The organism is Planococcus faecalis, assembly GCF_002009235.1.
Taxonomy (GTDB): domain Bacteria; phylum Bacillota; class Bacilli; order Bacillales_A; family Planococcaceae; genus Planococcus; species Planococcus kocurii.
This window is the reverse complement of record NZ_CP019401.1, coordinates 2,954,363-3,069,705: the sequence shown is the minus strand read 5'-3', so window position 1 is coordinate 3,069,705 and position 115,343 is coordinate 2,954,363. Positions and strand designations below refer to the sequence as shown.

The window sequence follows — 115,343 nt, the reverse complement described above, 5'->3', positions numbered from 1 at the left end:
TTCACGGAACTCAGTAATATGTGTCTGATTTGGGTTTTCCGAGAAGAACTGTTGGCGTACTTTGAATAGTTCTTCATTAATCAAATCATTGATAGACACAGTTTGCTGTTTTCCGTGACATTTTTTATATTTTTTGCCACTGCCGCATGGACATGGATCATTTCTTCCTACCATTCTAATCACCTACATTTTTTATTGAGTGTAACATAAAATTGCGATGGGCTCAAAAGTCTGACGATTCAGACGCCAGTATGGTCCTTGGAAATAGCAGATATACATAATGATTGTGCTTAGAAAAATGAGGTGGAGTCCTTTGTAACTTGATGACCTCTTGGAACAATAGGCAGTATGACAACTACTAGAAAGTATGCACGAAGCTAAAGGCGTATTATAATACAGTGAGTAACGACAAGCAGGAGGTGACAATATGTATACAGATCCAGTAAAAGAATCGATTTCCTGGATGCGCGTCATTTTAGTAACGGTACTTATTGTCTTGCTAACTCGGCATTTTCTGTTTGAGCCGGTAGCTGTTCATGGTGAATCGATGATGCCTACATTCGAAGAAGATGACAAAGTTGTATTAGCAAAAATATACACGATAGAAAATTTTGATATGATTGTTTTCACTGCACCAAATGGCGTCAATTTCATTAAACGTGTGATTGGTGTACCAGGAGATGTCATTTCGATGGTGGACGACCAGTTGTATCTAAACGGTAAAGCTCAAGTTGAGCCCTATTTAGAAAATAACTTAAAAACTGCGAAACAGCGTGGAATGATTCGTTTAACTGAAGACTTCAAGGAGTTCACTGTACCTGCGGAATCTTATTTTGTCCTAGGAGATAACCGCTTAAACAGTACGGATTCAAGGATTTTAGGATTTATTTCTGAAAAGTCTATTGTCGGAGAAGTGAAAATCAGAATTGCGCCTTTTAGCCATATGGGTATCGTAGAATAAAAAAACAGTCACGCTAAAACTTAAAAAGACAGCGACCCTTTAACACGGATTGCTGTCTTTTTTGAGTTTAAAATAGTGCTAGTTTATCAATACGGTCCATTGCTTCGATGATTCGGTTTTCATCAACTAATAACCCAACGCGAATAAATCCTTCTCCGCTATCACCAAAACCGCTGCCAGCTGCGACTGAAATAGCTGCCTTTTCAAGTAAAAAATCAGCAAATTCGATACTGGTGAAGCCTTCCGGCACTGGCAGCCAAGCAAAAAAAGAGCCTTGAGGTGCTTCGATATTCCAGCCAATACGCGTGCATTCCTTTACGAGCACATTACGTCGCTTTTCATACAAATCTACCAAATCGGCTACGCATTGTTGATCTGCATTCAAAGCTTCTGCAGCAGCTAATTGGACAGCAGGGAACAAACCGGCAAATAAATGATCTTGGATTAGATTTAAAGCTTCAATCATTTTCGAATGCCCCACAGCAAAGCCAATTCGCCATCCCGCCATATTATAAGTTTTCGATAACGTATACATCTCAATCCCAACTTCTTTGGCACCTTCAGATTGCAAAAAGCTTACCGGTTTTTTTCCTTCAAATCCTACGGCGCCGTATGCAAAATCGTGAACAACAGCGATGTTATGGTCTTTTGCAAAAGCGACGGTGTCATCAAAAAAATCTTTATTTGCAACGGCGCCTGTCGGGTTATTGGGGTAATTCAAATACATTAATTTTGCACGTGAACAAACAGTTTCTGACAAATCATTAAAGTCTGGTAAATAACCATTTTCAGGGTGGAGATGCATCAATTCGTAGTCAATATTCGCTAATGGAGCACCAGAAAAGTAGTCAGGATAGCCCGGGTCTGGCAGCAGCAAAAGATCTTGCGGATTAAGCAATGCCAAGGGCAATTCAACAAGTCCAATTTTGGTTCCAGCCAAAATGGCGACCTCTAAATCAGGATCAATGTCTACATCATATTCGCGTTTATAGAAATTCGCAGCAGCTTGACGTAATTCTGAAATGCCGCGGAAAGGTGAGTACTTATGTGTCTTCGGATCAGCCGCCGCCGTTTGTAATGCTTTAATAATATGATCGGGTGTTGGTTGGTCGGGATTACCTTGTCCGAGATTGATGACATCGCGTCCTTCAGCGACGGCTTTGCTCGTTTTGGCAACTAGTGAAGCAAAAAACTGAGTAGGTAAGTTTTGTAAGCGATTTGAAAAGTCCATAAAATTCTCCTCATTTTCGAAATAATTGCACATCTACTCCGAATCTTATAGAATTTAGATTAGCTTGTCTACTGGAGGAGAAAACATGAAAATTGCATGTGTTCAAATGGATATCATATTCGGAGAGCCCGAACAGAACTATCAGCAAGTCATAAATTATTTAACGGAGGCAGCCGCTAACGGAGCGGAGACAATTGTTTTGCCAGAAATGTGGAACACGGGATATGCACTGACTGAGCTTGGTACTTTAGCAGACAGCACTAACCAAACTGTAGAGCTACTGAAAAGTTTTGCGAAAGAACATGCTGTGAATATTGTCGGAGGTTCTGTTTCAACACAGAAGAATAACGGCTTTTATAATACGATGTATGTCGTTAATAAAAACGGTGAACTTGTTTTGGAATACGACAAAGCACATCGTTTTGGTTTAATGGATGAGCATATTCATCTTGAAGAAGGTGATACACTTGGGACGTTTAAACTGGACGGCACTGTTTATGGCGGAGTTATTTGCTATGACATTCGTTTTCCTGAATGGATTCGTGCACAAGCACTAAATGGAGCGAAACTGATCTTCGTATCAGCGGAATGGCCAGAAGCGCGAATTGACCACTGGCGTATTCTTTTACAAGCTCGTGCAATTGAAAATCAGTGCTTTATCGTTGCCGTGAATCGCGTCGGCAGCGATCCGAAAAATGTGTTTGGCGGCAGTACGATGGTCATAGCTCCTTGGGGAGAAGTTCGTTTGGATATGCAAAAAGACGAAGGCGTGGGGTATGTGGAAATCAATTTGGACGAAGTAGAGGAAGTCCGAAAACGGATTCCGGTCTTTGATGATCGTCGTGAAAAATTGTACGAGAAATTCAGTAAGTCAATAAATGAGGTTCTTTAATATTCACAATATGAAATACAACCAACTTTTACAAACTTAGTTTTCCAACTAGAAAGCCGCTCCAGATGAAAAATCTGAAGCGGCTTTCTTCTATATATATGAGAAGAAATGAAGAACACAAGCAAACGAAAAGTTAAATGCTCAAGAAATCTCTTTGACCATATGATGAAAAGGCTCACCAATAATAGTCCAAGGTTCGGCAATAGAATAGCCTAGCCGTTTGTAAAGACGAATCGCCCCGTCTTTATCAATATCAACGTTTAACGAAAGTTTGCCTCCTCCTTGAGAAGAAACCAGTTCCTCCGCAAATTGGAAAAGTTTTGAGCCAATTCCTTGGCCTTGATAGGAAGGATCGACTGAAACAGTGTCGATATACCACTCGTCGGTATGAGCTTCTGGCTCAATTGAACGATTGTGTCCTTGTTTTTTCAGTTGATCAGCCAAGTGGCGATCTAGTGCTTCAGCTTGATTGCCGTGATAAAGCACCAAAGTGCCAGCAATATTGCCACCTACTAATGCAACGTATGTATAACGGTAGCTATGACGTGTATTTTCTCCACGAATCATATCCTCTACTTTTTCAAGTACCGCTGCTGGTTCTTTTTGTGCAGTCATATGATTTGCGATGTCTCCAATCGCATTGATAATGAGTGGTGCGACTTTTTTTGCGTCATCGGGTTGCGCTTGTCGTATAATAATATTCATGTAGTATGCCTCCTGTTACTTGATTAAAACCTGCTTAGACTGAAATAATAGATCGTAGAAGTATAAAAGCTGCGCTATAGAGAAGTAGTTCAACATATAGTATATCAATGAATCTGTTTATTAACACGAAGGGGGTCTACGGATGGTAAATACGAAACATGTGCTGACATACGGAGATACATTTGTAGATTATATAGCGACCAATGCTGCGAATGATACTTTCGAACGTCATCTTGGTGGAGCTACCGTGAATGTGGCTGCAGGCGTTAGCCGTTTAGGTGTGCCGTCAGGATTTATTACAATTACAGGAGACGACGAGACTTCTGCTTTTGTGCGAAACGAATTACTGAAGGAGGGCGTAGATTTAACTTATGCCATCAAGGTACCGGAAAAGAGGGTGAGTGGTGTTTACATTCATTTGACGCCTGAATTTGATCGTGTGTTCTCAGCATATGTTAACAAAACTCCTGATCTTCAAGTAGCGAGCGATAAACTAAAACCAAAAGCTTTTGAAAATGCTAGTGTATTCCATTTCTGTTCAGGAACTCTTTTTCATCCTAAAGCAAGAGCCACTACTCAAAAGGCATTAGAACTAGCAAAGGAGTATGATGTCCTTTGTTCATATGACGTCAATATTCGACCATTGCGCTGGGAAAGCGAAGACCTTTGCCGCAAAACCATATTGAATTTTCTTTCATCGGCAGATATTGTTAAACTAACGACAGAAGAACTTTCCTTTTTAATGGAAACGGAACGAATGGAAGATGGGATTACCCAATTATCCCATAATCATATTCCGTTGGTTTTTGTTACAGATGGTGAAAATGGCACGTATACCGTTTGTAAAGATCAAACCTTTCACGTACCGGTTATTCCTGTGCAACCGGTAGACACAACAGGAGCGGGTGACGCCTTCATGGCTGGTATTCTTAGATACATCCATTTGTTTGGATTGCCTAAAACACATCAGGAAGTGATTCGCTGTGCTGACTTTGGTAATAAAATGGGCGCACTTTGTACGACAAAAACAGGTGCGTTAACAGCAATGCCGCGTATTGAAGAGATTGAGAAAAATAAGGATTAAGAAGGAGAAACTTTATGACTTTGCATAGTTTTCATTTAAAAGCAGATTGGCCGGGTCTACGCAACGACGTAGGAGATATTGAAGTAGGCGGTTTAAAAACTCAGATATCGATTCCACCAGAAATGGATGGCCCCGGAATCGGCACAAATCCTGATGAAATGTTGTTGGGTGCCGCAGCTACTTGTTACATTATTACACTTGCCGCTATGATGGAACGCAGTAAGGTAGAAAAATCATCTTTAACGATGGAATCAGAAGGTATTGTAGAAGTCGAAAAAGGCGTAGTTACGTACAAGCGCATTATTCACAAACCACAAGTGGTTTTAAAAGCGATTGCTTCTGACAAGGATTTAGCATTAGTTCAGAAACTGGCAGAAAAAGCTGAAAGCTCTTGCATGATTACACGTGCGATTAAAGGCAATGTGGAAGTTGAATTGCAAGCGGATATAAGAAAAGAAAACTGAGATTCAGTATAGGCATGCTCCGGAAGCCTTTAAAATAATAGACGAAGAAAAAGGTTTTCTTTTTCTTCGTCTATTATTTTTTTGAGAAAATCCTGACAGTGCAATGTTTAGGTGGATTTATACCGGGTAGGGTACTGATAGAGCGAAAAACAAAAGGAGGAACTAACACATGTTTAATTACACAGTAGATACATTAAAAACAGTAAACGAAGCGGTTGAAGCTTTAGAGGAAAACTTAAAGGCGGAGAAATTTGGTGTTCTTTGGAATTTTGATTTAACTGCCAAACTTCAAGAAAAAGGGGAAGATTTCGATACGCCTTATAGAATTCTAGAGGTTTGTAATCCAAAAGAAGCGAATCGAGTGTTATCGGAAAACTTAATGATCGGCTATTTCTTACCGTGTAAAATCGTAGTGTATAAAGAACGTGATGGTGTGAAAATTGGAATGCCGAAGCCTACTGCTTTGATTGGTATGGTTGAAGATCCAACCGTCAAGTCGATTGCTGAGGATATTGAAGAACGTTTGATCAAGTGCATCGACCAGTCTGCATAAAAAGTCAGACGCTTTTATAGAGGGAAATCCCCGAAGTTTAACGTGATTGTTGTTGTAAGCTCATCTATTGACAACATACCCTTAGGGGTATATTATAAAGGTAAGCAAGAATCCTTTCGTTTATTAATAGGAGGCATCAATAATATGAAATACGACAAACTTGTTGAAAATCGATTGAAAAGAATAGAAGGTCAGCTTCGAGGTGTTATTAGAATGGTAGAAAACGACGGAGAGTGTAGAGATGTCGTTATGCAACTTTCAGCAGTAAGAAGTGCAGTAGACCGTGCTATCGGCGTTATTGTTAGCGATAACCTTGAAACGTGCGTACGTGAAAGCATAGAGAAGGGCGAAAGCACAGAGAATATGGTAAAAGAAGCTGTTGACTTACTAGTGAAAAGTAGATAAAAATTTTGTTTGACATTCACAGAGAGTTGCTTTAACATACCCTGTAGGGTATCAAGAGAGTGCGGCGTCACTATAAAACGTTATTTTTTTTGGAGAAAAAATATACCCCTATGGGTAATTTAAAAATGGAGGCAATACAATGGCACAAGAGCAAAAGAAAACGACGATCGTATTATTCAGCGGTGATTATGATAAGGCGATGGCAGCTTATATCATTGCTAACGGTGCTGCAGCATATGATCACGAAGTAACAATTTTTCACACATTTTGGGGATTGAATGCATTACGAAAAGAAAATCCACCAGCTTTGAAAAAAGGTCGTCTAGAAGCCATGTTCGGTAAAATGATGCCAAGAGGTGCAGATAAACTCGGTTTATCAAATATGCAGTTTGGTGGAATGGGACCTAAGATGATTAAACAAGTTATGAAAAAACACAATGCATTATCTTTACCACAACTAATTGAAATGGCAGCAGAGCAAGACGTGAAAATGATCGCCTGTACGATGACAATGGATCTTCTGGGGTTACAACAAGAAGAATTGCTCGATGGAATTGAATACGCAGGTGTTGCAGCTTATCTTGGAGATGCAGAAGACGGAAACGTTAACTTATTCATCTAATCAAATTGAATATGAGGGGAAGATGAAAAATGGACTGGATTACATGGCTTTTAGTTGGAGCAGCTGTCCTTTGGTTAGTTTATCGATTCACAACACCTACTAAAGGAGTTCAAACGATTTCTACAGAAGAAATGAAAATACAGCTTGGCAAGAAAGATAAACAGTATATTGACGTGCGAACTCCAGGAGAATTTAAAGGGAATCATATTAAAGGCTTTAAAAACATCCCATTAAATGAGTTGCCAAAGCGCATGATTGAACTATCAAAAGAAAAAGAAGTACTGGTTATTTGCCAAAGCGGAATGCGCAGCAGCAAAGCTAGTCAATTATTGAAGAAAAATGGGTTTACTGCGATAACAAATATTAGAGGCGGCATGAGCAGTTACCGCAAATAAAGGAGAAATTCACAATGAAAACAATGACAACCGAAGAAGTTCAAAAAATAATAGAAAGTAACCAAGCGATTTACTTAATCGATGTTCGAGAAACAGACGAAGTTGCAGCAGGGAAAATTCCTGGCGCTATTCATATTCCGTTGGGGTTATTGGAATTCCGCATGAGTGAACTAGACAAATCTTCAGAATATATCATGGTTTGCCGATCTGGCGGACGTAGTGGACAAGCTACTCGTTTTCTTGAAGATCAAGGCTATAACGTTACAAACATGAACGGCGGAATGTTGGATTGGAACGGCGAAACAAACTAATTGTCTGCTGAAGAACTGGCAGAATTTCAAGGAGGAAATTTAATGGTACAAACAGATTTAACATTAGATGCAAAAGGATTAGCATGTCCGATGCCAATCGTCAAAGCAAAAAAAACGATGAAAAATATGGATTCAGGTAAAGTACTTGAAATTCAAGCAACAGATAAAGGTTCCACGGCTGATTTTCAAGCATGGGCAAAAAGTTCTGGACATCAGTACATCGGGACTGAAATTGAAGGCGATGTGTTACGTCATTTCCTCCGAAAAGATGGTGCAGGAGCTCCTGAAGAAACCATTACAATACCTGAAATTTCATTGGCAGATTTCACTCGGAAAGTTGAAAACGATGAAGCGATAACGATTTTGGATGTTCGCGAAAAAGATGAATTCGAAGAAGCTCATATTCCTGGAGCAATTCATATCGCATTAGGGGAAGTAGAAGCACGAATGGACGAACTAACAAAAGAAGAGGCTATCTACATTATTTGCCATTCAGGTAGAAGAAGTGGTATTGCAGGAGATATGATGACTAAGAGTGGTTTTAATAGCCTATATAACGTAGTACCTGGCATGAGAGACTGGACAGGGAAAACTGTATAAAAATTTTAACTAAAAATATACCCCTGGAGGTAATTTCGCATGACGGTAACAGCAATGAAAGCAAGTGAAGTAGCAAAAAAAGTAGTAAATAATCAGCCATTATTTATCTTAGATGTACGAAATGGCGATGCCTTTGCAGATTGGAAAATCGAAGGTGGCAATATCCAGTATTTGAATATCCCTTATTTTGATTTGTTGGACGGCGTCGAAGAAGTGGTTTCAGAATTGCCAACAGATAGAGATATCTTAGTAGTGTGTGCCAAAGAAGGATCTTCGGTTATGGTAGCAGAAATGCTGTCAGAAGAAGGCGTTTCTGCAGCGTATCTTGAAGGCGGTATGAAAGCCTGGAGTGAACACCTGGAACTTGTAAAAGTCGGAGATTTGAGCAACGGCGGCGAATTGTATCAATTTGTTCGTCTAGGCAAGGGATGTCTTTCTTACATGGTCATTTCTGAAGGAGAAGCCGCTGTAATTGATGCAACTCGCATGGCAACGATTTTCTTGGACTTCGCGCAAGAAAAAGGCGCAACAATCAAGCATGTTTTCGATACGCATTTGCACGCTGATCATATTTCTGGGGGCCGAGCGATTGCAGAAGCAACAGGTGCAACGTATTACTTGCCAGCAAAAGATGCAGAAGGAGTCGTGTTTGACTATGCGGCTTTAGAAAATGGTCTAGAAGTGGCAATTGGAAGCTCGCAACTCGAAATTGAAGCACTTTACTCACCAGGTCACACAATCGGCTCTACTTCGTTTATTGTAGACAAAAAATATTTGATGACTGGCGATATTTTGTTTATCGATTCAATTGGACGACCAGATCTTGCAGGTCTTGCTGAGGACTGGGTAGGGGATTTGAGAGAATCTCTTTACTCACGTTATCAGGATCTAGCAAACGAACTTATTGTTCTTCCAGCTCATTTCATGATTATTGATGAATTAAATGAAGACGGTAGTGTGGCTAAAAAACTTGGCGACTTATTTAAAGAAAACCACGGATTGAATATTTCGGACGAACAAGAATTCCGTGATATGGTTACGAAAAACTTACCACCACAGCCAAATGCATATCAAGATATTCGCAAAACAAATATGGGTCAAATCATACCAGATGAAGAAATACAGCGTGAAATGGAAATTGGACCGAATCGCTGCGCAGTACGTTAAGTAAAAACAAAAAAATTGCAAACAACTTAAAGGAGAGATACTGATGAAATCAACTAAAGTATTAGACGCGAAAGGATTAGCATGCCCAATGCCAATCGTAAAAACAAGAAAAGAAATGAAAGATATGGCAAGTGGAGAAGTTCTTGAAATTTTGGCTACTGATAAAGGTGCACAAGCAGATTTAGCTGCATGGGCAAAGTCAGGTGGACATGAATTAATGGAATCTCAAGTAGAAGGCGACGTCTTTAAATTCTGGATCAAGAAAGGCTAAGAGGTGGATCAAAGGGTATCGTTACGATACCCTTTTCCCTATTAGAAAGGTGATTTAAATGAGCATAGATTTTATCGTTGTTATATTTATCATCGGCTTTGTAGGTTCCTTTATTTCCGGAATGGTAGGAATCGGTGGCTCGATTATCAAGTATCCCATGTTACTCTATATACCAGTAATGCTAGGGTATACGGCTTTTAGTGCTCACGAAGTGTCAGGGATCAGTGCCATACAGGTATTTTTTGCGACCATCGCTGGGGTATGGGCATATCGTGGTAGCGGTTATTTAAATAAAACCCTAATTGCTTATATGGGGGGTGCCATTCTCATCGGTAGTTTTATCGGTGGCTTTGGCTCTACTCTACTATCAGAGCAAGCGATTAATATTGTCTACGCTATACTCGCGACGATTGCTGTCGTAATGATGTTCATGCCAAAAAAAGGCGTCGATGACATTCCGCTTGATCAAGTGACATTTAACAAATGGCTAGCTGCAGGATTAGCCTTTGCTGTCGGAATTGCTGCCGGAATTGTAGGAGCAGCAGGTGCTTTTATTTTAGTACCCATTATGTTAATTGTATTGAAAATACCAACACGGATGACCATTGCAACATCGCTTGCCATTACGTTCTTGTCATCGATTGGTGCGACAATCGGTAAAATTGTCACAGATCAGGTTTTATACGGTCCGGCGGCTGTGATGATTGTGGCAAGTATACTCGCAGCACCACTTGGAGCTAAGCTCGGACAAAAGATGAATACGAAGTATCTCCAATGGATTTTGGCTTTATTGATTTTAGGTACAGCCATTAAAATTTGGTCAGATATTCTATAATACAAAAAAGCGGACGCCTTTTCAAAAGGCATCCGCTTTTTCTATTTTTCAGTGCTTTGAGCACTTATGATTTCGATTCGATCGGATGGGTAGGTGTAGTTACCGGTACGTTCAATCTGGGCCACTTCATACATAGTGACTGCTACGTCTTTCGCTTCAACAGGTTTGTATTTTTTCATTTTGCCTTTTAGTACTTTGCTAATGACAGGGCTTAGAAGAGTAGCAGCTTTTTCACCTAAACGAAATTCTTGACGTTCTCCAAGCAATAGAGAAGGTTGGAATATATGCAAGGCAGTCAAGCCCGTTTTCTTCAAATTCAGCTGTAGCTGTCCTTTAGTGCGACTGTAAAAAACTTTTGAGTTGGAGTCGGCTCCTAATGCGGTAATAACCAAAAAGTTTTTTACTTGATGAGACTTTGCCAATTCAGCCATTTTGAGGGGATAGTCATAATCAACTTTTTTGAATGCCTCTTGTGATCCGGCTTTTTTGATTGTCGTACCGAGACAACAATAAACATCGTCGACAGTAAAATAGTCGGCATAGTCATCCAGTTTGTTGAAATCGGTAATAATCTGTTCAAGTTTTTCATGTATTAGTTCGATTGGATGGCGCACCAAAATTCTTACCTGGCTGTAGTGTGAGCTGTTTAAAAGGATATGGAGCAATTCATTGCCAACCAGTCCGCTGGCTCCTGCTAGTAAAGCAGTTTTATTGTTCATCGTAAACGACTCCTTTGTCTATGTGTTTTCGCTTAGAACCTACTATACCCCAATATATAGAGAATTGTCTTTTTGCTTTGAATCTTTGGCTAAAAGAGTACAATGAGATTAAGAATGAACGGAGAGGAAGAAGCGCATGAAACCAGTGATAGTCGCTGAAAAACCAAGTCAGGCCAAGGCCTACGCGGAAGCGTTCAAAACTACGAAACGTGACGGCTTTATTGAAATTACACCGGATGCGATTTTCCCACAAGGTGCCTATATCACGTGGGGCATCGGACACCTCGTCGAATTAAAAGAACCAAAAGCTTATAATCCGAAATGGGGGAAATGGTCACTGGCTGCACTGCCGATTTTGCCAGACACCTACCAGTTTCAAGTAGCAAGAGGTAAGGCGCAGCAATTTGCCATTATAAAAAAATTGATTTTTCAAACCGATACGGTCATCAATGCTTGTGATGTTGACCGGGAAGGATCCAATATATTTTATAGTATCTATTACCATACGGGAGCTAAAGGTAAAAAGATTCAACGATTGTGGATTAATTCACTAGAAGCTGATGAAGTTAGAAAAGGTTTTCAAGAACTGCGCGATAATCGGCAAGATCTGTTGTTGTACCAAGAAGCGAAAGCGCGTCAAATTAGCGATTGGTTGGTCGGCATGAACGGCTCTCGTTTGTACTCCTTATTGCTTCAAGAAAAAGGCATACGCGAAGTGTTTGCGATTGGACGCGTGCAAACGCCTACTGTTTTTCTGATTTATCAGCGTGAAAAAGAAATTGAAGCATTTGTACCAGAGCCTTTTTATGAAATTGAAGGTCTATTTGATGCGGAAAAAGGACGCTATAAAGGTAAAGTGAAACTAAGAGCGAAGGAGAGAAGAGAAGCAGAAGAACTATTGGCCAAACATGCTGTTGCTGCAAAAGAAGAAGGCGTTGTCACACAAGTAAAAACTACAGAAAAACGTACGCCACCGCCCCAGTTGCACTCTTTATCAACTTTGCAAGCAGTGGCTAATCGGAAATGGAAATACAGTCCTGCTAAAGTTCTGTCTGTTATGCAGGGGCTGTACGAAAAAAAACTTGTCAGTTATCCAAGAACCGATACCCAGCATATTACACCGGGTGAATTTAGTTATTTGGCAGGCCAAGTCGAAAAATATCAGCAATTGATTGAAGCGCCATTTCCGATTGCTTCCAAAGCGCCGAAAAAGCGATTTGTAGACAGTTCCAAAGTTCAGGAGCATTATGCCATCATCCCGACAAAAACCATCCCGACTGCCCGGAAATTAGCGGGACTGGCAACAGACCAGCGCAACTTATATGAGGAAGTATTGCGGACGACGTTGGCAATGTTCCACAAAGATTATCGCTATGCCGAAACCAAGGTGACAACAGATGTTAAAGGGCTGGCGTTTTTCACCACCGGAAAAACAGAGCTTGAAAAAGGGTGGAAAGAGCTATTTCCTTCTGCCAAAGAAACGAAAGAAGAATCGTCTCTTCCTGAATTACGTGAGCAGGAGCGAGTTAAAAGTAAAGTCGATATAAAAGAAAGCATGACAACACCACCAAAGCCGTACACTGAAGGACAGCTAATCGCCATGATGAAAACGTGTGGGAAGTTTGTAGAAGATGTAGGGGATACTGAAATTTTAAAGGAAATTGAAGGACTTGGGACAGAAGCAACGAGAAGTGGCATCATTGAAACAATCAAACGGCATGAATACATCTCAGTCACCAAAAATATTGTTTCGATTACTGGAAAAGGTCGTATTCTTTGTCAATCCATTGAAGGGAATTTATTGTCGAGTCCATCAATGACCGCTAAATGGGAAACTTATCTGAAGAAAATCGGTAAAGGTGAAGGCTCAGCGGAAGTGTTCCTGGCAACCATCGGCAAGTTTATCCAAAAGCTACTAGACGAAGTGCCGGGACAAATGTTGAAAAACGGATTGCCTGAACAGCTAGCAACACCTGATGCCAAAGATGAGATTGCTCTTTGTCCAAGATGCAAGACTGGCATGATTGTATCGCGAAGAGGTTCGTACAATTGTACCGAATACGCTACTGGTTGCAAGCAATCATTTCCCGCAACGTTCTTGAAAAAGCGGTTAACTGCTAAACAAATTGAATACTTGTGCACGAGAGGCAAGACGCCAGTTATTAAAGGGTTTGTTTCAAAAAACGGTAAGAAATTTAACGCTAAGTTGGTATTAGAAGAAGGTAAGTTGAAAATGGAGTTTTGAAAACCTGTTTCGTTAATTCAACTCGTATCGTAATCGGAAAGTTCGATTGGTTGCAATGAATTAGCGCTTTATCTAATAATGAATACTAAAGAAAAAGCCAGACATCAGCAGGAAAGGAAGTTTCATATGAAATATAATTTTGATGAAATCATTAATAGAAGAGGCACCTACTCTTTAAAGTGGGACGGAGAAGAGTTGATTAAGCAATTCGGATTAACAAAGAGATACGATGAACATACCATTCCGTTGTTTACCGCCGATATGGACTTACCTGTTCCACAACCTTTAGTAGATGCTTTGCACAAAACAGTGGACCACCGAATTTATGGCTATTCTGTTTTTCCGGATGAGTATTTCGGTGCGATTCAATCGTGGTTACAAAAACGGCATGACTGGAGAGTGGAAAAAGAACACATCGTTTACAGTCCAGGAACAGTTCATGCGCTGAACATTGCGGTAAAAGCATTTACTAAACGAGAAGATGGCATCATCATTCAGCGTCCTGTTTATCCGCCGTTTACTTCTGTAATTGAAGGGAATGGCCGGAAAGTCATCAATAACGCACTACACGTAGATGAAGAAGGTTATTATTCGATTGACTTCGAGGATTTTGAAGCGAAAGCAAAGGCTGACCATACGACAATGTTCATTTTATGCAATCCGCATAATCCAACAGGTCGAGTTTTCAATAACGAAGAGTTGAATAAAATGGCAGCGATTTGTCATGACAATAATGTCTTAATCGTAGCCGATGAAATCCATGGAGATCTATTGCGTCGCGGCAATGAGTTTATTCCTATGGTGAAAGCGGCTGACCATGCTGACCACATTATTACGTGCACAGCAATTAACAAAACCTTCAATGTGGCTGGGTTGCATTGCACCAACGTCATTATCTCTGACGAAGAGCTTCGTACTCAATTCGCTACTGAAATGGGTATGCAATTGGCATCTCCCTTTGCGATTGCAGCTTTGATTGCGGTTTATAACGAAGGAGAAGACTGGTTGGATCAGCTGACTGACTATGTCGATGGCACAATGACGTATGTCAAAGAGTTTTTGGCTGAGCGCATGCCTGAAGTAAAAGTAGCTATTCCTGAAGGAACCTATATTATGTGGTTAGATTTTAGTGGTTACGGCATAACAGCTGAAGAAATTCATGATCGCATATACAATAAAGCCAACGTCCTACTTGAAGATGGCAGTATGTTTGGTGAAGAAGGAGAGTTCTATCAACGGATTTGTACCCCTTCTCCGCGCCCACTGATAGAGGAAGCTTTGGAAAGAATAGCAAAAGAATTTGAAGACATTTCTGGAAAAAGATAACGAGGCAACCCCGTAGTAAATCATAAGTGGGTGCTGATTTCTTTATCTTTAACACGATATTTAGTATGATGAGGGTACTTGAGAAATAAGAGCGTGTTAATCTAAGATGTAGTTTCAACTAGCAACGATGCTTTTTTCATGTTATCGCTATCTTTATATCTTGGTTAAATAGTTCAGACAATAGAGCTGAAGTAAAAGCCGAAAAGAATGCCTTGAAACAAAGGCAATTCTTTTCGGCTTTTCTAGTTTCTGAAAAAGAAAGGAAGTGGTCATCATTTATTACTTTGTAGATCATAAGAAAAAGAAGATTCACCAACGACAGTTTGCTGGAGATCGGTGCGATTTTGTGGAGACACCTGTAGAAAAAAGGGAATTTACTGACCAAGTCGAATATGTTCAGCAGCTGAAGAATAAAGATTTATACGAAATGTGTAAATATTGCCAGCAAGCTCAAAGCATTAGTAGCTAGAAAGGCCGTATTTATGAATAAGCCAGACAAAAAACCATAGACAAGTCCAGATTACCTGAATTTGTCTATGGTTTCATAAGTTGGAAGTTGTTATTTGGCAGGTTCTAGTAATAACAAAGTATAGCCTTTATCAGTGGTGAAGTTCCAATCAAGAAACACTTCTGAAATAGGTTGCTTCAAAATGGCTTCAATCCGAGTTTGTAACAGTAAGCGCCGTTCTAAAGGACGCTTAACTAACTTCAATTCTTCAGTAAATCCTCCACGAATGAGTTCTTTTTCAATTTCGACAAAAATTCCGGTACGCTCGATCAATAATGTGCGGTTGTTGAGCCAGTACAAATCCGTTTTTTCAGGAGTTTTTTGTGCTTTTCGACTAGCTTCCTCCACTTCCTCGAGAACACTTTCCACTTGAACAGCTGAATCCCACTCAAAGTCGGCTGCTGGCGATTTATCGGTCATGACAGCAAGAATCATTCCCGTCTGATCATCTAAATTCCAATCTGCGTAGACATCTTCAATATCCAATGCACCAATTTGCCATAAATCCACTTTTATATCTACAGCCAGTTGATTCATCAAAAGATCACGTGTTTCTAATACTCTGCGATGTTCTTGTTGGTTCAGTAGAATTTTTTCAGGAGGAGATAAAAATCCACGCAGGTGGATCGTGATAAAGGGCGGCTTGACGGTTACGAATACTGAAGTAGGACCTTTTCCGAAATGATTACGCAATAAAGTGGAAATGTAGCTGCCAACTTCAGTATGAATTGTTTTTTCGGTAGGCATGACGTAGTCTCCTTTTTTAGCTGTAGCAATATAAACGACAATCTTTCTTTCATCCATCTAATTAAAAGTAGATGGAAAAAGAGTAGTCTGTCTAGTGTGCTTTATTATACGGCAATTGCGTTGTCGTGTACAAAACGATTGCATCGAATAAAAAAGAGTTACATACGCAGAAATATATAAGGTTATTAGTTTAATAGAAGATCACATTTCATATTTTCCTTTTAGTGGAACAAATAGCACGTGGTTTAAAAGCGTGCTGTGAATTTTGCCTTCAGCATCTTTTTCAATCAGTTGAAGTTCTTGGCTAGCAGAACTTCCTACTGGAATCACCATTTTCCCTCCATGATTTAGTTGTTCAAGTAGTTCTTTCGGAACTTCAGTAGCTGCAGCGGTAACCATTATCCGATCAAAGGGAGCATGCTCTTTCCAGCCCGCGCTGCCATCCCCTAAGTTAAAGTGAATATTATCAAGACCTAATTGGGCTAACCGGTCTTTTGAACGATGATGCAACTCCTCAATTCTTTCGATTGTGTATACAGTTTTGGAGAAAGTAGCAAGTAGCGCGGTTTGAAAACCCGATCCAGTTCCAAGCTCCAATACTTTTTGGCTGGGTTCAAGGTCAAGTGCCAGTGTCATTTCGAGCACGAGCGATGGTTGTGAGATTGTTTGTTCAAATCCAATAGGCAAGGCATAGTCAAATGTAGCAAGGTCTTTGTTGGTATCCATGAAAAAGCTGCGATCCATTTGTCTGAAATAGGTGATGATTTCTTTTCTTCGTTCGCTCATCACGTTCACCCCCTTTCTCGTATTGTGTTTTTAGTAAACAAAGCGATAGCTGAGTCATGCATTTTCTGAACAGTCTTGTTACATTGAGTTTAATGAAAAACGAGCAAGCTGTATAGGAAGTAGACTGGAATTTATCCAGAAAAAGAGAGGGCGATTCGTATGGGTTTTCAACAAATGGTTATGAGGTCAATTGAAGAAGGTATTCATCAAAATGATCAGAGATTGGAACTTGCTACTTTTGGGATGGGCTGCTTTTGGGGACCGGAAGCACGCTTTGGTAGCATGCCAGGAGTGGTCCGAACCTGTGTGGGTTTTACTGGCGGAACAACACCAACGCCTACGTACCGGCAAATGGGCGATCACACGGAAACAGTTCATATCAGTTTTGATCCACGAGTCATCAGCTATGAAGCTATCCTTCGAGAATTCTGGCAAAATCATTACCCAAATCGCGATAATTATAAAGGGAGACAATATATTTCTTTAGTCCATTACCATACAGAGCAGCAGCGCAAAACGATTGAAAACATTCGAAAAGAAATGGAAACACAACTCCGTGAGCCAATTGAAACGGAACTTGCACCTTTTGGTGAATTTACGTTAGCTGAAGAACGCCACCAAAAATATTATTTGAAACGGTACCCAAAGGCTTTAGAGCAACTGGCAGAACTTTTTCCTGAAAAGGAATTATTAACAGACTCGACTTTTGCTGCTCGGCTAAACGGTTTTGTAAAAGGCTATGGAACAAAAGACAGTGTGCGAGAAGACATAGCGCAGTGGCGTATCGGAACCGTTGAAAAAAATGGTTGACTGATCTTTTTTTGAAGTTGAAATGGTAGATGGGCTTTTACCTGAGATTGGATTTTGTCAGAAACTGTAGGAGATTAAAGTGCTAACCCATATAATAGAAAGAAAAGAGAAAAGTAGGAGATACCTAGTGGATCAAACAACATTGCTGTTAGCTTTACTGCCAATTGTCGTAATTCAATTTGCACTAATGATTTTTGCTTTAATCAATTTGATAAAAAACCCCAATCCGAATGGTCCGAAATGGATGTGGGGAATCCTGATTGTTATCGTCAATATTTTAGGACCGATTCTTTACTTTGTAATCGGGAGGAGAAACTATTGAATATAGTGGAAGTGGAAAAACTAACAAAGCGTTACGGACAACAAGAGGTTGTGAAGAAACTTTCTTTTGTATTAGAAAAAGGCACTGCTACCGCTTTAATCGGTCCGAATGGAGCAGGGAAAACGACAACCTTGTCGATGTTAGCCAGTTTACTGTCTCCTTCAAATGGAACAATTACACTAGCTGAAAATTTGACCATCGGTTTCCTTCCTCAGTATCCTCAATTTTTTCCGTGGTTGACAGCGTTAGAATTTGTGGAAATGGCTGCGAAAATAAGTGGGATTGAAGCGAGAAAAGCGAAATTGCAAGCAACTCGCACCTTGGAATTTGTAGGACTTGAGACGGCAATGAATAAAAAGACAGGCGCTTTTTCAGGGGGAATGAAACAACGCCTTGGCCTTGCGCAGGCTATTGTCCATCAGCCGAAACTTCTTTTATTGGATGAGCCGATTTCAGCTCTAGATCCGACGGGGCGACGTGAAATCATGGATTTATTGAAATCACTACAGCAGGACACAACAATTCTGTACTCTACTCATATTTTAAATGATGCAGAAGAAATGACTGACCAGTTGTTGTTTATGAAAGATGGGTGTTTGATTGAGCAAGGATCTCTAAGCGAAGTCAAGAATCGGCATGCCGCCCCGCACATTCGCATACAGTTTCAAAATCAGACTCAAGCGTTAGACTTTGCTAGGAGACAGTCATGGGAATCTGAGGTGAAAGAGAGTTTTGTGTTTTTGCCTGTTCATGAAAACTATCCAAACATGCAGCAAGTTCTTCGTATTCTGGCTTCTGAACAACAGGGCATTATAGGGGTTGAATCACAAGCGGCTTCGCTAGAAGAAATCTTTTTAAAGGTGGTCGCTGCCAAATGAAGCAATTTCTTATTTTAACGCAAAAAGAGTGTTTGGAAAATATACGGAATTATAAAATTTTCTGGATACCCGCAGTTTTCATTCTTTTAGGGATTACCGAGCCTGTAGTCAATTATTTCCTTCCTCAAATCTTGGAGTCCTCCGGCGGTTTACCAGATGGCGCAGTGTTAGAATTACCAACACTTATGCCAGAACAACTATTGATAGCAGTCATGGAACAATTTCAAACGATTGGTATAGCTGTACTGATTTTAGCTTATATGGGAAGCATAGCTGGAGAACGAAAAAGCGGGACAGCCACTTTGCTGTATGTTCGACCACTTTCTTTTTCAGCTTATTTTCTAAGCAAATGGTCAGTCGCATCTGTTGTTTCCTTGGTTAGTGTCTGGCTTGGCTTTCTGGCGGGCTATTACTACACATTCCTTTTTTTTGGAGAAGTTGGATTTGGCAAGCTTGTTCAACTAATGGGAACTTATAGCATTTGGGTAGTGCTCATTCTAACGATTGTTTTAGCAGCAAGCGCCGTTTCACCAAATGGTGGAATTGCAGCGGCGGTTGCATTTGCAATATACCTGATCTTGCAATTAACGGATAGCTTATTCGGTACGACTTGGTCGATTTCACCGGTGAAAATCCCACAGTACGGAGCGGCTTGGTTAACGGGATCTTCCGATGGAGGTAGTCTCGTAGGAGCTATAGGGATAGCTATTTTATGTATTTTTCTTTTAAGCGTTTTAGGTAGTGTGGCAGCACGAAAAAATAAAGCCAAGACCAAAGTTTGAGTTGCCACTCACCAATCTACTGAGAAACTTGCACGTTTTTTAGTACAACGAGTAGCATGGATTAAAGGAGTGGGAACAAATGCTACATCATGTAGAACTCAATGTTTCAAATCTAACTGAAGCTAGGTCATTCTATAGCGAACTGCTACCACTACTGGGCTATGTATTATTTCAGGAGTGGGAACAAGGGTTCAGCTACAAATCAGGTCCTACCTATCTTGTTTTTGTTCAAACACAAGAGGAATTCTTACAAACGTCTTTTCATCGCAAAAAAACCGGATTGAATCATTTGGCGTTTCATGCAATTTCATGTGCGCAAGTAGACGAAATGACTGAAAAAATGAGACAATTGGGTGTGCGAATTTTATACGAAGACCTTCATCCCTATGCAGGTGGACCAAATTGTTATGCAGTTTTTCTAGAGGGACCTGATCGTTTGAAAATCGAAATTGTAGCACCGATTTAAGTAGATTAAAAGATGGAGCCGACTCCAATTGTTCGAATGAGAATTGAATAGAGGTTAGTTTATGAAAAAAATGATCGGACTTATGTTGTTAGTGTTACTAGTGGGGAGTGGCATTTGGGTCAGTAACAAGTGGGTGCAAACTACGGAATACACGGTAGCTTCTAAAGAGTTGCCAGTTGCTTTTGATGGAGCAACTGTTGTTCAGGTATCGGACTTGCACAATGCCACCTTCGGAAAAGATCAATCTTCACTGATTGAAAAGGTATCGGCAGCCAATCCGGACGTCATTTTTTTGACGGGCGATCTTATCGATAGTAATCGTTATGATTTGGAGGCTAGCTTGGTGTTAGTTGATGCGCTTGTGGAGATGAGTAAAGTGTATTACGTGACGGGAAACCACGAAGTGGCTTCCAATAAGATTGAGGAAATAACAGCTGCGTTACGTAAACGGGACGTCGTGGTTTTGGAAGATGAGCAAGTTGAATGGAAAAAAGCACAATCGTCAATCCAGATTGCAGGAATTAACGATCCTTTGACAGAGCCTGAGATACACGAAGACGAAGCTACACAGGGGAGTCTTGAGCATGCGCAACTGACTGACAATTTTACCTTGTTGCTAGCACATCGTCCTGAATATTTTCCGATTTATGCAGAAGCTGGAGTAGATGTAGTGTTTTCAGGACATGCCCACGGCGGACAAATTCGAATTCCTGGCCTTGGCGGTTTAGTTGCTCCAGGACAAGGCTGGTTTCCGAAAGTAACGGAAGGGATCTTTGACAAAGATCAATCGAAAATGGTTGTTAGCCGTGGCCTTGGCAATAGTACTTTTCCCGTTCGTATTTTTAATCTGCCTGAAATTGTCGTAGTGACATTGAAGAAAGAGTAAAGCAAAAGTCGACGCAGCTTTTCTTTCTTCAATAATCATCTGACCATCTTTTTGAATCTAGAGATGCCTGATAGTCTGAGATAATGAACGCAAACAAGGAGGTCTACTTAACGTGATTAAAAAAAGAGAAGTGACATTGCACCGCTACTCCTCCAAACGATCAATCGGTTACGATTTGCCAACACATCAGCTGGAATTTACACGATTGCCTATAGAAATTATTGAAAAAGATGCTAAAGATCCGTTAAAGCATTTTATTATTATTAAAGCACGCGGAGAAGATGCCGGTTTTTTCGAATTGGATGAATCGGAAGACCGTAAAAAATATTCGAACAACCCAAAAGCCTTATTGTTGAGAGGGTTTTCTGTGAATCCAAAATATCAGGGGCGAGGAATTGCGACAGGGTCTATCTATGCACTGCCAGAGTTTATGGAAATGGAGTTTCCAGATTTTGATCAAGTGGTGCTAGGCGTCAATGCGCGTAACATCCCTGCACAACGCTTGTATCAAAAAGCGGGATTCGAAGATACAGGTAGACGAATTATGCGCTCTAAAGGAGAGCAACTTGTAATGTCTTTATACACCAATAAAGCCAAGTGAGATATCGTTTCTCACTTGGCTTTATTGATTTTTTAAAAGAATCACGTTTCTAGGGCTTCCAGTTTTTTATCCGAAATAAAGATACGTATGCAAGTTGCAGCCTGGATTAAAAGGCAAAGTACAGCTAGGGCAAATAGATGCACAGGCTAAATATTCATCGATAGTAAGTTCATGCCCACAGCTCCCGCACAGCACTGCTTTTTCTTGGAACCGGTCTTTTGGCCAAACTTGGTGGTTGCCACAGCCTATAGCTTGGTGGCATTCGAAGCAGGGGAAGTATTGCTGACAGCAAAAAAACTTGATGGCAATTCGATCGATAGCTGAATGGTAATGAGCACAACGTGTTTCCGCATCTACGCTGACGCCTTTCACTGTGTGGTGATGAGACATAGTAACTCGTCCTTTCTGAAACGGTAATATGTTTTAAACTAGGCAGTTGTTTGAGGCTGATAGAATTAGCGGTCACTGGAGTTCGTCGGAAATCTTAGCTTATTTTATAGGGTTCAGTTTCTTTCTATGCTACTATTAAAGAGACGAAACTACGAATCTAATTCTTCGGGGCAAGGTGAAATTCCTTACCGGCGGTGAGCAGGAAACTGCAAGTCCGTGACCCGGTTGGACGATGGCAAGCATAGGCCACTATGTTTGAAGCGTCCAAACGGTGGAGCTGGTGAAATTCCGGCACCGACAGTTACAGTCTGGATGGGAGAAGAATGTAGAAATCGGCTTCGTTATGTGCCTCTTCTTTTCAATGCATTTAAATTGAAAGGAGGAATTTGTATGACCAAATACCTTTATCAGGGAGTAGTCTCTGGAAATACAAATCAACGGTTTTTAACCCTGCTCATTTCCTCACTGGAAAAAGAGCTTCTTCAAGGTACGAAAAATGGCCGTCTACTATGCCAACTTGATAAAGAAGCAGGGCACATTGTGTTATGGATTCAAACTCTTCTGAAATATTCTTTCCTCACCACCTATATGCCCCACGGTGGAAAGCGCCCGAAAACTCGTAAGACCACAATTGAATACGTTTTTGCGAACAGAATGGAGGAGTGTGCCTAAATGTTTACAGGTATTGTTGAAGAACTTGGCCATGTTGCTTCAGTTCGCTCTAAGCCACAAGCAATGGAGTTAACTATTTCTTGCACGCTTATTTTAGAAGACGTTAAACGTGGAGATAGTATTTCCATTAACGGCGTTTGTTTAACTGTATCAACATTCAGTTCTAGTACCTTTACCGTTGACGTGATCCCAGAAACGGTGAAATCTTCAACGATGATTGGATTAAAGGTAGGTTCACAGGTAAATTTAGAACGTGCTATGCCAGCTAACGGACGTTTCGGCGGTCATTTTGTTAGTGGCCATATTGATGGCGTTGGCGTTATCCGTTCTGTGAAAAAAGAAGCGAATGCGATCACGAAAACAATCGAGCTTGAACCTCAGTTGATGAAGTATATGATGCTAAAAGGATCAATCGCAGTAGACGGTATTTCTTTGACGATTTTTGCTATTAGCCATAATACTGTGACGATTTCTCTTATTCCGACGACGCAAGAAGATTCGCTATTAGGAGAAAAAGGAATTGGTGAAAAGGTCAATATCGAATGTGATTTACTGGCCAAATATACCGAGCGAATTCAAACAGCAGAACCAAAAATCAGTAGAAGCTGGTTAGCAGAAAACGGATTTTAGAGGAGGCGCGACACACATGTTTTACACGGTAGAAAAAGCCATCGAAGATTTAAAGAATGGTAAAGCCATCATTGTAATTGATGATGAAGACCGAGAAAATGAGGGCGATTTTGTCGCATTGGCAGAATTCGCATCTCCCGAAATCGTCAATTTGATGGCGACCGAAGGAAGAGGATTGATCTGTGTGCCACTTGCCCAATCAATCGCTCAAAACTTACAAATTGGTCTTATGACAGATCATAATACAGATGAATATGGAACGGCCTTTACAATCAGTGTAGATCATAAAGATACAACGACAGGCATTAGTGCTTTTGAACGTTCTCATACAATTACTAGTTTAGCAAAATCAGATGCTCAAGCAGCTGATTTTAAGCGCCCAGGCCATATCTTTCCTTTGATCGCAAAAGATGGCGGCGTCTTAGAGCGGACCGGGCATACTGAAGCCGCAGTGGATCTAGCCAAGCTTGCAGGTTCACCTCCAGCAGGAGTTATATGTGAAATCATGAATGCTGATGGCACAATGGCGCGTGTTAACGATTTGTTACAAGTGTCAGAACGTCTCGGTCTAGGTATTTTGACGATTAAAGATTTAGTAACGTACCAACAAGAACAGCAAAACAGGACAACTTATTAATCGACTAGAGGAGATGGACTTAAATGACGATACATTTTGAAGGTTATTTAAATGGCGAAGGATTACGAATCGGAATAGTGGTTGGACGTTTTAACGAGTTTATTACGAGTAAATTATTGGGCGGTGCAGAAGATGCGTTAAAACGCCACGGTGTTAGTGAAGAGGATGTGTCGATTGCTTGGGTACCTGGAGCTTTTGAAATTCCACTTGTGGCGAAGAAAATGGCATTAAGTGGAAAGTACGATGCAATTATCACACTAGGGACAGTTATTAGAGGCGCTACTCCTCACTTTGACTATGTTTGCAGCGAAGTCGCTAAAGGTGTTTCAAGAGCAAGTGACCATGCAGATATTCCAGTTATTTTTGGTGTTTTAACAACAGATTCTATTGAACAGGCGATTGAACGCGCTGGAACAAAAGCTGGAAACAAGGGCTGGGAATCAGCAGCTGGGGCCATTGAAATGGCGAATCTTATGAAAAAATTATAATCTCTTGCTCCTGAGCTTTTGCTCAGGAGTTTTTTTGAGGTTAAAAGACGAGATTTGGGGAATGTGATAGGTAAAGGAAGTGTATGATGGTTATAAACAAGCGAAACATTCTAGGTTTTGAATTCGAACCAATGAAAATCACAAGAGGATGATGAGTATGGAAAAAACAGTTTACTTAATTAGACATTGCCAAGCAACCGGACAGGCACCGGACGCGGACTTGACTGCAATGGGGCAAAAACAAGCAGAAGAATTAGCAAGATTTCTTCAACAACGACAGATTATCCATTTTGTTTCGAGTCCGTTTACACGGGCTATCCAATCGATCGAACCGGCAGCAGACCAACAAGATTTACCGATTCGAATTGATGAGCGTTTGGCTGAACGAGTGCTGAGCTCTGAAGATTTGCCAGACTGGATGAAAAAATTAGAAGAGTCCTTTAATGACGACAGCGTAAAATTCACTGGAGGCGAATCAGGGAAAGAGGCAGCAGACCGTGCCATGGAAGCATTGAGTGAGATGGATGACATGACTGCAGCGGTAACTCATGGCAATTTGTTGGGGTTACTATTAAAACGAATTGACGACGATTATGGGTTTTTGGAGTGGCAAAAGCTGACTAATCCTGATATTTATAAAGTGATAATAAAAGATGGTCACCTTTTTGCACATCGCGTGTGGAAATAAGTACATAGAAAAACCGGCAGTGCTTTCGCTGCCGGCTGGTTAGGTTTAAAGTGTATTGCCTTCATTCGGAATTGGATTGTTCTTAAGCATACCGGCCAAATGATAAGTGTTGTAGGCAAGTCGTTGAATCGCTGCTTTAGTAAACTCATTTTCTCTGCCAGCATCCATATAAGAAGCTCCAGGACCTGCTTCACCAACCCAATAAGCATCAACGTTTGGTGGAATGACAAACCCGATATGAGAAAGGGCGTAAAGAACGGATGCAGCAGCATGCTTAGCGCCGTCTTCGTTACCCGTAATTGCAACACCGCCAACTTTATTGTAGAAAACGGATTGTCCTTTATCATTGGTGACACTGCTACTGCCATAAAGACGTTCAATGGTTTGCGTAGCCAATGAACTTTTTTCTCCGAGCCATAAGGGGGTACCGATAATGACAATGTCTGCTGCCATGACTTTTTCAAATACTTTAGGCCATTCATCGCCTTCACCCATATCTTCTTGAACACCGTAAGCAACGTCATAATCGGCCAAGCGGACAATTTCTGATTCTACTCCTAGTTGATTGTAATGAACTTGAACATCATTGATGAAACCTTCTGTGTGAGAAGGGTCCTTTGAACTTTTTAGTGAAGTATTGATGAAAAGTGCTTTTAATGTTTGCATCGTATCGCTCCCTTTAGGTAGTCAGGTTCTAAAAATGACGTTAACAATCGTTTTTCCGATAAAGTGTTGAGCAAATCAGTCCACGCTTATGTAGTAAGCGTCAAAATAATTTGCACGATATCTTCTTGAACAACTGTAGAAAATAAGAGCCTGCTTATCATTAAGTCTGTCTTGCCTTTCATGTACATTTAACTATTCCCTTTTTAACTAACTATATGCAACATTCAACTTTAAATGATCGTCTTTAGAAATGAGGTGTTTTAAATGAAGAAAACAGCTGTCATGCCATATATACTCATTTTTTTCTTATTGTTTATTAAAATAAGTGCTTTTCGCGTGCTCATTTTTGACGCGAAATCCTTTTGGCATATTGCTTTGGTTGAATTTCCACTATGGGCTTTCTTGCTGTCAGTTGTATTACTGGTAGCTCATAAAAAACTGTGGCAAGCAGTATGGATTTTTAACTTATTGGTCTCCGTCATCTTCTTCACTGTCACACTTTATCTGCGCTATTATTCTACGATTCCTTCTTACTATGATTTACAACAAGCGACTCAGTCTAGCTCTGTCAGCAATACCATTGCGATGCTATCAACTCCATGGGATTTCTTGTTTTTCCTTGATGCTGTTTTGCTCGTATTTCTTGCTCGTCGTTGGAGAAAACCGGTAAAATTGCCGGCGATAAAACATATAGCTGTTAGCATGGCGGTCATATCAGCAATATCAATTGGTTACGCTATCGAGCAGCCAGTTATTGACGTTTCCTATTTCGCAAAAGAAAACGGCTTTCTCCAATCTCAAGTAGTTCAACTGTATAATCGCTCGACCGATACGGCTCATGCCTCTTCGACTAAGTTATCGGAAAAAAAGCTGGAGGAACTTAAAGGCAATAAATATGTGAAAGTGAGTGAACAAGAAAGTTTTGGAAGGGCTAAAGGACGAAACTTATTCGTTATTCAAGTAGAGTCTTTACAGAATTTCGTCATTGGCAAGACGTTGAATGGCCAAGAAATCACACCAAATCTTAATAACCTATTAAGTGAAAGTGCTTATTTTTCAAACGTTTTCCAACAAATAGGAGCTGGTACGACTTCTGACGCGGAATGGATTGTTAACACCGGTTTGTATCCGCAAGGAATGATTCCTACAGCCAATAGTCTTTCAGGAAAGGAAGCACCTTCACTTGCACGAACATTGAAAAAAGAGGGCTACGGTTCTGCTACCTATCACGCAGATGATGTGACTTTTTGGAATCGTGACGTTCTTTATCCGGTTCTTGGTTATGAAGAGGTGTTCTCGATTGATGACATCCCGAACGTCAAAAATGTCGGTTTTGGTCCTGCGGATGAAGTGCTGTTTCGTTTTGCTGCAGATGAACTTCCGCGCCAGCTTGAAACCTATGAACGCATTTACGCGAATATTGTAACCGTTACGAGTCATACACCATTTGAATTGCCATCATCTATGCAGCATCTAACTTTGCCAATTGAATACGAAGGCATGTATGTTGGAAATTACCTGCAATCAATTCGTTACGCAGACGAACAGATTGGTTTTTTCATTCAGGAACTAAAAAATCGTGGAATTTATGACGAATCCCTAATTGTTATTCTAGGTGATCATTCAGGTATGCATGGTACATTAGTGACTGAAGAAGACCAGCAGTTATTGAGTGACTTTCTCGGACATGACTACTCATTAAAAGATCAATTTACTATTCCGCTTATTTTTACTGGGGGAAACTTGTTTGAAGAAAAAGAAATGACGCGTTTGGGCGGTCAGACAGACATTATGCCAACTGTGTTAGCGTTACTCGGAATTGAACACAATGCCCCGGTGATGGGACACAATCTGTTTGAGTACAAAAAAAATTTACTGGGTATGCGTTATTACATGCCAGGAGGTTCTTATATTCAGTCTGAACAATTGTACAAAGCGCCTGGCGCGAAACTGCCAGGTGTACTACACGATTTGAAAACGATGGATGAACGTAAAAAAAATAGTGATGCAAAAAAACATCATAAAGATACAGAAACTTTGATGAACTATGCGGATACGTTGCTGACAGACTATATGAAGGACTAAGTTCGCTCGTCTAAAAGAAAAAGATTATAATAATCAGTAGATGAGAGATGAGGGGCTGTCTATGGTGAAAGAATTCGAAAAAGAAGTGATGCGCGCTATGGATAAGATGTTTGAAAGTGAAATGAAGAAAGTCAATGACTCACTCAGTCAAGATCTGTTAATTTCCTTGATCGGTGAAGTGAATGCAGGAAAATCTTCTACCATCAATAAGATTATTGGAGCAGAAGTTGCGAGCACCAATCCGATGCCTGGAGAAACAGTTAGCGTAGATCCCTATAACATTCACGGGTTGGAAAACATTAAATTTATGGATACTCCCGGATTGAATGATCCTAATGACGAGAATCCCAAAAAAACCTTAGAGTTTGTACAGAAATCTGATATTGTGCTGTTTTTCTTAAACGCTGCCGGAACAGTATTTTCTGAAAGCGAAAAAGAGAAGTTTAATGAAATCAAAAAACACAATAAAGACATTTTGATTGTCCTAAATAAAATTGATGCGGCGGAAAACATACCATCCATCGTTCAATTCGTCCAAGGACATACAGGTCATAAATACAAAGTCATTCCAATTTCCTCGAAAACAGAAGAGAATTTGGAGACTTTAAAAAAGGAAATTCTTTTTTTGCTCGAAAAGAAGGGGAAGGATTTGCTCTTCGCTAAAAGCTTGAAAGAAAAATCCTCTGCGGCTACGCGTTGGATTATCGGTGCTGGCGTTTCAGCAGGCGTCATCGGAGCATCACCTATCCCTGGATCAGATGTAGTACCGCTAACATCTTTACAAGTCGGGTTGATTATCAAGTTATCGAAACTTTACGACAAACCGTTAACTAAAAAAGCAGCGAAAGACATGATTGTGATTACCGCGACACAAACAATCGGTCACACGATTTACCGGCAGGCATTAAAGTTCATTCCGGGAGCAGGATCTATTATTGGTGGCACAGTTGCTTCGTCCATGACGCTAGCACTTGGCTATGGTGTGAAGTATGCTTATGAAAATAACATGGCTATTGACTACGATATGATCGGAGACTTATTCGTAAAGCTGAAAAAACGTGAGAAAAAAGCCTGATGACTAAAAATCGCCCCTCTCCTGCAGAGGGGCGATTTTCAATTTGCTTGCGTCTTTCGAATTTGTCATTTACCTTTAGAAGAAAGGTTGGCGGAGGTGCGGGATGAAGATATTGGTTGTAGAAGATAATCCAAGTGTTAGTTCGATGCTGGAGCTGTTCTTTTCGAAAGAAGGCATTCAAGGTGAATTTGCAGCTGATGGACTAGAAGGCTACCAGAAATATAAAGAGGGCACACACGATTTGTTAATCTTGGATTGGATGCTTCCAGGAATGGACGGTATCGCATTGTGTCGCAAAATCCGTGAAGAAGGAAGTGCAGTTCCGATTATTATGCTGACTGCAAAAGATAGTGAATCTGATCAAGTGATTGGTTTTGAAATGGGAGCTGATGACTATGTCACAAAACCGTTTAGTCCGTTAACGTTGATGGCGCGTATTAAAGCAGTTACTCGCAGAACTCAAAAGATGGAAGCCACTTCAGATCTCATCGAAACTCTCCATTTTACTGTCAATAAGGAAACTCGGAGTGTCTTAAAGGATGCACAAGAAGTTGATGGTTTAACGCCTAAGGAATTTGATTTGTTGGTGTTTTTCTTGCAACACCCAAAACAAGTGTTTAGTCGTGAACAGTTATTGGAACAAGTATGGGGCTACCAGTTTTACGGTGATGAACGAACAGTGGATGTTCACATTAAACGACTTCGGAAAAAGATAAATGGCGGAGACAAGCTATTCCATACCGTATGGGGAGTGGGCTATAAATTTGAAGAATACGCGAATTAAATATTTCTATCAGCTGATTGCTAGTCATATGAGTATTTTGCTGATTGCTTTTTTGATTTTGAGTGTTTTGTTCGTTCGTTATGTAGATGACTTTGCGTATAACGAAAAAGCACAGGAATTGGAGAATTATGGTGAACAAATTATTGATGAACTCGGTCACAAGCGTCCGGGCACTAACTTGCAGTCATATGTCTCAATCTTAAAAGCACAAAATATCAGTTTTATCGTTTTTGATCAGCAAAGTCGTATTTTGTATCCGGTGTCGGGCTCTTTTCCACCTGTTGAGCTGACACCAGAAGAATGGAACGTTATTGAACAAGGCGAAACTCTTATCGTTAATCGTGATGTTGAGCGGTTCGGTTTTACGGTAACATTTGTAGCGATGCCTTATTTTGAAAATGACCAGTTGGCTGGTGGCGTCTTGCTTGCTTCTCCTGTTAGTGGGGTAAGTGAAATGATCGCTGAGTTAAATAAAACCTTGACCACTACTATTTTAATTGCGTTTGCGATAGCTTTGTTGTTTAGTTTATGGCTTTCTAAAATGCATGTTAGCCGAATTCAGCGAATGCAAAAAGCGACTTCTATGATTAGTGAAGGTCATTATGATGTCAATTTGCCTGAATCGAATTTTGATGAGTTCGGTGATTTAGCACATGACTTTAACAAAATGGCTGCGAAGCTCCAGCAATCGAATGAAGAAATCGACCGGCTGGAAAATCGTCGCCGTCAATTTATGGCAGATGTGTCACATGAAATGAGAACACCACTGACCACCATTGCGGGCATCATGGAAGGTCTTCGTAACAACATGATTGAAGAAAGCCAACGGGAAAAAGGCATTCGTCTAGCGAGTGAAGAAACAAAGCGCTTAATGCGCCTCGTTAATGAAAATTTGGATTACGAGAAAATTAGATCTAATCAAGTCGTGCTAACTAAAGAAGAAATTGATGCAGATGAGCTATTAGAAATTATTCAAGAACAGCTTTATCAGCAGGCAAAAGATAAAGGCAATACAATTGTCATTCACACGAATCCAGGGGATATTATCTATGGAGATATGGATCGTCTCATTCAAATCCTGATGAACATCGTCAAAAATGCGATTCAGTTTACTGAAGGAGGTACCATTTTCTTAACCACTTATTCTGAAACCGACCACATGTCGATTGTTGTTGAAGATAACGGGGCGGGAATTGATGTCGAGGAAATTGATTTGATTTGGCGTCGTTTCTATAAAGCAGATTTATCGCGCGGAAGTGGCCAATTTGGATTGGGCTTATCGATTGTTAAGCAATTGGTGACGCTGCATGATGGAGAAATTGATGTGGAAAGTAAAAAAGAGCAAGGCACGAAATTCATTATCCGCTTGCCACATAAAAAATGACTTGGGACAAACAGTCTCAAGTCATTTTTTTGAGGAAAATAGTTGATTGTTAAAACTCTAGTCATAGTTTATTCATAATTGCTTGATAAGCTAGAGATAACAACTTAGGAAAAGAGGAAATAAGTATGAAAAAACTTTTATACATTGGAATTGGTGTACTAGCGGCAAGCGCAATTTTTGTGATGGTTGCATTTTCAGGGGACGACTCAGTAGCTTCAGTAGGAGATAAAGAAATCACCAAAGAAGCCTTGTATGACAAAATGGTCGCTTCTGCTGGTGCAGCGACACTCGACGCAATGATTTCAAACGAAGTGGTCAATCAAGAAGCAGAAAAAGCAGACATTAAAGTGACTCAAGAAGAGCTCGACGCAGAAATGGCAGTCTATGAAGAAAGTTATGGTGGGGCGGAAGCACTTGAACAAGCACTGGCGTCAAGCGGAATGTCGATAGCAGATCTGGAAGACGAAATGAAAATTTACTTGAAAGTTGAAAAAATCATCGGACCAGATATTAACATAACAGATGAGCAAGTCAGTACGTATTTTGAAGAAAATAAAGAGTCTTTTGAACAGCCTTCAAAAGTTGCAGCAAACCACATATTGGTAGGCACTCAAGAAGAAGCAGACGAAGTCAAAGCGAAGCTTGATGATGGGGATGACTTTGCCGAACTAGCAGCAGCATATTCTACAGATACAAGCAATGCTGACAATGGCGGTGCACTAGGTGAATTTGGTGCAGGAGAAATGGCAGCAGAGTTTGAAGCAGCAGCATTTAGTATGAAAGTTGATGAAATCAGTGAGCCTGTAGAAACGGAATATGGCTTCCACATCATCCAAGTGACTGGAAAAACAGATGCAGCAGATGCAAATTTAGAAGACAGCAAAGAACAGATAAAAGAAACTTTATTTGATGAAGCATTAAATACAAAATATGCTGAATGGCTAGCTGAAAAAATCGAATCATACGATATCGTCAATACTTTAACAAAATAGAGGAGGAGAACACATGGGGTATTATAATTCAACTGAACCTAAAGGAAACAAAAAAGGCTACTTTGCTTCAAGCTTTACAGGGTTACTTGCAGGGGCGTTATTGGTAGGAGTCATTTTGCCGAGTGTGACTGATGGAGAAGTGGCAGGGACTGAACCGACGTCCACCAGTCAGGAGGTCAGTGGCTTGCAAACAATATCTTCAGTTGTCACTTCAGATGTAACGAAGGTTGTTGAGAATACAACAGATGCAGTGGTCGGGGTTTCCAATTTACAAGTAGCACAACAAGATCCTTTCGCTGCACAAACTAGTGAAAAAGAGCAATCGCAAGAAGCGGGTGTCGGATCTGGCGTCATTTATAAAAAAGATGGCAACACTGCATATGTTGTGACGAATAACCATGTAGTAGAAGGCGCGGAAAAAGTGAAGGTCACGTTATCAGATGGGACAGAACTTGATGCAGAAGTACTGGGAACAGATGTCTGGACTGATTTGGCGGTGTTGAAAGTTCCAGCTGCGAGTATCAAAACGGTAGCAGAATTTGGAGATTCATCGGTATTACAAGCAGGTGAGCCAGTTATCGCTATTGGTAATCCATTAGGCCTGCAGTTTTCAGGATCAGTAACGACGGGTGTCATTTCAGGAACAGAGCGCTTAGTGCCAATTGATATAAACCAAGACGGCACAGAAGACTGGCAGTCAGAAGTTCTTCAGACCGATGCTGCTATTAGTCCCGGAAATAGCGGGGGCGCGTTGATTAATGCACAAGGGCAAGTAATTGGCATCAACTCCATGAAAATCGCTCAAAGTGCTGTAGAAGGAATTGGCCTGGCGATACCGATCAATACAGCCATTCCAATTATCTCAGATCTGGAAACGCAAGGAACGGTAAGCCGACCATCAATGGGAGTAGCGATTTTGGACTTAGCAGAAGTCCCTGCACAATATCGCGGCAGTCAATTGAACTTGCCAGCTGAAGTTGAAGGGGGCATCGTCGTTCAATCGGTAGTTGAAGGTTCAGGAGCGGCAACAGCAGGGCTAGAAGCATATGATGTCATTGTTGAACTAGACGGCAAACCAGTGAATTCTGTATTGGAACTTCGTCAATACTTGTACAACGAAACGAAAGTCGGAGAGACGCTGAAAGTGAAAGCTTATCGAAACGGAGAGTTTCAAAATTTTGAGCTGACATTAATGGAAAATAGCTAAAACACGAAGAAAAAGGGGAGCTCTCAAAAGTCATGAACAATGACTTTTGAGGGCACCCCCTTTTTATTATGGATAAGTTGAATTGCCTGATAGAAAAATTAGTTAGAAACGCCAAACCAATCTGTTCCAATTCCGAAGCCGATCAGGATGAGAACTAGTATAACAAAGATGATAATACCGAGTTGCAATGGCTTGTAACCGGTAACTTTCGGTTCCTGTAATCCTTGTTTATCTTCAGGTGGACGGCGTTTTGCTTCTTCTTCGGTCTCTTTCATGTATTTCTTTTTGTCGTCGTTGCTCATTTGAATGCCTCCTCGAAGGTGCTAGTAGTTTTCTTTACCCTGTTAAGAAGAAGTTCAATCCATGAACTTTTCTTCTGACCGCAGCTCACGTTGAGTGAGTTTCTGAGCCAGTTCACGACCGAAAAGCTGTGAAGATTGCGGATCGCGACCTGTTAGAATTTGTTTGCTCCCCCAGACCACATAGGCGTCGTGATTGCTCTCTTCGTGGTAATTGCCAATCTTCTTTAATTCATCTTCAAGGCTAAAAGGTAATAGTTCGACAACCTCTTTTGGCTCTTTGTTATTTGGGTAGCCGGTTACTTTCAACCCTTCTAAAAGATGGTGACCGTCCCTAGTTTTTGTATAAACCAGTGGTGCCGGTCCGTGACAAACAGCGGATACAATACCGCCCAATTCATAAACGACATTAATCACAGCGTGTAAGTCTTCGTTGTGTGCTAAGTCAAACATTGCCCCATGTCCGCCAACGATCATAATGGCGTCGTAGTCGCTAGCTTTAACATCAACTATCGGTGTCGTCTTATCTGCCATACCTGATTCGTATTGCTTTTTGTAGATACCATCTGGATCGTAATCTTTACTTATACTGATTGGATCTACAGTAGGTTTACCGCCATCAATAGAAGCAAGTCCGACAGTATGTCCTTCTTTTTCAAGCTCTAGTGCAGGAGCAAAAAGTTCTTCTGCCCACCATCCTGTTACGTAATTATGTTCTTCGTTTATATAGCCATTTGACAGTACTGCCAATACTTTCGCCATTCTTTTTTCCTCCTGTTTGGAAAAGTCTTTGTTCTTTCATTTACCCTGTAAAGAAATCCTGAAACGTAGTGGATACAGAGTGTTTGGATTTGGGTTCGGAGATATGCTAGGATTATTACATGAAACGAGAGAAGAGGTAGATCACTTGAGAGAGTTAAACCAAAAAACCCAAGTGACTTTGCTTGAAGCTATGCTCGATGGCAGCAAAGTTGGGACAATTGTGACTGATCCGTCACAGCAGGACAATCCAATCATTTATACAAATAGAACCTTTATCGAAATGACCGGATATACGCAACAAGAAGTAATTGGGGAAAACTGTCGTTTCTTGCAGGGACCTGAAACAACAAAAGAAGATACTGAAAAAATGAAAAAAGCTATCGCCAATAATGAAAAAGTGATTGTGACTTTATTAAATTATCGCAAAGACGGTTCTCCATTCTGGAACCGACTAGTAATTGAGCCTGTCTGGATAGACGAGAAGCTTTATTTTATCGGCACGCAAACGGACATTACGTTAGAGCGTGCTCAACAACAGGCGATTATGGCGAACGAAGACGAGATTGAAAAATTAATGCTCCCTATTTTATCCGTACAGGAAAATGTTGCGACCGTTGCACTTGTCGGAACTATGGACATTCAGCGCTTTGAAATGTTGAAAGTGAAAATTTGCGAATATGTTCAACAGCATCGTATTGAACATGCAATTATCGACATCACCGGTCTGACTTGGAACGAAAAATCACCGCTTTATTGGTTTTCACAAATTTACGAAGCACTTCGAATTATGGGAAGTAAACTTTATGTAACGGGTATTTCTGCGGTTGCTGCTCAGCAGTTTGTTAGTAATTTAGATCGTGACAGTCGCTTAGTTACATTTTCAACAATTGAAAAAGCATTGAATTTTATTGCACAAGAAGAAAGTGGGAAAAGTCGCTTGAGACAAAATAAATAATGACGACAGTTGCTAAAAACAGCCCCGGCATACGCCGGGGCTGTTGTATTTTACGAACTAATATAATCTCCACCATTAATATGAATTGCTTGTCCTGTTACGTAGGTAGAGTCTTTAGAAGCTAGATATACGTAAGCTGGCGCCAATTCAGAAGGTTGCCCACGTCGCTCCATTAATGTGTCGTTCCCTTGGTTTTTGACTTTTTCTGCATCAAAAGTTGAGGGGATAAGAGGTGTCCAAATAGGACCAGGTGCAACTGAATTTACGCGGATGCCTTGTTCTGCAATGTTAGCAGACAACGAGCGAGTAAAGCTTGTGATTGCTCCTTTGGTTGACGAATAATCAATTAGTCCAGGAGCACCGCGGTAAGCAGTTACGGATGAAGTATTGATGATACTGTCTCCTTTTTGAAGATGTGGGAGAGCAGCTTGAGTTAGATAGAACATACTAAAAATATTAGTAGAGAAAGTTTCCATTAATTGATCAGGGCTAATCGCTAGAAAATCATCTTGTGGAAACTGTTTACCAGCATTGTTCACTAACACATTCAATTGACCGAATTCAGAAATAACGTCTACTATAAGCTGATTGCAATTTTCAACGTCACTGACATCGGTGGCAAATTTAATTGCCTTTGCTCCGTAAGACTCAATCGCTGCTATTGTTTTTTCTGCATCTTCGTGTTCGTCGAGATAGGCGATAGCGATGCTGGCACCTTCTTTAGCATAGGCCACTGCTACTGCACGACCAATCCCACTGTCTCCGCCTGTAATAAGTGCGACTTTTCCTTCAAGTTTTCCAGAACCTCTATAGTCTTTGTCATCATAAATCGGTTCAGGGTTCATTTGCTTCTCGGACCCCGGCTGTGTAGATTGTTCTTGAGGTTCAACTTGTTCATCTATTTTTTCGAATTCATCTCTCGCCATTGTAAATCCTCCTCTAGTTTAAGTAGTACTAGTTGCATTATTCCCGTTGGTAATCCACTTAAACACTGGAGAGCAGAACTAGATTAATCGAGTTCAAAAAAGGCAGTGCCCGTTTAGAGAGGGCACTGCCGATGTTTAAGCGATCGTTATTCTGCGGCAATGACGCCACAGGCAATGCGGTCTCCAGAGTCACCAGAAGGATCGGTTTTTTGATCATCTTCTCCTGCGTGAATAACAAGCGCAGTTCCGCCTTCTTTGAGTAGTGAATCCTCTTCGCCAATTTCAAGCGTCACATTTTCGGCAACAAATTCTTGTGAGACGCTGCCGTCTTCGCCTACTTCAAGGTTCGGCAAGTCACCGGCATGCGGACCGTCAGCGTTGTCCATACCATGCATCGTACTTTCTGGATTAAAGTGATCACCAGCTGATTTGAAGTCAGGAACTTCACACATACCTTCTTGGTGGAAGTGAATACCATGCATGCCTTGTTCTAAATTTTCTGCTTGAAGTGCGACCGCGACACCGCTGTCTTCTTCAGTCAATTCAGCAGTGCCTATTGCATCACCGTCACTGTTCATTAATTCGACGGTTACCATCAGGATTTCGCCATCGTTATTAGTAGCTGCTCCTTCAGTTGAATCTTCACTGCTGTTGCTGTCATCGTTCGTTTCTTCTGTTGCGCCATCAGATTCCGTAGGCGGATCTTCTGTCGTGTCATTGCCACAAGCTGCTAAAAGGACTAAAAAGCTTACGATTAAACCGAACAACAACCAACGCTTCATCTGAATTCCTCCTTTAAGATCGTATTACCTTTCCTTACACGTAAAAGGTCGAGAGTAAACGCAATTTTTCAAAACAGCTTCTTTTGTAGGAGAAGAAATTCCAATAAAGGGAAGCTCATTTTCTGTAAGAGGAATAGATAAAAAAATGCTCCACTTCTGACTAATCACGAAAGTCAGAAGTGGAACACTTAAAGCAGTAGTGAAAGAAATCGCACTTACCGATAAAAATTCAGGTGAAATCAGTCGGTTTTCTAGTTTTTCTTTTGCGAAAAACTAGTGCAAAACCAAAAAGGGTGGATACTAAACTTACAGCTGCAGCTGACTTAAAAAAGGGCGGTCGATAAGCAAGCGAAATGTCGTTATCGCCTGCCTCTAGTGGAATTGCCATAAAGGCAAAGTCGGCTTTTGCTACCTGTACTTTTTTGCCATTTACGTGTGCTTGCCAGCCGCGTTCATACGGAATGGATAGCTTTAAGAAGTCATCGTTGTCTTTATTGGCATAATCCAAGCGAACCTGACTGCCATCAATTGATAAATTGCTAGACAAGTCTGGTTGCGCAGCTTGTTTGCGCAAAGATTCATAGGAAGCAGAATAAACTTGGATATCGGTTATGTCATAGCTTCCTTTTGGAAGACGAATTTCAATGGATTCATCAGCAGGTATGCGAATTGTTAAGTCGTCTACAAATGTTTTGTAAATAGACTGATTGGACTTTCTTGTTGTTTGGTAATCATTCACTTCAAGTAGGAAGCCTTGATCGGCTGCCTTTGTTTCTAAATGGAAAGAAACAAATAAGTCATCAGTGGATAGCGGTAGGTTTTCTACGGTTAAGTTCAAGCCGCCTGTTCTCTCTACGACTGTTAGGACATTGTCATGATAAGTAGCCCCAATTGTAGCTTGGTCAAAGGCAAGGATGTTTTCATTCGACTCTGGCAAAGAATCCGTATCTTGACTGCGATCTAGTACAACCCCAGTCAGCATCGCTTGTTCACGCATTAGCGGAGATAGCTTAGCCAATTGCTGTTCTTCGTAAACCGTGGAAGTCGACCGTGCAAACGGCAAAACGTAGTCGTTTTCATAGACGATATACTTTTCGGAAGAATGGATCTCATTAAAGCCATAAGGAATATTGGTGTCTCCACGCGAGCGAATCACGTATTTGCCCTGTAGCATGCTGTACAAGTTGGCACGGTTGCCGAGTGTGGCGTAACGACTAACACTTTCACGTCCCATATCAATTTCAAGATCATACAAATAAAAATACAATAAGTTTTTGTTTAAAATACTAGAATACGCACTTAGTCCTTGGAAGTCTTGAACGATTGGCGTGTTATTGCGGACCCCTTCCATCCAATCAATTCGATAAAGTTCGTCGCTTTCTTTTGTGTGAATAAACTCAATGAGTGTATTGATTTCAGGGTCATCATAGTCGACTCCCGTTATCAATTCTTCGCTAACTTGTGAGATATCACCTTCATCCAGAATTTTTTCGGTTTGGTAAAGGTTAGCAAACAGCAAAGTCCAAACTAAAACGGATGCCATTAACAGCCATTTAACTATATCTTTATTGAAATTTACGTATAGAGCTAGCAGCAACAATGTCATGATGAGCGCGCGAATCGCAAGTGTTGAGAACTCTGAGTCCATTTCAAAATACTCGTCGTTTCGAACGTAATAAACAAAACTTAAAATCGTTAGTATCGCTGGAAGTAGAAAACGCCATCGTGTAAACTTATGCAATTGATCAAATGCGACCGCAACGGCTCCGCCCATAACTAAGGATAAAAAATACTCCCAACGGTATTGCGGAGCAGAAAAGCCGTTAAAGGCACTGCCAATCATCGGACTATTGTGCATAATTATCGCGACGATTCCAAGTAGTGCAAACAACCGGAATGTTTTATGGTTATACAGAAACCAGCAAAACAATACGAGGACGAAAAATGCAGGCAAGACAATAATTGAGCTACTGAACAAAATATTATCAAGTAGTTCATTTTTCCAAAGAATTTCTTGCTTAAAATCGGGTCTATGGTTGTTTAAATAGGCATAGACAGCAGGCACAAAAGAAACTGCACTGATACCTGCACCAATCAGTCCGGCGATCAAAAAGCTCATTATACTTTTCTTTTTGGTTTGTTCATTCGTAGAGAGTGGGATAAACAGACGGAACAGAATATAAAGTGCAGTTAACAAAAAATTGATATAAGCAAAATAGAAATTGTCAATCATTGATACGGCGATAGCTACTAAAAACCAACCAGGCTTTTGTTCGCGGAAGATTTTTTCGACACCAAACAATAGCAGTGGAAGCCATAAATAGGCATCTGCGAAAAATTCCCAATACGTAGCGTGGCGGAAATACATTCCTGATAAACCATAAAGACAAGCACCTATAAAAGCAGCAGATTTTGAAATGTTCATATACATAAATAATCGAGTAGTGATAAATAGCACAGTGGCCAGACGAATAATGCTGATAAAAACAGCAGCATTTGCCCAAAACAAGACGTCAGTTGTCTGGATAATATTCGCAAATTTTAAAAGGGCAACGATCATTACTGAAACTAGAAACACAATAGATGTAGAAAAATAATAAGACAGTTCGCTGAATGTGCCAGCTCCTAATCCAAAATCAAACGAGTAGAAAAACTCTCCCCGTGTATATTGTTCAAATAGAAGATCCTTAAAAGGGAGCATTTGAGAGAGTCCATCGTTAATACCTACCATGAAATGCCCATTTGCCCATTGGCGGAGAAAAACAGTATGACCGATTGCTGACAGCAGCAAGCTGAAAAACAATAGAACAAGAGCAGGGCGCAGTTTTTGCATAGAGTCACCGTCTTTTTTTCTTATTTTGGAGAAGGCGTATCTTTAAGAATTTTACTCGATACGACAAATGTTATGGGAACTGTAAACAATACGGCTGCAAAAGGAGCGATATTGCTATTGAGGTGAAGAAATTCTACGAAAATAAAAATTAATACAGTAGAAACCGACATGTTAACGACTTGAGTTAATGGAAAGTATAAGTATTTCTTAAGTGTAGGCTTTATGCGATACGTGACATAGCAGTTTAAGAAAAAAGAGATGTTCAAACTGATTAAGAATCCGACAAGATGTGCCAGAAGGTAAGGCAAATTGAAAACATTGTGAAGCAACAAGTAAATCGAGTAATAACTCAAGGTATTAAGGACCCCAACAAAGACGAAGCGAGTAAATTCAGTATTCAGCGCTTTAGGATTCATTGTATTCATCCGCATTGCTAACATCTACAAGAAAGTGTGGGCGTTGTTTGGTTTCATTGTAAATACGTCCAATATATTCACCGATAACTCCGAGACTGATCAATTGAATGCCTCCTAGTAACAAGATTGCTGTAATTGTCGTAAAGTACCCGGGAGCTCCAATACCTTCTTGCATAATATTGTATAACGTAAAAAAGATATAAATGAGCGACAGGAACAAAACCAAAAAGCCTGAGTAAAAACAAACGCGTAAAGGCTTCATATTAAATGAAATGATGCCGTCGATGCCGTAATTGACGAGACTAGCAAATGACCATTTGGAGTCGCCGTCAGTGCGCAACACATTTTCGTAGTTGATGGTCTTTTTGCTGAGCCCAATCCAAGAAAACAAACCTTTGGAGAATCGATTACTTTCGCTCAACGTTAAAATGGCATTAATGGCTTTGCGACTCAGAAGCCTGAAGTCTCCTTCCCCGTCTTGCAAATCAACATCGGTAATCGAGTTGATCAGCTTATAGTAAAGTGAAGAGAATAGCGAACGAACTTTAGAATCGCCCGTGCGTGAACGTTTCGCCACAACTTGGTTAAAACCTTCCTCGTAGCCGGTAACCATTTCCCCAATCAAAGTGGGAGGGTGTTGTAAATCACTATCCATAACGATGGCGGCGTCGCCTTTAATGCGCTTCAAGCCGGCGAGCATAGCAGACTCTTTTCCGAAGTTACGTGTCAATGAAATGTATTTTACATTCTCATGCACTTCGGCTAATTTTAAAATCTCTTGGAGTGTGGAATCGCTGCTGCCGTCATTGATGAACATAATCTCATAACGATATGGAAGCGCCTCAAGTTCCTGCGCCAACTTGGCATACATGGAAGCGATATTGGCTTCTTCATTAAAAGCCGGAATGACAATCGAGATAAGCTTCATTATTGGTTGCTCCTTTCAAACTGCTTTTGAACATAATTTTTTAGCTTGTATTGGCTACCTTAATTAAGAACTATGCCTGAAAATGAAACTTCTTAGCGTTAGATACGTATTAGTATACGTCAGGTGTTTTAAGAAAGCATTTGTCTGAAAATTCAGCGTGAACTTACAACCTGTAAAACTTCAGAACGTGAAATTTGAAAAGATGATGCCTGAATTTTCGGGTTTTCTGGTAGGTTCTATTCGTTGAATTTTACATGGCGGACCAATACCATTAAAATAGAATACATACTGATGAATGGAGAGTGTTAAGAATGGCGATCAATCTCGTAAAAGGTCAAAAAATCGATTTAACAAAAGGACGTTCATCGCTTTCAAGCATAATGGTTGGATTAGGATGGGATCCTGTCGCAACTAAAAAAAGCGGAGGCTTTTTAAGCGGCCTATTAGGTGGCGGCGGTGGCGGTGCTGAAGTGGACTGTGACGCATCTGTCTTATTGCTAGACGAAAATGGCAAGCTGACAGCCAAAGAAAACTTAATTTATTTTGGTAACAAGAAAAGCAAAGATGGCAGCGTAGTTCATTCGGGCGATAACTTAACTGGAGAAGGCGAAGGCGACGATGAAGTTATCAATATCGACTTGAAACGTATTTCACCTTCTGTTCATCGCTTAGTATTTGTTGTGAATATCTATAACGCTAAACAGAAGAAACAAGATTTCGGCATGATTGAAAATGCCTTTATTCGCTTAGTCGACAATCAGTCGAAAGAAGAATTGGTTCACTACAACCTTACCGATAATTATGCAGGTAAAATGTCGTTAATTACAGGCGAACTTTACCGTCAAGGTGCAGATTGGAAGTTTTCAGCTATTGGTGAAGGCGCAATCGAACCTGATATCGGATCAATCGCAAACAAATATTCTTAAGGAGTGTTGAGAAAATGGCAATTAACTTATCAAAAGGTCAAAAAGTAGATTTAACAAAAAGCAATCCGGGCTTATCTAAAGTAATCGTAGGCTTAGGTTGGGACACAAACAAATATGATGGCGGACAAGATTTTGACTTGGATTCTTCCGTCTTCCTCTTAAACAGCGAAGGCAAAACGGCTTCAGAAGCTGATTTTATCTTCTATAATAATACAACGGGTGCTGCTGGCGCTGTAGAGCATACGGGTGACAACAAAACGGGCGAAGGCGACGGAGATGACGAGCAAGTAAACGTTAATTTGTCAGCTATTCCAGCTTCAATTGAGAAAGCAACTTTTGCCATCACGATTCACGATGCAGAATCACGCAGTCAAAACTTTGGCCAAGTGAGCAACTCATATGTACGCATCATCAATGGAGACACAAATGAAGAGTTGATCCGTTACGATTTAGGTGAAGACTTTTCAATTGAAACTGCAGTCGTTGTCGGGGAACTTTACCGTCACGGAGGCGAATGGAAATTTAACGCCATTGGCAGCGGTTATCAAGGCGGCTTAGAGTCTCTTGTGAAGGACTTTGGCTTAAACAGCTGAGTTAACGATGGAAAAGCAAGGAGACTATCTCCTTGCTTTTTGTCCATTCATATACGAAATGATAATTTGAACGGGCTGTAGCTAGCAGCATGCCGGGAGGGATCACGCATGAGACATTTTAACGGATTGACCGATTCTGATTTAAAGACTTTTTTTAAACATTCCCCGGCAGAATTTAACCGTGATACGGAACGGGAAACCTTAAGCTTGGCGTTGGGTGCAGCGCTTTATACGCCGGGTTCTAGAGTGGATTTTGCTCAGAAAATTTTAACTGGTGATTATAATAACGGCGTATTTGCTGGTCTTACAACACTAATCGTCTGTTTGGAAGATGCAGTAGCTGATACGGAACTAAAACAGGCAGAAAAAAATACAGTGGGCGAGTTCAAAAAACTGGAACAAGCGAATGCAGAGCAACTCATAGCTGGACCAGCTTTGTTTTTGCGAGTTCGCACACCCGAACAATTAGACCAATTAGTAAAAAATGCAGGAACGGCATTGAGTGTGTTGACAGGAATCGTTTTTCCGAAATGCTCACCTGTAACGTTGCCATCATTTTTTGAAGCGCTCGACCGTGCTAGTGAAGTGGCTGGTAGAATGCTGTATGCATTGCCTTTGCTCGAAACGAAAGAAGTGCTGTACAGTGAATCTCGTGAACAAACTTTGTCAGAACTATACAGTATTATGCAATCACAAGCAGAGCGGATTTTGACGGTTCGCGTGGGAGCTACTGATTTTTCTAGCCTTTACGGCTTACGTCGGCCCGCGGAACGGACAATTTACGATGTTCATGTTATTCGAGACTGTTTGATGGCTATCTTGAACCGTTTTGGGCGTGCAGAAGACGGATTTACGGTTTCTGGACCTGTCTACGAACATTTTTCAAGTGGGGAGCGGCTATGGCTTTCTTCTAAACCGGAAGAAACCTTATGGGAAGAAGTTCAACTGGATATTCTAAATGGCTTTAAAGGAAAAACCTGTATTCATCCGTCGCAAATTTCAATCGTCAATGCAGGTCATATCGTCACACTTGAAGCTTACGAAGACGCTAAACTAATTCTAAACGAAAGCAGCAAAAGAAATGGTGTCTTGCAAAGTGCTAAACGCAATAAAATGAACGAAGTAAAGCCGCATTTGAGTTGGGCGAAAAAAATTGCCGCTCAAGCGGAAGTCTACGGGGTGCTCAATGAAAACTATCAACCAATCGACGTCCTCAATCATATCCGGGCCAGTCAAGTATCAAATCAATACTAAATTATGGGATAACCTAAACATGAATATCTCAGTTACCTATGCTTATCAAGGTTTATCAGCGGAATCGCTGTTTTCTGTCGCTTTGCGTGTGAATAAAAACCGTCAATTTTTGTTTGTCAGCAAACTAATTGCTAAACATCTAGCTGTTCATCCTTCTTTAGCTCTTGGAACAGGTACTTTATTGGCTTCTTTGCTGATGGAAGAAGTTGGGGTTGGAGGATATCCAGAGACGCCTGCTCTTGTCAAAATGATTGAAACGGGCGTAGTAAATCGTGACATAACCCTACAGTCGCTTGAATTTAAAAAAACGATGCCCCAAAAAACAGTGTTTATTGGCATGGCAGAAACAGCAACAGGTCTTGGCCATTCGGTTTTCCAACATTTTGAGGAATCTGCTTATATTCACACAACACGTGAAGAGATTACCGGCATTACCCCATCTTTTGTCTTTGAAGAAGAACATTCCCACGCAACGTCCCATAAAGTATATGCGCCTTCAGGTATGCTTGAACAAGCAGAGACGATCGTGTTAATCGATGACGAGATTTCTACGGGTAACACCTTGTTAAACTTGGTGTGTGCATTAGATGATCAATTTCCCGGAAAGAATTACGTGTCTTTATCCATCCTTGACTGGAGAAGTGATAGTCAAAAGGAAAAAATAGAGAAAATAATGGCTGAGCGGCAGATTGATTTGAAGGTTTTATCATTAATGACGGGCCAATTTGAATTGTTGCACAGCACAGCACCTACTGAACCTGAAATGAGTTTGTTGAGTGGTGTGGGACACAGAACTCCACATACCGAACTGGGCAGTGAAAAATTAACAATCGGCTCAAAAACGGGACAACGATATATTTCGCAAACAGGGCGTTTTGGCCTTACAAGTGAGCAACACGATGAAATAGGTAGCTGGGCAAAAACTGCGGTTGAAAAACTTGTGAGTGTAAGCGATAAGGCATTAGTTATTGGAGTAGGAGAGAATATGTACTTACCTTTGCGTTTTGCCTTAGCACTAGAAGGAAACGCACTCGTCCAAACGACGACACGCAGTCCAATTTTTGCTTCGCCAATGGCCGATTATCCGATTAAGGAAAAAGTTAAGTTTGAGCTACCAGATGCATTCGGAGTTAGCCAATTTATCTATAATTTAAATGAAGTGGAAATCGACCGAATTTACTTGATAGCTGAATCCGTCATTGCACTATCCGATTGGCAGCCGCTTCTCACATACTTGGAGAAAAAAGCGCCAGTAGAATGGATTTCTCTAACAACTACTAAAAGGAGTGAAGAAATCGAATGATAGCTACCGGTTTAGTGAAAACGAGTTATCCGAAAGAAGACATCACCTTCCTATTAAAAGATGTAAGCAACGAATTTACTGAAAGTACGTTGGAAGAGCGTGAAAAAGCGGTTCAGACCGGGGCACACTATGCAGAACGACTGCCAATGGAATATCGTCCTTCTGATGAATATACCAATCTTTATCACGAAACAGTAGGTAAGACGAAAGAGCAATTAGGCTATTTGGTTGGACTCGTAACGCGTCGTATTTTCATGAATGCGGGAACAGATGACATTGTGCTCGTATCTTTAGCACGTGCTGGCAGTCCAATCGGTATTCTGATTCGTCGATACGCCGAGCAGGTAATGAAGATGGAGTGGCCGCATTACAGTGTTTCTATTTTACGCGATAAAGGAATTGATGAGAAAGCAATCGATTCAATTCGCGCTGCACATCCGACAAGCCGTATTCAGTTTGTCGATGGCTGGACCGGCAAAGGGGCTATTCAAAAAGAGTTGACTAAAGCAGTTAATAGTCTCAATAAAGAAAAAAACATGAATTTATATGATGACATGGCAGTGCTAGCCGATCCAGGTGCATGCGCAGTATTGTTCGGTACGCGTGAAGATTTCCTTATTCCAAGTGCTTGTCTAAATGCGACCGTATCAGGACTGGTAAGCCGCACAATCCTTAACAAACAGTATATTGGTGAAAATGATTTCCACGGTGCCAAGTTTTACGGGGAATTGCTTGATGAAGATTTATCGAATGACTTTATTGATCAAATTACTGCTTGCTTTTCGGAAACGCAAGAGCAAGTTAAACAAGAGGCTGTTTCAACTCCTGTAATAGTAGAAAGAACTTGGCAGGGCATGGAGGAAGTGGAAGCAATTGGTCAGCAGATGTATAGTGAAACCGACTTTCATTTGATTAAGCCAGGTGTTGGTGAGACAACGCGCGTACTGCTTCGCAGGAGCCCTTGGAAAGTTTTGGTTAATAGTCTAGATAACCCGGATGTCCATCATATTTTGATGCTGGCGGAAGAGAAAAAGGTGCCGGTAGAAGTTGTTCCCGACTTGTTTTACCGAGCGATTGGCTTGATTCGCTCAGGTAAAGAAATATGACGGTACTGTTCGCTAGTGATTTAGATCAGACGTTAATTTATTCCCGCAATTCGATGGGGATGGAAGTAACGGAAGAAGAGTTAGTTGAAGTAGAGCGCTACGAGGGAAAACCACTGTCGTTTATGACGAAAAAAAGTCAATCAGCGCTTTGGCATATTTCTGCTTCGGCATTCTTTTTGCCCGTGACTACACGGACACAAGCTCAATACGAGCGAGTGACGGGTATTTTTAACGGACAGCAAGCACCGCGGTTTGCGATTGTATCTAATGGCGCCGTCATTTTGGAAAACGGCAAACCAATCAAAGAGTGGTCTGAAGAAATTCGCCAGCAGTGTATCAGTCGGAAAACCATTATTTCAGAATTGCTACCGGAAATTGAACGTCATTTTTCGGATGACTGGGTACTAAAAGTTAAAGAAGCGGAAGAGTGGTTTGTTTATCTGATTGTCGATCGTGCACGTTTTCCAACAGACAAGCTGGATTTCTACACAACCGTATTTAAAGAGCTTGGATGGGGAATGTCCCTGCAAGGTAGGAAGCTTTATTTTATGCCAGAAAGCATTACGAAAGCAGCTGCCGCGATGTACATTAAGGAACGTATAGGTGCCAGTTACGTTCTGGCAGCTGGAGATTCGCTACTCGATCTGGATTTACTAGAAAGTGCCGATTATGGCATGGTGGCATCTCACGGCGAAGCAGTAAAAAGTAGAGTTTCGATGTCCGGACATATTCATAAGACCGATACACATGGCATTAAAGTTGGAGAGGAAATCTTGGCTCGTGTTGCTGAGATTTCATTGCAGCGTCAGTAAGCAACAAAGCAAGGAGAGATTCCAATGGTTCAATTGAATCCAATCCCCGCTAAAACCTGGGATCCAGAAAAAATCGGGGAGTGGCTGAAAAAACCGATTGTGGATCACAGCGAAACCAAAATTGAAGAAGACCGCATTACGTATCCACAGCTACTCGGACAAGTTACAGGGATGACACTTGATGCCGATGACTATTTCGCGTCTATTTATGACGTCATCGAAGCATCAGATGGACGGATAATTCGACTTTCTGATCGAATGAACAAACATATTGAGCAGGATCGTCTTCGAACACTTCAAGATTTGTTCGAAATGAATAAAAAAGAAAATGGGTTGTCACCCAATCGAATGGTAGCGTTTCTTGATGGCAAAGGACTGCTACCTAGATTAAAAGACGCGGATTTGAACAGACGTCTACGACTTGTATTGATTGATATTTTGAAAGCTTTTCAAACGCAATCCGGAGGAAATACAACACATTCCTCTTTTCGTCGCGTAACGACTGACTTAGTTAAATGGATGTTTAATCACATAGCACCAGAAATTGAAAAGCTAGAGTTGGAAAAAGGTTTGCCTGGCTTTTTATGGTATGGCAGCGTTTCAGAAAGTGAAACTTGGTTTTTGAAACTTTCAGCAGCGTTTGGCTTCCACGTCGTTGTCTATGATCCTAAAGGAGAGCGTTGGTTTGAAAAAGCAGTTGGAGCTGAAGGGCTTCATAGCCACAGTTTTCAAGTGAACGCCGAAGCACTTCTTCCTTTTCCAGATGAAAAGCCGAAACGTGTGGGAACGGTCGCATATCGTGCAACTCAAGAAGTAGATCGTCTTTTGCATCACGATGATTCCGGACTTTATAAGCCCTTCCAATTTAAATCGTATTTGACTCGCTCGGTTCGACTTAAAACGACGATGGACGAAGCTTTCATGCTTGCTAAAGAACGTGCAATGGTGCGGCCGTCTTTTTCTGTAGCAAGTGGAAGTGTCAACATTCCTGTCGTTTTTTCTAAGCTGATGGGTATTGAAAAGGACCGCAAACGCTTTTGGGACAATGTTCATAAATTGACTGAGCGGGAAGACACAAAACTAGTTCGAAGCTTTCCTTTTGTGGAAGAACGAAAAGGCAATCAGCAATTCCATTACCGTGCTGCTCTCGGAAAAAACGGACTGTTGGATCCGGAAAAAATGAAAGCTGCGCATTGGTGGAAATACAATAAATTGCCAGATGGTGTTCAGACAGCAATTGCAGCAGCAATCGCGAGACATGCGGAAAAGCCAATTCTCGTGCCTCAACATGGCGAATCGTTTGAAGAATTGCAGCTTTATGCTTTTTCGCAATCGATGTCGCTGCCAGATTCAGTAATTCAGTTGATTCAATTATTCGATTATCCGCAGTTCGTACCCACAATGCTCTTTTATAACGAAGAAAAAGACGGTGAGTTGAGCCGTGCCGATGCCAATGCGATTGCGTTGATTCATATATTTGGACTCGATGTCATTATCATCAATCCACAGGGGCATCAAGATGTTGAACGCTGGATCGATTCCGAATCATTCGATACACACTGGCTTGATGAACGGAGCTTTAACGAGCCTTACCGAGAGCCTTCTGTCGTGAAAAAAATATTAAAAAAATGGCTATAGCCAAAAAGGAGTGAAAACCGATGACCAATATGCCAGAACAAATTGAACAACAGGAATTAGTAATGAAAGATGAAAACCAATTAAAGGTTCAACTAAAAAAAGATCCCGAAGTTCTTCAGTTGGCTGCGAAAATCGATCCCAAAAACCAAATCGCTTTACTGGAATTTGGTCGTGAACCAGCGAATGAAATTTCAGCTTTTACTGGAAAAGTATTGAATTCTGTTCAAGCAAATAGCATGGAAGAGTCTAGTGAGTTACTAAAACAACTAGGTAAAATCATGGATAAATTCGATAAAAAGGATTTTGTCGAAAAGAAAGGTTTCATGAGCAAGATTTTCAATAAAGGAAATAAAGTGATTGAACAATTGTTTAACAAGTATCAGACGATGGGATCTGAAATCGATAAAGTATACGTTGAAATTACAAAGTATGAAGGCGAAATGAAAAAGTCAACGACGACTTTAGAAGAACTATACAATCAAAACTTTAATTACTTTATGGAACTGGAAAAATATATCGCAGCAGGTGACATTAAAGTGGAGGAATTGAGAGCTCAAGAGCCAGCAGTCCGTGCAAAAGCGGAATCTGGTGATCAAATGGCTTTGATGGAATTAAACTCCTTGCAAAATGCGATTGAACTTCTAGAACAGCGTGTTTACGACCTGGAAATGGCGAAACAAGTTTCTTACCAGTCAGCACCTCAGATCCGTATGCTCCAGCGTGGTAATACGAAACTAATTGGGAAAATCAACTCGGCTTTCGTGACAACCATTCCGATTTTTAAAACTGGTTTAATTAATGCGATCGCGGCAAAACGTCAAAACCTAGTTGCTGAATCGATGAGTGAATTAGATCGCCGTACGAACGAAATGCTACTCAACAACGCGAATGATATTTCACGTCAAAGTGTAGACATTGCAAGAATGTCCGGTCAACCGAGCATCAAGATTGAAACCATTGAGCAGACATGGGAGACTATTATGCAAGGGATGAATGACACGCGCGAGATTGAGCAAGAAAATCGCAAAATGCGTGAAGAAGGACGTCTCCGCATCGAAGAATTACAGAAGAAGTATGAAGATACTCAACGTAAAGCTAACTAATCGAGGAGGAAAATTACAATGTCAGCAATCAACCTTTCAAAAGGACAGAAGATCGACTTGACTAAAACAAATCCAGGACTCACGAAAGTGGTCGTTGGTTTAGGCTGGGATACGAACAAATATAGCGGCGGAGGAGACTTCGATTTAGATGCATCCATTTTCCTTGTAGGTGAAAATGGCAAATCACGTGGACCGGAAGATTTTGTTTTTTACAACAATCTTGAAGGCGGCAACGGTTCGGTTGTCCACACGGGAGATAACTTAACTGGAGAAGGCGACGGCGATGATGAGCAAGTAATCGTTGATTTGCCGAACGTTCCTGCAGACATCCATAAAGTGGTGTTTACCGTAACCATCCATGAAGCAGACAGCCGTAGCCAAAACTTTGGTCAGGTTTCCAATGCTTTTATCCGTATTATGAATGAAAGCTCGAACGAAGAATTAATCCGTTATGATCTTGGAGAAGATTTTTCGATTGAAACGGCGTTAGTGGTTGGAGAATTGTATCGCCACGGCAACGAATGGAAATTTAACGCAATTGGCAGTGGCTATCAAGGCGGCCTTGCGGCATTAGTAAATGATTTTGGATTAAGCTAAATGAATTAAAGACCGTCTATCAGTTTAATAAACTGATAGGCGGTCTCTTTTGATTAGTGCTTAATTCAATAGTTAAGAAAATACTGATCGTATAGCAGTGTTTAAGTGTATGTACGTATTGTTGAAATGATATTATTCATTACACATATTCTCGTTCGTGGTTTGTTCGGCAAAAGTGATAATTTAGCAGTTAGGTATTATCATGAACAGTTTGATTTGGATGCCGTTAATGCATTGTGTCAATTTGAACGATAACAAAGTAAAAAAAACGGCAGAACTACTGCCGTTTTTTTTTTTGAAACCAACAAGTGGTAATAGAAATTAAGTTAAGAACAAAGAAATTTGAGGGAATATGATGATAAGTATCAAAACAATAATAAAAATCATGAAGAAAGGAATTACACCTTTTATAACTTTTTCCACTTTTTCACCGGTTATTCCACTGACAACGAATAAGTTAAGTCCAACAGGTGGTGTAATCATACCCAACTCCATGTTGACTACCATAATGATTGCGAAATGGATAACATCAATTTCCAATGCAGAAATGATAGGCAGTAGAATTGGAAGTGTAATTAAGATAATAGCTGTTGGCTCTAAGAACATTCCAAGGACAAAAAATAGTAAACTAACGATAATTAAAAATGTCCATTTATTAAATCCACTGTCACTTACCCAAGCCGCAAAGTCTTGTGGAACTTGCTCAGTTGTTAAGAACATCCCAAAAACTAAAGCTGCAGCGATTATTAGGAAGATCATGGACGTTGTATTAATCGATTCTTTCGTAATTTCAACAAATTGAGACCAAGTCATTTCTCTGTAAACAAGAATAGAAATAATGATTGCATATAAAGCAGCTAAAAAAGAAGCTTCAGTAGGAGTTACAATACCCGTATAAATACTCCCTAAAATAAGAACGGGCATTACAAGTCCCCAAGTAGCTCTGAGTGTAGGAAGCCATCGATCTTTTAAAGGAACCTTTGGCAAGCCTCCATAATTTTTTCTGTGCGCTACAATTACTGCATAAACAATTAAAGCAAAACCAAGTAAAATTCCTGGTAAAATTCCAGCTGAAAATAATCGTCCAGTAGATTGTTCTGAAACTGATCCATAGAGAATTAATGGAATTGAAGGAGGAATAAGAATACCCAATGTTCCAGCCGCAGCGACCAATCCCATAGAATAACTTTTTTCATATCCAGCTTTGACCATCATCGGAATCATAATGGCGCCAATTGCAGCAGCAGTTGCAGGACTTGAACCTGAAATAGCTGCAAAAATCATACAAGTGATAACAGTTACTACAGACAAACCGCCTTTCGTGTGTCCCACCCAAGAACGGATGCATTCAATCAAATATTTTGATATGCCGCCTTTAGCCATGATTAATCCCGCAAAGACGAAACCAGGAATCGCCATTAATGTTGTACTGTTAACTCCCGTAAACATTTTTTGTATAACGGTATTCAAAGAGAAATCAACCATATAAAGTCCAACAATACTAGAAACCGCTAAACTTATAGCAATTGGTACTCGTAAGAAAGCGAAGACAAAAAGTAAAACAATTACAATTATAGCTGCTTCCATTCTGCATCTCCTCCGCCCGTAACATTTTCTTTCTTAATAAAGTATCGATATGCTTTTTCGCAGAAACGGATAAATAACAAAGTGCCTGCAATCGGCATAATTAAGTAATTAATCCATATCGGAAAGCCAACATCGATAGTTTTAATATCTTGACCGTATGCCGTCGTTACCATATCAAGACCAGTCCAAAAGATAAAGATGCTAAAAGTCGACCCAATCAATAACGTGACTATTTGAGAGAATTGCTGCATTTTAGGCCCAAACCTATCGTAAAGTACGTCTATCGCAATATGCTTGTCTTCTTTCAACGCTGATGAGAAGCCGATAAAAATAGCCCACACTAAGAGCATCGTATAAATTTCGGTAGCCCAACTCTGCGAACTTCCCAAAACGTAACGCATGAACACGGAGTATAGACTAATAGCAATTCCAAATAAAAATAAAATGATGGAGAAAGCGCTCTCAACACGATCCAGGTATTTCATTTAAATCCTCCTCAATCAATATGTATTTTGGATACGAAAACAATTAGTCAAATCATAATACAAGTTTTAACTAATAACAAGCAAAATTTAGAATAGAAAGAAAATTAACTTAATATTACTTTAGTGCTATTGTTTTTTAGAACTCTTTAGTTTAAAAAACCCAATTGAAGGATGTTGAAAAAATATTTCTATAAAAGATGGAATATTTAAATTTTTCTTTACTTTCATTTTTTTCTATGATAATTTTGTGTTAAGTTGTATCCAAAATTCAACAAAAGGACATCAACTTAATTTTTTTGTTTACAACGTACACGAAGGGTAGAAAGAAAGAGAGGAGACAGATTGAATTGAAAGCCCTTACAAAAAGGATTTAAGTTTATCTTGAGATTCAAAAAAATTAGGGGGTTTGTTAGATGAAAAAACACATTTTAACCTTATCTTTATTAATATCTGCGGTTGTATTAGTTGCTTGTGGTGATGACGAAGCAACTACTAGTGGAGAAAGTAATGGTGATGACGTTGAAGAAATGACCATTAAATTTTCTCACGTCGTAGCGGAAAATACACCTAAACATCAAGGCGCACTAGCAATGAAGGAATATATAGAAAAAGAATCAGACGGTGCAATTGAAGTTGAAATTTATCCTAATAGCTCACTGTTTGGTGATCAAGACGAATACCAGAACTTAGTTTCGAATAATGTTCAATTTATCGCACCTGATTTGTCCAAATTTGTTGGGAATAATCCGCAATTTAATGTGCCGTCTCTTCCTTTTATGTTTGACAATGATGAAGAAGCAATTAAATTCTGGGATGGTGAAAAAGGCCAAGAGATTTTGGGTAGTTTAGAAGGTGATGGTGTAGTTGGTTTATCTATGTGGCCAAATGGTGGTAAGCACGTTACTAATAATGAAAGACCAATTGATTCACCGGATGACTTTGAAGGCTTGAAATTTCGAACTCAAGGTGGTCAAGTCCTAGAAGCTGTGTATGCTGCATTAGGTGCGGGTTCTGAATCTATTCCATTTGGAGAACTTTACACTGCACTTGATCAAGGAGTTGTAGAAGGTCAAGAAAATACGTTTAGTAATATTGAATCGAAGAAGTTCGATGAAGTTCAAAAATATATGACTGTTATGAACCACACACGTGTGGATTACGCTATTTTTACAAATACTGAGTTTTGGGAAAGCATGAACGACGCAACAAAAGAAATTGTAGAAGCCGGAATTGACGAAGGAACAGAAGTAGCGCGTGAAGAAGCTAAAAGTTTAAATGAAAAAGCCTTGGAGTTAATTCGCGAAAGAGGACAAGTCGAAATTATTGAATTGACGCCTGAACAAATCGAAGAGTTCCGTACAACTTTAGAACCTATTTACGATGAATTCGAAGATGAAATTGGTGCCGATGTATATGAAGCGGCACGTGAAGCTGCTAAATAATAAAAAACTAAGAAAACTAAAAGAGTTGGCGGTTTCCGTTGCCAGCTTTTTTTAGTTTAAACTTTGCTTAAGCAAAGCGTTTTGTAAGAAAAAAATAACCAAACCAATACTTTATAGACAGGAGAATGAATATGAACAAAGAGAAATTTGAAAAAGGACTGGAAATACGTAAAAGTGTGTTGGGAGCAGAATATGTGGATCAATCAATTCAAAACGCGACGGAGTTTAATATGCCCATGCAGGAATTAGTGACAGAGTATTGTTGGGGAGAAGTTTGGGCACGTCCGGGATTAACAAAGAAAACCCGGAGCATGCTAAATCTCGCCATGATTACAGCATTAAATCGACCGCACGAATTAAAATTGCATGTTAGAGGAGCTATCAATAACGGCTTGACGAGAGAAGATATACAAGAAGTTTTTCTTCAAACTGCTATTTACTGTGGGGTACCAGCAGCAATTGATAGTTTTAGGACAGCAAAAGAAGTATTCGATGAAATCGATAAAGAACAGTAATTTAAGGGTTGTTTATTCATTTTAAGTAAAGAGAATTCGAGACAAGAAAATCACAATTGTTATAGACAAGGCACTAAAAATAGTTGAAACAAAAACAGCTTGAGCAGCAAATGCGGCTTCGTTTTCATATTCCTGTGCAATAATAGCGCTATTAACAGAACTTGGGACGGCAGAAGCAATAAATAATGCTTGAGCTGTAATAACATCTACATGTAGAAATGGAATGATGATAAAAGCAGTAAGTGGACTGATGATCAGTCTAACAGCGACACTAAGGTACACAGTAAACATGTTTTTAGTGAAGTTTAGTTGAACCACTTGTGCTCCTAGTGTAAGTAATGCTACTGCAATCAATGCATCTGCGATGTAGGAGCCTGGTATATAGATAAACTGCGGTAGTTCTAAGTTGAATGCATTTAATAGCAAGCCAAAAAACATCGCATAAAGTATCGGCATTTTAAAATAAGGAACTGTGTTTTTGATTTTAGTTTTATTTAACTTATCTAAACTGATGATGCCATAAGAGTATACCAACAAATTTTGGAAAGTAAGAACCAGTACTTGAACGCCCATTGCAACGGGGTCTTGTCGAAAAGCTAAATCATTTACAGAGATGCCATAATTACCCGAGTTGTAAAACAAAGTGCTGTGTGAAAATGCGATACGAAGTCCTTTGCTAAAACTAAAAAGTCTACTGATTATGTTGGATACAAAATACAAAGATATAGACAAAAAAATAAAAAAAGCTAATACTTTAAAAAATAAATCCCAAGCCAAATCAGTTTCGTAAAGACGAATAAAAATTAGTCCAGGGACTAAATAATAAATATTGATCTTTGCCAATGTGTTTAAATCAAGTTGGAATTTGAAATGTAGAAATGCCCCAATTCCAATTAAGATGAGGATAGGAACGATGATGTTAAGGAAAATATTGAAAATCTCCATGAGGGGGACTCCTTTCGTTTGATCCATTGATAGAAAGTTGTATGGTTTCTGTACAATATACACTATTAAGAAAATTATACCAATCAATTTCGAAACTGAGGTGAATCTAAATGAAATTACCTAAAAAAGTAAAGATAAATGAAGTTGTACTGAGAGATGGTTTACAACTAGAAGACAAAATACTGACTTTAGATGAGAAAAAGAAGATATTCGATCAATTGGTAAAAGCTGCTGTTCAAACGATAGAGTTTGGTTCATTCGTGCATCCTAAATTAGTGCCACAAATGGCAAACAGTGGGGAACTAGTTGAATTAATATCGGAAAATCCGAATGATGTAAAGCTAATCGCGTTAATTCCCAATTTGAAAGGAGCAAAAAATGCACGAGAAAAAGGCGTAAAAAACTTAAATTTCGTCTTCTCGGCTAGTGATACACATAACGAGCAAAATGTTCAAAAAAGCACAAAAGACTCGCTTAGTGAGCTTAAAGAAATTCTGAGTTATTGCAAAGAACAAGACATGTGCTTGAGTGTATCGATTGCAACGACTTTCGGATGTCCTTTCGAAGGGGAAGTAAAAAAAGAACGAATTTACTGGATCCTTGGGCAATTGACGTCTTTGAATCTAGAAACAATTACACTGGCAGATACAACGGGTATGGCAAATCCACAACAAGTTTATGACTTGATAACAGAACTAACAAACAAATTTCCACATCAATTATTCAATCTTCATTTCCACAACACAAGAGGAATGGGACTTGCTAATATGATGGCGGCAATGCAAGCTGGCGTGACAAGTTTTGATGCATCCTTAGGCGGGCTTGGAGGTTGTCCATTTGCTCCTGGAGCAACTGGCAATATCTGCACAGAAGATGTTGTTCATATGCTTCATAGTATGGGAATTGAGACAGGTCTGTCATTAGACGAATTGTTAATCGCTTCTAAAACGCTTCAACAACTTGTGGGTCATGAAACACCGAGTTATGTTTTAAAAGCAGGTCCCTATGACAGGAAATATTCGATACCTACAAAAAAATAGAAAAGGGTAGTCCACTCTATTTTTGATAAAGTAGCAAAGAAACTAGGAGGATACATCATGCCCAACTGGGAAACTGTAGAATTAAACGAAACATATAGCGATGAGAACGTTTACGTAATCGAGCTCAATAGACCTGAAGCAATGAATTCATTGAATACGAAAATGGCTATCGAATTGATCGAATGTCTGACATTATTGGAGCATCGGAAAGATTTACGTGCGTTAGTACTGACGGCTAAAGGAGAAAAAAGCTTTTGCGTAGGAGCGGATTTAAAAGAACGAAAAGGAATGACTAACGAACAATGGAAACAACAACACGATATTTTCGAAGAGGGCTATGAATTGTTGCGAAATTTTAAGTTTCCAGTAATTGCTGCAGTTAATGGATTTGCGTTAGGCGGAGGCATGGAGATGATGCTAAGCTGTGACCTTCGCTATGCTTCCGAACACGTTAAAGTCGGATTGCCTGAAGTTAAATTAGGAATTATTCCGGGTGTGGGAGGAACTCAATTATTGCCGCGCGCTATTCCAGTTGGACTAGCGAAAGAAATGCTTTTTAGAGGAAATCAAGTTGATGCGCAAAAAGCGTTAGAAGTTGGCATTTTGAATGGCATTTTTACGAAAGAAGAATTGATGTCAAAAACAATAGAAATTGCCAAAGAAATTGCGCGAAATGCACCGCTATCTCTACAATCGATCAAGAAATCTATTCAAACCGGATTGCATACAGATATGAATACAGCTCTTTCAATCGAACTCGACCAATACTATAAATGTGCTAATTCCGATGATCGATTGGAAGGTGTTTTAGCTTTTAATGAAAAGCGAAAACCAAATTGGCAAGGGAAATAATAGCTATAGTTAACTTATTGAGGAAAGGAGATTCAGAAAATGGAATTGAGCAGGTATTTAGCAAGGTATAGCTTAAATCTTCAATACGAGGATTTGCCTGAAGAAGTCGTGTCATTTACAAAGTTATGTATTCTCGATTATTTTGGATCAGCAATAGCTGGGTCAGATAAAAAACCTGTTCAAATAATTAGCAACTTAGTAAAAGACATGGGTGGCTTTGAACAAGCAAAACTGTTTACAGGAGGAAAGTCCAGTGTATTAAATGCAGCTTTAGTAAATGGATCAGCAAGTCACATGATGGAGCTAGATGATATTCACAAAGGATCAATCATTCATGCAGCTACAGTTGTTATTCCAGCAGCATTAGCGATTGCAGAGTGGCGACAATTAAGTGGGAAAGAACTAATCACCGCTGTAGTCGTAGGGTACGAAGTCTGTTTTAGAATCGGAGAAGCAGTATCGCCTTCTCATTATTATTATTGGCATAATACCGCTACATGTGGGACATTCGGTGCTGCCGCTGCAACTGGAAAGCTACTTGGCTTGACAGAAGATCAAGCAGTTGATGCTTTAGGAAATGCAGGGTCACAAGCTGCTGGACTATGGGAGTTTATTGTTGATGGGGCCATGACAAAACAGCTCCACACAGCAAAAGCTTCAATGAACGGCACAATGGCTGCTTTACTGGCGCAAAAAAGTTTTACAGGGCCAAAGAAAATTCTGGAAGGTAATCGTGGTTTTTTTAATGCGATGAGTGAAGAACATGATGTTTCTAGAATAATCGAAAACCTTGGGCAAGAATTTAAAATTTTGGAAAACTCTTTTAAAGTTCATGCTTCTTGTCGCCATACACATCACGCGATCGATTTGCTGATTGATATTTTCAAAGAACATCAACCTGTGCTAGAAGAGATCGAATCGGTGGAAGTCAATTCTTATCAAGTTGCTCTTACTATCACGGATGACGCAGACCCTCAGACAGAATATGCAGCTAAATTCAGTCTCCAGTTTTGCTCAGCTTTAGCTTTATTAAATGGCCGTGCGAGTCTGGAAGATTTCGGCGAAGAAGAGTTGTGGGATAAAGATATTCGAGCGTTGATGGAAAAAGTGAATGTTCACGTAGATCCTGCAATTGATGAGAGCTACCCAAGAAAATGGGGAGCGACAGTCACTGTTTTGTTGAAAAATGGAGAGAAAATTTACAAACAAACAGATTTTCCAAAAGGTGACCCTGAAAATGCAGTAACTACAAAAGAGTTGCTTGAAAAATTTATAGGAATGGCTACAATCATACCGCTCCAACAGCGACAAGCTTTAGCAGAGAGTTTAATGAATTTGGAATCGATAGAAAATATTAGCGATCTTATGAAGACACTATAAGTAGCACTAGTACAATTGACGAATGGAAAAAAGAGAAAAGAATCCATGTAAAGAAGGCGTTTCTATGGAACATAACAGTGAACAATCAACGACGGTCACAAGTTTGATCCACCAATTAAAAACCTTTAACTCATCTGAACTAAAACAAGCCACTTATTTATTATCACTTTTGCAGAAGTCGCAAGACGACTCAATCGATAACGCCGTACCGATGCATTTTCTCGGAAGGTTTTTAGCAATAGAACAACACGACGACGGAACAACTGAAATGACTTTAGGATTTCAGAATGAAAATACTTATGGTGTGGCACAAGGCGGTTCTATTTATACATTAGCCGATGTCGCAATCGGCTTTAGTATTTTACAAAATTTAACAGAAGAAGAAAAAGTGTTTACTTTAGAACTAAAAGTAAATTTTATTGAAAAAGGACAAGGTTCTCGTTTGATCGCGACTCCTTATATTTTGAGACAAGGTAGAACTACAGTAGTTTCCGAGTGCGCGATTCATGATGATTCGGGAAAATTAGTGGCAAAAGCGCTGGGTACTTTTTATATCAGTAGAACAAAAAAAAGAAAGGAAGGAGACCGATGAGAAAAATTGCTTATGAACAAATTGTGGAAAAAGTAAAAACAATGTGTATAGAGTCTAACTACAATCTCGGAGAAGATGTTTACGCAGCATTTAAAAATGCACTACAAACAGAACGCTCAGAAACAGGCAAAGAAGTGCTGACGCAATTGATTGATAATGCCGATATTGCCAAAGTTGAACGAGTACCGATGTGTCAAGACACAGGTACGGCAGTTTTTATCGCAGAAGTGGGTCAAGATTGTCACATTGTTGGTGGCAGGTTAGTCGATGCCATTAATGAAGGGGTAGAAAAAGGCTACAGTGAAGGGTATTTAAGAAATTCTATGATCTACAATCCGATGAATCGAACAAATACGGGAAACAACACGCCAGCCATTGTCCATATTGACTTGGTTGAAGGACAAGAACTGACGTTGCATATGACCGCTAAAGGCGGCGGTGCAGAAAACATGAGTGCATTGAAAATGCTAAAGCCTTCTGACGGCATGGAAGGAGTTAAGGAGTATATTTTATCGATTGTTAAAGAAGCGGGACCGAATGCATGTCCGCCACTAGTGGTCGGTATCGGGATTGGCGGTAATTTCGAGCGGTGTGCTTTTTTAGCTAAAAAATCATTGTTTCGTCCTTTAGGTATACGCCACCAAGATCCAGTAGTAGCAGAGCTTGAACTGGAATTAATGGAACAGATTAACCGTCTGGGCATCGGACCACAGGGTATGGGAGGTAGTACAACTGCACTAGACGTCAAAGTGGAACTCGAGTCCTGTCATATTGCAGCTTTACCAGTAGCGGTCAATTTAAATTGCCATGCCAGCCGCCACCAAACAATTGTGCTGAAATGAGGTTATAATATGCAAAAGAAAATTCAATTACCTTTACGTATTGAAGATATTGAATCGTTGAAAGCAGGAGATCGTGTGCTGTTGTCTGGTACTGTATATACAGGACGAGATGCTGCCCATAAGCGAATGGTGGAACAAGAAAAAGAAGGTATACCACTTCCTATCGAACTACAGGACCAGGTTTTGTATTATACAGGTCCAACGCCAGCCAAGCCTGGAGAAGTAATTGGTTCGGCAGGTCCTACAACCAGCGGAAGAATGGACTTGTATACACCAGCACTTCTTGAAAAAGGCTTGAAGGGCATGATTGGTAAAGGCTATCGAAGTGAAGAAGTCATTGCTTCGATGTTGAAACACAAAGCTGTTTATTTTGGTGCTGTGGGTGGCGCGGCGGCATTAATAGCGCGTTCAATTAAAAAAGCTGAAGTGATTGCCTATGAAGATTTAGGAACAGAAGCTATCCGTAAGTTGATCATTGAGGATTTTCCGGTTTTTGTCATCAATGATATTTATGGTGGAGATATTTACAAAGATGAAATCGCAAAATACAAGCAATAATCAACGAACAATGAAGTACCCAAAAGGAGGCAACAATGTGAAGGCAGGAATTATCGGATTGGGTAATATGGGTGGCCGTATGGTGAAAAGACTACTTGAACAAGGAGTAAAAGTTGGAGTTTTTGATTTGAACAAAGACTTAGTTCGAAAATTTGTAGAGATGGGCGCAGAAGAAACGAAAAGCCCTGCAGCTTTAGCAAAGAAATTTCCATACATTCTAACCGTCTTGCCAAATGTCTTTATTGTGAAAGAAACACTGATGGGTACAGAAGGCTTAATGGAAGGCATGAATTCCGAGAGCTTGTTAATTGAAATGACTACATCGATTCCTTCTGTCACAAAAGAGCTCAACGCTCTATTGAAGGAAAAAGGTCTGAAGATGATTGATGCACCAGTAAGTGGAGGTGTCAAAAAGGCGGAAGACGGCACTTTATCGATAATGGTCGGAGGCGAAACAGTCGATTTTGATAGAGCAAAACCACTGCTGGAATGTTTAGGTGCTCATATTTTCCATGTTGGAGAAGCAGGAGCAGGTCATACGATTAAGGCATTGAATAACATGATTTCGGCAACTACTTTGGCGGCTACAGGAGAAGCGATGGCACTTGGCGTTAAACTAGGTCTAGATCCTGAGAAAATGCTTGATGTGATTAATGCGAGTACGGGCAGAAGTTTCTCTAGTGAGTTTAAATTTCCCAATCAAGTCTTGACGCGAAAATTTGAAGTTGGTTTCACCTTAGATTTGATGGTCAAAGACTTAAAAATTGCCATGGCCATGGCAGAAGAAGAAAAGGTACCGATGTTTATTTCTAGTGCATCTTTTCAGCTTTGGAAACACGCTTGGTCGCAAGGCAGAGGTGACCAAGACCATACAGCCGTTATAAAGTACATTGAAGAAATGTTTTCTATAGAAATTAAAGGATCTTAATTGTCCTGATGTTCAAAGGCAACCTTTAAAGAACGTATAAAAATAAAGATATTTGAGGGGTGCTATATGGAAAATTTCAAATTAACAGAACAAGATAGAGCCACTTTGCAGTATAAAGTAACAAATAAACTAAGAGAACTGATACTCAAAGGTGAGTTCAGAATGGGCGAACGGTTGATGCAAGAAGAGTGGGCTCAAAAATTGGGAGTTAGTCGAATGCCACTTAGGGAAGCATTGCGTCAACTAGAAGTTGAAGGCTTAGTTAAGATTGAACCGAGGAGAGGTGCAGTAGTTACTCCAATCTCTACTGAGGATATTGAAGAAATCTATCAATTAAGAGCTCTTTTGGAAGGACAAGCAGTTGTGAAATCTCTTCCATATTTAGGGGATGAAGAAATACGAGAACTTGAAAATCTATACAACGCAATGATTAAGCTAAAAGCTGATGAAAACGATGTTGAGGTTTTCATGAAACTAAATGCCGAATTTCATCGAATTTTAAGAGAAAGCTGTCCATGGAGACGCATTCAAGGATTTATCGAAACGCTGTGGAAAGGGATTCCTCCTTACACACCGAGTCTCTTATCAAATCACTTAGCAGATTCACATGAAGAGCATCGCTTAATGTTGGAATATGTAAAACAAAAAGACGAAGTTCGATTAAGAAGAATTACAGAAAAGCATATTCTAAGAACCAAAGAAAACTTAGTTGAGATGATGAACAAAAAGTAAAATTTTTAGTTTATAAGAAATTTAACAGTTGTGGAGGCGTAAATGGTATGAAGCAAATAAAATTGGCTGTAATTGCAGGAGATGGGATTGGAAAAGAAGTTGTGCCTGAGGCATTACGTGTTTTAGATGTAGTAGCAGAAATTCATGGAGGTTTAAAATTTAGTTCGACTTATCATCCATGGAGTTCAGAGTATTACGTTCAGCATGGAGAAATGATGCCAAAAGATGGCTTAAGCCATCTTACACAAAGCGATGCCATTTTCTTAGGAGCTGTTGGAGATTCATCATTAGTAGCGGACCACATCTCGCTTGGAGGTTTGTTGCTGAAAATCCGCAGAGAATTCGAGCAAGTTATCAATATTCGTCCAGCCAAACAGTTGAAAGGAATCGTCTCTCCTCTGGGAAATCCACAGAACTTTGATATTATGATTGTCCGTGAAAACAGTGAAGGCGAATATAGCAGTATCGGAGGACGAGTACACAGTGGAGAAGATGAAATCGTCATTCAAAATGCAGTTTTTACGAAAAAAGGTGTTTCCCGTGTGATTAACTATGCCTTTGAATTGGCTCAAAAACGGAGTAGTCATGTAACAAGTGCTACTAAATCAAATGGAATTGTCCATTCCATGCCGTTTTGGGATGAGGTCTTCAAAGAAGTTGCAGGAAATTATGGAGACGTTCAAACCAATAGCGAACATATTGATGCGCTTTCTGCTTTTTTCATTACAAAGCCACAGACGCTAGATGTTGTGGTAGCTAGCAATTTGTTTGGAGATATTTTGAGTGATATTGGAGCAGCCATAATGGGCAGTATAGGAATAGCACCTTCTGGAAATATTAATCTCAACGGTAAATACCCATCTATGTTTGAACCTGTACATGGCTCAGCACCAGACATTTTTGGAAAAGGAATTGCTAATCCAGTTGGTCAGATTTGGACAGCTAAAATGATGCTCGATCATTTAGGAGAGCATGAAATGGGCAGGATTTTGCTGGATGCGATTGAAGAATCTATGCAATCTGGTATCAAAACTGCAGATATCGGAGGTAACTCCTCGACAAGTGAAGTAACCGATGAAATTATTCATAAGCTTCGAAATAAATAAAAACTACTTAACAGCTATAACAAAATCACCATCACCTATAAAGAACTAAATTTTCTGAAAACACATTTACAATTACTGAATTGTTTAGTACCATACGTAGTAAGTTGATATTGTATCCAATATCCAAGAATCGGAGGGTAAGTTGATGAGTAAACCATATTCCTATTTATTCGTACCCGCGACTAGTTTTTCGTTAATAGAGAAGGCAGTCACATCTAAGGCAGATGTGGTTATTATAGATTTAGAAGATGCGGTAGCACTATCGGAAAAACAAGCTGCAAGAGAAGTTATGAAAGAAGCTTTGAAAGTATATAAAAAAGAACATAAATTCATTGTGCGCATCAATGCTTTGGAGACTTCTTTTTGGGAAGCAGATTTGGAAACAGCAGTTACTAATGGAGCTGCAGGAATTATGCTTCCAAAAGCAGAAAACGAGCAAGGAATTCAAACAGTCTCTAATAAAATTCGTGAAATTAGAAAGAACAGTGATAAAGCATTTGATTTGATTCCCTTAATAGAAAGTGCCAAGGGCATCCAGTTTGCGTACGCAATCGCATCTGCAGATCCTTTAGTTTCGGCTTTGGCTTTCGGATCTATTGACTTTTCACTAGACATTGACTGTGAGCTAACTCCAGAAGGACTGGAATTGCTGTTTGCTCGCTCGCAGTTGGTTATTGCTTCGAAGGCAGCGGGTATTGGCCCACCAATTGATGCGGTTTATCCAAATTTAACAGATGAAAACGGATTGAAAAATCAAACGGTTTTTGCAAATCAACTTGGCTTTAAGGCCAAACTGGTTATTCATCCGAAACAACTAGACGTTGTCCATCAAGTATTTTCGACTTCAGATGAAGAAATCACAAGGGCAAAAAAAATTGTTGAGGCATTTGAAAAAGCTGAAAAAGAAGGTATTGCGTCGATTAAAGTTGATGGACAATTTGTTGATTATCCAATCTATAAAAAAGCTAAAAAAACTTATAATAGAAATAGTGAAAAATAGTACTGAAAAGCAGATTAACCTCTGTTGTGTAGAGCATTTTCGGTAGCTAAAAACAGCAATATATACTTTGCTGAAATACATAAAACCAGAGTGTAAGAAGACAAAGCAACAACGCGTGTAAAATTAGTAATTAAAGATGTTAGTAAAAATTTCTTGAAGTTCTCAATGATCATTTTAAATAACTATTATTTTGTACGGTTACATTGAATAGAATCTAGATGAAAGGAGAGAGAACAATGGCTGATAAAATGGAATTCAATCAAGAAATTGCGACAGAGTATGACAAAGGAGTAAGGCGGACGTTGCCGAGATATGATCCAATGTTACGCTTGTCACAAACCTTTCTTCACTACGCGCTTAAAGAGCAAGCTGACGTACTTGTAGTTGGTTGCGGTGGAGGAAATGAATTAAAAGCTTTTGGCGTACCAAATCCTGGATGGCATTTTACAGCAGTAGATCCTGCAAAAGCTATGCTTGAAGCAGCTAAAGTAAAAGCAAAACAAGTAGGCATTGAAAAACGTATCGAGTGGATAAACGGCACTGTAATGGATGTGCCAAAGGAAAAGCACTTTGATGGTGCGACTTGTATTTTGGTTTTGCATTTTATCCCTGAAGTAAAAGAAAAAAAGGCATTACTAGCGAAAATAAGAAGTCATCTAAATTCAGGAGCTCCTTTCGTATTGGTTAGTAAGTTTGGAGATCCAAATGATCCAGAGTTTAAAGAGCTCGTAACATTGTGGAAGAATTATTGGCTAGATATGACCAACTTGTCTGCTCAAAAAGTAGAAGAATTGATGAAAGGCACTTTAACGGATTCATCAATTTCTGAAGTTGAAATTCGGCAACTGCTAACAGATACTGGGTTTCATCGAATTGCCAATTTCTTAAAAACCAATCAGTTTGGAGGTTGGATTTGTTACGCAGATTAAAAAAGCCAAATTCGATTCTGTATGTTCTCAAAAAAACATAGTGGCTGTGAAAAGGGAGGGAAAAGAAACGTGAAAAGTAATTCCGTAGAAAATGCGAGAACGTTCTTATTCATCGGAATAGCTATTTTAGGTTTTCTTGCTGTTTATTTTTTGTTGCCAAATGACTTTTCTTACGCTGCTAAAGTAATGACCAGTATTATTACCCTTGGCATTATTTTATGGTCATTAGAATCGATACCTATAGGCTTGACTGCACTGATTATCTTGTTGTTGATGTTGTTATTCGACGTCGCAGACACAACAGTTATCTTTAGCGGGTTTGCTTCACCAGCCACTTATTTAATCGTCGGGGGAATGATGCTTGCGACTGCAGTTAACGAAACTGCTTTAATTAAACGAATGAGTTATACGATTTTAAAAAAATGGGGCGGCCGCTCAGCAGGTCTGCTTGGCAGCATCATTATGATTCAGCAGATCCAAGCCTTCTTTATTCCTTCGACGGCAGTACGGTCTGCGTTAATTTTGCCAGTCTCAACGATGATTATCGAAACAACTCATGCTGAACCTGGAGGCAACTTAAGAAAAATGATTATGTTGGGCGTCGCTTTTGGAGGAGTCATCAGTGGGACTTCTGTTATGACAGCGGCAATCGGCAATATTTTGACAGTGGAGTTGCTCAATCGGTTAGCAGGTATTAATATTACATATTTTCAGTGGTTTTACTATACATTTCCGATTTGGTTGCTATTAATCCCAGCTATATGGTTTATGCTACTGAAAGTCTTTCCTTTGCCAGAGGAGCAGCAATACTTTCCAGCAATCAAAGATGAAATGACGAAAAAATTAAAGGAATTAGGTCCAGTTAATGCACGAGAAATTCGCTGTTTAATAATTTTGTTAACTATTGTTATTTTGTGGTTGACGGAGCCTCTCCATGGATTGCATCCGAGCATTCCAGCTCTTGCCGGCGTAGTGCTGATGACTTTTCCTGTTATTGGTGTTGCTTCGTGGGAGCCTGTAGTTCGGATCAACTACAATACGGTTTTACTGGTTAGTATTACGTTGTCAATGGGCTATACATTTGTGGATTCCGGTGCTTCGACGACAATTAGTCAGTATTTAAGTGTTGATTGGTTCCTGCAACTTATACAAAATCCGTTTCCTTCGGTAGTGATTGTGATTATTTTGGCTCAAGTTTTTCATAAAATGATTTCAAATGTTGCGACTGCAGTTGTTGTGCTAGTGCCAATTGTTATAAGCGTTGCTCAAAATGCTGGAGTTGATCCATTGGTTATGGCGTTTACTACAGGATTAACTTGTCTTTTTGGATTTATCTTAATTGTTGAGTCTATGCCAAACTTGATTGCCCATAGTACAGGAATGGTTTCACAAAAGGATTTTTTAAAGCCTGGTTTATACGCGACTGTGATTTCAGTGAGTGCCACCATTTTTGTTGCAGCTACGTGGTGGAATTGGATTGGATTGATATAACAAACTATTTTAAAAGGAGGAAAATAATATGTTGCCATTGGAAGGAATAACCGTTGTTTCTTTAGAACAGGCTGTTGCAGCACCCTTTGCAACTAGACAATTAGCCGATTTAGGAGCGCGCGTCATCAAAGTAGAAAGACCAGAAGTGGGCGATTTTGCTAGAAACTACGATAAAACAGTAAAAGGAATGGCGAGTCATTTTGTATGGATCAATCGCTCGAAAGAGTCACTAGCACTAGATCTTAAGAAAAAAGAAGCTAAGGAAGTATTGCATAAACTATTAAAAGATGCGGATGTATTTCTTCATAACCTAGCTCCTGGTGCTGTCGATCGACTGGGATTTAGCGCGCAAGATCTAAAAGAAACCTACCCACAACTGATTATTTGTTCTATTTCTGGTTATGGTACTTTTGGACCTTATACAAATAAGAAAGCATACGATTTGCTTATACAATGTGAAGCCGGATTAGTATCAGTTACAGGAACCGAAGATACACCATCTAAAGCAGGAATTTCAATTGCAGATATTGCAGCTGGAATGTATGCATACACGGGTATATTAACTGCCATTATTTCACGCTATAAAACAGGAAAAGGGGCGATTATTGAAGTGTCAATGCTTGAAGCCTTGGCTGAATGGATGGGTTATCCTCTTTATTACTCAGCTTATGGAGACAATGAACCACCACGGACAGGCGCCAGTCATTCGACGATTTATCCTTATGGCCCGTTTAAAGCAGGCGATGAGAAAATGGTATTCATGGGCATTCAAAATGAGCGGGAATGGGTTGAATTTTGTAGCACTGTTTTGAGTAATCCTGAACTGGCTTCAAATTCACTGTTCAACAGCAACTCTGAGCGAGTGGCTAACAAAGACGCATTAAAACAAATTATTGAAACTGTTTTTCAAACGATGAACTCTGCGCAAGTAATCGAAAAGCTTGAAGAATCACGAATTGCGAATGCACGTTTGAACACGATGAACGAACTAGTCGAACATCCGCAGTTGGCAGCACGCAATCGGTGGAGAGAAGTGGATTCGCCGGTTGGAAAACTAAAGGCGCTCATTCCACCTGTTACGTCGGACGAAGTGGATACGGTCATGAATCCGATTCCCGATGTAGGAGAACATACAGAGGCAATTTTAAGCGAGTTGGGTTTTTCGAAAGAACAAATAAATAAGTTAACTAGTTAAAAAAATGTATGTGGAAGGGGAAAATCCGAATGCCGACATTAACACAAACAGAAAGAGAGCAATTGCGTCAAAATGTTAGAGAACTATGTTCAGAATTTCCAAATTCGTATTGGAGACAATTAGATTTAGAACGTGAGTATCCTTACGAGTTTGTAGATGCACTAACAAAAAGTGGGTATCTTTCAGCATTAATTCCTGAGAAATACGGTGGTAAAGGCTACGGTATGACAGAAGCTACAATTATTTTAGAAGAAATTAATCGATCTGGTGGTCATGCTGCAGGTTGTCATGCTCAAATGTATACGATGGGTGCATTACTAAAACACGGTAGTGAAGAACAAAAGCAACAGTATTTGCCTGGTATTGCAGATGGATCAATAAGGTTCCAGGCTTTTTCTGTAACAGAAGAAAAAGCAGGCTCCAATACTACTGCAATTGAAACGTTTGCTGAAAAAGCAGCAAACGGTTATATCGTTAATGGTCATAAAAATTGGACCAGTCGTTTACTACAATCGGATTTAGTGATGTTGCTTGCTCGTACGACACCAATAGAAGATGTGGGAGAAAAGCGTGCTGAAGGACTTAGTTTGTTTTTAGTTGATCTTCGAATCATTCGCGAACAACAACCTGAATCTCTAAAAGTAGAGCCGGTTCGTGCTATGTTCAACTATGCTACAAACCAAGTATGGTATAAAAATATGGAAATTCCAGCAGCATGTTTGATAGGTGAAGAAGGTAGTGGATTTCGATATGTATTAGATGGTATGAATGCAGAACGAACCTTATTAGCAGCAGAAGCAATAGGAGATGGATACTTCTTTATCGATAAAGCTACTAGTTACGCAAATAAACGAGAAGTCTTTAATCGGAAAATTGGTGAAAACCAAGGTATTCAATTTCCTATTGCACGAGCTTATGCAGCAATTAAAGCTGCCGATTTAATGCGGTATGAAGCAGCCAGAAGATTTGATAATAACGAAAAATTTGGCGAGCAAGCCAATTTGGCAAAATTCTTGTCCAGTGAAGCGAGCTGGCAAGCAGCAAACGTCTGCTTAGATACATTCGGTGGTTACGGGTTCGTTGACGAGTATGACGTAGAGCGGAAATTTAGAGAAACGAGAATGTATCAAGTTGCACCAGTTAGTAATAATATGATTCTAGCGTATTTAGGGCAGAACATATTAAAAATGCCGCGTTCTTACTAATATTTATTAGTAGAGAAATCCATCGATTTTGCTGTATCTTTATTTTGAAAATAAGCTAAATGGAATTGAGATAGCGAAGTGCAAAAGATATATTTTTTAACGTCGTATCTGATTTATTGCAAAGACATTATCCAAGTTTTGTTCTTTAGAAAAATGAATTAATGCAATTCAGTGAATTATAAAATAAATCCAGTTTTTCTTCGAGTCGTGTGCCTTTTAGGTTTATATAGGATGGAAACGTTTCCAAAGAAAACTAATTATTTTTTATATATTGACAATGGATTTTCACCTGTATATGATGGAGTCAATTCAAATATACAGAATAACTATGTTGATGGAGATACGCTTCGTGTAGAGAAATCTTAAGAGAGCTGATGGTTGGTGAGAATCAGTGATTTCGACATTTAGCAGCACTCCTGAATAGATGGATTGAATACCCCAGTAGGTCCATCCGTTTCATGTCCGTTACGCATGTGAACCAATGAGGCTGTCTATTTTGTGACAGTGAATTAGGGTGGCACCGCGAATCAGACTCTTCGCCCCTTACATTTTTTATGTGAGGGGCGAGGAGTCTTTTTGTCGTCTTTCTACAATTACTGGCCCAAATATCGGGTAATCGAGAGGGGAATAGAGTTTATTATGCTAACAGACCAACAAATTTTGCGAATCCCAGGACCAACGCCAATTCCGCCAAGTGTGCAACGCGCTATGGCTCAACCAATGATCGGGCACCGCGGACAAAGTACATCCGAAATGATCAGCGACATCAGACCAAGATTAAAACGTGTTTTTGGAACCAAACAGGAAGTTATGATTTTAACGGGTAGCGGAACCGCGGGACTAGAAGCGGCGGTTGTTAATACAGTAGCTCCCGGCGAAGAAGTTTTAGTTCTTGTAACAGGAGCATTCGGAGAACGGTTTGCAAAAATTTGTAAAGCATATGGCATTCAAACTCATGTTTTCGAAGTGGAATGGGGCTTAGCAGTTGACCCACAAGCAGTAAAAAGCTTCTTATTGGAGCATCCTGAAATCAAAGTGATTTTCTCGACTTTCTGTGAAACATCAACGGGTGTCTTGAACCCAGTCAAGGAGTTAGCTGCTGCAGTTAAAGAAGTGTCTGACGCACTTGTTATCGTCGACGGCGTCTCTTGTGTAGCCGGTACAGAAACTGAAATGGATAAATGGGGAATCGATGTTGTGGTGACGGGTTCACAAAAAGCCTTTATGTTACCTGCAGGTCTATCGTTTATCGCAGCAAGTGATCGTGCTTGGAAGAAAATCGAAGCTAATCCGCAACCACGATTTTATCTAGATCTTCAAAAACATCGCGACAATCTATTAAAAGATACAACACCATTTACTCCAGCACTGTCGATTTTATTCGGCTTGCAGCAAGTATTAGAGTTGTTAGAAGAGGAAGGACTCGAACAAGTATATGCGAGGCACCGTCTGATGAAAAATATGACACGTGCTGCATTCAAGGCACTCGGCATACCGTTGCTGACTTCTGACAAAGATGCATCACCAACCGTCACAGCTGTAAAGCCGGATGACTTTGATGCAGAACAATTCCGCCACGTGATGAAAAAAGAATTTGCTCTTGAAATAGCAGGTGGCCAACAGCATTTAGCGAAAAAGATTTTCCGGATCGGTCACATGGGCTATTGTTCTCCGGCAGATATGTTGCAAACACTAGCTGCAATGGAAATTGGTTTAATGAAAATTGGCAAGAAAATCGAACTTGGTAAAGGAATTGCCGCTGCACAGCGAGTCTTTTTGACAGAAGGAGAGAATAACTAAATGACTTTTCACATACTAATCAGCGATCCACTTAGCGAAGAAGGCATTTATCCTTTGCGTCAGGCAAACGGCGTAAATATTGTGATCGAAACCACCTTAACGCCGGAACAACTAGAAGAGCGTATTGATGGGTTTGACGCGTTACTTGTTCGAAGCCAGACGCAAGTAACGCGTGAATTGATTGAAAAAGCGTCTAACTTGAAGATTATTGGACGTGCAGGTGTTGGCGTAGACAATATTGATTTAGAAGCTGCGACAGAACATGGGATTATCGTCGTTAATGCACCGGACGGCAATACAAACTCAGCTGCAGAGCATACGATGGCCATGATGATGTCGATGGCGCGCAAAATTCCTCAAGCCTTCCATGCCTTGCGCAACCAGCAATGGGACCGTAAATCTTACGTAGGTGTCGAGCTAAAAAATAAAACGCTTGGAGTAGTTGGATTTGGTCGAATTGGTCAGGAAGTAGCAGCACGCGCTAAAGGACAACGGATGAACATCATTGCCTATGATCCTTTTCTAACGGCTGAAAAAGCGGAAAAGCTTGGAGTGGATTTTGGATCGGTTGAGGATGTACTGAAAGTAGCGGATTTTGTTACAGTTCATACACCACTTTTGAAAGATACAAAGCACTTGATTAACAAAGAAGCATTTGAAATTATGAAAGATGGCGTCCAAATTATTAATTGTGCACGTGGTGGAATTATTGATGAAAATGCACTGTTTGATGCTGTGAAGTCTGGCAAAGTGGCTGGAGCCGCGCTTGATGTATTTGAGCAAGAGCCGATGGTTGATTTTCGTTTATTGGATTTACCTGAAATTATTGCAACCCCCCATTTGGGTGCGAGTACGTTTGAAGCGCAAGAAAGCGTAGCAGTGGATGTCAGTATGGACGTCGTCAGTTACTTTACAACAGGAACTGTCCGGAATTCAGTGAATTTGCCATCCGTACCGAAAGAAATCATGAAAAAAATTGAACCTTATTTTGATTTGTCAGAGCGATTGGGTGCTTTTTTGACGGATCTGACAGGTGCCACTGCTGAAGAAGTCACCATACGCTATGCTGGAGAATTAGCTAATATGGATGTTAGGCCGTTAACGCGTAACATGTTAAAAGGCATGTTGAAGCGTCATCTTGGTAAACAAGTTAATAATGTGAATGCCTTGTACCTTGCCAATCAAAAAGGTATTGTCGTTACTGAACAAAAGACTACAGAATCAAAAGGCTTTACGACGTTAATCACAGTAGAAGTAAAGACTGCGAATAGCGTTAGAAAAGTGGCTGGAACTTTATTAAACGGACAAGGAGCTCGCATCGTTAAAGTGGATGATTATTTAGTGGATGTCGTGCCAGAAGGTCATCTCTTGTACGTTCGCCATAATGACCGTCCAGGTGTCATTGGTCGCGTGGGTACGCTATTAGGCGTTGAGGATGTCAATATTGCTACGATGCAAGTAGGGCGTTCAATTATTGGTGGAGATGCGATTATGATGTTGTCTATTGATAAACCAGCAGACACAAGTAGTTTAGTGAAATTAGCAAAATTAGATGAAATCCAAGGCGTTACTGCTATCAACTTATAATAAATAGAAAGGGCTGTCACCAAATGTCATAAAAAATGACTTATGGTGACAGCCCTTTTGCTATTCTTGGAAAGATCGGCTAATTGCTAGTGTAACAAACGCTTTGTTATGAATAGTCACGTATTTCTCGCTTTTTGATTACAGTTGTTCTAATAACTGAAGCAATTCTTCTAAATGTTGAATTTCGTAAGTTGGAATGATTGTTTCATGGGGCGCTTTCTGCTCGCGGTTGATCCAAACAGAGCGAATCCCTGCTTTTTCAGCACCGATGATGTCCGTCATTAAGTTATCACCAACCATCAGCACTTCGTCGGCCAGAACATTAGATTTCGATAAGGCATACTGGAAAATACTCGGATCGGGTTTGCCTTTTCCATACGCACCAGAGACAATAATGTGGTCAAAAAATGGTGCGATTTCAGGTGTAATTTCAAGTTTAAGCTGCTGTAAGCTAGGCGAGCCGTTAGTCAATAAGAGCAATTGGTAATGTTCTTTCAAGTCTGCCAATACTTTTAAGCTTTCTTCATACAGTACAGGATTTCTTTTACGTGCTTTCGGAAAAAAGTCGGCTAGTTGACTACCGATCTTAGCACAGTTTTCAATACCAATATGCTGTAAACCAAGCGTCCAAGCATCTTGGCGATAAGTTGGCACGATGGTTTTCATCTGTTGAAAATCTGTGCCTTGATCGTCAAAGTTTCCCCATAGACCTTCAAAAGGATTGATGCCAATCATTTTGGTGAAAGCGTATGTATCATATCTCGCGTAAAGCTCAGTTGCTACCATTCTTACCGCTGTTTCCAAACCCGAACAGTCTTGACCAGTTAGTTCTTCGGCAAAACTACACGTTTCCTGGAACGCTTTTTCAACACTTTTCTTATCCCACAACAAGGTATCGTCTAAATCGAAAAAAATCGCTTTGACCATCAGTGTAAGCTCCTCCTGACAAGTTCTTTAGTTTGTTCAAGTGTACTGGAAAAATGAACAAAAACATAGGGAGTTCAGAATTCTGTCACTGAACATTACAAAGCGTGGATGCTATTATATGTGCAGGGAGTGAAAACAATGACAATCAGCAATTTGACTATGTCTTTATGGGAAGAAGCCATTGACTATATAAGTATTTGTTTTGATGAACTGGGCAAGAGCGAACACCAAAAAGCAGATAGATTGCTTGAAGTCAAAATGGAAATCACCAATACGGGGACTTATACACACAGTTATGAAGAATTAGAACACGGTGCACGGATGGCGTGGCGTAATAACAATCGCTGTATTGGTAGGTTATTTTGGAATTCACTAACAATTTTTGATGAACGACATCAAACATCTGCAGAAGGTGTTTTCGATGCACTAATTCGCCATATTGATTTTGCAACAAACGATGGAAAAATTCGTCCAGCCATTACCATTTTTCGACCGGCTACAAAAAATGAGCAACCGATGAGGTTATGGAACCATCAGCTCGTTCGGTATGCAGGATATGAAACTGAAAACGGTATTATTGGAGATTCAAGTTCGATAGAATTCACTAAACAATGTCAAAAGCTTGGCTGGCAAGGAGAAAAAACAGCTTTTGATATTTTGCCATTAGTGATAGAAATGCCAAACCGTGAGCCTGCATTAAAAGAAATTCCACGACAATCGATTAAAGAAGTTGAAATCGATCATCCAGAAATCTTAGCATTTTCACAGCTCGGTTTAAAATGGTATGGAGTACCGCTTATTTCGGATATGTTGCTTGAAGTTGGAGGCATTGAATACCAAGTAGCGCCTTTTAACGGCTGGTATATGGGAACAGAAATTGGTGCGAGAAACTTAGCGGATGAAGATCGGTATAATGCCTTGCCAGAACTAGCAAAATTGATGAACTTAAATACACAGTCAAACCGTTCTCTATGGAAAGACAAGGCTTTAGTTGAATTGAATATCGCGGTATTGGAATCGTTTCAAAAAGCTGGAGTGACCATTGTCGATCATCATACAGCAGCAAAGCAATTTAAAAATTTCGAGAAAAAAGAACAAGCAGAAGGACGAGATGTAACCGGCAACTGGGCTTGGCTGATTCCGCCCATGTCTCCAGCAACAACTCACATTTTTCATAAGCCTTACAAAAATAATGTTGTTAAACCAAATTATTTTCATCAACAAACTCCTTATCAAATAAACTAAAGAAATTTTACAACCATATGTTAGAACGGGCAGTGATATCCTTTAAATGGATAAAAACTGCTTTTTTTAACCGCAAAATACGTTACATTTAAGTGATTTGTATTATAATAGTAGTTAGTGACTATTATCTAGTGTAAGACATTATAGAGAGAAGGAAATTTAATGGGACGTAAATGGAATAATATTAAAGAAAAGAAAGCATCTAAAGATGCCAACACAAGCCGAATTTACGCGAAATTCGGACGTGAAATATATGTAGCAGCCAAACAAGGCGAACCAGACCCAGAATCAAACCAAGCCTTAAAAGTAGTGTTGGAACGAGCAAAAACGTATAGTATTCCGAGAGCAATTATCGACCGAGCAGTGGACAAAGCTAAAGGTGGATCGGAAGAAAGCTTTGACGAATTACGCTATGAAGGATTTGGACCAAATGGCTCAATGGTCATTGTAGATACGTTAACGAATAACGTTAACCGTACGGCTTCAGACGTCCGTGCAGCTTTTGGCAAAAACGGAGGCAATATGGGCGTCAGTGGTTCAGTTGCTTATATGTTCGATCACACAGCGGTATTTGGTATTGAAGGCAAAACAGCTGACGAAGTTCTTGAGTTGATGATGGAAGCGGACGTTGACGTGCGTGACATTATGGAAGAAGAAGATGGAGTTATTGTCTATGCAGAACCTGATCAATATCATTTAGTGCAAGAAGCGTTTAAAACTGCCGGCATTACAGAATTCACTGTAGCTGAATTGACAATGCTTGCTCAAAACGAATTGCCATTGCCTGAAGATGCACAGGAACAATTCGAGAAAATGATTGATGCAATTGAAGACCTGGAAGATGTGCAGCAAGTTTATCACAACGTAGATTTAGATGGATAATTCTGAGAAAGTATAGTTAACGATATTTTCCGAAGCTTACCGTACGATTCCGCTGGGCTGGAACCGAGTCTTCTTATCTTCTTTTTATAAGTAAAAGTGAGGTATTATCTTGTTTAACGTTCTAAGGAAACACTTTGAGTAAAATCAAAGTGTTTCTTTTTATGGATTATAATCTGATAATTTGAAATTTGACTTGTAATTCAAAAATAGAACGACTATACTAAAATTGAAGAAATAGTATAAATATTTCGTCTTTTTATTTAGAGATAAATGTAAGGGCTTTCAAAAGGTTGCTTAGTAAGAAATTCTGACTTTTAAAAATTAAAAACATGATAAAAAATTTGGGGGAAACATAAATGCTGAAAGAGTTATCACCGAAGGCAGATGAGTTGAGAACAAAATTATTAAGGTTTATGGAAAATTATGTGTATCCAAACGAAGCTACAGTTGAGAAATATCGACAACAAGCAGAGGATCGCTGGACCATTGCACCGATTATTGAAGAACTGAAAGAAAAAGCAAAAGAACAAGGGTTATGGAATTTGTTTTTGGACCATCCCGAATACGGAGCTGGATTATCGAATTATGACTACGCTCATTTATCCGAGATTATGGGACGTTCGTTAATTGCACCTGAGTTGTTTAACTGTAATGCACCAGATACTGGCAACATGGAAGTGTTTGTGAAATACGGAACAGATGAGCAGAAAAAGCAGTGGCTTGAGCCTTTACTGCGCGGAGAAATTCGTTCGTGCTTCTCGATGACCGAGCCTGCTGTTGCTTCTTCTGATGCAACGAATATCCAGAGCAGTATTGTGCGGGATGGCGATGAATACGTCATCAATGCGAAAAAGTGGTGGACTACTGGCGCGATGGATCCGCGCTGTAAAATTGCAATTGTTATGGGGAAAACAGATCCAAATGCTGCGAAACACCAGCAACAGTCCATGGTCTTGGTTCCTTTTGATACGCCAGGGGTAGAAATTATTCGCCCATTAACTGTTTTTGGCTACGATGACGCGCCGCAAGGGCATGCAGAAGTTCATTACAACAATGTACGCGTACCGGCTTCAAACATCTTATTAGGAGAAGGACGAGGCTTTGAAATTGCTCAAGGACGCTTAGGACCCGGACGCATTCATCATTGCATGCGTGCGATTGGTGCTGCAGAACGTGCACTTGAACTGTTATGCAAACGAGCGGATAGCAGAGAAGCGTTTGGATCTACGCTGGCTGATAAAGACGTCATCCGAGAAATTATTGCAGAAAGCCGAATTGAAATTGAACAAGCACGCCTTTTGACTTTGCATGCAGCTCACAAAATCGATGAAGCTGGGGTGAAATCGGCACGTAAAGAAATCGCCATGATCAAAATTGCGGTGCCGCGCGTCTCCATTAATGTGATTGATCGTGCGATACAGGTTTTCGGCGGAGCTGGACTCACAGAAGATTTTCCGTTAGCAGCACATTACGCCAATGCTCGTGCTCTGCGTTTAGTTGATGGTCCGGACCAAGTGCATTTGCGGGATGTTGGCCGCCTTGAACTACGCGAACAATTAGAAGAAATAACAACTGTGAAATAAAGGAGGTGTGATAGGAGGACGGGTATTAACCATCCATCAAATTCAAGTCGAATAGCCTCGAATTCTTTACTGTCACATTTCACAGAGTCAAAAAGTAAGAGGAGTTATTAAGTACTTCACTTTTGAGAAATTCATATCGTTAAATCAGAAACTATCATTGGAGGGGAACACATGAATATTGTCAGCATTTTAGCACAAAACGCATTAAGACATCCAGATAAACCAGCACTTGTTTTTGAAGACAGGTCATATACGTATCATGAATTCAATAGAATGGTTAATCAGCTTGCTAACGGTTTAATCTCTTTGGGTATAAAAAAAGGAGAAAAAATCGCATTGATGATGAAAAACTCAGATTACTTTGCAATTTCTTATTATGCAGTTGCTAAAACTGGTGCGGTGATTGTGCCGATGAACTTCAGACTAGTTGCACGAGAAGCGAATTATATTCTGGATCAATCAGATAGTGTTTTTGTTATTTGTGATCAAGAATATGAAAAAATGATTCACGATGCTAGCAGTACGATTCCTGCAGTTCGCCAAGTGATTATAGTAGAAACAGCAGAAAACAAAGGCAGTCTCTCTTTGCAAGATGTATTATCAAAAAATAGTGCTGAACCGGCTGTCGAAATCAACAACACGGATGATCTTCATATTTTATATACATCAGGAACAACAGGTAACCCAAAAGGAGCGGTTTTTGATCACGAGCGCGTTTTGAATGTAACTGTTGGGTGTATTGGATTGCTCGGTTATAACACGCGCGAAAGATTTATTCATGTAGCACCTTTATTCCATGCGGCTCAATTGGTTATTTGTATGACGAGTAGTTTTTTGTTAGGTGGATTCAATGTAATTCATAAAGAATTTAATCCAGAAGCCATGTTACGAGATATCGAAAAATATAAGATTACTAGTCTTTTTGCCATTCCAACGATGTTCAAATTCTTAATCGAATTCCCAGGTGGAGAAAAATACGATGTTTCTTCTATTCAACGGTTCCTATATGGCGCAGCTCCGATGTCTAGAGAAATGGTCAATCAGACGATGAAATTCTTTAACTCGAACAATTTTTACAGCTTGTGTGGATTAACAGAAGGTGGACCATCAGGCATATACCTATCGCCGGAAGATCATAAAGAAAAAGTGGGTGCTTCTGGTAAAGACGGGCTATTGTTCACAGAAGCTAAGTTAGTTACGCCGGAAGGACAAGAAACAGAACCCAACATGGTGGGAGAATTTGTTCTTAAAGGTGATACGGTAATGAAAGAATATTATAAAAAACCTCAAGAAACTGCGGCAACACTTAGAGATGGGTGGTTATACACAGGTGATTTAGGTTACCGAGATAAGGATGGCTACATCTATATTGTAGACCGCATAAAAGACATGATTATTACAGGTGGAGAGAATGTCTATTCTGTAGAAGTGGAAAACGTTTTAGGAACTCATCCGAAAATTGCAGACGTCGCAGTAATCGGATCACCTGATGAGCAGTGGGGTGAAATCGTAACAGCTGTTATTGCAAGCAAGCCAAACGAGACCATTGAACTGGATGAACTTGAAGCTTTTTGTCGACAACATTTATCGGGATATAAAATCCCGCGTAAAGTTGTCTTTGTAGAAGCGTTGCCTCGTAATACTTCTGGCAAGCTAATGAAATACAAACTAAGAGAATCGGTAAAAAAGTAATAAATGCAGAATAGCATGTATAGAAGGACAGTGAGGTCAAGCTTGAATCGAACATCTCAGGCTTCTTCTGCATCAGAATAACTTACCTGTCATCAATACTGACGGATAAACAAGGAGGGATAAAATGAAAAAAAATGCCCGCGTACTTGGTGTAGATATGGTTAAGTTTTCGAAACCAGGAACAAATGAACCCTACGAGGTGATGGCTGCTAAAGCAGTAAAAGGTGCACTTACAGATGCAGGAATTGAATACCGAGAAGTGGAACAAGCTTTTGCTGGATATGTTTATGGAGACAGCACTTGCGGCCAACGAGCATTATATGATATTGGAATGACGGGTATCCCAATTATTAATGTGAATAACAACTGTTCATCAGGTTCTTCCGCATTGTTCATGGCTCGTCAAGCTGTTGAATCTGGTGAAGTCGAATGTGCTCTGGCATTTGGTTTTGAAGAGATGAAACCAGGGGCCTTGGGAAGTGTTTGGGAAGATCGCACACCACCACTCGGCTGGATGATAGATCGTTTGGAAGAAATTGATCCGAATATCCCGAATTCTCCGGAAGCGATTAAAATGTTTGGCGCAGCTGGTAGTGCATATTTAGAAAAATATGGAGCAAACTCAAATATCTTTGCGAAAGTAGCTGTCAAAACGCGAAATCATGCTGTTTTGAATCCATATTCTCTTTTCAACAATAAACTATCGATTGAAGAAGTTATGAATGCACCACTGTTGTATCCAACATTAACTCGTCTCATGGCCTGCCCACCAACTTGTGGCGCAGCTGCTGCTATCGTATGTAGTGAAAATTTTGCAAAAAAACACGGTGTAGAGCATGCGGTTACAATCATTGGTCAAGCGATGACGACGGATACGGTCGTTACTTATGAAAATCCAATGACACTCGTGGGTGCTGAAATGACGCAGCGTGCAGCAAAGATTGTCTATGAAAAATCCGGATTTGGACCACAAGATATTGATGTTATCGAATTACATGATTGTTTCACACCAAATGAAGTGATCACTTATGAAGGGCTTGGACTTTGTGGTGAAGGAGAGGCAGAAAAATTTATCAGTGATGGGAACAATACACACGGAGGAAAATACGTCATCAATCCATCAGGTGGATTAATGTCAAAAGGACATCCACTTGGAGCAACCGGATTGGCCCAATGTACAGAACTCGTATGGCAATTGCGTGGACAAGCAGGCAAACGTCAAGTTGAAGGAGCAAAAATTGCACTTCAACATAATTTAGGGCTTGGCGGAGCATGTGTAACGACCATGTATCAATTAGGTTAACATTTGGAATAGGAAGTAATAGGAAAAGCTCGAAAATATGAATGCTATTATTTCCTTATTTTTTTATTCTATTTTTGAACGTGTATTCAAAAATAGAACGGATATTGATTTTACATTATAAGCGTATTTCTAGGGATAGTGCAGGATGGATCTATTCTATAAGAAAGAGGGATTCTCATGTCATTACATGCACAAAAAATTGCGAAGAAAAAAGAAGACATTATTAAAGCGGCCACTGCGATCGTCACAGAAAAAGGATATCTAGGAACGACCATGGAAGAAATTGCTGCTACCTTGTTAATGACAAAAGGCTCTGTTTATTATTATTTCGATAATAAACAAGACTTGTTGTATCAATGTTTCATCTTATTGCTAAACGAAAGCATTGCCAATATCGAAAAAGTAGAACAACAAAACATGCCATATAAAGAAAAATTACACCAAGCGATGGTTGTGCATATCGTGTATGTATTACGCGAAAGAGGCGAATTTGAATTAGTAACGAAAAAGGAATCTTTTTTCGATGGAGAACAATTAGAGCATATTCTTGCGCTTCGAAATGATTACGAGCAACTATTTGATCGAATTATTGCTGGAGGTGTCAAACAGCGAGTTTTTCTACCAGTAGACATAAAAATCGTTCGAAATCTTATACTTGGGGCCATGAACTGGATGATTGAATGGTATTCAGAAGATGGAGAAAAAAACCTTGATGATTTTGCCGAGACAAGCGCTAGTTATTTAATGAGACTTGTCTTATATTCTGAAATAGAAAATGGAGGAATAGAAAATGGATTTAAGTAAACTGGTAGCTGTAGTAACGGGCGGGGCATCTGGATTGGGAGCAGGAACGGTCCGGAATTTAGTTAACAGCGGTGCGAAAGTAGCTATTTTCGATTTGCAAGAAGGGTTGGGAACAGAACTTGCTGGAGAATTAGGTGAAGCAGCTATATTTTGCAAAACTGATGTGACAGATGAAGCAAGTGTAACGGCAGCGTTAGATCAAGCGGTAGAAAGGTTTGGTTACGTAAACACGTTAGTAAATTGTGCAGGTATTGGCGTTGCGGAAAAAACAATGGGGAAAAAAGGTCCACATAGTCTGAAATCATTTTCTAAGGTTTTAGAAGTGAACTTAATCGGTACGTTTAATATGATTCGCCTTACAGCTGAAAGAATGTCGGAAAACACACCAAATGAAAACGAAGAGCGAGGCGTCATCGTTAACACAGCTTCAGTAGCTGCTTATGATGGTCAAATTGGTCAAGCGGCATACAGTGCTTCAAAAGGTGGGATTGTTGGAATGACATTGCCTATTGCTCGTGATTTGTCTTCAGTGGGCGTGCGTGTTGTGACAATCGCTCCAGGCCTTTTTGATACACCCGCTTTCCAGGGGCTACCAGAAAAGGCAGTAGATGCATTAGGGAAAATGACGCCGTTCCCATCTCGTTTAGGGAAAGCTTCAGAATTTGGCTGCTTGGTTAATTCTATTATTATTAATCCCATGTTGAACGGTGAAACGATTCGATTAGACGGTGCGATTCGCATGCAACCTCGTTAAAATAGCTTTTTTGGATGAGCTAGATTTTGTTAACTACGAAGGAGGAATAAATAACATGACGCAGTTATTATCTGTAGAAAAAAATGCTGGAATTGCAACAGTATTTATCGACAATCCACCTATGAACGTGTTGAATCAGCAGGTTATTCGCGAATTAAATAAAGTGTTTTCTTCTTTAAAAGAAGATGAAGAAGTGGTTGCGATTATTTTGACGGGACGGGGAGATAAAGCCTTTGTTGCAGGAGCAGACATTAAAGAATTTCCGGAAAGAACATCTACCAAGCCCGAGGAAGGACCTACAGTTCATGAGATTTTTAACATGATTGAGGACCTCCCAAAACCAACAATTGCTGTATTAAACGGCTATACACTTGGCGGTGGACTTGAACTGGCATTAACGTGTGACATCCGGATAGCAGAAGAACATGCTCAAATTGGTTTGCCTGAAGTGAAACTTAGCTTGCTTCCGGGTGCAGGAGGCACACAACGATTACCTCGATTGGTGGGTCCTGCTAAAGCAAAAGAACTATTATTCACGGGTGATTCGCTGTCAGCAACAGAAGCAGAGCGTTTAGGACTTGTGAATTCGGTTGTTCCACAAGGAGAAGGATTAGCAGCAGGAGCGAAACTCGCTGAAAAATTTGCAAGACAGTCTCTACAAGCTTTGTCTCGACTCAAGAGGCTTGTAAATGTGATGGATGAGCAATCATGGAGTGAAAGTTTGGCGCTAGAAGAGAAATTATTCGAAGAATTATTTGAGACAGAAGATGCCAAAGAAGGCATAACTGCATTTATTGAAAAACGCAAACCTGTATTCAAGCATCGCTAATAAAATAAGTGGAGAAGTGTGGGAGGAATTTTTATGATGAAGAGATCTTTTCTGACCGAAGACCATGAAATGTATCGGGATGCATTAAAGAAGTTTTTGCAAAAAGAAGCGGTTCCTCATTTTGATCAATGGGAAAAAGATAAAATGGTGCCACGATCTTTTTGGGAGAAGATGGGGAAACAAGGTTTTCTTTGCCCTCAAGTAGATGAAAAATATGGGGGTGCAAATGCTGACTTTGGTTATGCGACCGTTTTTATAGAGGAATTTGAAAAAGTAGGTACCGGGTTAACGGGACCTGGACTCCATAATGACATCGTTATTCCGTATATTGAATCTTATGGGTCTGAAGAGCAAAAGCAACGTTGGCTGCCGAAATCATTAACTGGAGAAATGATTTCGTGTATCGCGATGACTGAGCCAAATACAGGTTCTGATTTGGCGGCTATTAAAACGACAGCGATAAAAGATGGCGATGATTATATCATCAATGGGGAAAAGACGTTTATTACGAATGGCTTTAGTGCAGATATCGCAATCGTTGTTTGCAAAACAGATCCAACTGCAGAGCCAGGCCATACAGGAATTAGTTTAATTGTGGTAGAAGCTGGTACAGCTGGATTTACGAAAGGCAAACAGCTAGAAAAAGTAGGACAACATGCAAATGATACAAGTGAGTTAATTTTTAATGACGTCCGTGTACCTAGCAGTCATCTATTAGGCGAAGAAGGAAAAGGCTTCTTGTACTTAATGCAAAAACTCCAGCAAGAAAGATTGATTATTTCTATTTCGAGTATAGCGTCGATCGAAAGAATGTTAGACATTACGATGGATTACGTGAAGCAAAGAAAAGCTTTTGGAAAAAGAGTTAGTCAATTTCAAAATACGCAATTTAAGTTGGCTGGACTCAGTTCAGAGCTGCAAATTGGTCGTGCTTTCGTCGATAAATTGATTGAAAATCATATGGCTGGAACAGATATCGTGACAGAAGTATCGATGGCAAAATGGTGGACCACGGATTTAGCGCAAAAAGTTGCCATTGAATGTATGCAATTGCATGGCGGATATGGTTATACAGAAGAATACGAGATTGCAAGACGTTATCGTGATGTGGCAGTGACATCTATTTATGCCGGTACAAACGAAATCATGAAAGTAATTATTGCTAAAAACTTAGGAATAAAATAAACGTCAATTTATTAGCAAAGGAAGAGGTATATGGGACTTTTAAACAATTTAAAAATACTCGATTTTTCAACGTTATTGCCAGGTCCATTTGCGACATTGATGTTAGCAGATTTAGGCGCTGAAGTTTTGCATGTGCAACGACCAACAGAAGAAAAATTAACATCAATGGAAAACTACCTCAATCGTTCTAAAAAATCAATTGCGTTAAACTTAAAAGACGAAACTTCAATCGAAAAACTCAAAGAACTTGTAAAAGAGTACGATATTGTATTAGAACAATTTCGACCTGGTGTAATGGACAGGCTAGGTCTAGGTTATGAACAATTAAAAAAAATAAATCCTAGAGTCATTTACTGTTCGTTAACAGGGTTTGGTCAAACAGGTCCATACCGTGATCGTCCTGGTCATGATATTAACTATGTGTCGATCGCTGGACTAGCAAGTTATTCAGGTACGGAACGGGACGGACCGGCAAATGTCGGAACGCAAATTGCAGATATTGCAGGAGGCTCTTTGCATGCGGCGATTGGTATTTTATCTGCTTTTATCTACCGCGAAAGAACCGGTGAAGGGCAATCACTTGATATTAGCATGACAGATTGTAGTATGTCATTAAACGCTATAGCGGCTGCTCCTTATTTGGTGGATGGAGAAAAACCGGCACCCGAAAAAATGCTATTAAACGGCGGTACATTTTATGGGTATTTCAAAACTAAAGACAATCGATACGTTTCAGTCGGTAGCCTAGAACCGAAATTCCGTATTCTATTATGTGAAGGGCTAGGTCGAACAGATTTAATTGAACTGTCTATGAGCCAAAAACCAAACGACATCGCTGACTTTAAACAAGCTGTAAAAGAATCATTTTTAAACAAGACATTTAAAGAGTGGAACGAGATTTTCGGTGAAATTGAAGCATGTGTAGAACCCGTACTGACATTAGAAGAAGTAATGCATCACCCGCATTCGATGGAGCGAGAGATGTTCGTAGATGTACCAGATTTACAAAACGGATTTCAAAAACAAATTGCTTGTCCAATCAAATCATCGGTTTTCACTCCAGAATATAAACATATTGGATTAAGGGCAGGCGCAAATAATTGTGAATTCTTTTGAAAGATTATTCCTCCAATCAGATCATTAGTAGGAACAAATAGGGTCTCTATTTGTTCCTACTAATGATTTTCTTATATGTAAAGGTGTTTAAGTTTAAAGAGTTCATGCTAGAGACCATTTTAAAGCTTCAGGGGATTGTCAAATCTTCTCCATAAGCAGAATATTTTACTTTATATACCCCTGGTGGTATATTGAGTTTATAAAATGATTGAAGGGAATTGATGATATGTTATTAAGATATTTCTACGATGATAATTTAGCGCACGCTTCATATGTAGTAGGCTGCCAGGCAACAGGAGAAGCAGTAGTAGTAGATCCAATGCGCGATATAAGTGCTTACGAAGAGCTTGCTGCAAAAGAAAACTTGAATATTGTCGGTGCTCTTGAAACACATATTCATGCGGACTTTGTTTCAGGTTCACGTGAACTTGAAAATCGTTTTGGTGCAAAATTATATCTGTCTGACGAAGGTGATGCAGATTGGAAATATCAAAATATCAATCATTTACATCACCAATTAGTAAAAGGTGGCGATCAGTTTAAAATCGGGAATTTGATTTTTGAAGTGATGCACACCCCGGGCCATACACCAGAAAGTATTTCATTTTTACTAACGGACCGCGGTGGTTCGGCAGATAAAGCAATGGGTATTTTCACTGGAGACTTTGTGTTTGTAGGAGATGTTGGTCGACCAGATTTACTTGAAAAAGCTGCAGGTGTCGAAGGAACTTCTAAAGCAGGCGCTAAAGATATGTTCGAATCACTTGAGCGCTTTAAAAAACTACCAGATTATCTTCAAGTGTGGCCAGCTCATGGTGCAGGAAGTGCATGTGGTAAAGCGCTTGGCGCCGTACCTTCTACTACTGTAGGTTATGAGAAAATGTTTAACTGGGCATTGCAATACGACGAACTTGAAGCATTCCAAACAGAATTATTGGATGGTCAACCTGAACCACCTGCTTACTTCGCTGTGATGAAATCAGTGAATAAAACAGGTGTAGAGTTAATGAAAGATTTGCCAAAACCACAAGTGATTGGGTCTGCAGATGAGTTGAAGAAACTAATTGCGGATGGCCAGCAAGTTGTTGATTTACGTGCTTCTGCTCTATTCGGCAATGGCTATATTCCTGGAACGATTAACATTCCATTTAATCAATCATTTGCTAACTGGGCTGGATGGATTGTAGATTACAAAAAACCGTTATACTTGCTGCTGGATCCAGAGTCTTTAGATCAAGTAGTTGAAGTATTGCGCTCTGTCGGTATTGATGGAGAAATTAGCTACGGAGATGTTTCGAAGCTAATTGAAGAAGCGGGAGAACTAGAATCATATAAGAGCGTGTCTCCTGAACAAGCGAAAGAAATGATCAAAGACGGCAAAGCCAATGTGCTGGATGTTCGAAATCAATCTGAGTACGATGAAGGTCATATTGAAGGAGCCAATCACATTATGATCGGTACATTAAAAAAACGATTGGATGAAGTTCCGGCAAGTAAAACCATTATTGTACAATGTCAGTCTGGAGCGCGTTCAGCGATTGCTACAAGTCTTCTTAAAGCGAATGGTTTTGATGATTTGGTTAACCTTTCAGGTGGCTATTCAAAGTGGAAAGAAGAACTATCGGTTTAGCTATGAAGTTTGAGAGAAATTAAAAATCATAAGATTAACTTGTGAAAAAGGAGCGATGAAATGATAACAAGTGCACTGCTGATTGGGTTGCCAGTTTCCATGGTAGCCTACAGTGTCTATAAAAGACACATGCCGGTCCACGGAATAAAACAAGAGCAGCTGGATCAAATTGACGCTGACTCTTGTGCTTTGTTGGATGTCCGCGCCTATAACGTATCCGATAAAGAATCGGTTTCTGGAGCCTTTAATCTTCCTATATCCTATTTCACAAGAGGTTATCGAGAAATATCGAAAAAACCTATCCATTTGATTGCAGAAAACCAACTAGAGAAAAACTTGGCGACTCGTCTGCTTCATCAAAGAGGATTCCACGTAACGAGTTATAGTTTAATAGGAAAAGACAAGATGCAAACGGCATGTTGTTAATTCGGAAACTATGTAAATGTACCTTAATTTACATAGTTTTTTTGTATTTCAAAATAATAATTTTGTTTTAAGAAACTGTATATTCGGTGAATTACTTAAAAGTTGTGCGGACTGTGTACTTTCCTATAAAATAGTTTTTACGTCTAGATATGAAAGAGGGAAATGGATGAAAAAACCTGGATTGACTGTAAAAGTGCTGACTGGACTTATCCTTGGGGCGATCGTTGGTTTATTGATAAACCTATTCACACCGGGATCATTTGAAGCAATAAATACATATTTATTTGTGCCACTCGGCCAAATATTTTTAAGTTTGATTAATATGCTTGTTGTACCACTTGTCTTGTTTTCTATTATACTCGGAACGGCTGGTCTTGGAGACCCTGCCAAATTAGGGCGTATTGGGATTAAAACAGTTTCTTATTTCTTGGTGACAACTACCATTGCGATTATTATAGGACTATCATTAGCGGCTATTATTCAGCCTGGGCTTGCAGGAGACTTTGATTTGTCTTCTGCTGAATTTGAAGTAACAAAAGCGCCTTCAGTTGGTGAGACTTTATTGGACATGATTCCGACCAATCCGATTGCGGCTTTAGGAGAAGGCAATATGCTACAGATTATTGTTTTTGCTGTGTTTATCGGACTGGCATTGACGGCTCTTGGCGAAAAGACCAAAGGACTTGTCCATTTGTTTGAACAAGGCAACGATGTCATGATGTACTTGGTTGGCGTCGTGATGAAATTTGCTCCTTACGGTACATTTGGTTTGATCGCTACGGCGGTTGGATCTCAAGGATTTTCTGCGATGAAAGCGATGGGATCTTATATGTTAGTGATTTTAGCGGCACTTTTCGTGCATGCAATCTTCACTTACGGAGGAACGATTAAGTTTTTAGCAAAGAAAAACCCGATTTGGTTTTTCAAAAACTTCGCCCCAGCAATGAGTGTAGGCTTTAGTACATCGAGTAGTACGGCAACTTTACCGATTTCAATGGAAGTGGCTCAAGATAAATTAGGTGTGCCCAAGTCTGTTAGTTCGTTTGTTCAACCTCTAGGTGCTACCATCAATATGGATGGAACAGCTATAATGCAAGGGGTTGCAACAATGTTCATCGCACAAGCATACGGAGTTGAACTGTCCACGATGGATCTTGTCACGGTCGTATTAACTGCTGTATTAGCGAGTATTGGTACGGCAGGGGTTCCAGGTGTCGGCTTGATTATGCTTGCCATGGTGTTGAGCAGTGTTGGACTTCCACCTGCTGGTATTGGTTTAGTAATCGGAATTGACCGTCTATTGGATATGACGCGTACCGCAATTAACATTTCAGGAGACGCTGCCTGTGCAGTTTATGTAGCAGAAACTGAAAAAAATAGAGAGTTACGAACAAAAAACATGAATGCTTAATATAACAAGGACAGAGGCTGTCTCATAAGCCTCTAAAATAAAACAGACAGAAAAAAGGAGTTCCTTTTCTCTGTCTGTTTTTTGGATTTTCATGGAGAATGTAAAATAGGGGCCAATGTTACACTACTGAACTCGGTGTGCACTTTTCAAGGTTCTTAGGTAAAATATCCGGAAAGTTCGATTGTCCTTGATCGGACGGAAGACACGTTCTACGTCAATTTTGTGTCACTCATTCATCTTCAAGAATTGTGTTGGCCTTGGCTACGGAAAGCATCCGTACATATCCTCCGATATCTGTCGCATACAAAAGAGCTAGACTCACAAGTCATTGTTTATAAGCTTTTGAGACAGCCTCTTTTTATGAGTAGGCAAAAGTATGTAGCATTCAATTGCTCTTAATTGGATAGATGGAAAATGTTCACATTGACAAGAAAACCGCTCCATTATATAGTGTGTGTAACCGGTTACACATTGGTACAAGAACGGAGTCGTTTTGCATGACTACTATCAAAGATGTTGCAAAAAAAGCAGGAGTTTCAGTAGCGACAGTTTCACGGTTTTTAAACAACAGCGGTTATGTCAGTACAGAAGCTGCTCAAGCGGTAACTGTTGCAGTAGAAGAGCTGAAATACGAACTGAACCCGATTGCACGCTCATTGAACACGAAAAAATCAAATCTGATTGGTTTGATTTTGCCAGATATCACCAACCCTTTTTTTCCGGAACTTGCACGAGCAGTGGAAGACGTTGCGTTAACCTATGGCTATACAGTCGTGTTATGCAATTCAGACGAAGATCCCGAAAAAGAAAAAAACTACATTGAGACATTAAAGAAAAAATACATTGCTGGATTTATCGTAACTTCTAACCAACTAGATGCTCCGCATTATGCGAATGCCAATGTACCAATTGTGGCATTAGATCGAACAATTAATGAGAAAATACCAACGGTCTCTTCAAATAACAAAGAAGGCGCAATCATGGGAACGAATGCACTGTTAGAAAGGGGATGCAAACACATCCTATTTCTTAGAGGTCCAGAGAAGTTAAATCCGGCGAACGATCGTTATGAAGGATTTATGGAAGCCATTCAACGTTCGAATGTGCGGTATCAAGTTGTCACATGTCCTTTTCATTTTGCAGATTCACAAAAAATTGTTGAATGCATACTCCAAGAAAATCCGCTAATTGATGGAATTTTTGCCAGTAGCGACGTTTCAGCAGCTGGTGCTTTAAAAGCAGCAGGAACTGCTGGAAAGCATGTACCCGACGAATTGCAAATTGTCGGTTTTGATGGAGTTGCAATGGGAGCGATGTTATCACCAGGATTGACTACGGTCGCACAAGACGTTTATAAAATGGGTGCAGTTGCAACGCGTGTTTTGATTAAACGCATTGAAAATAAGAAGATCGAACAAAATTTTTATGAAGTTCCGGTGAAGTTAGTCATTCGAGGAACAACAAGGAGCGTGGTGGAATGATTACTGTAGTTGGCAGTATTAATATGGATTTGGTCATTCAAACAGACCGCTTTCCAAAGCAAGGTGAAACAACTCTAGGAACTTTGTACACGACAGTACCAGGTGGCAAAGGAGCAAACCAAGCTGTAGCAGCTGCAAGATTAGGCAATAAGGTCCAGATGATAGGCGCAGTCGGACAAGATGCATTTGGGACCGAACTAGTAGCTGGACTTGAGAGCGAAGGGATTCAGGTTGAATCAATCAAACGAATCGATGGTGCCAGTGGTATCGCCAATATTCTCCTATCCGAAGGAGACAATCGGATTATCGTTGTACCAGGGGCCAATCACAGTGTAACAGCTGAAGAGATAGTCGCTTTTACTGAACAACTAGCGGCTAGTGATTTGGTTATTATGCAATTAGAAACGCCGATTCCTGTTATTCAGCAGACATTAAAAATTTGTCATCAACATGGCGTACCGAGTATTTTAAATCCAGCTCCTGCAAGTGGATTTACAGCTGATTTCCTACCATATTGCACCTACCTAACGCCAAACGAAACAGAAGCAGAAGAAATTTTTGGTGACAATTGGGAAAAGGCGCTGGAAGAATATCCAAACCGTCTTGTCGTCACACTTGGACAAAAAGGCGCACAGTTTTATGACGGACAAAAGCATGTCCTAGTTAAAGGTTTCTCTACTAAAGCAGTTGATACCACTGGAGCGGGTGATACATTCAATGGTGCACTAGGTGCGGCATTAGTAGAAGGCCAGGGGTTTGAAGAAGCGGTCCGTTTTGCTAATGCTGCGGCATCTTTATCGGTAGAAAAATTTGGTGCACAAGGCGGTATGCCGAATCGAGCAGCTGTCGAAGCGCGGATGACAGGTGAGCGTTCATGAAAAAGCACGGCATGATCAATCGTGACATAGCGGGTGCATTGGCTCTTTTTGGGCACACTGATTTGCTGGTGATTGGTGATTGTGGTTTACCCATTCCAAAAGGAGTTTTATGCATCGATTTGTCTTATAAAGTAGGGGAACCGGCATTTTTAACGATATTGGACGCTGTTCTTGCAGACTTTGAGGCAGAAGCTGCATTTATTGCGCGGGAAATAACTAACGCTAATCCCCAAGTAGAGCAAGAAATTATGAAGAAGTTAAAAGCTGATTATATTACGCATGAAGAATTGAAAGTTCTCAGTAACCAGGCAAAATTGATTATCCGCACAGGAGAAGCGACACCGTATGCCAATATTGTCCTTCGCTCTGGCGTTATTTTTTAAAAAGGCAGGTGACTACGATGATTACTATGACGGATATCTCCAAATCGTTTAATGGCAATAAAGTATTGAAGAATGTTCATTTTTCTTTAGAAAAAGGTGAAATTCATGCGTTGATGGGTGAAAACGGCGCAGGCAAGTCAACCTTGATGAAAGTGATGTCTGGAATTTACGCGCGAGATTCAGGGACGGTTGAAGTAAAAGGGCAGCAAGTCAATTTCACTTCACCAAAGCAGGCAGAGAATGCAGGCATTGCGGTAATTCATCAAGAGCTGAACATTCTGCCTCATCTGTCGATTTCAGATAATTTATTTCTTGGGCGTGAAGAAACAATCGGCCGGACAGGAATATTAAAAAACAAACAGATGGAAAAGAAGACACATCAAATCTTGCTAGACCTTGGATTGAATATTAATCCAGCTGATCCGGCAAGTACACTATCAGTTGGAAAGCAGCAGATTGTAGAAATTGCGAAAGCGTTATCGGTGGATGCAGAAGTCATTATTATGGATGAACCTACTGCAGCATTAACTGATCGTGAAATCGAGAGTTTGTTTAAGACGATTCGTGAACTTCAAAAACGTGGGGTATCTTTTATTTATATTTCTCATCGTATGGAAGAAATATTTTCACTATGTGACCGAATTACGATTTTGCGCGATGGTGAGTTTGTCGGAGAGCGGAAAATTAGTGAAACTACATTTGATGAAGTTGTCCAAATGATGGTTGGTCGTGAACTTGGAGAACGTTTTCCAGAGCGGAGATCAGAACTTGGAGAAATTAAGCTAGCTGTAAAAGGTTTATGTCGAAAAGGATGCTTTGAAGATATTTCCTTTGAACTGCGAAAAGGTGAAGTATTGTCGATTGCTGGACTTATGGGAGCAGGTCGTACAGAAGTGGCACAGGCGCTGTTCGGTTATAAGAAATTTGAGCGTGGTGACATTGAATTTGACGGCAAAAAAGTGAAGCTTGATACACCTAAAAAAGCAAAGGAAATGGGTATTGGTTATGTAACGGAAGATCGGAAATCAGAAGGACTCGTTGTCGATTTTTCTGTGGAAGAAAACGTGAGCATGACTAATTTTGGAGCCATCTCCAAAAACGGATTAATTTCCAAAGACAAAGAACGTAAACTTTATGATTCTATGGTCAAACGTCTTAGAATCCGAACCTCAGGACCTAACCAATCCGCAAAATCGTTAAGTGGTGGAAATCAGCAAAAAGTAGTAATTGCAAAATGGCTAGGCATTGAACCGCAACTGCTGATTTTAGATGAGCCAACACGCGGCGTTGATATTGGTGCGAAAAAAGAAATCTATTCGATTATCAATGAGCTAGCTGAACGAGGTGTCGCGATTTTAATGATTTCTTCAGAGTTGCCAGAAGTCATCGGCATGGCTGATCGCGTCTTAGTCATGCATGAAGGCAAAATAACAGCGGATTTATCCAAACATGAAATGACACAGGAACGAATCATGCATTTTGCTACAGGAGGTGGAAAACTTGCAGTTGAAGACTAATAATCAATCCATAATTCAAAAAGTAGCACCATTTATTGGGTTAATTCTTATTATGGTAATTATCACGATTTTAAATCCAGACTTTTTATCTGTATCCAATTTAATGAATGTGCTCCGACAAGTATCCATTAACGCGCTGATTGCTTTCGGCATGACTTTTGTTATTTTGACAGGAGGCATCGATTTATCTGTTGGTTCGACTCTTGCATTAACGGGTGCCGTAACAGCAGGAATGATGGCCAGTGGAATCGATCCGATTTTCGCCATGTTACTAGGACTTTTGCTTGGTGCTGTTCTTGGAGCAATTAACGGAATTATTATCGCGAAAGGAAAAGTTGCACCATTTATCGCTACGCTAGCAACAATGACTATTTATCGTGGACTGACATTGGTATACACGGATGGTCGTCCAATTTCAGGCTTAGGCGATAGCTTAACTTTCCAAATGCTAGGTAAAGGATATTTCCTTGGAATTCCCATTCCAGTAGTAACCATGATTGTTAGTTTCGGGATCTTGTATTTCATCTTGAAAAAGACAACGTTTGGTCGTCGTGTTTATGCAGTAGGTGGCAACGAAGAAGCATCCATTTTATCAGGGATCAATGCAGATCGGATAAAAATTTACGTTTACTCACTGCTTGGGTTACTCGCAGCACTCGCTTCGCTCATTTTAACGTCACGGTTGAATTCGGCTCAGCCGACTGCTGGCGAGATGTTTGAACTTGATGCCATCGCAGCTGTAGTACTTGGTGGAACAAGTCTGACAGGCGGTCGTGGATGGATTGTGGGTACATTAATTGGGGCCTTGATCATTGGGGTACTGAATAATGGCTTAAATCTTATCGGGGTTACTTCCTTCTTCCAACAAGTGGTGAAAGGTGCAGTCATATTATTGGCGGTTCTTCTGGACCGTAAAAAAACAGCATAAGGGGTGTAGGAAAATGAAAAAAGTACAATTGGGGTTCATGTTAATGGTAATGATGATTTTGGCGGCTTGTTCAATGGATGCTCCGGGAACAAGTTCTGATGAAGAAAGCGATGACAGCGGCGAAGCAAACGGTGATTACACAATCGGTTTTTCTATTTCAACGTTGAACAATCCATTCTTTGTTACATTGAATGAAGGTGCAGAAGCAAAAGCGAAAGAATTAGGTGCAACATTAACTGTAGTAGATGCACAAGACAATGCTTCAAAACAAGCAAGTGACGTAGAAGATTTAATCCAGCAAGAGGTAGATTTAATCATGATCAATCCAGTTGATTCTGAAGCGGTTGCAGCTGCAGTTGAATCAGCCAATGCTGCAAACATTCCAGTCGTTACGGTTGACCGTAGTGCTGCAGGAGGAGAAGTCGTCTCTCACATTGCGTCAGATAATATTGCGGGTGGAGAAATGGCGGCAGAACATCTTATTTCAATTGTAGGCGAAGGCGCTAAAGTTGCGGAACTTGAAGGAGTTCCAGGATCTTCAGCTGCACGTGAGCGCGGAGAAGGCTTTAACAACATCGCTGCAGACAAGTTGGATATTGTGGCTAAGCAAACCGCGAACTTTAACCGTGCTGAAGGCTTATCCGTCATGGAAAATCTTCTTCAAGCAAACCCGGACATTACGGGAGTGTTTACTCATAATGATGAAATGGCCTTAGGTGCTCTTCAAGCAATAGAAGCTTCAGGAAAAGATATTGCCGTAGTTGGATTTGATGCTACAGAAGATGCTGTAAAAGCAGTGGAAGAAGGTCGTCTTGCTGGAACAGTTGCACAAAAACCTGGAATGATTGGTGAAATGGCTGTTGAAGCGGCTGTTCAATCACTTGATGGTAAAGAAGTAGAAGCATCCATTCCAGTTGAGTTGGAATTGATTAAATAACCAACCATTACTGGTTGTCACTAAGCTGTAGCTTTCTCAAATCATTTGAGAAAGCTACAGCTTTTTGTATGTAGAAATTACCGTAAAGGGTTACTGCAATATATTTGGCGACTGACTATTCAGACTTCTGTTATACTAGTGTTAAAAGCAGTATGGGGGGTCAGTAGATGAAACATGTATGGACAGTGAAGTACAGGGAACATACAATTTGCGTCATCAATACATGGACCAATGAAAAACTGTTTGTCGATGGTGTTTTACAGGATGAGCAGGTCGGCTTGTATTTCACTTCTCGATTAGTTGGAAAAGTGAAAAGTGAAGACGGTGAATACGAGGATATTAAAGTATCGCTTAGTACTAGTTTGTGTAGAGTACAATGCCGCATGTTTGTTGGAGAGCGATTAATTTATACAACAAAATTGCAAATGGGTGGATGACTGTGGAACAAAAAACGACTAGAGAATGTGCATATAAATAGTGGGAATCTGCAAGAGTCAAAGCTCATGCAGGTTTTTTGCTGATTGTTCAAACAAATGTGGATAAACGAATTTCTAGTATTCTACAGTGAAAGTCTGTATGTTTAATCTATTCAGTTTCTTTAAGGGGGGTATACATAAATGAAACCAATTATTGGTCTTACCGCGTCTCTTGAACTAGGACGTGATGAATATGGTATCGAAATTGCTGACACTGAAGCAATTTTAGCGGCGGGAGGTCTGCCATTCATGCTTTGTCACTTAACAGAAAAAGCGGATATTGACGAAATTGCTGAACATATTGATGGGTTGTTTTTGGCAGGAGGCTACGACATTGACCCAACCGTATTTGGTGAAGAGCCGCATCCAAACCTGGGTGTCATCATTCCGTCTCGTGATGCATTTGAATTAGCGTTAGCAAAAAAAGTAATGGCGTTAAACAAACCCATATTAGGCGTATGTCGAGGAGCTCAAGTAATAAATATTGCTGTGGGTGGCGATATGTATCAGGACATCTCTACACAAGTAACAGCAGATTTGGTGCAACACCAGCAAAGAGCACCACGGTTTCACGGCTCTCATTTTGTTAAGGTCGGAGAAAGCACACTCCTGCACCGATTAACAGGGATGCGGCGGTTAAAAGTGAATAGCCGCCATCATCAGGCGAATCGACTGGTACCTAAGCCTCTGATCATTAGTGGGGTGTCGAGTGATGGCATTGTAGAAGCGATTGAAAGCACACAGCACCTCTTTGTTTTAGGAGTGCAATGGCATCCTGAAAATATGGCAAGAGTTGCAGACCCAGCATCACTCGGAATTTTCAACGGATTTATCGAAGCATGCCGAGAAGAAGGAGATGAATAGATGCAAATTTTTGATACACATTGTGATGCGCTTCTAAAGCTGCAGGTAGCAAAACGAAATGCGTTATTTAACGGAGAGTTGTTAGACTACCAACATTCAGATTTACTGGATACCAATTTCAACCGGCTCAAAGCGGGAGGTGTAAAAGTACAGTTTTTTGCTGTTTTTGTTCATCCAGACTTTCCATCTGATGAAAAATGGCAGCATGCACTCGAACAAATCGATCTTTTTTATAGTGAAATCCTTGGAGGAAATCCACTGATGAAGCACATCAAGAATTGGCAAGACATCGAGTGGCTAAAAGATGATGAAATTGGCGCGGTTTTGACGCTTGAGGGAGCGGATGCGTTTGGTAACGACTTGGCAAAACTTCGCCATCTTTACCGGTTAGGTGTGCTGTCAGTAGGGTTGACTTGGAACAACGCCAACCTATGTGCTGATGGAGTTGGCGATCCACGTGGTGCAGGTTTAACAGTGCTAGGAAAAGAAGTAGTTCTTCTTAATAATGAACAGCATGTTTTTACTGATGTTTCTCATTTATCCATAAATGGATTTTGGGACGTGATGGAACTAGCAAAATATCCAATTGCCAGCCACTCGAACGCCCGTGCTCTTTGCGATCATCCGCGCAATTTGAATGACGAGCAAATTCGAGCGATGTTCAAAAATAATGGAATGATCGATGTCGTATTTTGTCCGCAGTTTATTAACAAAGACAGTGATCAAGCGACAATACCGGATTTGATTCGTCATATTGATCATCTTTGTTCGCTTGGTGGAGTTCGCCAAGTGGGCATTGGATCAGACTTTGACGGAATTTCCTCGTACATTACAGATCTTAATAATGCATCCGAATTTCCTAACCTGATTGACGCGCTACAAAAACACTATACAGCTACAGAAGTAGAAGGCTTTATGTATCGGAATTTTCTTGAACACCGTCCCGGAATTTAAATCTATAAAACGATGGTCACATAAGAAATCCCTTTCACATAAATGCGAAAGGGATTTTTTTAATATTTATTCATAGAGGATTCCGTATTTTCGATAGAAGCCTCACCTTGTGCGACGGCTTCAGGTGAAGCAGCTAGTCGACGTCTATGCAAAATTGCGTTTATTTCAGCGCCAATGACTAAAATTAGACCGGTCAAGAAGAACCATAGCATCAAGACAATGAGTCCTCCAAGGCTGCCATAAGTCGCGGAATAACTGCCGAAGTTTGACACATAGATGGAGAAGCCAAATGACACGACTTGCCATAAAACAGTTGCGATGACAGCTCCGATAATAACTTCTTTAAATGGAAAGTTTTTATCGGGAGCAAATTTGTACATGAATGCCAAAACGATACTCATGACTGCGATTGAAATGACCCAACGTAAAACTTGAAAAATGATTTCAGTTTGTTCAGGAAGACTAAAGAACGATTTAATCATATCGATAATCGTACCACCGAAGATAGGTAAAATAAGTGCAACGATGACCGCAATTAGCATGCCCAGTGTTAACACAATAGCTGTTGCTTTCAATTTGATAAACGAACGCGTTTCTTCAATGCCATAAGCTTGGTTGGTAGCATTAATAAAAGCAGACAGCGCATTCGATGCAGACCAAAGCGTACCCAGTATACCAAATGTCAACAAGCCACCTGATGGCGTAGTGACCACACTCACAATTGTATCTTGGAATGTAGAAGCCACTTCTCCTGGTAGTATGGTACCGATGAAATCTACGGCACGTTGTGGATCAATTTGCAGATAAGGCAAAATTGCCAGCAGCAAAATCAACAAAGGAACAATGGCTAGTAAATAATAATAAGCTTGTGCTGCAGCTAGTGTTGTCGCGTTATCTTTTTTGAATTCATTGCCGAGCTCTTTAACAAATCCCATAGCTTTACTCATATGACGCCCTCCATTTAAAAAATTAGTTACTTTGTATATGCCCTATTAAAGAATACATTAACCCTTAAATAGTAATAAAAGAATAATTAGAAAGCCACGACAAATCATTTTAGTCCGAAAAAAAGGAACTGTCCCATAAGTTCCAAAAAAAGACGAAGAAAAAGAATTTTTTTCTTCGTCTTTTTTTGGAGTGAGTGCCCTGAAAGCAGTTGGCAGATGCCGGCTACTTTCAGGAGATTGAGGATCAATGCCACAATCCCGAAATTTCATCGAGGTCCTGGAGTAGAAATCGTCGGAATGGACATCAGCCTTTTCTCACAAATGCAAAAAAGAGCTGTCCCAAAAGTCATGAAAATGACTTTTGGGACAGCTCTTTAAAGCTTATTTCGGCAATAGATCACAGGCGACTTTTAAGATATGGTGATTCTCCATTTCAACAATAGACCATTGACAACCTTTTTTTACAAAGCGATCACCAGTCTCAGCTTCAATTAGCTGATGTTGTATCCATCCCGCAATCGTATCAATATCTTCGCTGTCTTCAAACTCAAAATCGAAACGTTCTTCCAAATCTTTTAACAGGACGCGACCGTTTAGAAGATAGCGTGTCTCGCTTTCCTTAATAATTTCCTCATCTTCTTCTTCATCAAACTCATCTCGGATTTCTCCGACAATTTCCTCTAGTATATCTTCCATTGTAATCAAACCAGAAGTTCCACCATATTCATCAATGACAAGAGCGATATGCGTGCGATCTTTTTGCATTCTTACTAAGGCATTTTGAAGCGGTGTTGTTTCATGGAAATAAGGGAGATCGTGAATAAGTTCCAACATTTCAAAATGCCCGTTAACAGCGTAATGCGTCAACACTTCTTTCGCATTGATAAATCCAATTAAATCGTCTTTGTCTCCGTCTTTTGCGATAGGATAACGTGTAAAACGATGGTCACGGATTTCAGCTAGAAGTTCCTCAGCTGATAAGTCATCTGAAAAGGCAATCATCTGAGTGCGAGGAATCATCACATCTTTTGCACTGCGTTCATCAAAAGCAAAAATATTTTGCATATAAGACAATTCAGTTTGATTGATTTCCCCACTTTGGAAGCTTTGAGCCATGATAATTTTCAACTCTTCTTCTGAATGAGCTTGATCTTCTTTGGCAGGTTCCACACCAAAAATCCGTAACAGAATGCGAGCAGAGCCATTCAGAATGAAAATAAACGGATACATGATTTTACCAAACCAATAGAGAAAAGGTGATAATAATAGCGTCATGCGTTCAGCAAATTGAAGCGCTAGCGATTTTGGAGCCATTTCCCCGATGACAACGTGCAAAAATGTCACAAGCGAGAAAGCGATAAAAAATGAAATGACAGTAGAAGCGGAAGAAGGAACATCGAGCATTTCGAACAAAGGAAGCAAGAGCCGTTCAACAGTAGGTTTCCCTAACCAGCCTAATCCAAGAGCGGTAACAGTGATACCAAGCTGACAAGCTGACAAATAATAATCAAGATCACTGGTTATTTTTTTGACCAGTACGGCTTTTTTGTTTCCTTCATCAATCAATTGGTCGATGCGCGACATCCGGACTTTAACGACGGCAAATTCCGAGCCGACAAAAACAGCCGTTAACGCGATTAGCAAGACGAGTAAAGCTAGATTCAATATAAGTATGGGGTCCAATAAATTCCCTTAAATAAGGGATTCACCTCCGAAAGTAGTTGTTGAAGTTAAATTTACCATAATTTTACCGTTAAATATAGAGTAAAGCTTAATGCTCAGCAATGATCTGACGCGTGAGTTCTTTCACATCAATGGCTGTATCCTCATTAATTACATCATCTAGCATAACATTTTTAAAATAGCCAACACTCGTAGGTAGCGGCAGACCGAGCAGTTTAGTCAAAGCAATTCGATACATGACAACAAACTCCTTGTCGGTATTCCCGCGTTTTAACTCTGCAAAAGCTTCGTAAAATTGATCGAGTTTATCTGCCATCTCCAGCAAACGTCCTTCAATCGTTGCGTCTTTTCCTTCTTTCATACGGTCGAAAAAGACATCGCGGAATTCTTCTGGAATCTCACGAAGGATAAATTTCTCCATCATGCCTTCCTCCACTTTCGCAATCATTTCTTTTAATTCGGGAGATGCGTATTTGACAGGTGTTTTAATATCACCAATAAACACCTCTGCGAAATCGTGATTGATTGTTTTCTCATACAATGATTTCCAATCAATTTCTTGACCGGAACGTTCTTCGATTGTTGCAAAAAACATAGCATACTGACTGACTTTCCAGGAATGTGCTGCAACATTATGTTCTTCAAACTTAAACATTCCAGGTGCCCGAATAATTCGTTCCAAATCATTCAATGAAGTAAAAAAACGATGAATTCCCATAAAAACGCCTCCTCTAAAAACAACCATATAGGTTGAACTAATGATTGCTACTTGTCGATATTCCGCAAACCAGCCTGCTTGCCAGAGCCATGCCCAAAACGATGTAGAAAAGTCGCGTTCTTTCATCTGACAGAGATGAATTCCAATACATAGGTAATTTTCCTATCTTCAGCATACACGATTTTTAGTATAATAAAAATGATACTGAAAAAGCACGACAAAGGAGAAAAAAAGCATGACGGGTAAAACACATATTATCGGTGGCATAGCAGCAAGTCTTGCTTTTGCACAAATTACGAACTATGAACCAGTTCTTTTAGTAGGAGCAGGTGTGCTTGGGGCAGTGATTCCAGACATTTGTCATGGCGGGAGCAAAATCGGACGAAGCCTGCCTGTTCTTTCAAAAATAATCAATGGTCTTTTTGGTCACCGTACATTTACGCATAGTTTATTGTTTCTGGCATTAATCGCATGGTTACTAAGCAAATTCATGCCGGTTGAAGCTATTTCAGCAGGTTTGTTAGTAGGAATGATCAGTCATATTGTATTGGATATGGCAACGAAAAGAGGCGTTAAATTCTTTTTTCCATTCAAGTGGACGGTTCATTTTCCAATAACCGCTACTACAGGAGGCGCTTCTGAATCTTTGGTTTTCGCTCTTCTGTCTCTTCTGACCGTGTACTTTGGATACGGTGTTCTTCTTGCGCTCTAAGTGTTTCACTTTTAGGCCTTAGGGATATAAAAGCAAAAACTGATAGCAATATAGGAGTTGAAGGGCGACGATTTTAAATCGTCGTCCCTTTTTTGGAATTTTTTAGCGGGAAATAGAGTTATCTTAGTTTTCAACCTTGTTTCTATTGATAGAAAACTATACAATTACAGGAATAAATATTCAAAAAATCTAAAAAAATGGAGGGATCGTATGATTGCTGCAACATGGAATTGGATGTGGGAAAAGCATGATCAGGCCAAAGATACATTTCGTCTTTTTACCAACCCAGGAGCAGGTATTCCTGATGATCGTGACCGGGCAGAAGATGCCGGATCTTACGATGAACGTAAGAAAAAACGCAGCTATAATACACCTCAGTTAATTGGCTTGTTTCTCGGTCCGCTGCTATTTCTTTTAACTTTGCTTTTTTTTAATCCTGAAGGACTACCGCCTGAAGCGAGAGCGATACTGGCCAGTACTATTTGGATTGCGACTTGGTGGATTACGGAAGCTATTCCGATTCCCGCAACATCGCTTCTGCCCATTGTTCTTTTTCCAATGACCAACGGGCTTGATGTAAGCGCTACAACTTCGGCATATGGCAATGATACAATTTTTCTTTTCATGGGTGGCTTTATGATTGCTCTGACAATGGAAAAATGGGATTTGCATAAGCGAATTGCCTTAACGATTATTTCAGTCATTGGTACAAACACAGAACGCATCATTCTTGGCTTTATGGTGGCTACTGGGTTCTTATCCATGTGGATTTCCAATACAGCGACGGCCATGATGATGGTACCCATTGGTTTGGCCATTATCTATCAAGTATCAGAAGCGCTGAAAGATGACGCTTCAATTGATGCCTCAAAAGAAAATTTTGGTTTTGGTAAAGCACTGATGCTTGGAATTGCTTATTCTGCTTCACTTGGCGGGATTGCGACATTAATCGGAACGCCACCAAATACACTTTTAGCAGGGGCAATCAATGAAATTTACGGGATTGAGATTACTTTTGCTCAGTGGATGCTATTTGGTGTACCACTGGCGTGGATTTTTATTTTAGTTGCTTGGGTTTATCTAGTGAAAGTGGCTTATCCGCAAAAGTTGAAGCATTTACCAGGAGGAAGCGAAGTAATCCGCCAGCAGAAAAAAGACTTAGGCGTAGCTTCTTATGAAGAAAAAGCGGTCTTTGTGGTTTTCGTAGCAGTAGCGCTTGCTTGGATTAGTCGTTCATTTGTTCTCGATGCTTTTGCACCCAACCTGGAAATGACAGATGCAATGGTCGGTTTAATCGCCGCAATGATTTTGTTCATTATTCCATCCAAGAATAGAAAAGGTGATAATTTGTTAGACTGGGCGACAGCAGTCAAGTTGCCTTGGGGCATTTTGTTGTTATTTGGTGGAGGGTTAGCTATCGCTGCCGGATTTACCAATTCAGGTCTTTCTGAATGGATTGGAAATCAATTGATTGGACTGCAAGGTGTGAATGTTTTAGTCATTGTGTTGGTCGTAGCGGCTCTTGTGTTATTCCTGACTGAGATCACTTCAAACACGGCGACGGCTTCGATGATGTTCCCAATTATGGCATCACTTTCAGTAGCTCTTAGCATTCATCCGTATGCATTGATGGTCACTGCGGCCGTTGCAGCATCTTGTGCATTTATGTTGCCAGTTGCAACACCACCGAACGCAGTCGTTTTTGGCTCCGGCTATTTGAAGATTTCAGATATGGCTAAAGCTGGACTTGCACTTAATACCTTTGGGATTTTCTTTGTTGGACTCGCCGTGTTCTATTTCTTGCCGCTGGTTTGGGGCATTGACTTACTAACGATTCCAGATGAATTTTTAAAGTAGCGTTATTCATAGCAAAAGCAGGCTTACCTTCCGGTAGAGCCTGCTTTTTTTCTGTAAAATGTAACAGCTGCTATGTAAAGAAGTGGCAAAATGGCGGTAAAAAGAACAAGACCTGTCCAACCACCAGAGGTCCATAAAGGACTTAATAGAGAACTTCCGGCTGCGACACCCGTGTAGTAAGCTACTAAATACAAACTAGAAGCACTGCCTTTATGGTGAGTTGCTTGTTGACTTACAGAAGCAGCAGTTAAAGAGTGAGAGGTAAAAAATCCAAGGCAAGTTACGCAAAGGCCGACAACAATCATCCAAAGGTATGGACTAAGTGTCATAAAAATTCCAGCTGATAAAATAAACACGCCTGCTAAACGAACATTGCGCAAGCCAAACTTTTCAGCAACTCGACCAGCTATTGGTGAACCGATAACACCAATCCCATACGCAAAAAACAAATAGGATATGGCCTGTAGCGACATTGTAAAGGGAGGCGCCTCTAAATAAAAAGGTAAGTACGTCCAAATACCCGTAAAGGAAATTTGCAAAATTGTACCAAGACCAAAGACGATGAGTAGTGCAGGATTTTTTAAGTGAAACAAGAAGCCTTCTATATCTTTTGCAAAGCTTACTTGGCTAGCTTTAAAATTTCGTGATGGCGGCAGTAAATAAAGGACAACAACGAATATGAAAAGTCCCGTCACGGCAAAAGCATAAAAGGAAATTTGCCACGAGAAATGGTCAGTTAGGAAGCCTGTTAAAAAACGTCCCAACATCCCGCCGAGCGCGTTACTAGAAATATAAAGAGCAGTGGCATAGGCAATATTTTTTCTATCGATTTCCTCGCTGATATAAGCAAGTGCTACAGCAGGAACACCTGCCAGCGCAAAGCCTTGGATAAAACGAAGAATTAGCAGGATAGAAAATGAATCGGTCAAAGGAATGACGAAAAAAGGAATGGCTGAACCGAGTAAAGAATAAATGATATACGATTTTCTGCCGTTACGATCAGAAAAAAATCCGAGAATAATGAGTCCAAGTATTAAGCCGATAATGGTTAGTGACAAAGACAAGCTAGCCGTAGAGATCGGAACTTGAAATTCTTCTACAAAAACCGGAAGCAAGGGCTGTACAGCGTACATGTTCGCAAAAATAAATAAAGAAGCAAACAGAAGACTGAGGATGATTTTCCAAAACTGACGGTCTTTAACAGTATAGCGTTGCGAATCCATAGGTCACGTCCAATCGATACTCACTTTTTTTGTCTTAAGTAAATCAAAGAAATGACTTAAGAGTGAAGAGGCTTCATTATTTTCTATTCTACATAAGTTTATCGAAAGATTTTACTTTTTCGGTTAGATAGATGTGAAAGTTGATATTTCACAACGAGAGCGAGGAGAAATAGAGACTTTACGTTAAATTTCAACAAAATAAACAATTACAAAAGTAAACTTTCTCATCATAATGGAACAAAAAACCCGCATGCACAAAGGCAGCGGGAAAATTTTATAATTTATTGAAGAAAGAAAGAACTTGTTTTTTTGTAGGTTCTTGCAAACGGTAGCGCAATTCTTTGTTCTGGGTATTAACGATATGATAGGCCGGATTTTCAGCAACTGTGAATTTCCAATGGGGTTTGGTATTTTTCTTTTTAATTTGAAGTTCAGGAAGCATCATCTTTTTAGTGAAGCTTTCAAGTTTCGCCATTAAAAAGGTATCCATGTACCGTACGAGCAAAAAGCCTTGTTGACGTTCCGGATCGAACTTCGCCAAATTGAATTCACTGACGTCAAATCCCTTTTCATATCGCTGAACAGATGGGGACAGTACAAAACAATCTTCATTCATAAAGATAGTTGAGTTTCCTTGTTGTTTCAGCCCTAATTCTTCAACCAGAAAATCCTTGTTGACGAGACTCATTTCGCGTGCAGTAGCCATGTGATTCCTCCTAATATAACTCGTTGTTCTTCTATTATAACACTATTTAGCCATTTAAGGGACCTTAACGAATTTTCCGTTGATTTTGAGTCTAAGAGAGTGCAAAGGCTCAGGGCTATCGATTTAAAGGGATAAAGAGCGGTACTAAAAGTCAAGCCACAGCAGGACGAAAAAACTAGAAAAGTGAATAGTGTTACAATCTTAACGTGTCATAAGTTGTCTGAATTTTATCCTCGTAAAAGACAAAAAGGATAAAAGATTGAATTTTCTGTTATATTTATAGTAAATGATAAACAGAGGAAGGAGCGATTAAGATGTGTGGAAGATACTCGCTGTTCACTGATTACGCAGTATTAATTGAGCGTTTTACTATTGAAACGTCAAAAATTGATCAACATAGCTATTCAAAAAGCTATAATGTAGCACCTTCGCAACAAGTCCTATCAATCATCAATGATGGAGACAAAAATCGCCTTGGTGAACTCCGCTGGGGGCTGATTCCTTCATGGGCAAAAGACGCGAAAATTGGTTATAAGATGATCAATGCCCGGGCAGAAACGGTAGCGGAAAAACCTAGTTTTCGCAATGCTTTTAAAAAAAGACGCTGTTTGGTAGTGGCAGATTCCTTTTATGAATGGCAGCGCGCGAGCGCAGAAAAAATTCCGATGCGAATCAAATTAAAAACTGGAGAACCTTTTGCTTTTGCAGCTATTTGGGAATCGTGGACAGGACCTGATAACAAAATCATCAATAGCTGCTCGATCATAACGACAAGTTCAAATGTTTTAATGGAATCTATTCATGATCGAATGCCTGTTATTTTATCAAAAGAAGACGAAAAAACTTGGTTAGACCCACGTGTGGAAGATATTGAGATATTGAAGACCTTGTTGAAACCTTACCGAGCTGAAGATATGGAGGCGTACCGTGTCTCTGAAGAGGTCAATTCTCCGAAGAACAATAAACCCGAATTGATTGAAAAAGTTGGCTGAATCACGGAACCTTTACTGATCCAACTAGTCAAAGGGGGAATAACAATGAAGAGTGGCTTGGTATTAGAAGGTGGCGGAATGCGCGGCGTTTATACTGGGGGAGTGCTTGAGAAGCTACTAGAAGAAGAAATTTTTGTGGATTACGTAATTGGGGTTTCGGCAGGTGCTTGCCATGCATCTTCTTATGTCTCTAGACAAACCGGTCGTAACCGGGAAGTGACCATCGGCTATGTGAACCACCCTGAATATATTTCAATTAAGAATTTGCTGACTAAACGTGAGCTTTTTGGCATGGATCTGATTTTTGATAAAATTCCAAACAGTTTGGTGCCTTTCGATTACGACGGGTTTTACACTTCAACAGAAGAATTTGTAGTAGGTACCACAGATTGTCAGACAGGAAAAGCGGTATATTTTGAAAAGCAACGTCGACCGGAAGATGTGTTGACAATCGTCAGAGCTTCTAGTTCTTTGCCTTTAATGTCGCAGCCAGTAAAGTTTGACGGTAAACTATTGATGGACGGCAGTATTGCGGACCCACTTCCAATTCGTAAAGCACTATCAGATGGGGTGACCAAACCAATCATTATCTTAACTAGAGAAAAGGGCTATCGAAAAAAAAAGAGTCGATTTGCGAGAGTTCTACCATCGTTTGTCCGCAAGTACCCTGCTATTGCAAAGACAATGGAAAATCGGCACCTGTATTATAACGAAACGATGGAATTTATTGAGAAGTTGGAAAGTGAAGGTTTGGCTTTAGTCATCAGACCCTTTAACTTGTATAAGATCAAAGGCATCGAACGAGATCCTAAAAAGCTCGAAATTTTATACAATCAAGGCTATCAAGATGCGACAGACAAATTCAATGAAGTACTTTCTTTTCTTCAAAAATAACTTTTGCAATTTTGGAAAACACATCGTGGTAAAATTAGTTGAGGTGATTGATTTATGATTTGCAAACTAAATCATCAAGATGAACAAATTGCTAAAAATATTCAGCAAATCCAACAGCAGGCTTACCGTATAGAAGCTGAAATGATGGGCTTTTACGGAATTCCACAGCTCCATGAACCAATTTTGGAAATCCAACACAGTACAGAAATATTTATCGGATTCAACGAAGAGCAATTACAAGGAGTCATTTCTTATCAGGTCGAAGAAGGACTGATCGATATCCACCGGCTAGTTGTTGCCCCTTGTTATTTCCGAAAGGGTGTTGCTAAACAATTAATCGAATATGTATTGAGAAACTACCGGGGATATGAATTCATCGTTAGTACCGGTACTGCAAACAAACCGGCAATTGCTCTTTATCAAGCGTTTGGTTTTCAAGAAAAACGGCTAATTGAAGTAGCACCCGGTATTTATTGCACACAATTTAGCTTGAGCAATTAAATGCAAAAATACGATAATCAAATTCTAAAATAAAAGCTTGAGGTGTATTTATGAGATTAGATGACATTGATCGAAAGATATTGGCGTTACTGACCGGCAATGGCCGGATGTCATACGTAGATATCGGTAAAGAATTAAATTTATCCCGTGTTGCGATTCGTGAAAGGGTTCACCAGTTAACGGAAGCGGGAGTTATCGAAAGTTTTACAGTGGTAATCAATAGTGAAAAAGTCGGCAAAAAAGTTTCTGGATTTTTTGAAGTAGATTGCGAACCTGCTTCTTTGGTGGAAGTCGCTCAAGCTTTAGCAGACAATCCAAGTGTCGCGAGTTGCTATCAGATGACAGGACCATCCACTCTTCATATGCATGTGCTCGTTGACGATTTTGCTGGCCTTGAAAAATTCATTAACGAAGAACTATATGCGCTCGAAGGAATCACGAGAGTCGAAAGTCATATTCTCCTCCGACGATTTAAAAGTCGTACAGGAATGAAATTATAAAAGCCTGCAGCTTAAAAAGCTGCAGGCTTTTATAATTTCAAATTTCATAACATCTAGTGAATGTGCAAATAGTATGTAAGTTGAATGAAAGAAATCGACTTTTCTACATCGCTTCGGCCGCTTTGGGCATGTCTCTCGCAAGAAGCCAGGCAAAGTTCACCAGTCTTCTTACTTCGCCCAGCCTGTGGACCCGAAATCACAGCTGTTTTGTGGAATACCGAAAAATGGACATGATTAGTTCAACCTATAAAGTTATTTTTTACTTTAAGTTAGGTAAAAACGGATTATATTGAACTTTAAGAAAGCATAAATATTAAAAAAACATATTTTCGTAATTTAGATGTAGCTTTTTGAACAGTCTTGCACTATAATCAAAATTATCAAATTATTTCTTTTGGGAATCAATTTATACTAAATGCTTAACAAATGATTGGGGGGGTAAGATTGATTGCTTTAATAATACGCAGAACTTTGCAATTGCTGTTCCTGTTGCTCGGTATTTCATTTCTTGTATTTTCTTCAATGTACATTGCTCCGGGAGATCCGGCTGCTGTTATTGGGGGACCAACAGCTACAGAATCAGATATTACAGCAATTCGAGATAACCTCGGATTGAATGATCCTTTTCTTACTCAATATGTAAGATATGTGGGGAACGCAGTTCAAGGAGATTTTGGGTATTCTTATCAAACTACCCAACCAGTAGCGGATGCAATAATGATTAGATTTCCCAACACCTTGAAATTAGCAATTGCCAGCATGATTGTAGCGGTAATCATCGGAGTCTTGACCGGCCTAATTTCTGCATTAAAACAAAATTCTTGGTTGGATATCTCCGCCACAACCTTCGCACTAGCTGGGATTTCGATTCCGAATTTCTGGTTAGGTGCTCTATTGATTTTAGTATTTGCTGTAAATCTTCAGTGGTTGCCAGTTGGGGGAATGTCCAATCCCTTCTATACAATCGATGGTATTAAAGAATTAATTTTGCCTGCAATCACTCTCGGAACGGGTTCTGCGGCTATGATTGCACGAATGACTAGATCTTCTATGCTCGAGGTAATTCGTGCTGACTATGTTCGCACGGCACGAGCAAAAGGGGTTAAAGAAAGAAATGTGATATGGATTCATACGTTAAAAAATGCCATGATTCCAATCATCACTGTTATTGGCTTGAATTTTGGTCTCCTTCTGGGTGGAACAATCATTACTGAAAAAGTGTTTGCTATTAATGGTGTTGGACGTTTAATGATTGATGCCATTGCAGCCCGCGATTTTCCAATGGTGCAAGGTTCTGTTTTACTCGTAGCAACTTTGTTTGTAGTAGTAAATTTAATCGTGGATATCGTGTATACGTATATCGATCCACGTATCAAGTACGAGTAGAAGGGAGCGAGGAACCATGACCACAGTTCAAGCAGTGAAATTGAAGCCTAAAAAAAGAGAAAAGTATTATGTAACAACGATCAGACGATTGCTTAAGAATAAATTAGCTGTCGTAGGATTAATCATTGTCATCTTACAAATTTTAATAGCGATTTTCGCGCCATTTATTACAATTCACGATCCTATCAAACAAAATCTAGCAACCAGTGAAATGCCTGTTTTCAGTGAAGGACACTGGCTCGGAACAGATAATTACGGGCGTGATGTATGGAGTCGAATTGTCTATGGAGCTCGTATTTCTTTAGTAGTAGGAAGCGTGGCTGTCACTTTGGGACTTGTCGGTGGAATTATTTTAGGAATGTTGGCAGGTTATTACCGGAAAATGGATGCTGTCATCATGCGCTTTGTAGATTTACTGTTTTCGTTTCCCGGAATTTTGTTGGCTATGCTAATTATTGCAATTCTTGGTACAAGCCTAGTAAATGTAGCAATTGCGATTAGTATCTGGTCGATACCTACTTGTGCTCGTATTGTCAGAGGTTCAGTACTATCAATAAAAGAAAAAGAATACATTATGGCTATGCGTTCAATGGGAGCATCGGATCTTCGCATTATGACTCGTCATATTTTGCCGAATGCTTCAGCACCAATTATCGTTTTTGCTACTATGCGAATGGCTACAGCGATTTTATCGACAGCTGCTCTTAGTTATTTAGGACTCGGTGCTCAGCCGCCAACACCTGAGTGGGGAGCAATGATTTCGCAAGGACAAGATTTTATGTGGTCATCACCTCATTTAACTATTGTACCTGGAATTGCTATCATGTTGACCGTCTTTGCTTTTAACGTATTGGGCGATGGTCTTCGCGATGCGCTTGATCCAAACATGGATTTACAACAATAAAACATATAGGAGGAATTTATTCAATGAAGAAAAACTGGCTACTTTTATTAACATTAATCGGGTTACTAATTTTGAGTGCTTGTTCAGAAAGTACAATTCCAGAAGATGCAGAAGGTGGTGAAGGTTCAACTTCTTCAGAAGCTGTAGAACAAGAAGTGATTTATGCTTCTACTACAGATGCAGTCGGGCTTTCACCAACGTTGACAAATGATTCGGTATCTTCAAGTGTCATGTCTCAGGTTTATGAAAACTTGTTTGAACGCAATCCTGAAACAATGGAACTTGAGCCGAAATTGGCTGAGTCCTATGAAAATACCGATGAATTAACGTGGGTCATTAAGTTAAAAGAGGGCATTAAATTTCAAGACGGCACACCATTTAATGCGGAAGCAGTAAAGTATACATTTGAAAAATTAGTCGATCCAGCTACTGCAGCACCACGGGCTTCTCTACTGGAGCCAATTGATACGGTTACAGCAGTTGACGAGACAACTGTAGAAATTAAGACGAAATATCCATACGGACCTTTGTTAGCTGCCTTGTCCCACTCAAATGCAGCGATTATTTCTCCTACTGCTGATGAAGCACAGGATTTGATGCAAAACCCAGTAGGCACAGGTCCTTTCAAATTTGGAAGTTGGAGCCAAGGAGATCAAATCGTGTTGGAAAAGAACGAAGATTATTGGGATGGAGCTCCTGACCTAGATAGAGTGACATATAAAGTTGTACCTGAAATTTCAACAGCTATTTCTATGCTGCAAACTGGTGAAGTAAACTTTATCGATGCTTTGCCATCAGAGCAATTGTCACGTGTTGAATCTTTAGACAATGTGGAAGTTACGAAAAAGGAAGGAACGCCTGTTTATTACTTAACATTTAATCATTCGAAAGAACGCAATAAAAACCCGGATTTCCGTAAAGCGGTAGCAAGTGCAGTAGACCGTGATGCTTTCGTTGAAAAATTGAATGGTCTCGGTGTTAGAAGTGATAGCATTCTTGGGCCTCAAGTATTTGGTTATGAAGAATCAGCAGACAACGGTGGAACAGCCTACGATCCAGAAGCAGCTAAAAAACTGGTGAAGGAAAATGGATTTGGTGATGAACCGATTAAATTACTTGCAGCCAATCGCGACAACTTTATTTTAATGGCTGAAATTGTACAATCTCAATTGACAGAGGCAGGATTCAATGTAGAAATTGAAACAATGGAATGGGCTACTTTTCTTGATACAGCAAGAGCAGGGGAATATGATTTAACATTCCTAAGTTGGTCCAATGTGACAAGTGATGGTTCCGAAATGTTCTACCCGAACTTCCATTCTGATAACGTGGGTGCTTCGAACCGTGCACAGTACAGCAATCCGGAATTTGACAAACTTGTCGAAGCTTCTCGTACAACAGTTGATCAAGAAGAACGTAAAAACTACTTGGCACAAGCAAATCAATTGATGCTTGATGAAGATGCAGCTATTGTGATGTATCACGGCGTAGTGACTGCTGCTACGGATCAATCGATTCAAGGACTTCAACTCGATCCAAATGGCCAATGGTTCTTACAAAAAGTAATAAGAGAGTAGGGTGAATATGGCAGAGACATTACTTGAAGTGAAGAATTTAGTGACATCATTTCGTACAGCGGAAGGTTCATTACAAGCAGTTAGAGATGTCTCTTTCCATGTAGATAAAGGAGAAACCTTATGTATAGTCGGAGAATCAGGATGCGGTAAAAGTATTACTTCGCTATCTGTGATGCGACTGTTGCCTTCAAACGGCACTATTGAAAGTGGAGAGATTCTACTAGATGGTGAGCCTCTCGAAAAACTTTCACATGAACAGATGCGTAAACTTCGAGGTAATAAGATGTCAATGATTTTCCAAGAACCGATGACCGCATTGAATCCAGTGCTAACAATTGGCTACCAATTACGTGAACCTTTACTTTTGCATCATAAATTATCGAAAAGCGAAGCCAGTAAACAAAGCATCGAATTGCTGAAGCAAGTTGGAATTCCTAATGCTGAAAAACGGTTGAATCAATATCCTCACGAATTAAGTGGAGGGATGAGACAGCGTGTCATGATTGCGATGGCACTTGCTTGTCATCCGAGTTTCCTAATTGCTGATGAGCCGACAACGGCTTTAGACGTAACGATTCAGGCACAAATTTTAGATTTAATCAAAGATTTAAAAGACAAATTAAATATGGGGGTGTTGATGATCACCCACGATATGGGTGTTGTAGCAGAAGTTGCCGATCGAGTTATGGTCATGTATGCAGGGAAAAAGATAGAAGAAGGACCAGTACGTGAAATTTTTGAAAATCCACAGCATCCCTATACAATTGGTTTATTGAATTCAGTACCAAATGTAGATGATCCAGAATTTGAATTAGAACCGATTCCCGGGAATATGCCAGGGTTAAATGAAAAAATAACGGGCTGCCGCTTTCATCCACGCTGTATGTTTGCTATGGATAAATGTAAAACAGACGTACCTCCAGAGTTCAATGCAGGAAAAGGTCATCAGGCAAGCTGTTGGCTGTTAGACAAGGAGGTGGAATTTGTTGACAACAATCAAAGAAAAATCACCCTCGAAGTCTGAAATTTTACTAGAATTAGATGGAGTAAAAAAATACTTTCCAATTAAAGGGGGTATATTGAAAAGAGTCATAGGAAATGTCAAAGCGGTGGAATCAGTTTCCTTAAAACTCTATAAAGGCGAAAGTCTTGGAGTCGTAGGAGAGTCAGGATGCGGCAAGTCGACTCTCGGCAGAACAATTTTGGGACTTGAAGAACTTACTGATGGGAAAATTTTCTTTAATAAGCAGGAGATTCAAGATTTAAAGCGAAAAGAGAAGAAGAAGTTTGTTAAGGAAATGCAGATGATTTTTCAAGACCCTTACGCATCCTTAAATCCTCGTCAGCGAATCGGTCACGCATTGGATGAAGTGTTCAAGATGCATACGAATATGCCTTTGCAAGAAAGAAGAGATGCAGTGGAGGATTTATTGAAGGAAGTGGGACTGAAATCAGAGCATTATGATCGTTATCCGCACGAATTCAGTGGAGGGCAACGACAACGCATTGGAATCGCGAGGGCAATTGCCCTGAATCCCCAGTTTATCATTTGTGATGAAGCTGTTTCAGCGTTAGATGTGTCCGTGCAGGCCCAGGTGTTAAAGCTTTTGAAAACCTTGCAGGAAAAGTATGATCTTTCTTATTTATTCATTTCACATGATCTAGGAGTAGTTCGTTATTTTTGTGATCGCGTATTGGTCATGTATTTGGGTCATACAGTAGAGATGAGTGATGTGGCTAACATTTTTAAAAATCCACTTCATCCCTATACTCAAGCTTTATTGTCTGCAATTCCAAGGCCGACAGTAGATGCGAAAAAAGATCGAGTACGTTTGGTGGGAGATATGCCAAATCCATCAAATCCACCTTCAGGTTGTCCATTCCATACGCGTTGTCCTATCGTACAAGAAAGATGTAAAGTAGAAAAACCAGCCTTTATTGAACATGAAAAAGATCATTTTGCAGCTTGCCATTTTGCCGGATAATCAATAAGCCGAATGCGGAAGCGTTTCCGCATCCGGCTTTTATACTGACAGGAGGAGTTTTTATGGACTATTTACACAACCCATTTACAGCACAAAGACATACCGTATTTTCAAAAAAAGGCATGGTGGTTACGTCGCAGCCATTGGCGTCGCAAGCAGGCATTGAAATTATGCAAAATGGAGGTAATGCCATCGATGCAGCAATTGCCACAGCAGCGGCTTTAACGGTTGTTGAACCTACCTCAAATGGTATCGGTGGGGATGCCTTTGCGCTTGTCTGGGTCAAAGACAAGTTGCACGGCTTAAACAGTTCAGGTCCCGCACCAAAAAGTATTTCTCCTGAAGCGGTCAAAGCTTTAGGGTATGAGAAAATGCCGACGCACGGTTTAGTGCCTGTGACAGTTCCTGGAGTTCCAGCTGCATGGGCTGAATTATCGAAGAAGTTTGGTAAGTTGTCTCTAGCAGAAGCTTTAAAACCAGCAATCCGTTACGCAGAAGAAGGTTATCCATTAACACCGATTCTGGGTAAATATTGGCAAGCAGCCTACGCTAAATACAAAGATTCGTTTACAAGCGAAGAATACCAAGGATGGTTTGATACGTTTGCACCAAACGGCAGAGCACCTGAAATTGGAGAAATGTGGTCATCTCCTGGTCATGCCAAAACATTAGTAGAAATTGGTCAAACCGATTCACGTTCTTTTTATGAAGGAGCAATTGCAGAAAAAATAGATGCTTTCATGAAAAAACATGATGGGTTCTTATCTAAAGAAGACTTGGTAGCGTTTGAACCCGAGTGGGTAGAGCCCATTTCAACTGAATACCGTGGTTACGAAGTGTGGGAAATCCCACCAAATGGACAAGGCATGGTTGCTCTTATGGCCTTAAACATATTCAAAGAATTAGCACCACCGAAATGGCAGTCTGCTGAAACTTTTCATGAACAAATCGAAGCGATGAAGCTGGCGTTTACAGATGGTAAAGCGTTTATCACAGAGCCAGAAAATATGCCAGTCAGCACGGAGCATCTATTGTCTCAAGAATATGCGGCAGCTCGGGCTAAAACGATTAACGAAACTGCTGCGGATCCTGTACCATACGAATTGCCTAAAGGCGGTACAGTTTATTTATCTACTGCAGATGAAGAAGGCAATATGGTTTCTTATATCCAAAGCAACTACATGGGTTTTGGTTCGGGAATTGTTATTCCAGAAACAGGCATAGGGTTACAAAACCGTGGAGCGGATTTCTCATTAGATGCAGAACATCCGAATGTATTGGCTGGAGGAAAACGAACATTCCATACAATCATTCCAGGATTTCTTACGAAAAACAAAAAAGCAGTTGGTCCTTTCGGCGTGATGGGTGGCTATATGCAACCTCAAGGACATTTCCAAGTGATTACGAACACCATTGATTATTTAATGAACCCACAAGCAGCACTCGATGCACCAAGGTGGCAATGGATTGAAGGCAAGACCGTTCTTGTTGAGCCGGACTTCCCTAACTATTTGGCACAAGACTTAACACGAAAAGGTCATCATATCCAAGTAGCAACAGACAGTGGCAGTTTTGGAAGAGGACAAATCATTTGGCGCAACCTTGAGACCGGCGTATTATCCGGGGGCACTGAATCGCGTACAGATGGGGCGGTGGCTGTTTGGTAGGCGTCAAGAAAGTGGAGAAGCAGCAAGTCCAGCGTTCCCACTTGAAAATCAATAAGGACCTTTTTTTCGCATTTTTCCGCGTAGGTCTTCTCGGATTTGGTGGTGGACCTGCTGCTATTCCTCTTTTTCATCGTGAAGCTGTTGTCAATTACAACTGGATGACAGAAGACGA

General features: G+C 40.2%; 121 protein-coding genes, 1 riboswitch and 1 other annotated feature (2 of these 123 running past the window's edge). Of the genes, 97 read left to right on the top strand and 24 right to left on the bottom strand.

Annotation, left to right across the window (positions count from 1 at the left end):
* Nucleotides 1-174, bottom strand: partial view of an SEC-C domain-containing protein gene (locus AJGP001_RS15260; protein WP_071153348.1) — the 5' portion only. The gene continues 846 nt to the left of window position 1, outside the view; 174 of the gene's 1,020 nt are visible here — the first part of the coding sequence; it begins with the start codon at nucleotides 172-174; its stop codon lies off the left edge, out of view.
* A gap of 253 nt (nucleotides 175-427) precedes the next feature.
* On the opposite strand from AJGP001_RS15260, the gene lepB reads away from it, so the two are divergent.
* On the top strand, nucleotides 428-961 hold the full coding sequence (gene lepB, locus AJGP001_RS15255) for a signal peptidase I (RefSeq protein WP_071153347.1): 534 nt from the start codon (nucleotides 428-430) through the stop codon (nucleotides 959-961).
* Between the two features lie 67 nt (nucleotides 962-1,028).
* On the opposite strand, the gene AJGP001_RS15250 is transcribed toward lepB, so the two are convergent.
* On the bottom strand, nucleotides 1,029-2,192 hold the full coding sequence (locus AJGP001_RS15250) for a pyridoxal phosphate-dependent aminotransferase (RefSeq protein ID WP_071153346.1): 1,164 nt from the start codon (nucleotides 2,190-2,192) through the stop codon (nucleotides 1,029-1,031).
* A gap of 85 nt (nucleotides 2,193-2,277) precedes the next feature.
* Between AJGP001_RS15250 and AJGP001_RS15245 the strand changes: the two genes are divergently transcribed.
* Nucleotides 2,278-3,084 (top strand): carbon-nitrogen family hydrolase, encoded by an 807-nt coding sequence (locus AJGP001_RS15245; protein WP_071153345.1) that lies wholly within the window; start codon nucleotides 2,278-2,280, stop codon nucleotides 3,082-3,084.
* A gap of 141 nt (nucleotides 3,085-3,225) precedes the next feature.
* On the opposite strand, the gene AJGP001_RS15240 is transcribed toward AJGP001_RS15245, so the two are convergent.
* On the bottom strand, nucleotides 3,226-3,789 hold the full coding sequence (locus AJGP001_RS15240) for a GNAT family N-acetyltransferase (RefSeq protein ID WP_071153344.1): 564 nt from the start codon (nucleotides 3,787-3,789) through the stop codon (nucleotides 3,226-3,228).
* Between the two features lie 142 nt (nucleotides 3,790-3,931).
* Between AJGP001_RS15240 and AJGP001_RS15235 the strand changes: the two genes are divergently transcribed.
* The 11 genes from AJGP001_RS15235 to AJGP001_RS15185 all read left to right on the top strand — a co-directional run bounded on the left by AJGP001_RS15235 (nucleotide 3,932) and on the right by AJGP001_RS15185 (nucleotide 10,496).
* Nucleotides 3,932-4,873 (top strand): carbohydrate kinase family protein, encoded by a 942-nt coding sequence (locus AJGP001_RS15235; protein ID WP_078080738.1) that lies wholly within the window; start codon nucleotides 3,932-3,934, stop codon nucleotides 4,871-4,873.
* Nucleotides 4,874-4,887: 14 nt separating this feature from the next.
* Nucleotides 4,888-5,337: an OsmC family protein gene (locus AJGP001_RS15230; RefSeq protein ID WP_071153343.1), complete on the top strand. Its 450-nt coding sequence runs from the start codon at nucleotides 4,888-4,890 to the stop codon at nucleotides 5,335-5,337.
* A gap of 169 nt (nucleotides 5,338-5,506) precedes the next feature.
* Nucleotides 5,507-5,890 (top strand): DUF302 domain-containing protein, encoded by a 384-nt coding sequence (locus tag AJGP001_RS15225; RefSeq protein WP_071153342.1) that lies wholly within the window; start codon nucleotides 5,507-5,509, stop codon nucleotides 5,888-5,890.
* Nucleotides 5,891-6,034: 144 nt separating this feature from the next.
* Nucleotides 6,035-6,295: a metal-sensitive transcriptional regulator gene (locus AJGP001_RS15220; protein WP_049693154.1), complete on the top strand. Its 261-nt coding sequence runs from the start codon at nucleotides 6,035-6,037 to the stop codon at nucleotides 6,293-6,295.
* Between the two features lie 139 nt (nucleotides 6,296-6,434).
* Entirely contained in the window at nucleotides 6,435-6,917 is a 483-nt protein-coding gene (locus AJGP001_RS15215; protein ID WP_049693153.1) for a DsrE/DsrF/DrsH-like family protein, read from the top strand.
* Between the two features lie 29 nt (nucleotides 6,918-6,946).
* On the top strand, nucleotides 6,947-7,312 hold the full coding sequence (locus AJGP001_RS15210; protein ID WP_071153341.1) for a rhodanese-like domain-containing protein: 366 nt from the start codon (nucleotides 6,947-6,949) through the stop codon (nucleotides 7,310-7,312).
* A gap of 14 nt (nucleotides 7,313-7,326) precedes the next feature.
* Nucleotides 7,327-7,623: a rhodanese-like domain-containing protein gene (locus AJGP001_RS15205; RefSeq protein ID WP_071153340.1), complete on the top strand. Its 297-nt coding sequence runs from the start codon at nucleotides 7,327-7,329 to the stop codon at nucleotides 7,621-7,623.
* 42 nt (nucleotides 7,624-7,665) lie between these two features.
* Entirely contained in the window at nucleotides 7,666-8,223 is a 558-nt protein-coding gene (locus AJGP001_RS15200; RefSeq protein WP_071153339.1) for a sulfurtransferase TusA family protein, read from the top strand.
* Nucleotides 8,224-8,262: 39 nt separating this feature from the next.
* Nucleotides 8,263-9,390 (top strand): MBL fold metallo-hydrolase, encoded by a 1,128-nt coding sequence (locus tag AJGP001_RS15195; protein WP_071153338.1) that lies wholly within the window; start codon nucleotides 8,263-8,265, stop codon nucleotides 9,388-9,390.
* A gap of 43 nt (nucleotides 9,391-9,433) precedes the next feature.
* Nucleotides 9,434-9,661, top strand: a complete 228-nt coding sequence (locus AJGP001_RS15190; protein ID WP_071153337.1) for a sulfurtransferase TusA family protein — start codon at nucleotides 9,434-9,436, stop codon at nucleotides 9,659-9,661.
* Nucleotides 9,662-9,719: 58 nt separating this feature from the next.
* Nucleotides 9,720-10,496 (top strand): sulfite exporter TauE/SafE family protein, encoded by a 777-nt coding sequence (locus AJGP001_RS15185; RefSeq protein ID WP_078080737.1) that lies wholly within the window; start codon nucleotides 9,720-9,722, stop codon nucleotides 10,494-10,496.
* Nucleotides 10,497-10,537: 41 nt separating this feature from the next.
* Here the strand turns inward: AJGP001_RS15185 and AJGP001_RS15180 are convergent, their stop codons facing one another.
* A complete protein-coding gene (locus tag AJGP001_RS15180; protein ID WP_071153336.1) occupies nucleotides 10,538-11,215 on the bottom strand; it encodes an NAD(P)H-binding protein in 678 nt (225 codons plus the stop codon).
* Nucleotides 11,216-11,351: 136 nt separating this feature from the next.
* Here AJGP001_RS15180 and AJGP001_RS15175 point away from each other — a divergent pair, with 136 nt between their 5' ends.
* Together AJGP001_RS15175 and AJGP001_RS15170 are read left to right on the top strand one after the other, a co-directional pair.
* Complete coding sequence (locus AJGP001_RS15175; RefSeq protein ID WP_078080736.1) at nucleotides 11,352-13,460, top strand: type IA DNA topoisomerase; 2,109 nt, start codon at nucleotides 11,352-11,354, stop codon at nucleotides 13,458-13,460.
* A 126-nt stretch (nucleotides 13,461-13,586) separates the two neighbouring features.
* A complete protein-coding gene (locus tag AJGP001_RS15170; protein ID WP_071153335.1) occupies nucleotides 13,587-14,786 on the top strand; it encodes a MalY/PatB family protein in 1,200 nt (399 codons plus the stop codon).
* 559 nt (nucleotides 14,787-15,345) lie between these two features.
* Here the strand turns inward: AJGP001_RS15170 and AJGP001_RS15160 are convergent.
* Nucleotides 15,346-16,041: a Na-translocating system protein MpsC family protein gene (locus AJGP001_RS15160; RefSeq protein ID WP_058384247.1), complete on the bottom strand. Its 696-nt coding sequence runs from the start codon at nucleotides 16,039-16,041 to the stop codon at nucleotides 15,346-15,348.
* 201 nt (nucleotides 16,042-16,242) lie between these two features.
* Nucleotides 16,243-16,827 carry a protein-L-isoaspartate(D-aspartate) O-methyltransferase gene (locus AJGP001_RS15155; protein WP_078080735.1) on the bottom strand — a complete coding sequence of 195 codons (585 nt, stop codon included), beginning with the start codon at nucleotides 16,825-16,827 and terminating at the stop codon, nucleotides 16,243-16,245.
* A 180-nt stretch (nucleotides 16,828-17,007) separates the two neighbouring features.
* Between AJGP001_RS15155 and msrA the strand changes: the two genes are divergently transcribed.
* From msrA to AJGP001_RS15120, 7 genes are all read left to right on the top strand, one after another.
* Nucleotides 17,008-17,637, top strand: coding sequence for a peptide-methionine (S)-S-oxide reductase MsrA (gene msrA, locus AJGP001_RS15150; protein WP_425439677.1), 630 nt, complete (start codon nucleotides 17,008-17,010; stop codon nucleotides 17,635-17,637).
* Nucleotides 17,638-17,764: 127 nt separating this feature from the next.
* Entirely contained in the window at nucleotides 17,765-17,959 is a 195-nt protein-coding gene (locus AJGP001_RS15145) for a PLD nuclease N-terminal domain-containing protein (protein ID WP_071153334.1), read from the top strand.
* Complete coding sequence (locus AJGP001_RS15140) at nucleotides 17,956-18,837, top strand: ABC transporter ATP-binding protein (RefSeq protein ID WP_151897519.1); 882 nt, start codon at nucleotides 17,956-17,958, stop codon at nucleotides 18,835-18,837. Before AJGP001_RS15145 ends, AJGP001_RS15140 begins: the two co-directional genes overlap by 4 nt.
* Nucleotides 18,834-19,619, top strand: coding sequence for an ABC transporter permease (locus AJGP001_RS15135; protein ID WP_058384250.1), 786 nt, complete (start codon nucleotides 18,834-18,836; stop codon nucleotides 19,617-19,619). Before AJGP001_RS15140 ends, AJGP001_RS15135 begins: the two co-directional genes overlap by 4 nt.
* A gap of 79 nt (nucleotides 19,620-19,698) precedes the next feature.
* Complete coding sequence (locus AJGP001_RS15130) at nucleotides 19,699-20,085, top strand: VOC family protein (protein WP_058384251.1); 387 nt, start codon at nucleotides 19,699-19,701, stop codon at nucleotides 20,083-20,085.
* A 61-nt stretch (nucleotides 20,086-20,146) separates the two neighbouring features.
* Complete coding sequence (locus AJGP001_RS15125) at nucleotides 20,147-20,971, top strand: metallophosphoesterase (protein WP_058384252.1); 825 nt, start codon at nucleotides 20,147-20,149, stop codon at nucleotides 20,969-20,971.
* 112 nt (nucleotides 20,972-21,083) lie between these two features.
* Nucleotides 21,084-21,572: a GNAT family N-acetyltransferase gene (locus tag AJGP001_RS15120; protein ID WP_078080733.1), complete on the top strand. Its 489-nt coding sequence runs from the start codon at nucleotides 21,084-21,086 to the stop codon at nucleotides 21,570-21,572.
* 66 nt (nucleotides 21,573-21,638) lie between these two features.
* On the opposite strand, the gene AJGP001_RS15115 is transcribed toward AJGP001_RS15120, so the two are convergent.
* Entirely contained in the window at nucleotides 21,639-21,962 is a 324-nt protein-coding gene (locus tag AJGP001_RS15115) for a CHY zinc finger protein (protein WP_078080732.1), read from the bottom strand.
* 157 nt (nucleotides 21,963-22,119) lie between these two features.
* Nucleotides 22,120-22,290: riboswitch (FMN riboswitch) on the top strand.
* A 62-nt stretch (nucleotides 22,291-22,352) separates the two neighbouring features.
* Between AJGP001_RS15115 and AJGP001_RS15110 the strand changes: the two genes are divergently transcribed.
* The 5 genes from AJGP001_RS15110 (at nucleotide 22,353) to AJGP001_RS15090 (ending at nucleotide 25,077) form a co-directional block, all read left to right on the top strand.
* Nucleotides 22,353-22,634, top strand: coding sequence for a hypothetical protein (locus tag AJGP001_RS15110; protein WP_071154716.1), 282 nt, complete (start codon nucleotides 22,353-22,355; stop codon nucleotides 22,632-22,634).
* A complete protein-coding gene (gene ribE, locus AJGP001_RS15105) occupies nucleotides 22,635-23,264 on the top strand; it encodes a riboflavin synthase (RefSeq protein ID WP_078080731.1) in 630 nt (209 codons plus the stop codon). It abuts the gene before it with no gap.
* Between the two features lie 16 nt (nucleotides 23,265-23,280).
* On the top strand, nucleotides 23,281-23,901 hold the full coding sequence (ribB, locus tag AJGP001_RS15100; RefSeq protein WP_078080730.1) for a 3,4-dihydroxy-2-butanone-4-phosphate synthase: 621 nt from the start codon (nucleotides 23,281-23,283) through the stop codon (nucleotides 23,899-23,901).
* 23 nt (nucleotides 23,902-23,924) lie between these two features.
* The gene (ribH, locus tag AJGP001_RS15095; protein ID WP_078080729.1) at nucleotides 23,925-24,389 is read left to right on the top strand and encodes a 6,7-dimethyl-8-ribityllumazine synthase; all 465 of its coding nucleotides are present in this window, start codon (nucleotides 23,925-23,927) and stop codon (nucleotides 24,387-24,389) included.
* A 157-nt stretch (nucleotides 24,390-24,546) separates the two neighbouring features.
* Nucleotides 24,547-25,077, top strand: a complete 531-nt coding sequence (locus AJGP001_RS15090; protein WP_078080728.1) for a histidine phosphatase family protein — start codon at nucleotides 24,547-24,549, stop codon at nucleotides 25,075-25,077.
* 45 nt (nucleotides 25,078-25,122) lie between these two features.
* Here the strand turns inward: AJGP001_RS15090 and AJGP001_RS15085 are convergent, their stop codons facing one another.
* A complete protein-coding gene (locus tag AJGP001_RS15085; RefSeq protein ID WP_058384258.1) occupies nucleotides 25,123-25,743 on the bottom strand; it encodes a flavodoxin family protein in 621 nt (206 codons plus the stop codon).
* A 264-nt stretch (nucleotides 25,744-26,007) separates the two neighbouring features.
* On the opposite strand from AJGP001_RS15085, the gene AJGP001_RS15080 reads away from it, so the two are divergent.
* The 6 genes from AJGP001_RS15080 to AJGP001_RS15055 all read left to right on the top strand — a co-directional run bounded on the left by AJGP001_RS15080 (nucleotide 26,008) and on the right by AJGP001_RS15055 (nucleotide 33,270).
* On the top strand, nucleotides 26,008-27,828 hold the full coding sequence (locus AJGP001_RS15080; RefSeq protein ID WP_078080727.1) for an LTA synthase family protein: 1,821 nt from the start codon (nucleotides 26,008-26,010) through the stop codon (nucleotides 27,826-27,828).
* A 61-nt stretch (nucleotides 27,829-27,889) separates the two neighbouring features.
* The gene (locus AJGP001_RS15075) at nucleotides 27,890-28,903 is read left to right on the top strand and encodes a GTPase (protein WP_078080726.1); all 1,014 of its coding nucleotides are present in this window, start codon (nucleotides 27,890-27,892) and stop codon (nucleotides 28,901-28,903) included.
* A gap of 103 nt (nucleotides 28,904-29,006) precedes the next feature.
* A complete protein-coding gene (locus AJGP001_RS15070; protein ID WP_071154122.1) occupies nucleotides 29,007-29,687 on the top strand; it encodes a response regulator transcription factor in 681 nt (226 codons plus the stop codon).
* On the top strand, nucleotides 29,668-31,071 hold the full coding sequence (locus AJGP001_RS15065) for a sensor histidine kinase (protein WP_245830211.1): 1,404 nt from the start codon (nucleotides 29,668-29,670) through the stop codon (nucleotides 31,069-31,071). The genes AJGP001_RS15070 and AJGP001_RS15065 overlap by 20 nt, the downstream gene beginning before the upstream one ends.
* 125 nt (nucleotides 31,072-31,196) lie before the next feature.
* On the top strand, nucleotides 31,197-32,063 hold the full coding sequence (locus tag AJGP001_RS15060; protein WP_071154124.1) for a peptidylprolyl isomerase: 867 nt from the start codon (nucleotides 31,197-31,199) through the stop codon (nucleotides 32,061-32,063).
* A 13-nt stretch (nucleotides 32,064-32,076) separates the two neighbouring features.
* A complete protein-coding gene (locus AJGP001_RS15055) occupies nucleotides 32,077-33,270 on the top strand; it encodes a S1C family serine protease (RefSeq protein WP_078080725.1) in 1,194 nt (397 codons plus the stop codon).
* 98 nt (nucleotides 33,271-33,368) lie between these two features.
* Here AJGP001_RS15055 and AJGP001_RS15050 read toward each other — a convergent pair whose 3' ends face one another.
* On the bottom strand, nucleotides 33,369-33,572 hold the full coding sequence (locus AJGP001_RS15050; RefSeq protein ID WP_058384264.1) for a hypothetical protein: 204 nt from the start codon (nucleotides 33,570-33,572) through the stop codon (nucleotides 33,369-33,371).
* Between the two features lie 54 nt (nucleotides 33,573-33,626).
* Complete coding sequence (locus AJGP001_RS15045) at nucleotides 33,627-34,331, bottom strand: type 1 glutamine amidotransferase domain-containing protein (RefSeq protein ID WP_071154125.1); 705 nt, start codon at nucleotides 34,329-34,331, stop codon at nucleotides 33,627-33,629.
* 145 nt (nucleotides 34,332-34,476) lie between these two features.
* Between AJGP001_RS15045 and ytvA the strand changes: the two genes are divergently transcribed.
* Complete coding sequence (gene ytvA, locus AJGP001_RS15040; protein ID WP_245830209.1) at nucleotides 34,477-35,286, top strand: YtvA family blue-light photoreceptor; 810 nt, start codon at nucleotides 34,477-34,479, stop codon at nucleotides 35,284-35,286.
* Between the two features lie 50 nt (nucleotides 35,287-35,336).
* On the opposite strand, the gene AJGP001_RS15035 is transcribed toward ytvA, so the two are convergent.
* From AJGP001_RS15035 to AJGP001_RS15015, 5 genes are all read right to left on the bottom strand, one after another.
* Nucleotides 35,337-36,212, bottom strand: coding sequence for an SDR family oxidoreductase (locus AJGP001_RS15035; RefSeq protein WP_078080724.1), 876 nt, complete (start codon nucleotides 36,210-36,212; stop codon nucleotides 35,337-35,339).
* Nucleotides 36,213-36,358: 146 nt separating this feature from the next.
* Nucleotides 36,359-36,994 carry a superoxide dismutase family protein gene (locus AJGP001_RS15030; RefSeq protein WP_071154126.1) on the bottom strand — a complete coding sequence of 212 codons (636 nt, stop codon included), beginning with the start codon at nucleotides 36,992-36,994 and terminating at the stop codon, nucleotides 36,359-36,361.
* Between the two features lie 229 nt (nucleotides 36,995-37,223).
* On the bottom strand, nucleotides 37,224-39,827 hold the full coding sequence (locus AJGP001_RS15025; RefSeq protein ID WP_071154127.1) for a YfhO family protein: 2,604 nt from the start codon (nucleotides 39,825-39,827) through the stop codon (nucleotides 37,224-37,226).
* Between the two features lie 20 nt (nucleotides 39,828-39,847).
* Complete coding sequence (locus AJGP001_RS15020; RefSeq protein WP_058384270.1) at nucleotides 39,848-40,243, bottom strand: GtrA family protein; 396 nt, start codon at nucleotides 40,241-40,243, stop codon at nucleotides 39,848-39,850.
* Complete coding sequence (locus AJGP001_RS15015; protein WP_071154128.1) at nucleotides 40,233-41,171, bottom strand: glycosyltransferase family 2 protein; 939 nt, start codon at nucleotides 41,169-41,171, stop codon at nucleotides 40,233-40,235. The genes AJGP001_RS15020 and AJGP001_RS15015 overlap by 11 nt, the downstream gene beginning before the upstream one ends.
* A 311-nt stretch (nucleotides 41,172-41,482) precedes the next feature.
* On the opposite strand from AJGP001_RS15015, the gene AJGP001_RS15010 reads away from it, so the two are divergent.
* From AJGP001_RS15010 to AJGP001_RS17570, 10 genes are all read left to right on the top strand, one after another.
* On the top strand, nucleotides 41,483-42,097 hold the full coding sequence (locus AJGP001_RS15010; protein WP_058384272.1) for a TerD family protein: 615 nt from the start codon (nucleotides 41,483-41,485) through the stop codon (nucleotides 42,095-42,097).
* Nucleotides 42,098-42,111: 14 nt separating this feature from the next.
* Nucleotides 42,112-42,690, top strand: a complete 579-nt coding sequence (locus tag AJGP001_RS15005) for a TerD family protein (RefSeq protein WP_058384273.1) — start codon at nucleotides 42,112-42,114, stop codon at nucleotides 42,688-42,690.
* A 108-nt stretch (nucleotides 42,691-42,798) separates the two neighbouring features.
* Nucleotides 42,799-43,944 (top strand): HpcH/HpaI aldolase/citrate lyase family protein, encoded by a 1,146-nt coding sequence (locus AJGP001_RS15000; protein WP_071154129.1) that lies wholly within the window; start codon nucleotides 42,799-42,801, stop codon nucleotides 43,942-43,944.
* A 19-nt stretch (nucleotides 43,945-43,963) separates the two neighbouring features.
* The gene (locus AJGP001_RS14995; RefSeq protein ID WP_245830207.1) at nucleotides 43,964-45,247 is read left to right on the top strand and encodes a phosphoribosyltransferase domain-containing protein; all 1,284 of its coding nucleotides are present in this window, start codon (nucleotides 43,964-43,966) and stop codon (nucleotides 45,245-45,247) included.
* Nucleotides 45,244-46,353 carry a cysteine protease StiP family protein gene (locus AJGP001_RS14990; protein WP_071154130.1) on the top strand — a complete coding sequence of 370 codons (1,110 nt, stop codon included), beginning with the start codon at nucleotides 45,244-45,246 and terminating at the stop codon, nucleotides 46,351-46,353. Before AJGP001_RS14995 ends, AJGP001_RS14990 begins: the two co-directional genes overlap by 4 nt.
* Nucleotides 46,350-47,165 carry an HAD family hydrolase gene (locus AJGP001_RS14985; protein WP_078080722.1) on the top strand — a complete coding sequence of 272 codons (816 nt, stop codon included), beginning with the start codon at nucleotides 46,350-46,352 and terminating at the stop codon, nucleotides 47,163-47,165. Before AJGP001_RS14990 ends, AJGP001_RS14985 begins: the two co-directional genes overlap by 4 nt.
* 24 nt (nucleotides 47,166-47,189) lie before the next feature.
* Nucleotides 47,190-48,803: a YceG family protein gene (locus tag AJGP001_RS14980; protein WP_071154131.1), complete on the top strand. Its 1,614-nt coding sequence runs from the start codon at nucleotides 47,190-47,192 to the stop codon at nucleotides 48,801-48,803.
* 20 nt (nucleotides 48,804-48,823) lie between these two features.
* A complete protein-coding gene (locus AJGP001_RS14975; protein WP_058384279.1) occupies nucleotides 48,824-49,906 on the top strand; it encodes a toxic anion resistance protein in 1,083 nt (360 codons plus the stop codon).
* Between the two features lie 18 nt (nucleotides 49,907-49,924).
* Nucleotides 49,925-50,503: a TerD family protein gene (locus AJGP001_RS14970; RefSeq protein WP_078080721.1), complete on the top strand. Its 579-nt coding sequence runs from the start codon at nucleotides 49,925-49,927 to the stop codon at nucleotides 50,501-50,503.
* A gap of 105 nt (nucleotides 50,504-50,608) precedes the next feature.
* Nucleotides 50,609-50,758, top strand: a complete 150-nt coding sequence (locus AJGP001_RS17570; protein ID WP_169835280.1) for a hypothetical protein — start codon at nucleotides 50,609-50,611, stop codon at nucleotides 50,756-50,758.
* A gap of 66 nt (nucleotides 50,759-50,824) precedes the next feature.
* Here AJGP001_RS17570 and AJGP001_RS14965 read toward each other — a convergent pair whose 3' ends face one another.
* Nucleotides 50,825-52,090 carry a TRAP transporter large permease gene (locus AJGP001_RS14965; RefSeq protein ID WP_071154132.1) on the bottom strand — a complete coding sequence of 422 codons (1,266 nt, stop codon included), beginning with the start codon at nucleotides 52,088-52,090 and terminating at the stop codon, nucleotides 50,825-50,827.
* The gene (locus tag AJGP001_RS14960; RefSeq protein WP_071154133.1) at nucleotides 52,075-52,575 is read right to left on the bottom strand and encodes a TRAP transporter small permease; all 501 of its coding nucleotides are present in this window, start codon (nucleotides 52,573-52,575) and stop codon (nucleotides 52,075-52,077) included. The genes AJGP001_RS14965 and AJGP001_RS14960 overlap by 16 nt, the downstream gene beginning before the upstream one ends.
* Before the next feature lie 413 nt (nucleotides 52,576-52,988).
* On the opposite strand from AJGP001_RS14960, the gene AJGP001_RS14955 reads away from it, so the two are divergent.
* Entirely contained in the window at nucleotides 52,989-54,017 is a 1,029-nt protein-coding gene (locus tag AJGP001_RS14955) for a DctP family TRAP transporter solute-binding subunit (RefSeq protein WP_071154134.1), read from the top strand.
* A 131-nt stretch (nucleotides 54,018-54,148) separates the two neighbouring features.
* The gene (gene pcaC / locus AJGP001_RS14950) at nucleotides 54,149-54,532 is read left to right on the top strand and encodes a 4-carboxymuconolactone decarboxylase (protein WP_049693105.1); all 384 of its coding nucleotides are present in this window, start codon (nucleotides 54,149-54,151) and stop codon (nucleotides 54,530-54,532) included.
* 21 nt (nucleotides 54,533-54,553) lie between these two features.
* Here the strand turns inward: pcaC and AJGP001_RS14945 are convergent, their stop codons facing one another.
* Entirely contained in the window at nucleotides 54,554-55,477 is a 924-nt protein-coding gene (locus AJGP001_RS14945; RefSeq protein WP_078080720.1) for an AEC family transporter, read from the bottom strand.
* A 110-nt stretch (nucleotides 55,478-55,587) separates the two neighbouring features.
* Between AJGP001_RS14945 and AJGP001_RS14940 the strand changes: the two genes are divergently transcribed.
* The 16 genes from AJGP001_RS14940 (at nucleotide 55,588) to serA (ending at nucleotide 72,714) form a co-directional block, all read left to right on the top strand.
* The gene (locus AJGP001_RS14940) at nucleotides 55,588-56,517 is read left to right on the top strand and encodes a hydroxymethylglutaryl-CoA lyase (protein ID WP_071154136.1); all 930 of its coding nucleotides are present in this window, start codon (nucleotides 55,588-55,590) and stop codon (nucleotides 56,515-56,517) included.
* Between the two features lie 57 nt (nucleotides 56,518-56,574).
* Complete coding sequence (locus AJGP001_RS14935; RefSeq protein ID WP_071154137.1) at nucleotides 56,575-57,369, top strand: enoyl-CoA hydratase/isomerase family protein; 795 nt, start codon at nucleotides 56,575-56,577, stop codon at nucleotides 57,367-57,369.
* Between the two features lie 39 nt (nucleotides 57,370-57,408).
* Nucleotides 57,409-58,749 carry an MmgE/PrpD family protein gene (locus AJGP001_RS14930; protein ID WP_078080719.1) on the top strand — a complete coding sequence of 447 codons (1,341 nt, stop codon included), beginning with the start codon at nucleotides 57,409-57,411 and terminating at the stop codon, nucleotides 58,747-58,749.
* A gap of 64 nt (nucleotides 58,750-58,813) precedes the next feature.
* Nucleotides 58,814-59,341: a PaaI family thioesterase gene (locus AJGP001_RS14925; RefSeq protein WP_071154138.1), complete on the top strand. Its 528-nt coding sequence runs from the start codon at nucleotides 58,814-58,816 to the stop codon at nucleotides 59,339-59,341.
* On the top strand, nucleotides 59,338-60,183 hold the full coding sequence (locus AJGP001_RS14920) for a fumarate hydratase (RefSeq protein ID WP_071154139.1): 846 nt from the start codon (nucleotides 59,338-59,340) through the stop codon (nucleotides 60,181-60,183). The genes AJGP001_RS14925 and AJGP001_RS14920 overlap by 4 nt, the downstream gene beginning before the upstream one ends.
* A gap of 9 nt (nucleotides 60,184-60,192) precedes the next feature.
* Complete coding sequence (locus tag AJGP001_RS14915) at nucleotides 60,193-60,741, top strand: Fe-S-containing hydro-lyase (protein ID WP_049693098.1); 549 nt, start codon at nucleotides 60,193-60,195, stop codon at nucleotides 60,739-60,741.
* Between the two features lie 37 nt (nucleotides 60,742-60,778).
* The gene (locus AJGP001_RS14910; RefSeq protein WP_169835279.1) at nucleotides 60,779-61,669 is read left to right on the top strand and encodes an NAD(P)-dependent oxidoreductase; all 891 of its coding nucleotides are present in this window, start codon (nucleotides 60,779-60,781) and stop codon (nucleotides 61,667-61,669) included.
* Between the two features lie 66 nt (nucleotides 61,670-61,735).
* On the top strand, nucleotides 61,736-62,401 hold the full coding sequence (locus AJGP001_RS14905; protein ID WP_049693096.1) for a GntR family transcriptional regulator: 666 nt from the start codon (nucleotides 61,736-61,738) through the stop codon (nucleotides 62,399-62,401).
* Between the two features lie 47 nt (nucleotides 62,402-62,448).
* Complete coding sequence (locus AJGP001_RS14900; RefSeq protein WP_078080716.1) at nucleotides 62,449-63,507, top strand: tartrate dehydrogenase; 1,059 nt, start codon at nucleotides 62,449-62,451, stop codon at nucleotides 63,505-63,507.
* A 145-nt stretch (nucleotides 63,508-63,652) separates the two neighbouring features.
* A complete protein-coding gene (locus AJGP001_RS14895) occupies nucleotides 63,653-64,507 on the top strand; it encodes an HpcH/HpaI aldolase/citrate lyase family protein (protein ID WP_078080715.1) in 855 nt (284 codons plus the stop codon).
* 236 nt (nucleotides 64,508-64,743) lie between these two features.
* Complete coding sequence (locus AJGP001_RS14890; protein WP_245830205.1) at nucleotides 64,744-65,436, top strand: class I SAM-dependent methyltransferase; 693 nt, start codon at nucleotides 64,744-64,746, stop codon at nucleotides 65,434-65,436.
* 69 nt (nucleotides 65,437-65,505) lie between these two features.
* Complete coding sequence (locus AJGP001_RS14885) at nucleotides 65,506-66,927, top strand: SLC13 family permease (protein WP_071154142.1); 1,422 nt, start codon at nucleotides 65,506-65,508, stop codon at nucleotides 66,925-66,927.
* 28 nt (nucleotides 66,928-66,955) lie between these two features.
* A complete protein-coding gene (locus AJGP001_RS14880) occupies nucleotides 66,956-68,122 on the top strand; it encodes a CaiB/BaiF CoA transferase family protein (RefSeq protein ID WP_071154143.1) in 1,167 nt (388 codons plus the stop codon).
* A gap of 29 nt (nucleotides 68,123-68,151) precedes the next feature.
* A complete protein-coding gene (locus AJGP001_RS14875; protein ID WP_071154144.1) occupies nucleotides 68,152-69,327 on the top strand; it encodes an acyl-CoA dehydrogenase family protein in 1,176 nt (391 codons plus the stop codon).
* A gap of 322 nt (nucleotides 69,328-69,649) precedes the next feature.
* Nucleotides 69,650-69,874, top strand: a binding site (T-box leader).
* A 92-nt stretch (nucleotides 69,875-69,966) separates the two neighbouring features.
* Nucleotides 69,967-71,127, top strand: a complete 1,161-nt coding sequence (locus AJGP001_RS14870; protein ID WP_071154145.1) for a pyridoxal-phosphate-dependent aminotransferase family protein — start codon at nucleotides 69,967-69,969, stop codon at nucleotides 71,125-71,127.
* On the top strand, nucleotides 71,128-72,714 hold the full coding sequence (serA, locus tag AJGP001_RS14865; protein WP_078080713.1) for a phosphoglycerate dehydrogenase: 1,587 nt from the start codon (nucleotides 71,128-71,130) through the stop codon (nucleotides 72,712-72,714).
* A 138-nt stretch (nucleotides 72,715-72,852) separates the two neighbouring features.
* Here serA and AJGP001_RS14860 read toward each other — a convergent pair whose 3' ends face one another.
* A complete protein-coding gene (locus tag AJGP001_RS14860; protein ID WP_071154146.1) occupies nucleotides 72,853-73,641 on the bottom strand; it encodes an HAD family hydrolase in 789 nt (262 codons plus the stop codon).
* Nucleotides 73,642-73,779: 138 nt separating this feature from the next.
* Here AJGP001_RS14860 and AJGP001_RS14855 point away from each other — a divergent pair, with 138 nt between their 5' ends.
* From AJGP001_RS14855 to AJGP001_RS14750, 22 genes are all read left to right on the top strand, one after another.
* Complete coding sequence (locus AJGP001_RS14855; RefSeq protein ID WP_071154147.1) at nucleotides 73,780-74,886, top strand: nitric oxide synthase oxygenase; 1,107 nt, start codon at nucleotides 73,780-73,782, stop codon at nucleotides 74,884-74,886.
* 162 nt (nucleotides 74,887-75,048) lie between these two features.
* Entirely contained in the window at nucleotides 75,049-75,768 is a 720-nt protein-coding gene (locus AJGP001_RS14850) for a YebC/PmpR family DNA-binding transcriptional regulator (RefSeq protein WP_071154148.1), read from the top strand.
* A 356-nt stretch (nucleotides 75,769-76,124) separates the two neighbouring features.
* Nucleotides 76,125-77,351, top strand: a complete 1,227-nt coding sequence (locus AJGP001_RS14845) for an acyl-CoA dehydrogenase family protein (RefSeq protein WP_078080712.1) — start codon at nucleotides 76,125-76,127, stop codon at nucleotides 77,349-77,351.
* A gap of 171 nt (nucleotides 77,352-77,522) precedes the next feature.
* Nucleotides 77,523-79,043: a class I adenylate-forming enzyme family protein gene (locus tag AJGP001_RS14840; protein WP_078080711.1), complete on the top strand. Its 1,521-nt coding sequence runs from the start codon at nucleotides 77,523-77,525 to the stop codon at nucleotides 79,041-79,043.
* A gap of 124 nt (nucleotides 79,044-79,167) precedes the next feature.
* Entirely contained in the window at nucleotides 79,168-80,346 is a 1,179-nt protein-coding gene (locus tag AJGP001_RS14835) for a lipid-transfer protein (RefSeq protein ID WP_078080710.1), read from the top strand.
* A 177-nt stretch (nucleotides 80,347-80,523) separates the two neighbouring features.
* Nucleotides 80,524-81,150, top strand: a complete 627-nt coding sequence (locus AJGP001_RS14830) for a TetR/AcrR family transcriptional regulator (protein ID WP_071154149.1) — start codon at nucleotides 80,524-80,526, stop codon at nucleotides 81,148-81,150.
* Nucleotides 81,137-81,904 (top strand): 3-hydroxyacyl-CoA dehydrogenase, encoded by a 768-nt coding sequence (locus tag AJGP001_RS14825; RefSeq protein ID WP_078080709.1) that lies wholly within the window; start codon nucleotides 81,137-81,139, stop codon nucleotides 81,902-81,904. Before AJGP001_RS14830 ends, AJGP001_RS14825 begins: the two co-directional genes overlap by 14 nt.
* Nucleotides 81,905-81,959: 55 nt before the next feature.
* Complete coding sequence (locus tag AJGP001_RS14820; RefSeq protein ID WP_078080708.1) at nucleotides 81,960-82,733, top strand: enoyl-CoA hydratase/isomerase family protein; 774 nt, start codon at nucleotides 81,960-81,962, stop codon at nucleotides 82,731-82,733.
* A gap of 36 nt (nucleotides 82,734-82,769) precedes the next feature.
* Nucleotides 82,770-83,918 carry an acyl-CoA dehydrogenase family protein gene (locus tag AJGP001_RS14815; protein WP_078080850.1) on the top strand — a complete coding sequence of 383 codons (1,149 nt, stop codon included), beginning with the start codon at nucleotides 82,770-82,772 and terminating at the stop codon, nucleotides 83,916-83,918.
* Nucleotides 83,919-83,948: 30 nt separating this feature from the next.
* Nucleotides 83,949-85,034, top strand: a complete 1,086-nt coding sequence (locus tag AJGP001_RS14810; protein ID WP_071154150.1) for a CaiB/BaiF CoA transferase family protein — start codon at nucleotides 83,949-83,951, stop codon at nucleotides 85,032-85,034.
* 226 nt (nucleotides 85,035-85,260) lie between these two features.
* Complete coding sequence (locus tag AJGP001_RS14805) at nucleotides 85,261-86,664, top strand: MBL fold metallo-hydrolase (protein WP_071154151.1); 1,404 nt, start codon at nucleotides 85,261-85,263, stop codon at nucleotides 86,662-86,664.
* A 60-nt stretch (nucleotides 86,665-86,724) separates the two neighbouring features.
* Nucleotides 86,725-87,090, top strand: coding sequence for a rhodanese-like domain-containing protein (locus AJGP001_RS14800; protein ID WP_071154152.1), 366 nt, complete (start codon nucleotides 86,725-86,727; stop codon nucleotides 87,088-87,090).
* Between the two features lie 166 nt (nucleotides 87,091-87,256).
* Complete coding sequence (locus AJGP001_RS14795; protein ID WP_078080707.1) at nucleotides 87,257-88,501, top strand: dicarboxylate/amino acid:cation symporter; 1,245 nt, start codon at nucleotides 87,257-87,259, stop codon at nucleotides 88,499-88,501.
* Nucleotides 88,502-88,998: 497 nt separating this feature from the next.
* Nucleotides 88,999-89,982, top strand: a complete 984-nt coding sequence (locus tag AJGP001_RS14790; protein WP_071153104.1) for a LacI family DNA-binding transcriptional regulator — start codon at nucleotides 88,999-89,001, stop codon at nucleotides 89,980-89,982.
* Nucleotides 89,979-90,860, top strand: coding sequence for a ribokinase (gene rbsK / locus AJGP001_RS14785; RefSeq protein ID WP_071153105.1), 882 nt, complete (start codon nucleotides 89,979-89,981; stop codon nucleotides 90,858-90,860). The genes AJGP001_RS14790 and rbsK overlap by 4 nt, the downstream gene beginning before the upstream one ends.
* The gene (gene rbsD / locus AJGP001_RS14780) at nucleotides 90,857-91,243 is read left to right on the top strand and encodes a D-ribose pyranase (RefSeq protein WP_058384300.1); all 387 of its coding nucleotides are present in this window, start codon (nucleotides 90,857-90,859) and stop codon (nucleotides 91,241-91,243) included. The genes rbsK and rbsD overlap by 4 nt, the downstream gene beginning before the upstream one ends.
* Before the next feature lie 17 nt (nucleotides 91,244-91,260).
* Nucleotides 91,261-92,760: a sugar ABC transporter ATP-binding protein gene (locus AJGP001_RS14775; RefSeq protein ID WP_071153106.1), complete on the top strand. Its 1,500-nt coding sequence runs from the start codon at nucleotides 91,261-91,263 to the stop codon at nucleotides 92,758-92,760.
* Nucleotides 92,744-93,688, top strand: coding sequence for an ABC transporter permease subunit (locus tag AJGP001_RS14770; protein WP_078080706.1), 945 nt, complete (start codon nucleotides 92,744-92,746; stop codon nucleotides 93,686-93,688). Before AJGP001_RS14775 ends, AJGP001_RS14770 begins: the two co-directional genes overlap by 17 nt.
* A 13-nt stretch (nucleotides 93,689-93,701) precedes the next feature.
* Nucleotides 93,702-94,625, top strand: coding sequence for a ribose ABC transporter substrate-binding protein RbsB (gene rbsB, locus AJGP001_RS14765; protein ID WP_071153107.1), 924 nt, complete (start codon nucleotides 93,702-93,704; stop codon nucleotides 94,623-94,625).
* Between the two features lie 167 nt (nucleotides 94,626-94,792).
* A complete protein-coding gene (locus AJGP001_RS14760; RefSeq protein WP_071153108.1) occupies nucleotides 94,793-95,062 on the top strand; it encodes a hypothetical protein in 270 nt (89 codons plus the stop codon).
* Between the two features lie 180 nt (nucleotides 95,063-95,242).
* Nucleotides 95,243-95,965 (top strand): gamma-glutamyl-gamma-aminobutyrate hydrolase family protein, encoded by a 723-nt coding sequence (locus tag AJGP001_RS14755; RefSeq protein WP_078080705.1) that lies wholly within the window; start codon nucleotides 95,243-95,245, stop codon nucleotides 95,963-95,965.
* The gene (locus AJGP001_RS14750; protein ID WP_078080704.1) at nucleotides 95,966-96,919 is read left to right on the top strand and encodes a dipeptidase; all 954 of its coding nucleotides are present in this window, start codon (nucleotides 95,966-95,968) and stop codon (nucleotides 96,917-96,919) included.
* Between the two features lie 59 nt (nucleotides 96,920-96,978).
* Here AJGP001_RS14750 and AJGP001_RS14745 read toward each other — a convergent pair whose 3' ends face one another.
* From AJGP001_RS14745 to AJGP001_RS14735, 3 genes are all read right to left on the bottom strand, one after another.
* On the bottom strand, nucleotides 96,979-97,866 hold the full coding sequence (locus AJGP001_RS14745) for a YihY/virulence factor BrkB family protein (protein ID WP_071153109.1): 888 nt from the start codon (nucleotides 97,864-97,866) through the stop codon (nucleotides 96,979-96,981).
* Nucleotides 97,867-98,247: 381 nt separating this feature from the next.
* The gene (locus tag AJGP001_RS14740) at nucleotides 98,248-99,531 is read right to left on the bottom strand and encodes a hemolysin family protein (protein WP_078080849.1); all 1,284 of its coding nucleotides are present in this window, start codon (nucleotides 99,529-99,531) and stop codon (nucleotides 98,248-98,250) included.
* Nucleotides 99,532-99,637: 106 nt separating this feature from the next.
* The gene (locus AJGP001_RS14735) at nucleotides 99,638-100,267 is read right to left on the bottom strand and encodes an HD domain-containing protein (RefSeq protein ID WP_058384309.1); all 630 of its coding nucleotides are present in this window, start codon (nucleotides 100,265-100,267) and stop codon (nucleotides 99,638-99,640) included.
* 235 nt (nucleotides 100,268-100,502) lie between these two features.
* Here AJGP001_RS14735 and AJGP001_RS14730 point away from each other — a divergent pair, with 235 nt between their 5' ends.
* Both AJGP001_RS14730 and AJGP001_RS14725 read left to right on the top strand, forming a co-directional pair.
* On the top strand, nucleotides 100,503-100,979 hold the full coding sequence (locus tag AJGP001_RS14730; protein ID WP_078080703.1) for a metal-dependent hydrolase: 477 nt from the start codon (nucleotides 100,503-100,505) through the stop codon (nucleotides 100,977-100,979).
* A gap of 210 nt (nucleotides 100,980-101,189) precedes the next feature.
* A complete protein-coding gene (locus AJGP001_RS14725) occupies nucleotides 101,190-102,836 on the top strand; it encodes an SLC13 family permease (RefSeq protein WP_071153110.1) in 1,647 nt (548 codons plus the stop codon).
* Between the two features lie 23 nt (nucleotides 102,837-102,859).
* Here the strand turns inward: AJGP001_RS14725 and AJGP001_RS14720 are convergent, their stop codons facing one another.
* A complete protein-coding gene (locus tag AJGP001_RS14720; protein ID WP_071153111.1) occupies nucleotides 102,860-104,059 on the bottom strand; it encodes an MFS transporter in 1,200 nt (399 codons plus the stop codon).
* A gap of 274 nt (nucleotides 104,060-104,333) precedes the next feature.
* A complete protein-coding gene (locus AJGP001_RS14715; protein ID WP_058384313.1) occupies nucleotides 104,334-104,765 on the bottom strand; it encodes a hypothetical protein in 432 nt (143 codons plus the stop codon).
* 314 nt (nucleotides 104,766-105,079) lie between these two features.
* Between AJGP001_RS14715 and AJGP001_RS14710 the strand changes: the two genes are divergently transcribed.
* The 11 genes from AJGP001_RS14710 to AJGP001_RS14660 all read left to right on the top strand — a co-directional run.
* Nucleotides 105,080-105,757 (top strand): SOS response-associated peptidase, encoded by a 678-nt coding sequence (locus tag AJGP001_RS14710; RefSeq protein ID WP_071153112.1) that lies wholly within the window; start codon nucleotides 105,080-105,082, stop codon nucleotides 105,755-105,757.
* Between the two features lie 39 nt (nucleotides 105,758-105,796).
* Entirely contained in the window at nucleotides 105,797-106,651 is an 855-nt protein-coding gene (locus AJGP001_RS14705) for a patatin-like phospholipase family protein (protein ID WP_177167560.1), read from the top strand.
* A 54-nt stretch (nucleotides 106,652-106,705) separates the two neighbouring features.
* Entirely contained in the window at nucleotides 106,706-107,152 is a 447-nt protein-coding gene (locus tag AJGP001_RS14700) for a GNAT family N-acetyltransferase (RefSeq protein ID WP_058384315.1), read from the top strand.
* A 50-nt stretch (nucleotides 107,153-107,202) separates the two neighbouring features.
* A complete protein-coding gene (locus tag AJGP001_RS14695) occupies nucleotides 107,203-107,652 on the top strand; it encodes an Lrp/AsnC family transcriptional regulator (RefSeq protein ID WP_058384316.1) in 450 nt (149 codons plus the stop codon).
* Between the two features lie 444 nt (nucleotides 107,653-108,096).
* Nucleotides 108,097-109,038: a nickel ABC transporter permease gene (gene nikB, locus AJGP001_RS14690; RefSeq protein ID WP_058384317.1), complete on the top strand. Its 942-nt coding sequence runs from the start codon at nucleotides 108,097-108,099 to the stop codon at nucleotides 109,036-109,038.
* Between the two features lie 16 nt (nucleotides 109,039-109,054).
* Entirely contained in the window at nucleotides 109,055-109,942 is an 888-nt protein-coding gene (locus AJGP001_RS14685; protein WP_071153114.1) for an ABC transporter permease, read from the top strand.
* A gap of 23 nt (nucleotides 109,943-109,965) precedes the next feature.
* Nucleotides 109,966-111,519: an ABC transporter substrate-binding protein gene (locus tag AJGP001_RS14680; RefSeq protein WP_078080702.1), complete on the top strand. Its 1,554-nt coding sequence runs from the start codon at nucleotides 109,966-109,968 to the stop codon at nucleotides 111,517-111,519.
* Between the two features lie 7 nt (nucleotides 111,520-111,526).
* The gene (locus AJGP001_RS14675; protein ID WP_078080701.1) at nucleotides 111,527-112,543 is read left to right on the top strand and encodes an ABC transporter ATP-binding protein; all 1,017 of its coding nucleotides are present in this window, start codon (nucleotides 111,527-111,529) and stop codon (nucleotides 112,541-112,543) included.
* Nucleotides 112,506-113,504: an ABC transporter ATP-binding protein gene (locus tag AJGP001_RS14670; protein WP_078080848.1), complete on the top strand. Its 999-nt coding sequence runs from the start codon at nucleotides 112,506-112,508 to the stop codon at nucleotides 113,502-113,504. Before AJGP001_RS14675 ends, AJGP001_RS14670 begins: the two co-directional genes overlap by 38 nt.
* A 62-nt stretch (nucleotides 113,505-113,566) precedes the next feature.
* Nucleotides 113,567-115,171 (top strand): gamma-glutamyltransferase family protein, encoded by a 1,605-nt coding sequence (locus AJGP001_RS14665; protein ID WP_078080700.1) that lies wholly within the window; start codon nucleotides 113,567-113,569, stop codon nucleotides 115,169-115,171.
* A gap of 11 nt (nucleotides 115,172-115,182) precedes the next feature.
* Nucleotides 115,183-115,343, top strand: partial view of a chromate transporter gene (locus tag AJGP001_RS14660; RefSeq protein WP_071153160.1) — the beginning only. Its footprint extends 421 nt past the window's final position; the window shows 161 of its 582 coding nt (coding positions 1-161); it begins with the start codon at nucleotides 115,183-115,185; its stop codon lies beyond the right edge, outside the window.

Coding starts and splice junctions, on each gene's coding strand:
- AJGP001_RS15055 (WP_078080725.1), top strand. CDS start 32,077: ATGGGGTATTATAATTCAACTGAACCTAAAGGAAACAAAAAAGGCTAC.
- ribE (WP_078080731.1), top strand. CDS start 22,635: ATGTTTACAGGTATTGTTGAAGAACTTGGCCATGTTGCTTCAGTTCGC.
- AJGP001_RS15185 (WP_078080737.1), top strand. CDS start 9,720: ATGAGCATAGATTTTATCGTTGTTATATTTATCATCGGCTTTGTAGGT.
- AJGP001_RS14875 (WP_071154144.1), top strand. CDS start 68,152: ATGCCGACATTAACACAAACAGAAAGAGAGCAATTGCGTCAAAATGTT.
- AJGP001_RS15045 (WP_071154125.1), bottom strand. CDS start 34,331: ATGGCGAAAGTATTGGCAGTACTGTCAAATGGCTATATAAACGAAGAA.
- AJGP001_RS15225 (WP_071153342.1), top strand. CDS start 5,507: ATGTTTAATTACACAGTAGATACATTAAAAACAGTAAACGAAGCGGTT.
- AJGP001_RS14720 (WP_071153111.1), bottom strand. CDS start 104,059: ATGGATTCGCAACGCTATACTGTTAAAGACCGTCAGTTTTGGAAAATC.
- AJGP001_RS15190 (WP_071153337.1), top strand. CDS start 9,434: ATGAAATCAACTAAAGTATTAGACGCGAAAGGATTAGCATGCCCAATG.
- AJGP001_RS14880 (WP_071154143.1), top strand. CDS start 66,956: ATGTTGCCATTGGAAGGAATAACCGTTGTTTCTTTAGAACAGGCTGTT.
- AJGP001_RS14900 (WP_078080716.1), top strand. CDS start 62,449: ATGAAGCAAATAAAATTGGCTGTAATTGCAGGAGATGGGATTGGAAAA.
- AJGP001_RS15135 (WP_058384250.1), top strand. CDS start 18,834: ATGAAGCAATTTCTTATTTTAACGCAAAAAGAGTGTTTGGAAAATATA.
- AJGP001_RS14925 (WP_071154138.1), top strand. CDS start 58,814: ATGGAACATAACAGTGAACAATCAACGACGGTCACAAGTTTGATCCAC.
- AJGP001_RS15205 (WP_071153340.1), top strand. CDS start 7,327: ATGAAAACAATGACAACCGAAGAAGTTCAAAAAATAATAGAAAGTAAC.
- AJGP001_RS15070 (WP_071154122.1), top strand. CDS start 29,007: ATGAAGATATTGGTTGTAGAAGATAATCCAAGTGTTAGTTCGATGCTG.
- AJGP001_RS14835 (WP_078080710.1), top strand. CDS start 79,168: ATGAAAAAAAATGCCCGCGTACTTGGTGTAGATATGGTTAAGTTTTCG.
- AJGP001_RS14815 (WP_078080850.1), top strand. CDS start 82,770: ATGAAGAGATCTTTTCTGACCGAAGACCATGAAATGTATCGGGATGCA.
- AJGP001_RS15160 (WP_058384247.1), bottom strand. CDS start 16,041: ATGCCTACCGAAAAAACAATTCATACTGAAGTTGGCAGCTACATTTCC.
- AJGP001_RS14820 (WP_078080708.1), top strand. CDS start 81,960: ATGACGCAGTTATTATCTGTAGAAAAAAATGCTGGAATTGCAACAGTA.
- AJGP001_RS15090 (WP_078080728.1), top strand. CDS start 24,547: ATGGAAAAAACAGTTTACTTAATTAGACATTGCCAAGCAACCGGACAG.
- ribB (WP_078080730.1), top strand. CDS start 23,281: ATGTTTTACACGGTAGAAAAAGCCATCGAAGATTTAAAGAATGGTAAA.
- AJGP001_RS14715 (WP_058384313.1), bottom strand. CDS start 104,765: ATGGCTACTGCACGCGAAATGAGTCTCGTCAACAAGGATTTTCTGGTT.
- AJGP001_RS14810 (WP_071154150.1), top strand. CDS start 83,949: ATGGGACTTTTAAACAATTTAAAAATACTCGATTTTTCAACGTTATTG.
- msrA (WP_425439677.1), top strand. CDS start 17,008: ATGAGGTCAATTGAAGAAGGTATTCATCAAAATGATCAGAGATTGGAA.
- AJGP001_RS15200 (WP_071153339.1), top strand. CDS start 7,666: ATGGTACAAACAGATTTAACATTAGATGCAAAAGGATTAGCATGTCCG.
- AJGP001_RS14685 (WP_071153114.1), top strand. CDS start 109,055: ATGACCACAGTTCAAGCAGTGAAATTGAAGCCTAAAAAAAGAGAAAAG.
- AJGP001_RS14775 (WP_071153106.1), top strand. CDS start 91,261: ATGATTACTATGACGGATATCTCCAAATCGTTTAATGGCAATAAAGTA.
- AJGP001_RS14970 (WP_078080721.1), top strand. CDS start 49,925: ATGTCAGCAATCAACCTTTCAAAAGGACAGAAGATCGACTTGACTAAA.
- AJGP001_RS14980 (WP_071154131.1), top strand. CDS start 47,190: ATGGTTCAATTGAATCCAATCCCCGCTAAAACCTGGGATCCAGAAAAA.
- AJGP001_RS15110 (WP_071154716.1), top strand. CDS start 22,353: ATGACCAAATACCTTTATCAGGGAGTAGTCTCTGGAAATACAAATCAA.
- AJGP001_RS14860 (WP_071154146.1), bottom strand. CDS start 73,641: ATGGTCAAAGCGATTTTTTTCGATTTAGACGATACCTTGTTGTGGGAT.
- AJGP001_RS14760 (WP_071153108.1), top strand. CDS start 94,793: ATGAAACATGTATGGACAGTGAAGTACAGGGAACATACAATTTGCGTC.
- AJGP001_RS15015 (WP_071154128.1), bottom strand. CDS start 41,171: ATGAAGCTTATCTCGATTGTCATTCCGGCTTTTAATGAAGAAGCCAAT.
- rbsD (WP_058384300.1), top strand. CDS start 90,857: ATGAAAAAGCACGGCATGATCAATCGTGACATAGCGGGTGCATTGGCT.
- AJGP001_RS15005 (WP_058384273.1), top strand. CDS start 42,112: ATGGCAATTAACTTATCAAAAGGTCAAAAAGTAGATTTAACAAAAAGC.
- serA (WP_078080713.1), top strand. CDS start 71,128: ATGACTTTTCACATACTAATCAGCGATCCACTTAGCGAAGAAGGCATT.
- AJGP001_RS14985 (WP_078080722.1), top strand. CDS start 46,350: ATGACGGTACTGTTCGCTAGTGATTTAGATCAGACGTTAATTTATTCC.
- AJGP001_RS14755 (WP_078080705.1), top strand. CDS start 95,243: ATGAAACCAATTATTGGTCTTACCGCGTCTCTTGAACTAGGACGTGAT.
- AJGP001_RS14665 (WP_078080700.1), top strand. CDS start 113,567: ATGGACTATTTACACAACCCATTTACAGCACAAAGACATACCGTATTT.
- AJGP001_RS14935 (WP_071154137.1), top strand. CDS start 56,575: ATGCCCAACTGGGAAACTGTAGAATTAAACGAAACATATAGCGATGAG.
- AJGP001_RS15220 (WP_049693154.1), top strand. CDS start 6,035: ATGAAATACGACAAACTTGTTGAAAATCGATTGAAAAGAATAGAAGGT.
- AJGP001_RS14890 (WP_245830205.1), top strand. CDS start 64,744: ATGGCTGATAAAATGGAATTCAATCAAGAAATTGCGACAGAGTATGAC.
- AJGP001_RS14735 (WP_058384309.1), bottom strand. CDS start 100,267: ATGGGAATTCATCGTTTTTTTACTTCATTGAATGATTTGGAACGAATT.
- pcaC (WP_049693105.1), top strand. CDS start 54,149: ATGAACAAAGAGAAATTTGAAAAAGGACTGGAAATACGTAAAAGTGTG.
- AJGP001_RS15215 (WP_049693153.1), top strand. CDS start 6,435: ATGGCACAAGAGCAAAAGAAAACGACGATCGTATTATTCAGCGGTGAT.
- AJGP001_RS14990 (WP_071154130.1), top strand. CDS start 45,244: ATGATAGCTACCGGTTTAGTGAAAACGAGTTATCCGAAAGAAGACATC.
- AJGP001_RS14945 (WP_078080720.1), bottom strand. CDS start 55,477: ATGGAGATTTTCAATATTTTCCTTAACATCATCGTTCCTATCCTCATC.
- AJGP001_RS15235 (WP_078080738.1), top strand. CDS start 3,932: ATGGTAAATACGAAACATGTGCTGACATACGGAGATACATTTGTAGAT.
- AJGP001_RS14995 (WP_245830207.1), top strand. CDS start 43,964: ATGAATATCTCAGTTACCTATGCTTATCAAGGTTTATCAGCGGAATCG.
- AJGP001_RS14940 (WP_071154136.1), top strand. CDS start 55,588: ATGAAATTACCTAAAAAAGTAAAGATAAATGAAGTTGTACTGAGAGAT.
- AJGP001_RS15085 (WP_058384258.1), bottom strand. CDS start 25,743: ATGCAAACATTAAAAGCACTTTTCATCAATACTTCACTAAAAAGTTCA.
- AJGP001_RS14825 (WP_078080709.1), top strand. CDS start 81,137: ATGGATTTAAGTAAACTGGTAGCTGTAGTAACGGGCGGGGCATCTGGA.
- AJGP001_RS15030 (WP_071154126.1), bottom strand. CDS start 36,994: ATGAAGCGTTGGTTGTTGTTCGGTTTAATCGTAAGCTTTTTAGTCCTT.
- AJGP001_RS14895 (WP_078080715.1), top strand. CDS start 63,653: ATGAGTAAACCATATTCCTATTTATTCGTACCCGCGACTAGTTTTTCG.
- ribH (WP_078080729.1), top strand. CDS start 23,925: ATGACGATACATTTTGAAGGTTATTTAAATGGCGAAGGATTACGAATC.
- rbsK (WP_071153105.1), top strand. CDS start 89,979: ATGATTACTGTAGTTGGCAGTATTAATATGGATTTGGTCATTCAAACA.
- AJGP001_RS14855 (WP_071154147.1), top strand. CDS start 73,780: ATGACAATCAGCAATTTGACTATGTCTTTATGGGAAGAAGCCATTGAC.
- AJGP001_RS14955 (WP_071154134.1), top strand. CDS start 52,989: ATGAAAAAACACATTTTAACCTTATCTTTATTAATATCTGCGGTTGTA.
- AJGP001_RS15000 (WP_071154129.1), top strand. CDS start 42,799: ATGAGACATTTTAACGGATTGACCGATTCTGATTTAAAGACTTTTTTT.
- AJGP001_RS15230 (WP_071153343.1), top strand. CDS start 4,888: ATGACTTTGCATAGTTTTCATTTAAAAGCAGATTGGCCGGGTCTACGC.
- AJGP001_RS15180 (WP_071153336.1), bottom strand. CDS start 11,215: ATGAACAATAAAACTGCTTTACTAGCAGGAGCCAGCGGACTGGTTGGC.
- AJGP001_RS14845 (WP_078080712.1), top strand. CDS start 76,125: ATGCTGAAAGAGTTATCACCGAAGGCAGATGAGTTGAGAACAAAATTA.
- AJGP001_RS15210 (WP_071153341.1), top strand. CDS start 6,947: ATGGACTGGATTACATGGCTTTTAGTTGGAGCAGCTGTCCTTTGGTTA.
- AJGP001_RS15050 (WP_058384264.1), bottom strand. CDS start 33,572: ATGAGCAACGACGACAAAAAGAAATACATGAAAGAGACCGAAGAAGAA.
- AJGP001_RS14805 (WP_071154151.1), top strand. CDS start 85,261: ATGTTATTAAGATATTTCTACGATGATAATTTAGCGCACGCTTCATAT.
- AJGP001_RS14930 (WP_078080719.1), top strand. CDS start 57,409: ATGGAATTGAGCAGGTATTTAGCAAGGTATAGCTTAAATCTTCAATAC.
- AJGP001_RS15170 (WP_071153335.1), top strand. CDS start 13,587: ATGAAATATAATTTTGATGAAATCATTAATAGAAGAGGCACCTACTCT.
- AJGP001_RS14800 (WP_071154152.1), top strand. CDS start 86,725: ATGATAACAAGTGCACTGCTGATTGGGTTGCCAGTTTCCATGGTAGCC.
- AJGP001_RS14850 (WP_071154148.1), top strand. CDS start 75,049: ATGGGACGTAAATGGAATAATATTAAAGAAAAGAAAGCATCTAAAGAT.
- AJGP001_RS14795 (WP_078080707.1), top strand. CDS start 87,257: ATGAAAAAACCTGGATTGACTGTAAAAGTGCTGACTGGACTTATCCTT.
- AJGP001_RS15245 (WP_071153345.1), top strand. CDS start 2,278: ATGAAAATTGCATGTGTTCAAATGGATATCATATTCGGAGAGCCCGAA.
- AJGP001_RS15080 (WP_078080727.1), top strand. CDS start 26,008: ATGAAGAAAACAGCTGTCATGCCATATATACTCATTTTTTTCTTATTG.
- AJGP001_RS14695 (WP_058384316.1), top strand. CDS start 107,203: ATGAGATTAGATGACATTGATCGAAAGATATTGGCGTTACTGACCGGC.
- AJGP001_RS15025 (WP_071154127.1), bottom strand. CDS start 39,827: ATGCAAAAACTGCGCCCTGCTCTTGTTCTATTGTTTTTCAGCTTGCTG.
- lepB (WP_071153347.1), top strand. CDS start 428: ATGTATACAGATCCAGTAAAAGAATCGATTTCCTGGATGCGCGTCATT.
- AJGP001_RS15175 (WP_078080736.1), top strand. CDS start 11,352: ATGAAACCAGTGATAGTCGCTGAAAAACCAAGTCAGGCCAAGGCCTAC.
- AJGP001_RS15130 (WP_058384251.1), top strand. CDS start 19,699: ATGCTACATCATGTAGAACTCAATGTTTCAAATCTAACTGAAGCTAGG.
- AJGP001_RS15125 (WP_058384252.1), top strand. CDS start 20,147: ATGAAAAAAATGATCGGACTTATGTTGTTAGTGTTACTAGTGGGGAGT.
- AJGP001_RS14840 (WP_078080711.1), top strand. CDS start 77,523: ATGAATATTGTCAGCATTTTAGCACAAAACGCATTAAGACATCCAGAT.
- AJGP001_RS14745 (WP_071153109.1), bottom strand. CDS start 97,866: ATGAGTAAAGCTATGGGATTTGTTAAAGAGCTCGGCAATGAATTCAAA.
- AJGP001_RS14680 (WP_078080702.1), top strand. CDS start 109,966: ATGAAGAAAAACTGGCTACTTTTATTAACATTAATCGGGTTACTAATT.
- AJGP001_RS14960 (WP_071154133.1), bottom strand. CDS start 52,575: ATGAAATACCTGGATCGTGTTGAGAGCGCTTTCTCCATCATTTTATTT.
- AJGP001_RS14830 (WP_071154149.1), top strand. CDS start 80,524: ATGTCATTACATGCACAAAAAATTGCGAAGAAAAAAGAAGACATTATT.
- rbsB (WP_071153107.1), top strand. CDS start 93,702: ATGAAAAAAGTACAATTGGGGTTCATGTTAATGGTAATGATGATTTTG.
- AJGP001_RS15115 (WP_078080732.1), bottom strand. CDS start 21,962: ATGTCTCATCACCACACAGTGAAAGGCGTCAGCGTAGATGCGGAAACA.
- AJGP001_RS14870 (WP_071154145.1), top strand. CDS start 69,967: ATGCTAACAGACCAACAAATTTTGCGAATCCCAGGACCAACGCCAATT.
- AJGP001_RS15155 (WP_078080735.1), bottom strand. CDS start 16,827: ATGAGCGAACGAAGAAAAGAAATCATCACCTATTTCAGACAAATGGAT.
- AJGP001_RS14905 (WP_049693096.1), top strand. CDS start 61,736: ATGGAAAATTTCAAATTAACAGAACAAGATAGAGCCACTTTGCAGTAT.
- AJGP001_RS14920 (WP_071154139.1), top strand. CDS start 59,338: ATGAGAAAAATTGCTTATGAACAAATTGTGGAAAAAGTAAAAACAATG.
- AJGP001_RS14710 (WP_071153112.1), top strand. CDS start 105,080: ATGTGTGGAAGATACTCGCTGTTCACTGATTACGCAGTATTAATTGAG.
- AJGP001_RS15010 (WP_058384272.1), top strand. CDS start 41,483: ATGGCGATCAATCTCGTAAAAGGTCAAAAAATCGATTTAACAAAAGGA.
- AJGP001_RS14790 (WP_071153104.1), top strand. CDS start 88,999: ATGACTACTATCAAAGATGTTGCAAAAAAAGCAGGAGTTTCAGTAGCG.
- AJGP001_RS15250 (WP_071153346.1), bottom strand. CDS start 2,192: ATGGACTTTTCAAATCGCTTACAAAACTTACCTACTCAGTTTTTTGCT.
- AJGP001_RS15075 (WP_078080726.1), top strand. CDS start 27,890: ATGGTGAAAGAATTCGAAAAAGAAGTGATGCGCGCTATGGATAAGATG.
- AJGP001_RS14700 (WP_058384315.1), top strand. CDS start 106,706: ATGATTTGCAAACTAAATCATCAAGATGAACAAATTGCTAAAAATATT.
- AJGP001_RS15060 (WP_071154124.1), top strand. CDS start 31,197: ATGAAAAAACTTTTATACATTGGAATTGGTGTACTAGCGGCAAGCGCA.
- AJGP001_RS14965 (WP_071154132.1), bottom strand. CDS start 52,090: ATGGAAGCAGCTATAATTGTAATTGTTTTACTTTTTGTCTTCGCTTTC.
- AJGP001_RS15240 (WP_071153344.1), bottom strand. CDS start 3,789: ATGAATATTATTATACGACAAGCGCAACCCGATGACGCAAAAAAAGTC.
- AJGP001_RS14750 (WP_078080704.1), top strand. CDS start 95,966: ATGCAAATTTTTGATACACATTGTGATGCGCTTCTAAAGCTGCAGGTA.
- AJGP001_RS14675 (WP_078080701.1), top strand. CDS start 111,527: ATGGCAGAGACATTACTTGAAGTGAAGAATTTAGTGACATCATTTCGT.
- AJGP001_RS15195 (WP_071153338.1), top strand. CDS start 8,263: ATGACGGTAACAGCAATGAAAGCAAGTGAAGTAGCAAAAAAAGTAGTA.
- AJGP001_RS15035 (WP_078080724.1), bottom strand. CDS start 36,212: ATGGCGAGAGATGAATTCGAAAAAATAGATGAACAAGTTGAACCTCAA.
- AJGP001_RS14730 (WP_078080703.1), top strand. CDS start 100,503: ATGACGGGTAAAACACATATTATCGGTGGCATAGCAGCAAGTCTTGCT.
- AJGP001_RS14975 (WP_058384279.1), top strand. CDS start 48,824: ATGACCAATATGCCAGAACAAATTGAACAACAGGAATTAGTAATGAAA.
- AJGP001_RS15020 (WP_058384270.1), bottom strand. CDS start 40,243: ATGAATCCTAAAGCGCTGAATACTGAATTTACTCGCTTCGTCTTTGTT.
- AJGP001_RS14725 (WP_071153110.1), top strand. CDS start 101,190: ATGATTGCTGCAACATGGAATTGGATGTGGGAAAAGCATGATCAGGCC.
- AJGP001_RS14915 (WP_049693098.1), top strand. CDS start 60,193: ATGCAAAAGAAAATTCAATTACCTTTACGTATTGAAGATATTGAATCG.